The organism is Streptomyces sp. NPDC002032 (genome assembly GCF_042890765.1).
Lineage (GTDB): Bacteria > Actinomycetota > Actinomycetes > Streptomycetales > Streptomycetaceae > Streptomyces.
The window spans coordinates 868,554-979,971 of record NZ_JBIASM010000001.1; the positions used below are offsets into that span (position 1 = coordinate 868,554).

Genomic DNA, 111,418 nt, shown 5'->3' on the forward strand with positions numbered 1-111,418 from the left:
CTGCCTGGACGTCCAGCTCCGCCCCGACGACGCCGTGATGTTCGCCGGCATCGTCCGCGCCCTCGTCGCCACGTCGATCGCCGAGGCCAAGGCGGACATCCCGCCGATCGTCTCCACGCCCGAGCTGGTGCACGCGGCGAACTGGCACGCGGCCCGCCACGGTCTGGGCGGCACGCTGCTGGACCCGGGCGGCCACCCGCACAGCAGCGGGGACGTGCTGTGCGCGCTGCTGCGCCACATCACCCCGGCCCTGGAGGACGCGGGCGACCTGCGCGAGGTGAGCTCGCTCGTCCACCGGCTGCTGCGCGAGGGCACCCCCGCCGACCGCCAGCGGCGGGCCCTGGCCGACGCCGGGATGGCGGGCCTGATCGGTCTGATCACGGGAGCCCATTCCACCGGGTGAATGGCGGAATTCCCCGGGCGCAGGTGTGTGAGCGGAAGAACGCGGGGCACACGTGAGTTCGGAGGTTGATAATCATGGTTCCCCTGCTTCTCGTTCTTCTGCTGGTCCTGCTTCTCTTCGGCGCGGGTTTCGCCCTGAAGATTCTCTGGTGGGTCGCGATCGCCGTCCTGGTGTTGTGGCTGATCGGCTTCGTCGCCCGCCCCAAGACTGGCGGCGGACGCTGGTACCGCTGGTAAGCGCGCGATAGCCGCGCACGACGGACGAAGCCGCGCACGACGGACAAACATGGCGGACGGAATGGGGAGGCGGCAGATATGGCCTGCCGCCTCCCGTTCATCTGTTTATCGGAGGAGTTGTTTTCGCGTGACGGAACAAACGTGGAGTTACAAGCCGACTTCCGGTTATCTGCCGGGTGATGACCTGACCGGTTTCACGGTCGAGGCCGTCGACGGGAGCGTCGGAAAGGTCGACAAACACTCCGACGAGGTCGGTGACGCCTACCTGGTCGTCGACACCGGGGCCTGGATCTTCGGCAAGGAGGTCCTCCTGCCGGCCGGCACGGTGATCCGGGTCGAGACCGCGGACAAGAAGGTCTTCGTCGGCCGGACCCGCGACCAGATCAAGAACGCTCCCGAGTTCCGCCGCGACGAGCACCTCGCCGACGCGGGTTACCGCGAGGAACTCGCCGTCCACTACGGCCCGGACATCCCCTTCGGCGGCCGTCCCGTCTGACGCCCGGCCGCGCGCCCGCGCACGACGTGAGAACACGACGTGGAGAAGGGGGCCCGAACCGAACCGGTTCTGGCCCCCTTTTGCCACGTGCCGTACCGGACGCGGTCAGGCCCGGACGGCCTCATCGAGCGTGGTGTGCAGGTCCAGGACCGTGTCCGCGCCGGTCAGGGCGAGGAGCCGGACGAGCTGCTGGCGGGGCGCCGCGATGCGCAGCCGGGTGATCCGGTGGACGCGCAGCAGCATGTTCAGGCACGTCGAGTCGGCGAAGGTGACGGCGGAGGCGTCGAGGACCACGGTGGGATGGAGGTTCCCCGCTTCGACGAGCGTCTCGTTGAGCGGACCGATCGTCTCGCTGTCGAGTTCGCCGCGTGCGGCGACGACCCAGATCCCGTCGATGGCGTAGCTGTCGCCGACCGGGCCCTGCGGTCGGCCCCGCATCTCGTCCGACATGTCGTGTCCCCTCGCGCGTTCGGTCGGATGAAGTATGCACGGCCCTGCGGACGGACCGTGCGGCCGGGGACGGCCCGGCCGTGGGCGGTCAGCCGCCGAGTTCGAGGTGCGCGTGCACGGCCTTGCCGTACGGGAGCGCCTCCACCTCGACCTTCGCGGCCAGTTCGTGGATCAACGGCCAGCCGAAGCCGCCTGGCTGCCAGGCCGGGGAGGCCCTGTCCACCGGGGACCGCGGGCTCGCGTCCTCGACGGTGACCCGTACGCCCGTGCCCGTACGGGCCAGCCGGAAGGCGCGGACGCCACCGGCATGGCGCTGGGCGTTGGTGACCAGCTCCGTCACGATCAGGAGCGCGGCGTCCATCTGCTGCCCCTCGCCCAGACCCTGCTCCGTCAGGAATGCGCGCGTGCGCGAGCGTGCCTCGGCGCCGGTGAGGTCGGGACCGGGTGGGACCGCCGCCTCCGGCACCGTTGGCTCGGGCTCGCTGCCCGCCGAGTGGTGCTCACCAGACCCGCCCCGCATACTCTCCCCCTGCTGTCGGCGTCGTTCGGCAGCTCACCGTACTACTCGCCGATACCTCCGTCGCGTACGGCGATTCCGCGGGGGAGGGTAGCCTTCAGATATTTGTCGGCTATTTGTCGGCGGCGAGGGCCGCCGCGCACGGATTCAGGGGGCACGATGTCACAGCCGGCTGCGGAAGGTACGGGTCTCATGGGCGCGCCGGAGGGCCAGGCGGTGCCCGGCGCGGTGGGGGAGCCGGAGCTGCGCCAGTTGCTGGCGGGTCTGACCGCCGTGCGCGACGGGGACTTCGGAACCCGGCTGCCCGACCGTGCCGACGGACTGCTCGGCGAGATCGCCACGGTCTTCAACGGCATGGTCGACCAGTTGTCCCTGTTCACCTCCGAGGTCACGCGCGTGGCACGCGAGGTGGGCACGGAGGGGACGCTGGGCGGCCAGGCCGAGGTGCCGGGAGTATCGGGCACCTGGGCGGATCTCACCGACTCGGTGAACGCCATGGCCGGCAACCTCACCTCCCAGGTCCGTGACATCGCCCAGGTGGCGACGGCCGTCGCCCGCGGCGATCTCTCGCAGAAGATCGACGTGGACGCGCGCGGGGAGATCCTGGAGCTGAAGAACACCGTCAACACGATGGTGGACCAGCTCTCGGCCTTCGCGGACGAGGTCACCCGCGTCGCCCGCGAGGTCGGCAGCGAGGGAAGGCTGGGCGGCCAGGCCCAGGTGCCCGGGGTCGCGGGCGTGTGGCGGGACCTGACGGACTCCGTTAACTTCATGGCCGGCAACCTCACCGACCAGGTCCGGAACATCGCCCAGGTGACCACGGCGGTGGCCAAGGGGGACCTGTCGCAGAAGATCGCGGTGGACGCGCGCGGGGAGATCCTGGAGCTGAAGAACACCATCAACACGATGGTCGACCAGCTCTCGGCCTTCGCGGACGAGGTCACCCGCATGGCCCGCGAGGTCGGCACCGAGGGCATCCTCGGCGGCCAGGCCGACGTCAAGGGGGTCTCCGGCACCTGGCGGGACCTGACGGACTCGGTCAACTTCATGGCCGGCAACCTCACCGCGCAGGTCCGCTCCATCGCCCAGGTCGCCACGGCGGTGGCCAAGGGGGACCTGTCGCAGAAGATCGCGGTGGACGCGCGCGGGGAGATCCTGGAGCTCAAGAGCACCATCAACACGATGGTCGACCAGCTCTCGGCCTTCGCGGGCGAGGTCACCCGCGTCGCGAGGGAAGTGGGCACGGACGGCAGGCTCGGCGGCCAGGCCGACGTCAAGGGGGTCTCGGGCACCTGGCGGGACCTGACGGACTCCGTGAACTTCATGGCCGACAACCTGACCGCGCAGGTCCGCTCCATCGCGGAGGTCACCACGGCCGTCGCGCAGGGGGACCTGTCACAGAAGATCCGGGTGGACGCCCGGGGCGAGATCCTGGAGCTGAAGGAGACCATCAACACGATGGTCGACCAGCTCTCCGCGTTCGCTGACGAGGTCACCCGCGTCGCCCGCGAGGTCGGCACCGAGGGCAACCTCGGCGGCCAGGCGACGGTCCGGGGGGTCTCCGGCACCTGGAAGGACCTCACCGACAACGTCAACGTCATGGCCTCCAACCTGACGGGCCAGGTCCGCTCCATCGCCCAGGTGGCCACGGCCGTCGCCCGTGGCGACCTCTCGCAGAAGATCACCGTGGAGGCCAAGGGCGAGGTCGCGGCCCTGGCGGGCGTCATCAACACCATGGTCGACACGCTCTCCGCGTTCGCCGACGAAGTGACCCGCGTGGCCCGCGAGGTCGGCACCGAGGGCCGGCTCGGCGGACAGGCCCACGTACCGCACGTCGCCGGTACCTGGAAGGACCTCACCGACAACGTCAACTCCATGGCGAACAACCTCACCGGCCAGGTCCGCAACATCGCCCTGGTCACCACCGCCGTGGCCAACGGCGACCTCTCCAAGAAGATCGACGTCGACGCCCGAGGCGAGATCCTCGAACTGAAGACGACCATCAACACGATGGTCGACCAGCTCTCCGCCTTCGCCGCCGAGGTCACCCGCGTCGCCCGGGAGGTCGGCAGCGAGGGCCGGCTCGGCGGCCAGGCCGAGGTGGAAGGGGTCTCCGGCACCTGGAAGCGCCTCACGGAGAACGTCAACGAGCTGGCCGGGAACCTCACCCGGCAGGTCCGCGCGATCGCCGAGGTCGCCAGCGCCGTCGCCGAGGGCGACCTGACGCGCTCCATCACCGTGGACGCCTCCGGTGAGGTCGCGGAACTCAAGGACAACATCAACTCCATGGTGGGATCGCTGCGCGAGACCACCCGGGCCAACCAGGAACAGGACTGGCTCAAGTCCAACCTGGCCCGCATCTCCTCCCTGATGCAGGGGCACCGCGACCTCGCCGTCGTCGCCGAACTCGTCATGGACGAGCTCTCGCCCCTGGTGTCGGCCAGCTACGGAGCCTTCTACCTGGCCGAGGAGACCGACTCGGAGACCTGGCTGACCCTCCTCGGCTCGTACGGCCGGCCGGCGGACAGCCCCGCCACCGTACGGTTCCGGCGCGGCGACACCCTCGTCGGCCAGGCCGCCCGCAGCCGTCGCACCATCGCCATCGACGACCTGCCCGCCGGCTACCTCATCTCCTCCGGTCTGGGCCAGGCCGCGCCCGCCAGCCTCGTCGTCCTGCCCATCGTGGTCGAGGAACAGGTGCTCGGCGTCATCGAGCTCGCCTCCTTCCGCGCCTTCACGGCCGTCCACCGGGACTTCCTCGGCCAGCTGATGGAGGCCATCGGGGCCAACGTCAGCACGATCGTCGCCAACGCGCGCACCGACGAACTGCTCGGCGAGTCCCAGCGCCTCACCGCCGAACTCCAGGCCCGCTCCACCGAACTCCAGGTCCAGCAGGACGAACTCCAGCGCTCCAACGCCGAACTGGAGGAGAAGGCCGCCCTGCTCGCCAGTCAGAACCGGGACATCGAGGCCAAGAACCTGGAGATCGAACAGGCCCGCCAGGAGCTGGAGGACCGCGCCCAGCAGCTCTCGCGGGCCTCCAAGTACAAGTCCGAGTTCCTGGCCAACATGAGCCACGAACTGCGCACCCCGCTCAACAGCCTGCTCATCCTCGCCCAGCTCCTGGCCCAGAACCCCACGCGCAACCTCACCTCGAAGCAGGTCGAGTACGCGGGCATCATCCACTCGGCGGGCTCCGACCTGCTCCAGCTCATCAACGACATCCTCGACCTGTCCAAGGTCGAGGCGGGCAAGATGGACATCAACCCCGAACGGGTGGCCATCAAGCAGCTCCTCGACTACGTCGAAGCCACCTTCCGGCCGCTGACCAGCCAGAAGAGCCTCGGCTTCGAGATCACCACGGCCCCCGGGGTACCGGTGGACCTGCTCACCGACGACGCCCGGCTCCGGCAGATCCTGCGCAACCTGCTGTCCAACGCGGTGAAGTTCACCGAGCACGGCCGGGTCGAGCTGCACATCGAACCCGTCGCCGCCGACGACCTCCCGCCCGGCCTGGCCCCGCAGCAGGCCATGGTGGCCTTCCGCGTCAAGGACACCGGCATCGGGATCGCCGAAGCGCAGCTGGAGACCGTCTTCGCCGCGTTCCAGCAGGCCGACGGCACCACCAGCCGCAAGTACGGCGGCACCGGACTGGGCCTCTCCATCAGCCGAGAGATCGCCCACCTCCTCGGCGGCGCCGTCACGGCCCGCAGCGCGCTCGGCGAGGGCTCCGTCTTCACCCTCTACCTGCCCATCGCCCGGCCCGACTTCGCCGCCCGGGAACTGCCCACGGCCGAGTCCGGCACGGCGGAGGCGACGGACGGACCCGTCTCCGGGACCACCGCGGCCGCCCCGCTGCCCGTACCGCACCAGCGCCGGCTCCTGATCATCGAGGAGCGGCCCAACGGGCTGCTCACCCTCGTCGCCGAAAGCGCCTCCCAGGACCTGGCCCAGGGACGCGGCCCCGCGGGCGACCAGGACACCGTCGAGGTCGTCACCGTCACCAGCTCCCAGGACGCGGCCGCCGCCCTCGCCAGCGCCCCGGTCCACTGCGTCGTGCTCGACCTCGGCCTGTCCCGCGACGGCGCCATCCGCTTCCTCGACGCCCTCGACGGGGACGCCGCCCTGTCGGCCACGCCGGTCCTCGCGCACGGCACCAGCCGTCTCTACGCGGAACAGGAACGCGAACTCCAGCAGCACGTCTCCAGGCGCCCCCTCGAACTCCTCTCCAGCCTGGACGAACTGAGGGAGCGCATCACCCTGCACCTGTCCGCCGAACAGGCCGCCGACGTCCTCCCGCTGGTCCGCCAGCAGACCGGCAGCCACCTCGCCCACGTCATCGAGGGGGAGCTGACGGGGCGCACCGTCCTCGTGGTCGACGACGACTCGCGCAACCTGTACGCGATCACCGGCATCCTCGAACTCCACGGCATCCGCGTCCTGCACGCCGAGAACGGACGCAAGGGCATCGAGACCCTCCTCGCCAACCCCGGGGTCGACCTGATCCTGATGGACGTGATGATGCCGGAGATGGACGGCTACGCCGCGACCGGAGAGATCCGCAGCATCCCCCGCTACGCCGACCTCCCCATCATCTCCGTCACCGCCAAGGCGATGCCGGGCGACCGGGAGAAGAGCTTCGCGGCGGGAGCCAGCGACTACGTGACCAAGCCCGTGGACGCCGACGACCTCATCGGCCGGGTCCGCCGCTGGATCGTCCGCGACCCCGCGTGAGCGGGCCGCAGTCCGCGAGGCCCATCGCCCCCCACCGCCCCAGATGACGAGGAACCCCGTGAACCACGTGCCGGACGTCGGCGACCCGCACGCCCCCACCCGTACGCCCGGCCCCCGGCGCCCCACCGCCGAGGCCGAGCCGGTGCCGCCGGCCGCCGTGGCGCACCAGGACGCCGAGCCGCCGCCGGCCGCCCCGGCGCACCAGCACGCCGAGGCGGGGCGGCTCGCCGCCGCCGTCGAACGCCTGCGCGCCGAAGTCCGGGACGCCCAGAACGCCGCCGACGGGCGGGCCCTCGTCGAGATGGCCAAGGGAGTCCTGATGGGACGCCTCGGCTGCGGTCCGGCCGAGGCCGCGCACCAGCTGGCCACCCTCGCGGAGCGCTCCGGCACCGAACCGCTCGCACTGGCCGTGGAAGTCATCAACGAGGCGGCCGGCGACCGGGTCAGCCAGATCGCCACGGAATTCCTCGCCCGCGCCGCTCAGGACCACGCCGACGAGGGCCGGACCACGGCCCTGCGGCTGCGCAGCGCGGAGAGCCGCGTGCTGGCCTCCCCGGACGCCCGGTCCGTCGCCGTCGCCCTCCTGGAGAACGCCCTCGCGCCGCTCGGCGCGACCGGCGTGGCGATCTGGCTCGCCGACGCCGACTCCTCCCTCAGCCTCGTGGGCCAGGCGGGGTTCACCGACGAGGAAGCCGCGCGCTGGCGCTACGTACCTCCGGAGGTCGCCACCTGCGCCCGCCTGGCCCTCTCCGGCCGGGAACCCGCCTTCATCGCCTCCCTCGCGGACGGGGGCCTGCCCACCATCGGCCGCCGCAGGCACCCCGAGGGCGCCCGCCTCGCGGTGCCCGCCGGCACGGGCGGCCGCATCATCGGGGTGGTGGAGGTCGCCTGGCCCCAGCCCCAGCCCCCCCAGCCGCCCCGGATCGTCCGGCAGATCGAGGCGCTGGCCGAGCTGTGCGCCCGTACCCTCGACGACGCCTGCCCCACCCCGTACGAGGGCCCGGCCCAGGCCCCGCCCGGGACGGGGATGGCGGAGCTCGCCGACCTCAGCGAGAACCTCCACGACCCCGCCCTGATCCTCACCCCCCTTCTCGACTCCCGGGGCCACCTCGCCGACTTCCGGATCCACCACGCCAACGCCCACTTCGTGGACCCGGCCGGCCGGCCCACCGGCGCCGTCGTCGGCTCCCTCTTCCTGGAGGCGTACGCCTTCGCCGAGGCGGACGGCCTGTTCGAGAAGATCGAGCGGGTCCACGCGACGGGAGAACCGCTGCGCACCGAGCGCATGTCGCTGACCGCCGTCGTGGACCAGGTCCCCCTGACCTCCTTCGCCGACATCGGCATCAGCCGCCACGGCGAGGCGCTGCTGCTGCTGTGGCGGGTCGAGGACGAGACGGCGCGGCTGGCGAGCCTGCTCGGGCACGCCCAACGGCTCGGGCGCGTCGGCGGTTTCGAGGAGAGCGTCGTCAGCGGCCGGATCACCTGGAACGGACAGCTCTTCGCCCTCTACGGGCTGCCCCCCACCTCCCGGCCCGTCCCGCTGCGCGACCTCCCCGCCCACGCCCACCCCGACGACTCCATCGCCATCACCCGCTTCCTGCGGACCCTGCTGCACCACCGCCGCGAAGCCTCCGTCGACCTGCGGCTGCGCCGCCCCGACGGCATCACGCGGCACGTCCGCATCGTGGCCGAGCCCGCCCTCGACTCCCAGGGGGTCCTCCACGCCGTCCGGGGCGCCTACCAGGACATTTCCTCCCAGCACTGGACCGAGGTCGCCCTCGCCGCCACCCGCGACCGGCTGGCCCACAGCGAGGCCGAAACCGTCGAACGCACCCGCCTGACCCTCCAGCTCCAGCACGCGATCATGCCGCTCGCGCCCGCCCCGCTGGAGGTCCCCGGCATGCGCGTGGCCGTGCGCTACCGGCCCGCGGAGGAAGAGGCCCTGGTGGGCGGCGACTGGTACGACGCCACCGTCCTGCCCAGCCGGTCCATCCTGCTGTGCGTGGGCGACGTGGCGGGCCACGGCATCGAGGCCGCCACCGGCATGGTCATCCTGCGCAACGCCCTGCGCGGCCTCGCCGTGACCGGGGCCGGCCCCGCGCAGTTGCTCACCTGGCTGAACGCCGTCGCCCACCACCTCACCGACCAGGTGACCGCCACCGCCGTCTGCGGGATCTACGACCCCGTCACCCGCGTCCTGCGCTGGGCCCGCGCGGGCCACCTGCCGCCGGTCCTGGTCCGCCGCGGCGCCGCAGAGGTGTTCCCCCTCACCGGCGGCCTCCTGCTCGGAGCGCTGCCGGAGACCGTCTACACCGAGCAGGAGATCCAGCTCGAACCGGACGACACCCTGCTCATGTACACCGACGGCCTCGTGGAGCGGCGCGACACCTCCGTCGCGGAGACCCTGAGCCACCTCATCGCCGTCGCCGCGCAGGAGGCGCCCAGCCTGGAGGGGCGGCTGGACCACCTGCTCACCTACAGCCGCTCCGACACCGACGACGACACCTGCCTGATCGGCATCCAGGTGAGGTGAGCGGCCCGATGACGCGTGCGCGGGCGGGCAGCGGGTAGGCGCCCCCCGGCTCCGGTGACCGTCAGCGCGCGGCCGAGCAGCGGCCGCGCCGCGGTGCCGCGGCGCACGAGGAGGAAGTCGTCATGCCCCGAGGGTCCAGCCCCAAGCGCGAGCGCCAGTACGAGCACATCAAGGAGAGCGCGCGGGAGCGCGGCGAGAGCCCGGCCCGCGCCGAGGAGATCGCCGCCCGCACGGTCAACAAGGAGCGGGCCCGGGCGGGGGAGTCGAAGACCGCGAGCAAGAGCTCGATCGAGGACATGTCCTCCTCCCGGCGCGGCGGGCTGCACTCCCACAGCGGAGCGAGCGGCCCCACCTACGACCAGCTCTACGCGGAGGCCAAGCGCCGCAATGTGCACGGCCGCTCGACGATGAACAAGGCCGAGCTCAAGCGCGAACTCGGCGACTGAACCCGGCGACCGAATCAGGAGACCGAACCGTACGGGAGGCACCGTGAACCGCGCCGCGCTGTTCGATGTGGACGGCACCCTCGCCGACACCAATCACCTGCACGTCGTCTCCTGGTGGGAGGCATTGCGGCAGGCCGGCCACGACGTCGTCATGCACGACATCCACCGCGCCATCGGCCTGCCCGGCGAAGACCTCCTGGCGCACCTGCTGGGCGAGGGGCGCGACCCGGACGGGGACCCCGCGCTCAGCGCCGCGCACAGCACCCTCTACGCCACCTGGTTCGACCGGCTGGCCGCCTTCGACTCGGCGGCCGCGCTGCTGCGCGAGCTGGACCGGCGCGGCTGGCGGGTGGTGCTCGTGACCTCCGCCCAGGACAGGGAACTCGACGCGCTCAGGCGGGCCCTGGGGGCCGACGACGCCATTGCCGCGACCGCCAGCTCCGACGACGTGGAACGGGGCAAGCCCGCTCCCGATCCGGTGCGGCACGCCCTCGGCCTGGTCGGGGCGTCCGCGCGGGGCTCCGTACTCGTCGGGGACACCGTCTGGGACATGAAGGCGGCCACCCGCGCCGACGTCACCTGCGTGGGGCTGCTCTGCGGCGGCATCCCGCGCGCCGACCTCGAAGGGGCCGGCGCCCGCGCCGTCTACCGGCACCCCGCCGATCTGCTCGCGCACGTCGACGACAGTCCCTTCGGCGGCCCCGCGGACGGGGATTGACCCCTCCGGAGGCCCGGCCCCCGCGTTTGCCCGGGGGCTGGGCGGGCAGGCGCGTCGACACACAGGGGATGGCCGATGGCCCCGGGATGGAGGCCGGACATGTCGACAAGCATGTTGATCATCATCATCGTCGTCGCGGTACTCGTGGTGCTCGCGCTCACCGCGCTCATGGGCATGCTGGCCCGACGACGCCACCTGCGCAACCGGTTCGGTCCCGAATACGAGCGCGCCGTCGACGAGAAGGGGGGCAAGCTCGCCGCCGAGCGGGACCTGCGGGCCCGCGAGGAACGGCACGACGAGCTGGACATCAAGGAACTCTCGCCCCAGCGGCGCGACGAGTACGCGCAGGAGTGGCGCGGCGTCCAGGAGCACTTCGTGGACCGTCCCGACGGGGCGGTGTCCGAGGCCGACGCGCTCGTCTCCCGGCTGATGGGGGAGCGCGGATACCCGACGGACGGCTACCACGGCGCCGTCCGCGACCTGTCGGTCGAGCACGGACGCACGCTGGAGCACTACCGGGCCGCACACGACGTCAAGGTGCGCAGCGGAGACGGACAGGCGACGACGGAGGAGCTGCGGGGTGCCATGGTCCACTACCGCGCCCTGTTCGAGGACCTGCTGACCGACCAGAGGAGCCGATGACATGCAGACCCACGAGGACATGGACGGCCGCGGAAGCGGCCCCGGCCTGACCACCGAGGACCTGGCGCACCCCGGTGCGGGCGGCGCCGGTCAGGCGCCCCTCTACCCGGGCGAGGCCACCGCGGGCCGGACGGGCGACACGTTGCGCGAGGACGACGAGCGGGACGCCGGCGCCGGCCTGCGCGACGCCGATGACATACGCGGTGACGACGTAGGCGGTGCCGACGCAGGCGGTGACGGCAGGCGCGGTGACGGCGTACGCGGTGACGACACGCGCCAGGACCGGGCCGACGGGTCCGGACCGGCCGCCGGTGAGACCGAACCGCTGCTCGACATCGGCGAGGCGGAGCAGTACCGCGTGACGTGGAGCGAGATCCAGGGCCGGTTCGTCGACGACCCCCAGGACGCGGTCCGGTCGGCCGACACCCTGGTGGCCGAGGTCATGCAGACCCTGGCCGGTACGTTCTCCACCCGCAAGCAGGGCCTCCAGGAGCAGTGGGACCGCGGCGAGCAGGTGGCCACGGAGGACCTGCGGCTCGCCCTGCAGCAGTACAGGTCGTTCTTCAACCGGCTGCTCAACACCTGAGCCGCCGCCACGCCTGAGCCCCGTCCGGCCGGACGGGGCTCAGGCGCGTGTGCGCACGGCCCTCACAGCGGCTCGGGGAAGAACGGGTGGTAGTCCGCGTGCGGGCTGGACGGGATCACGGCGTAGCTTGCCTCGGGCAGCTCGTTCCACACCCCGTGCAGGTCCCCCAGCGGCTCGGACACCACCATGCGGGTGTCGTCGGAGATCGCCTGGAGGTAGGCCACCTCCGGGTGGAGGTGGCGTACGTTCTCCGCCCGGCTGCTGTAGAAGAGCGAGCGGGACCTGCCCAGGCTGGAGTAGCGGAACGCCCACACGCACTCGCCGTTGCTCACGGCCACCGTCATCTGGAGCGGATCCGGCACCCCGTGTTCCTTGCCGAGGTGCTCCACCAGGCCCGCCATCCGGGCCACCGCGCCCGGGACGTCCTGGTCGAGGCCGTAGGTCACCGCCAGGTAGAACATCACCTCGGAGTCCGTGGACCCTTCGATGCAGGGGAAGAGCGCCGGGTCGACCGCCATGCACAGGTCGCGCTGCAACCGCGGGAAGTCCGCGATGGCCCCGTTGTGCATCCACAGCCAGCGCCCGTGGCGGAACGGATGGCAGTTGGTCTGCTGGATCGCCGAACCGGTGGAGGCCCGTACGTGCGCGAAGAACAGCGGCGAGCGGACGTGCGCGGCGAGCTCGCGCAGGTTGCGATCGCTCCAGGCGGGACCGATGTCGCGGAACACCGCCGGCGTCCCGTCGCCGTCCGGGCTGTACCAGCCGATGCCGAATCCGTCGCCGTTGGTCGACTCGACCCCCATCCGGGCATGGAGGCTCTGGTTGATCAGCGAGTGCTCCGGGCGGTAGAGCACGGCGTCGAGCAGCATCGGCGTGCCCGAGTAGGCGAGCCAGCGGCACATCCGCACCACCCCTTTCGCGGCCTGCTCCGAGCCTAGCGCCGACGGCGGCCCGCTTCCCGTCGCCGGGCGGTCTGAGAACCGTGTGACCGGGTAGTCGCAGGAGACCAGCGGTACTACCGAAGGAGGTCGAGATGACGGAACACGAGAAGTCCCGGAACCACCCGCGGACCACTCCGTCCCAGGCGGAGGGCGAGAGCGGGGACCGGGAGGCCCGGCAGCAGGCGGACGACGCCGTCGTAGGGGGCTCCGGGGACGGCGACGCCGACGCGGGGGGCCACCGGGCCAAGCGGCAGCGTCCGGGCGTCGGCCGCGAGGAGCAGGCCGAACCGGACGGGCAGCACTGAGGCCCCCACGGCGGCCGCCGCGGCCGGGATCGCCCGTCCGGGTGGCCCGCCCCGGCGGGCCGTCGTGCGCGGGCCGTCCGCCGGTCCGCCGGCCGCCGGTCCACCGGTCGCCGGGGAACCGGACCCCGTAAGTCCGGGGATCCGGGGTAGGGGCCGTTCATGATTGCCACCGAAACCCTCGCCGCAACCCTCGCCGCCGAAGGCTCGGGCGCCCTCTTCCTCATCGTCGCCGGAGTCGTCGTGGCCGCCCTGCTGGTCGCCGCCTTCTGGTTCGGCAGCCGGCGCAGCGCCCGCCGCCGGGCCCCGGCCCGGCCGGCCGAGCAGAACCCCGCGGCGCAGCGGCGCCAGGACTCCTGGCAGACCCCCGAAGGCGGTGAGGACGGGCCGCGGCCGCCCGTGTGAGCCCCGCGCGGACGCCGGGCCCGCCCCGCGTCCGTCCCCGCGGGCCGTCACCCACCCCGCTCGTCCCCCGTCCGTCCGGTCCGGTGGGATTTCCGATCCTGGAGGTACGCATGACCACCACGGCGCCGACCACGGGCCCGCTGCCCACCGGTCTGATGTCCCTGCCCGGGGTCTATCCGCCCCATGACGACACCCGGCTGCTCGCCGAAGCGCTCACCCACGAGAGACTGGGACCCGGGACCGACGTCCTGGAGATCGGCACGGGCACCGGCGCGCTGGCCCTGCTCGCGGCGGGCCGGGGAGCCCGGGTCACGGCCGTCGACGTCTCCTGGCCGGCGGTGCTCACCGCCCGGCTCAACGCACTGCGCGGCCGGCTCCCGCTGCGCGTGCTCCACGGGGACTTCGCGGCCCGCACCGAGGGCCGCCGCTTCGACCTGATCCTCTCCAACCCCCCGTACGTCCCGGCGCCCCGCGTGCGGCTGCCGTCCCGCGGGCGCGAACGCGCCTGGGACGCGGGCCCCGACGGGCGCGCGGTCATCGACCGGATCTGCGCGACCGCCCCGGCCCTGCTGAGCCCCGGCGGTGTCCTGCTCATGGTCCATTCCGGCATGTGCGGCGCCGCCCAGACCGTGGACCGGCTCACCGGTGCGGGGCTGACCGCGGGCGTGACCGCCCGGGCCTCCGTCCCGTGGGGTCCGGTCCTGCGCTCGCGGCGGGCCTGGCTGGAGGAGCGGGGACTGGCGGCCGAGGACGAGGAGCGCGAAGAGCTGGTGATCGTCCGTGCCCAGCACGTCTGACGCCGCCGCCCCCGGACCCGCCCGCCGGGTGCAGGTGGACCCCCAGGGCCCGGTGCTCGTCGAGGGCCCGGTGGAGATCGTCCTGGACGACGGGACCGTCGCCCGGTCCGACCGCTTCATGGTCGCCGTGTGCACCTGCCGCCGCAGCCGCACCTACCCCTGGTGCGACACCAGCCACCGCCGCCGCGAGCGCGCCCGCGCCGACGCGCCGCCGACCGGGGAAGGGACCCCCTCATGACCCCACCGGACACGATGACCGCCCTCGCCGGCCCGCGCCTGGCCGAAGGGCGCGGGCAGCTGTCGGGCGCCGTGGTACGGGCCCTGCGCGAGGGCGGCCCGCCCGCCTGCGACCCGGCGACCGCGGGGGAGGCCGACCCGTGGGGCGAGGACCTCCAGCTCGCCCTCTACCTCCTGTACGAACTCCACTACCGCGGCTTCGAGGGCGTGGACGACCGGCGGGAATGGGACCCCGACCTGCTGCGGCTGCGCCGGGCCCTGGAAGACCGCTTCCTGGACGCCCTGCGCACCGACCTCGCCGATGCCCCCCGCTCGGCCGAAGCGGCCTTCGCGCCCCTGCTCGTCGAGCCCGTGGACCTGTCCGGCAGCCTCAGTCACCACCTCGAAACCGAGGGCGAGCTCTGGCAGTTGCGCGAGTACGCGGCCCTGCGCTCCCTCTACCACCTCAAGGAGGCCGACCCGCACGTCTGGGTGATCCCCCGGCTCACCGGCCGCTCCAAGGCGGCCATGGTCGCCATCGAGTACGACGAGTTCGGCGCCGGCCGCGCCGACCGCGTCCACGCCCGCCTCTTCGCCGCCCTCATGAACGACCTGGACCTGGACCCCGCGTACGGCCGCTACCTGGAGTGCGCCCCCGCGCCGCTGCTCGCGACCGTGAACCTGATGTCCCTGTTCGGACTGCACCGCTCCCTGCGCGGCGCCCTCGTGGGTCACTTCGCCTGCGTCGAGGTCACCTCCTCGCCCGGCTCCCGTCGGCTGGCCAAGGCCATGCGGCGCTGCGGCGCCGGACCGGCGGCCGAACACTTCTACGCCGAGCACGTCGAGGCGGACGCCGTCCACGAACAGGTCGTACGCCACGACGTCATCGGCGGCCTGCTGGAGGACGAGCCCGCGCTGGAGGCGGACGTCGCCTTCGGCTGCGCGGCGACCGTCCTGCTGGAGGACCGCCTCGCGGACCACATCCGCCGGGCCTGGGACCGCGGGGCCAGCGCACTGCGCACCCCCCTCCCGCGGGTCTGACGGCGGAAGGGGGGTGCGTACGGGCCGTACGGGGGCGGCGAACCGTCAGCGGTGGGCGGCGCGGTGGCCGAACCAGTGGCCGCGGCCGCGCGGGGCCTGCGTGACCGGAGCCGCGGGGGCGTCGGAGGCCGGAACACCGGTGTCCGTCCGGGTGTCGTCCCGCTGCTCGACCACGTCGTCACGCTGACGGTCCACCACGACCGCCTCACGACGGGAGACGCCGCGCCGGGCCCGGGCCGAGCGGCGGGCCGAGCGGCGGGCCGAGCGGCGAGCACCGAGCATCATCAGGGTCAGTCCGAGCAGGGCGGCCGCGCCGACGATGATTCCGCACAGGAACAGTCCCCCCGTGGAACCCTGGGCGTGGTAGCCGAAAACGGAGAAATCGCCGCCCGCGCCGAGACCGTGAGCGGCGCCCATGTTGCCGAACACCCCGGTCAGGCCGACGACGGCGGCGACGATCAGGATGATGAGTCCGAGAATGAGGATCATGGAATCGCTCCTTGGCGCCGCGCCCGGGCGAGCCCCCGGACGCGGCTGGCGCCTACCCCCGGAGCCGCGCCCCAAGCAGCACGCGCGACTCTGCCCGCGCGACCGGTTCGCAGACGGTCCGGGTGAGGTGACGACGACCGGGTAGGCGCAGGCCGACCGATCACGGCACCCCCGCGTGCCGTGCCCGTCCGTCCCCCGGGAAGGGCCGTGCCATGGCCGTCCGAAACCAGCTGATCCGCCGTCCCCCGTACGCCGTGTGGGCCGTACTCGCCGACCCGTCCCGCTACGGGGAGTGGGTCGTGGGCCCGAGCGATTCCACGCCCCTGGACACCACCTGGCCCGCGACCGGCTCCCGGCTCCGCTACACCGTACGGCTGGGCCCCTGGTCGGCTGAGGGGGTGACGACCGTGCGCCACCAGGAACCGGGCAGGGAGCTGGAGCTGGAGGCCGCGTTCAAGGCCCTCGGCACGGCCCGGATCCTCCTCCAGCTCCGGCCGTGGGGCGAGGAGACCCTGGTCGTCTGCGATGAACACCCCCTGCGGGGACCGGGCGGCACCCTCCACAACCCCGCCACGGAAGCCCTGCTCCAGCTCCGCCACCGCGGCATGCTGTCCCGCCTGGCCCGGGTCGTCGAGGGCGGCCACGAGGGAGCGGCCCGCACCGGAGCCGGGGCCGCCGGAGCGCGGCGCACCGGAGCCCGGCATGCCTGACGCGGTGGTGATCGGCGCCGGCCCCAACGGACTGGTCGCGGCGAACGTACTGGTGGACGCCGGATGGAGCGTGGAGGTCCTGGAGGCCCAGGACGAGCCCGGAGGCGCCGTCCGCAGTGACCGCGGCGTCCATCCCGACTACGTGTCGGACGTCTTCAGCGCCTTCTACCCGCTGGCCGCCGCCTCCCCGGTCCTCGCCCGCCTCGACCTCGCCGCCGAAGGCCTGCGGTGGAGCCACGCCCCGGCCGTGCTCGCGCACCCGCTGCCGGACGGCCGGTGCGCGGTGCTGGAGCGCCGGGCCGGGCCGACCGCCGCCGGACTGGCCCGGTTCGCGGCGCCCGACGCCCAGGCCTGGCAGGACATGTACGGCGCGTGGTGCCGTCTCGGCCCGGACCTGGTGCGGACGCTGTTCACCCCGTTCCCGCCCGTCCGCTCCGGGCTCGCGCTGGCCGCGAAGCTGCGCGCCGCGGGCGGACTGCGCCTCGCCCGGAACCTGGCCCTGCCCGTGCGCCGGCTCGGCGAGGAGACGTTCGCGGGCGAGGGCGGCCGGCTCTTGCTCGCCGGGAACGCCCTGCACGCGGACCTCGCCCCCGAAGCGGCGGGCAGCGGCGGATTCGGCTGGCTGATGTCCATGCTCGGCCAGAGCCACGGCTTCCCCGTCCCGGTCGGCGGCTCCGGCGCCCTGACCGGCGCCCTCGTACGCCGCCTCCGGGCCCGCGGGGGAGTCCTGCGCTGCGGGGAGCGGGTCGTCTCCGTCGTCGTCCGCGGCGGCAGGGCGGTCGGGGTGCGGACGGCCTCCGGAGAGGAGGTCGGCGCCCGGCGGGCCGTGCTCGCGGACACCTCCGCGCCCGCCCTGTACCGCGAACTCGTCGGCGAGGAACACCTGCCCGCCCGGCTGCTGCGCGACCTGGAACGCTTCCAGTGGGACTTCGCCACCTTCAAGGTCGACTGGGCGCTGACCGGCCCCGTCCCGTGGACCGCGCCGCAGGCCGCCGGGGCGGGCACCGTCCACCTGGCCGACGGCGTCGACGGCCTGACCCGGTTCGCCGCGCAGATCGCCATGGGACAGGTTCCCGACGAGCCGTTCGCCCTGTTCGGCCAGATGACCACGGCCGACCCCAGCCGCTCGCCCGCGGGCACCGAATCGGCGTGGGCCTATACGCACCTCCCGCAGCGCATCACCTCCGACGCCGGCCCCGACGGCATCACCGGCCGCTGGGACGCACGGGAGCAGCAGGCCATGGCCGACCGGCTGGAAGCGCAGGTGGAACGGTTCGCACCCGGATTCCGGGCGCTGATCGGGGCCCGCCGGATCCTGGCCCCGACCACCCTCCAGGCCATGGACGAGAACCTGCACAACGGCGCCATCAACAACGGCACCACCGCCCTGCACCAGCAGGCCGTCTTCCGGCCCACCCCCGGCACCGGCCGGCCCGAGACCCCCGTCAGGGGCCTCTACCTCGCCTCCGCGGCCGCCCACCCCGGCGGCGGCGTCCACGGCGCGCCCGGCGCGAACGCCGCCCGGGCCGCCCTGCGCGCCCACGGCCTGCGCGGCCTGCTGCACCGCGCCCAGCGCGTGTAGGGAACTCGGTGGGCGCGGGTCACGTCCAGGGTCACGTCCGCCGGGGCCACGTCCGCCAGGGTCATGACCGCCCGGCCGGTTCCTCCCAGGGCGGCAGCCCGGCCGGATCGGTCCAGGCCGCCAGGGCGTCCCCGTCGAGGCAGAGGATGCCGCACGCGGCGGCGTACTCCAGGGCGGGCGCCGTGAAGGAGCTGGTGGTCACGACGACCGCCACGTCGGCGTCGTGGACGGCGAAGCAGGTGCCGCCGAAACGCTGGAGGTCCTGCGAGCCGACCCGGTGGTCCTCGGCGTAGTGCTTGCACTGCACGACGACGCGGCGCCCGTCCGGGGTCACGGCGATGACGTCGGCCCCCAAGTCGCCCGCGCCGCCCACCACTTCCACGGTGGTGCAGCCGTCCCGCGCACAGAGCGCGGCGACGCTGTGCTCGAAGCCGTCGGCGTCCACCCCGGCGTGGTCGAGCGCGTCGGGCCCCACATCGGGCACGTCCGGCACCTCCGGCACGTACAGGTCCGCCGGCAGGTCCGCCGGCAGGTCCTCGTACACGTCCGGCCCGCCCGCGGCCTGGCGCCGCCGCACGGGCGACACGCTCCAGCGGGCCAGCATGACCCCCACCAGCAGGACCACGACCGCGACGACGGGGACGAACGGCACCCGTGCCCCGGCCCCTTCCGCGGCCTTGACGAAGGCGGCCAGCCCGCCCACGCCGATCCCGGCCAGCCCCAGGGCGAGCACCACGTCGCGCCCGATCGGCGCCCCCCGGCGCCGGACCCCGCCGGTGCCGCCCACCCTCGGTATCGCCATGCGCAACCCCTCCCACTCGTGCTTGATGATCACCGCCTTCCCCGTTCGCGCCGGACCATGAGCCGCGGCCGCGCCACACGGACGCAGCGCGCCGCGGGCCGCCCGGCGGGGAGGGCTCGTAGCCTGACCCGATGCGTCAACACGACCTCGTCGTCATCGGTGCGGGATCCGGCAACTCCGTCATCGACGACTCCTTCGCCGGACTGGACGTGGCCGTCGTCGAGGAGAGGTGGTTCGGCGGCACCTGCCTGAACGCGGGCTGCATCCCGAGCAAGATGTACGCCTACGCCGCCCAGGTCGCCCGGACCGTGGAGGAGGCGGACCGGTACGACGTGGACGCGCGGCTGCGCGGCCTGCGCTGGCGGGCGGCGCGGGACCGGATCTTCGGACGGCTCGACGCCGAACGCGAAGAAGGACGCCGGGGCCGCCTGGAAGCGGACCACATCACCGTGTACGAGGGGACGGCCCGCTTCACGGGCCCCCGGCAGCTGCGGATCGACCTCCCCGACGGCCCCGTCGCCATCACGGGCCGGCAGATCGTCATCGCGGCGGGCAGCCGGCCGCTGGTGCCCGGACCCGTCACCGCCTCCGGGCTGCCGTACGAGACGTCCGACACGGTCATGCGGATCGCCACACCGCCCCACCGCCTCGCCGTGCTCGGCGGCGGGTACGTCGCGGCCGAGCTGGCGGAGGTGTTCGCCGAGGCGGGCAGCTCCGTCGTCATCATCGAGAAGGAGGACCACCTCCTGGGCCCCCAGGACGAGGAAGTGGCCGCGCGGTTCACCGAACTGGCCCGCGCCCGCCACGACCTCAGGCTCGGCCGGGAGGTCACCGCCGTCGGCGGCCGGCCGGGAGAGCTGCGGCTGACCCTGGACGACGGCTCCACGGTCCGCGCGGACCTGCTGCTGGTCGCCGCGGGCCGACTGCCGGGCGGCGACCGGCTGGACCTGGACGCGGCGGGCGTGGCCACCCACGACGACGGCCGCATCGTCGTCGACGCCTGCCAACGCACCACCGCCGAGGGCGTCTTCGCCCTCGGTGACGTCTGCACCCCGGTACCGCTCAAGCACGTCGCCAACCGCGAGGCACGGGTCGTCGCCCACAACCTCCGCCACCCGGACGCCCCGGTCACCACCGGCGACGCCCCGGTGCCCGCCGCCGTGTTCACCAGCCCCCAGATCGCCTCGGTCGGCGCCACCGAGCGCGCGTGCCGGGACCGGGGACTGGACCCGCTGGTGGGCCGGGCCCGGTACGCGGACATCGCGTACGGCTGGGCCGCGGAGGACACCACCGGCTTCTGCAAGGTGCTCGCCGAACTCGCCGAACGCGGCACCGGCCGCCTGCTCGGGGCTCACCTCATGGGTCCGCAGGCCGCCACCCTCATCCAGCCGCTCGTCCTGGCCATGACGCTGGGCATCGACGCGGCCACCCTCGCCAGGTCCCCGTACTGGATCCACCCGGCGCCCACCGAACTCATCGAGAAGGCCCTGCTCGACCTCGGGGACACCGGGGCCGCGCGACCCGGCGAATGAACGCGGGGGAGCGGGGCAGGCGGGGTCCAGGCAAGGACGGGGACGCCGGGATGTTCCCCCGGCCGTCCCCCGCACACCTGCAACACCAGAGGAGCTGTTTCCGCGTGACTGAGCATGTGTGGAGTTACAAGTCGGCCTCTGGCCCCCTGGCCGGCACCGATCTGACCGGCTTCGAGGTCGAGGCCACCGACGGAAGCGTCGGCAAGGTCGACAAGCACTCCGACGAGGCCGGTGACTCCTACCTGGTCGTCGACACCGGGATCTGGATCTTCGGCAAGGAGGTGCTGCTGCCGGCGAGCACCGTCGTCAGCATCGACCCGGAGGAGCGGAAGGTCTTCGTCGACCGGACCAGGGGCCAGATCAAGGACGCCCCCGAGTTCCACCGGGACAAGCACCTCCAGGACGCCGCGTACCGCTACGAACTGGGCAACTACTACGGCGTGGTCGGCCCCTTCGGCCTCCCGCCGGTCCCCCCGGTCTGACCGGCCCGTGGCGGTGGGCCCGGACTCGCGGAGTCCGGGCCCACCGCCACGCCCCGGCCGGGGGAAGACCGCGGTACGCGGGAGCCGCCGCCGCCCGGTGCGGGACGGCGGCGAGCAGGGAATGGGGCGGCGGGCGCCGGGTAGGCGCAGCCGTACAAGGCGTGAGAGGGAGGCGTCATGCCACAGGCCAGCGGGGCCGGACGGGACGAGACCGTCGAAGAACGCGCGGACCGGCAATGGCAGGAGCTGATCCAGGAGATCCGCGTCGCCCAGACCGGAGTGCAGATCCTCTTCGGATTCCTCCTCACGGTCGCCTTCACCCCCGTCTTCCGCACACTCGGACAGACCGACAGGACGATCTACATCGTGACCGTCGTGCTCGGCTCCCTCGCGACGGGCGCGCTCATCGGCCCGGTCGCCTTCCACCGCATCGTCTCGGGCCGGAAGATCAAGCCCGAGGCGGTCGCCTGGGCGGCCCGGCTGACCTTCACCGGCCTGATCCTGCTGCTGGCCACCTGTACCGCGGCGCTCTTCCTCGTCCTGCGCGTCGCGACGCACAACGCCATCGTGCCCTGGCTCGTGGGCGGCGTCCTGGCCTGGTACCTCCTGTGCTGGTTCGCCCTGCCCCTGTGGGCCCGCATCCGCTACACCGAAAACTGACCGCCGAAGGAGGCGACCCCATGCGCATCGCGTTCCTGACCGCGCCCGAGGGCGTGGAGGAGATCGAACTCACCGAACCCTGGAAGGCCGTCGAACAGGCCGGATGGAATCCGCAGCTGGTCTCCACCGAGCCGGGCCGCGTCCAGGCCTTCCAGCACCTCGACAAGGCGGGCACCTACCCCGTCGACCACGTCCTCGCCGGTGACACCGCCGAGGCCTTCGACGCACTCGTCCTGCCCGGCGGAGTCGCCAACCCCGACGCGCTGCGGATGAACGAGCGGGCCGTCGCCTTCACCCGCAGCTTCTTCGAGGCGGGCAAGCCCGTCGCGGCGATCTGCCACGCCCCGTGGACGCTGGTCGAGGCGGACGTCCTGCGCGGCCGCACGCTCACCTCCTGGCCGAGCCTGGCCACCGACATCCGCAACGCCGGAGGCATCTGGGTGGACGAGACCGTCCACGTCTGCCGGACGGGGTCCGCGACCCTGATCACCAGCCGGAAGCCGGACGACCTCGACGCGTTCTGCGCGGCGTTCCTGAAGGAGTTCGCGGACGCCCCGCACGGTGGGGGCGCCGGGGTGTGAGACAGCCGGCGCCGAGCGGGCGCCGCCAGGAGCGCAACGCAGTGAAGGACCGAGCCCAGGAGGTACGTGGCATGGCCGCGGACAAGCAGCAGGACCAGGACGTCGTCGCCCTGATCCTGGAGGACCACCGCACGATGGAAGAACTCTTCCGCCGGATGCGCAGCGTGGAGGCGGACCGGGCGGGCGCGCTCGCCAAGTTCTCCGCCCTCCTCATCGCCCACGGCGAGGCGGAGGAGAGCGAGGTGTACGGCGCCCTGAAGAGGTTCAAGGACGTCGACGACGACGAGGTCGAGCACGGCACCGAGGAGCACGCCGAGGGCAACGAGGCCCTCCTCGCGCTGCTGGAGGTGTCCGAGGTGGGCTCCGACGAGTGGGACGAGCGGCTGGAGGAACTGGTCAAGGCCGTCACCCACCACCTGGACGAGGAGGAGCGGACGATCCTCAACGGGGCCCGGGAGGCCGTGCCCGACGAGCGGCGGGCCGAGCTCGGGGCGGCCTTCCTGCGCGAGCGGGAGAGGCAGCTCGCCGCCGACTGCGGCAGCGTCGAGAACGTACGCGCAGTCGTACGGGGATGACGGCATCGGCGGCGGTTCCGGAATCCGGCGGGGACCCGGCCCGGGGCGCGGACCCCGCACCGCACGGCGGCGGGAACCGCGCACCGCACGGTAGCGGGGGCGGCGGCGGGCAGGACGCCGAGACGCGCAAGACCGTATGGGTCGCCCTCGCCGCCAACCTGGCCATCTGCGGGGCCAAAGCGGTCGGCGGAGTCGTGGCGGGCTCCCCGGCCCTGCTGTCGGAGGCGGCCCACTCGATCGCCGACAGCCTGAACGAGGTCTTCCTGCTGGCCTCCCTCAAACGCAGCCGGCGCCCGGCGGACGCGCGCCACCCCTTCGGCTACGGCATGGAGCGGTACTTCTGGTCCCTCCTCGCCGCCGTCGGCATCTTCGTCACCGGGGGCTGCTTCTCCGTCTTCCAGGGCATCGAGGCCTTCCGCTCCGGCGGTTCGGAGACGCGCCAGGGTTACGTCATCGGTCTGGTCGTCCTCGCCGTCGCCCTGATCGCGGAGGGCGCCTCCCTGGTGCGGGCGGTCCTCCAGGTGCGGGGCGCCGCACGGGCCCGGGGCCGCAGCATGGCCGCCGAGATACGCCACGGCCACGACCCGGCCCTGCGGACCGTGCTGGCCGAGGACAGCACCGCCTGCGCGGGCGTCGTCCTGGCCATCGCGGGCATCGCCCTGCACATGGCGACCGGCGAGATCGCCTACGAGGCGTCCGCTTCCATCCTGATCGGGCTCCTGCTGGTCTACGTCGCCTACACGCTGGGCCGCGCGGCCCGTGGACAGCTGGTCGGAGAGGCGGCCGACCCGGAGGTCCAGCGGGAGCTGCGCGCGTTCCTCGTGGAGCAGCCGGAGATCGACACGGTCACCGCGCTGCTGACCATGCGGCTGGGCCCCGACTCCGTGATGGTCGCCGCGCGGGTCGACCTGACGCCGGGCTACGACAGCGAGACGGTGGAGCTCGCGATGGTGCGGATCCGCCACGGGGTGCGCGACCGCTGGCCCGAGCTGGACCAGGTGTTCCTCGACGTCACGGACGCGGCGGCGACCCGCCGGGGCGCGGCCGCCGACCGGCGGCCCTGACCCGGCGACCGGGCGGCGGGCGCCCCCGGGCACGGGTCAGAGCAGGCTGAAGAGGTCCTCGTGGGCGCCGTCGAGGACGAAGCCGTTGTCGAGGCGGACGCGGAGCGTCACGCGAAGCCGCCGCTGCTGGTGGGCGGTCCAGGCGGCTTCGAGTCCGCCGACCTGGTCCGCCAGCTGCTGCCTGCTGGCCGGGGGCATCTGGTGGCCGAAGTCGTCGAGCAGCGACTTGAGCCGTACGTATTCGAGGACCTCCCGGCCCGGCGGCTCGCCGCGGCCGTCGTCCACCGCTTCGACGGTGCCCCGGGCGCCCGCCGCCAGGGACAGGGAGGCGGCCACGCCCTCCGGCGCGGCCGCCTCCGGGTCCTCGTGGGCCCGCACGACCGACCCGGCCAGCCGCAGTTCGGCCGCCAGCTTCACGCGCCGGCCCTCTTCGAGCGTCATCGGTCCTTCGTCCCTCCGGTCGGTCGGGCCGCCGGTCGCGCGGGGCGCGGGGCGGCCCCGGAGGTGCCATTATCCGGACCCGCCCGCAGCGCCGGGTCAGGGCCCTTCGTCGTAGGTTCCCGTCTCGACTTCGAGGGCGAGTTCCTGGAGGACCTCCAGGGAGGAGACGTCCGTGCGGCCGGCGTCATGTGCCATGGCGAGGCTGGTGAACGCGAGGCTGAACCCGGAGACCATGGTGTGCAGGGCCGGGCCGAGTGCCTCGGCGACCAGACCGGCCACCTCGCGGGGCGTGGCGTCGGCGGGGACGCTGATCGACGGCAGCATCTCGTTGAGGAGCTGAGTGGCGACTCCGGCCGTCGCCTCGTCGCCGATGTCCTCCTCCCCGGCTTCGGCCGTCCGCCGGATCTCCTGTGCCTCGGTGAGGATGCCGATCACTCGTTTGAGAACCTCCGCGCGTTCCATGCGCGGAGGCTAGTCCAGGAGCGGGCCCTTTGGCGGTGCGAACCGGTTACCCGGGTGGGGAACGCGCCGCCGGTCCGGCCGGCGGCGCGCGGTGGGGTGTGCGGTGGGGCGTGCGCGGATCAGAACGCGAAGACGGCGTTGCCGTTCAGGGTCGCGGACATGGCGCAGGAGTTGGAGAAGGTGTGCTTCCAGGCGACGCGGCTGCCCTTCCACACGCCGTCGGCCGTCACGGTGACGGGGGCGTAGAGCATCGGACAGGCGCGGTCCGGGTTCGGGGCGGCCAGCAGCCGGTCGAACGCGCCGCCGGTGGCGTTCAGGGCGGCGCAGGCGGCCTGCGCGTCGGGGTGGGTTCCGGTGGCGGTCGGTGCGCAGCTGAGGGTGGACGCCCGGACGACGGTGGCCGCCGCGTCGTCGCCCTGGGCGACGGTGAAGACCATGGCGGAGGGGGCGTACAGGCTGGTGGGCCGGGCCTCCGCCATGCCGGTCACTCCGGCGAGGCAGAGGAGGGCAGCGGCGGAGACGGTAGCGATGCGACGCACGACAAGACTCGCTTTCGAATCAAAGGTTGGCTGCGTTCCTTCTTCGTGGATTCGCAACCCGGTCAAGCTGAGCCTGCCTGATCCGAAGGGGGGTGTCATATGCATGACCGATTTACGGACACCCCGTCCGCATAGCGGCGACCGAATGGTCGTTCGGGCAGCTCACGCGGGGTGCGGTGGCCGGGCCGGGGTGTGGAGCCGTCCGATGTCGCCGTCGGTGACCTGCTGGTTTCGTTGCGTTGATCCGCCGTCCGTCCGCCCTGATTCACCCAACGGCCACTCAGCTTGTCCGGATCGCGCGCTCGGAACGGGTTTCGGGTGAGGGGGTGCAAGGCCGGCACCGTCGGGGCGGGCGCCACGCTTCGCCGAGCGGAATGTCCGTTTCTCGCCTAGTTTGTCATCCGTTGGATCCTCCCGCTTCGTCAAGGAGTTCACGATGGCTGACAAGGGCAAGATGGACCAGGCAAAGGGCAAGGCCAAGGAAGCCGCAGGCAAGATCACCGGCAACGACCGGATGAAGGCCGAAGGCAAGATGGACCAGGCCAAGGGCCAGGCGAAGGAAGCCAGGTCCGACATGGAGGACCGCGCCCGCGGCGTCGCGGACAGCCTCCGCGACAAGAAGAAGAAGTAACCCGCACGCGACCGGCCGGGCCGCCCCCAGCACACGGGGGCCGGCCCGGCCGGTCGCGCACGTACGGGCGGCCCGCGCCGGCGGCCCGCGACCGGCCCGCCGCCGACCGGACGCCGCCGCACCGCGTGATCCGAGGATTTCGGGGGAGGTGATCCGAGAAGGCGCGGCGCGCTCACGGGGAGGTGCCGCGACGACGAAAGGACACGACTCATGAGCGCATCCGACGCCTACGGCGACGACGTCTACCAGCCCCAGCCGGAGGACGAGCCGTCGGAACTGCAGCCGGACATGGACGACAGCATCGGTGAGCTCGACACCGATGGCCTGCTCGATCAGGGCTACTCGCCGCCCGATCGGCCCTATACCCGGGACGGCGCGGGAAGTCTCGACGACCGCCTCGCCCGGGAACTTCCCGACGACGCGTCCCCGGCGGGCGACGGCATCGGGGATGTGGAGGACGGTGAGGGCGAGCCCCTGGACCCACAGGCGGGCGGTGCCCGCGCCGGACGTCTGACCCCGGTCTCCGCCTTCCCGCACGGCAACAGCGTGCTCGCCCGCGACGTGGGCATCGACGCCGGAGCGGCCTCCGCCGAGGAAGCGGCCATCCACGTCATCGAGGACGAAGACGAAACCGGGTACGCGGACGGCGGCGGTCCGTAACTCCCGGCCCTCCGGCTTCCCCTGCTGCCCGGGCTCCCGTCGCGGCCGCCCCGCCCGGCGGAGCACGGCTTCGTGGAACAGCCGCCCCGCCAGCGCGCCGCCGAACACGACGACACCGACGCCGACCAGCCAGGACTGGATCACGAGGACGGTGCCGAAGGGGCCGTAGGTGACGGCACTGGACGCGATCAGCGGGGAGAACACGAGCCGCGAGAAGACCCGCAGGCCCAGCAGCCCGAGCATCGTGGCCACCGCTCCCGGCAGCAGCGCGGTCCACGGGACCCGGCCGCTGACCAGCAGTCGCTGGGACCACCAGAAGAACAGGATGCCGACCACCAGGGTGACGCCGCCGCGGGCCGGGGACTCGCGCCACGGCGGGGTGATCGTGGACAGGTGGAGCACGCCGACGAGCACGCAGAGCCACAGCGCGTGCCGCCACCTGGTCCACCAGCGCCCCGCGGGAAGGTCCCAGACGCGCTCGTAGCCGCTTTGCAGCATGGTCGCGAAGGACAGCCCGAACACCGCGAGCAGGGCGAGGCCGAAGGCCGTCGTGGTCCGCCACACCTGGCCGGGCAGCGCGAAGAGCCGCCCTATCTCCGCCCGGGCGGGAGCGGAGACGCCGAGCCCGTCCCCGATCCACTGGGCGAAGCCCGCTCCGCCGCTCGCGTTCACCGCCGAGACGACGATGAGCAGCGGCACCAGGGTCAGGAAGCCGAGCGCGGCGAGGCCGAGGGCCCGCTGCCACAGGTCGACGCCCTGGACGAGCCCCCACCGGCTCCCCGCCCGCGCCCGCCGGACGGCACTGAGCAGGCGCCCCAGGGGCGACAGCCGCCGCGTCCCGCCGGTTCCGGTCATCGCAGCGCCTCCTGCCACACACCCCCACCGGCGCCTACCCGCTGTCCCCCGGATAGTCCCGCCGCCCCCGCTCGTCGACCGTGGGCGTGCGCCTTACGCGGGGACCGGGTCTGGCTCGGGGTACGGGCTGAGCATGGTGTCGAAGTAGCCCTCGGGGGCGTCCTCCAGGAAGGTCGACAGGTTGTCCAGGAAGGCGCGCAGCGGGGGTGTCGCGTTGTGCCGGTCCAGGTCTTCCTGGGAGCGCCAGACCTCGTACAGGAAGAAGCGGCCGTCCTCGTGTTCGTGGAGGTGGTACTGGAGGTTGCCGGGCTCTCGTCGGGTGGGTTCCACGAAGGAGGAGAGGATGCGCCGGATCTCGTCCGCGCGCTCCGGCCTGGGGCGCAGGAAACCTCGGGAGGGTGTTCGCGGCGGCCGTCCGCTTGCCCACCGCTCAGCTGGTCGGGACGGCGGAGGAAGCGGATCAGGGCGACCCCGGGGCGTCATCGTCCTCGGACGCGGGGGTGAGGGGGACGACGTGGTCCCGGCGCGGGCGGTCCTCGTTGGCGCGCCGCACCCGTGCCTCGTCGGGGGGAGGCTGGGGCGAGCCGGTGCCGGTCCGTGACGCGGCGCCCGGCAGCCGGCCGTGGTCGTCCGCCGGCCCTCCCTCGTGCTGGAGCAGCGGCCGGTCCGAGGTCGCCGCCGGCCCTGCCGCGCGCAGACAGGCCCGGGTCTCGTGGGCGATCTGCTGGATCTCGCCGGTGGGGACGACGAGGACGGGCACGGCCGCGCCCGGTGCGCTGACCAGGGCCGGTTCGGCCGGGTTGGCGGGCGCGAGGGAGCCCTCGACGCCCAGCACGCCCAGCCCGGCGGCCACCGCTTCCCGTACCTCCGGCTGGTCCTCGCCGATCTCACCGGTGAACACGAGCGCGTCGAGCCGGTCCAGGGAGGCCGCCACCCCCGCGATGCCCCTGCGCACCCCCAGGGTGAACACGTCCAGGGCCAGCGCGGCGGCGGCATCGCCCGCCGCGCGGGCCCGGACGAGGTCCCGGGTGTCGCCCGAGGTTCCGGACAGCCCCAGCAGGCCCGACTCGGCGCCGAGGACCTCCCGCAGCCGCTCCGGCCCCAGCCCCAGGGCGGTCTGGAGCCACAGCAGCATCCCCGGATCGACGCTCCCGCTGCGCGTGCTCATCGGGATCCCCTCCAGCGGGGTGAATCCCATGGTCGTGTCCACGCTCACGCCCTCCCGGACCGCGCAGGCGGAGCAGCCTCCGCCCAGATGCGCGATGACCAGCCGCAGTTCCTCCGCCGGGCGCCCCAGCACCTGCGCGGCGCGCCGCAGCGCGTACGCGTACGACAGGCCGTGGAAGCCGTACCGGTACAGCCCGTGGCGCCGGGTCAGTTCCCGGGGCAGGGCGTACGTGCGGGCGGGTTCGGGCAGTCCGCTGTGGAAGGCGGTGTCCGGGCAGGCGATGTGCGGGAGGTCCGGCAGGGCCCGTCGCGCGGCGTCGAGCACGGCCAGCGCGGGCGGTACGTGCGCGGGGGCGAGCGGGGCGGCCTCGTCCAGCCGGGTCCGTACGGCCTCGTCCACGATGACGGGGGAGCGCAGGTGGGGGCCGCCGTGGACGAGGCGGTGCCCGCAGGCCACGACCGGCGGGGCGGCGTCGACGAACTCGGCCAGGGCCGGGCCCGTCGCGGCGTCCGGCGCGCGGTCGAAGTCCCGGCGGGCCAGGATCCGGTCCGCCGGGTCGACCACGGCGAGGTGCAGGCTGGCGGAGCCCGCGTCGACGACGAGTACCGGGCCGTTCATGCCGGCCACCTCCATCGCGTGATCTCCTCCGGGTCCACCCCGGTGCGGCGCAGCTCCGCCCGCAGCCCGTCGCGGCGGCGCGCGTAGGCGCGGGCGAGGTTCCGGGCGCCGCCGTGACGGCCCTCCAGATGGCTCAGGACCGCGACGGCGAGGTCGTGGCGGGAGGTGCCGTTGAGGGCGAGCAGGTCGTACGGGGTGGTGGTCGTGCCCTCCTCGACGTACCCGTGGACGTGGAACCGGTCGGGCCGGGGCCGTCCGTGGAGCAGCTGGTGCACGGCGGAGGGGTAGCCGTGGAAGTCGAAGACGACGGGGGTGTCGTCGCCGAACAGGGCGCGGAACCGCTCCTCCGGCATCCCGTGGGGGTGGCGCTCCGGCGGGGCGAGGGCGCACAGGTCGACCACGTTCACGAAGCGGATCGCGGCGCCGGGCAGATCGCGCCGCAGCAGATCGGCGGCGGCCAGCGACTCGACGGTGGGGATGCCCCCGGCGCAGGCCAGCACCACCTCCGCGGGCCCGCCCCCGTCGCTGCTCGCCCACTCCCATACGGAGGCGCCGGCCAGGCAGTGCGCGCGGGCCGCGTCGAGGCCGAGCCACTGGGCCGCCTCGTGCTTGCCCGCCACGACGACGTCGACCTTGCCGGTCTCGTCCAGCAGCCGCTCCATGGTGACCAGCAGGGTGTTCGCGTCGGGCGGCAGGTAGACGCCGGTGACGGTGTTCTTGCGGTTCAGGAGGTTGTTGATGAAGCCGGGACCCTGGTGGCTGTACCCGTTGTGCTCCTGACGCCACCCCTCGCTGCTGAGCAGGTAGACGAGGCTGCTCACCGGGGCCCGCCAGGGGACCTCGCGGGACAGCTTCAGCCACTTCGCGTACTGGTTGGCCATGCTGTCCACGACGGACGCGAAGGCCTCGTACGTGGGGAAGAGGCCGTGCCGGCCGGTGAGCAGGTAGCCCTGTAGCCAGCCCTGGCAGTTGTGCTCCGAGAGCATCTCCATCACCCGGCCGTCCGGCGCCAGGTCCTCTGCGTACCCGTCGACGGGCCAGACGTACGCGCGCCCGCTGACCGGCAGGACGGCGTCGAGCTTGTTGGAGGCGAGTTCGTCGGGGGAGACGATGCGGAAGTCGCGCCGGTCGGCACTGCGCGCCATCAGCTCCGCCAGCCAGTCGCCGAGCACCCGGGTGGGGCCGGCGGTGGCCGTGCCCGGACCCTTCGAGACGTCGACGGCGTGGGGCGCCAGTGGCGGGAGGTCCAGGGGGCGGCGCAGCCGGCCGCCGTTCGCGGCGGGCTGGGCGCCGATCCGGGCGGGGCCCTGCGGTACGCAGGCGAGGACCTCGGGAACGGGGCGGCCCGCGGCGTCGAAGAGCTCCTCGGGGCGGTAGGAACGGAGCCACCCTTCGAGGGCGCGCAGTTGCTCCGGGTCCTCGCGGACGTCGGGCAGCGGCACCTGGTGGGCGTGGAAGGTTCCCTCGACCGGCTTGCCCTCGACCTCGGCCGGTGCCCCCTGCCCCTTGAGGCTGCGCAGTACGATCATGGGCCAGACGGGGCGGACGGGACCGTCTCCCGTACGGGCCCGGTGCTGAAGGTCGCGGATCGCGGCGTGCGCGTCGAGGACGGCGGCCGCGAGGGGCTCGCCGGGCGGGTCGGCGGTGACGTCGACGACGCGCGGGTCCCAGCCGTAGCCGCGGAAGAGGGCGGTGAGCTCCTCGTCGGACATCGTGGCGAAGACCGTCGGCGAGGAGATCTTGAAACCGTTGAGGTGCAGGAACGGCAGGACCGCGCCGCAGCTGACCGGGTCCAGGTACTTGGTGGAGTGCCAGGCGCCCGCGGTGGGGCCGGTCTCCGCCTCGCCGTCGCCGACGACGCAGGCGACGATCCGGTCGGGGGCGTCCAGGGCGGCGCCGAACGCGGTCGACAGGGCGTAGCCGAGTTCCCCGCCCTCGTGCAGGGTGCCCGGGACGGCGGGGGACAGGTGACTCGGGAAGCCGTCCGGGGCGCAGTAGCGGCGGGCCAGCTCGCGCAGCCCGGCGCCGGTCCTGGCCAGGGCGGGGTCACCGTCCTCGTGGGTGCCTTCGAGCCACAGGTTGGCGTGCACGGCCGGGGCGCCGTGGCCCGGGCCGGTGACCAGGAGGACGTCGGCGCCGCGTTCCCGCACCAGGGTGTCGAGGGCCGAGTAGACGAGGGTGATGCCGGGGCAGGTGCCCCAGTGGCCCAGCAGCCTCGGCTTGACGTCCTCGGGCCGCAGGGGCCGGGTCAGCAGGACGTTGTCCCGCAGGAAGATCAGGGCCGCCGCCACGTAGTCGGCGGCCCTGCGGTAAGCGTGCTGGTCGGGCTGCCGGGGCTGCCGGCTGGACTCGGTCACGAGATCGCTCCGCGGGGGCCGGGGCCGGGGGACACCTTCACCCCGCGCATGCCCCGGCGGCCCTGCCTGAACCGCGCCACACCCGCCGCCGGCTGCCCCCGCCCCCTGTGGCCCCGGCGCCGGCCGGGTGAGAATGGGGCCCGGGTGAGGGGAACCCGGGCGGGTGAGGGGAAGGGGTGCGCGGTGGGCGGACAGCCGGCGGTACGGATCGAGCGGGACGGACCGGTGTTCACGGTGGTGCTCAGCCGGCCGGAGGTCCGCAACGCCGTGGACGGCCCCACCGCCGCCCGGCTCGCCGAGGCCTTCCGCACCTTCGAGGCCGACGACGGCGCGGCCGTCGCCGTGCTGTGGGGCGAGGGCGGCACCTTCTGCTCCGGCGCCGACCTCAAGGCCGTCGGCACCCCGCGCGGCAACCGGGTCCTCGCCGAGGGCGACGGACCGATGGGCCCCACCCGGATGCGGCTGAGCAAGCCGGTCATCGCGGCCGTCGCCGGACACGCCGTCGCGGGCGGCCTGGAACTGGCCCTCTGGTGCGACCTGCGCGTCGCCGAGGAGGACGCCGTCTTCGGCGTGTTCTGCCGGCGCTGGGGCGTACCGCTCGTGGACGGCGGCACCGTCAGGCTGCCGCGCCTCATCGGGGAGAGCCGGGCCATGGACCTGATCCTCACCGGCCGGGAGGTCCGCGCCGCCGAGGCGTACGGGATGGGGCTCGCCAACCGGCTCGTACCGCCGGGCCGGGCCCGCGCCGAGGCGGAGGAGCTGGCCCGCCTGCTCGCCGGGTTTCCGCAACTGTGCCTGCGCCACGACCGGCTGTCGGTCCTGGAGCAGCACGGGCTGGGCGAGCCGGACGCCCTGGCCGCCGAGTTCCGGCACGGCAGGGTCCCGCTCGAAGCCGGGGAGACCCGCTCGGGGGCCGACCGGTTCGCGGCCGGAGCGGGCCGGCACGGCTCCTTCGAGGACTGAGGGCCACGGCGGCCCGCGGCCCCCGGCCCTCGGCGCCCAGCCCCCGCCCCCGGCGCCCCGCCCCCGGCCCTCGGCGCCCAGCCCCCGCCCCCGGCGCCCCGCCCCCGCCCCCGGCGCTCGTCGTCTCCCGGCGTTCGCCGGTGTTCGATAATGGTCCTACGGGCACCGGCGTCCGCCCCGCTCCCCGGGGCGGCGGCCGGTCCGGACGCCCGTGCACGAACTTCCGGGAGGGCGGTTTCCATGGCGGACGCGGACGGCGAGCGCAGGCCTGCGGGCGAACTGGAGGCCAGCGTGCTCGCGGCCCTGTGGGCGGCCGGCACACCACAGTCGGCCGCGCAGGTCAGAGCGGCGATACCGCAGCCGCTGGCCCGCACCACGGTGGCGACGCTGCTGGCCCGCCTGTACGAGAAGGGGGCGGTCGACCGCAGCCCGGCCGGCCGCGGGTTCGCGTACTTCCCCGTCGCCGACTCGCACGGCCTGACCGCCCGCCGGATGCACCGCGAGCTGGACCAGGACGGCGAGCGCAGCCTCGTTTTGGCCCGCTTCGTCGAAGGACTCGGCCCCGACGACGAGGCCGAGCTGCGCAGGCTCCTGGAGGGCGGTGGCCAGTGATCGTCCTGCTGCTGATCCCCCTCGCGCTGCCCTGGATCCTGCCGCCGCTCGCCCGGCGGACGGCCCGCCGGGTGCGGCCCGAGACCGCGCTCTGGACGATCACCGCCGCCGCCGTCGCCCTGGCCGTCGGCGTCCTCGCCTGCCTCGGCGCCCTGCTACTGCCCCTCGCCCTCGCGATCCCGCCGCTGGCCGCGCTGTCGGAACTGGTCCGGCCGCTCCGGGCCGGCCCGCCGCTCCCCGTGTTCGGCGTGTCCGCGCTGGCCGCCGGGGTGCTCGCCGTCACCGCCGTCACCACCCTGCGCCGCGCGGTCACCGAGGGCAGGCGGCTGCGCCGCGCCCACGTCGACGTCGCCCACCTCCCGCACACCGGCGGGCTCTGCGTCCTGGACGACCCCCGCCCGGACGCCTACGCCCTGCCCGCCCTACGGGGCCCGGGCCGGATCGTGGTCACCTCCGGCATGCTGCGCTCGCTCGACCCGCGCGAGCGCGAGGCCCTGCTGGCCCACGAACGCGCCCATCTCGCCGGCCGCCACCACCTCTTCCTCGCCGCCGCGCAGCTCGCCGGCTGGTGCCACCCGGCCCTGGCCGCCGTCGTCCCCGAGGTCTCGTACGCCGCCGAACGCGCCGCCGACGAGGCCGCCGCCCGCGCCGCCGGCGACCGCGCGCTCACCGCCCGCGCCGTGGGGCGCGCGGCACTCGCCGCCTCCCGGGGCGGACGCGAGCGCTCCCGCGTCTCCCCGCTGGTGGCCGGCGCCGTCACCGGACCGGTCCCGGCCCGGGTGAAGGCCCTGCTCGGCCGGGCCCCCGCCCGGCGCCTGGCTCCGGCGCTGCTGGCCATGGCCCTGCTGTGCACCGCCGCCGGGACGTCCGCCCTGGCCGGGGCGGTCCAGCTGCACCGCGGGGTCGAGATCGCCCAGGGCGAGCGGCCCGCGGGCTGACCGGGACCCCCGGGCCGGTTCACCCGAACGGCCGCGCTCCGGTGTCCGTCCGGCGGGCCTCGCCGGACGCTGGGGATGCGCGCCGGAACCGGCGCACCTTCGGGTGAAGGAGCTTCCCGTGTCCCAACAGACGACCCCCCGGTCCCCGCACCCCGGCGCCGCCCCCAACGCATGGGCGGCGGGCGGCACGATGTTCGCCGGTGTCCTCCTCCTCGTCGACGGCGTCCTCGGAGTGATCAAGGGCATCGCCGGCATCGTGCAGGACGACGTGTACACGCGGCTGGGGTCCTACGTGTTCAAGTTCAACGTCTCGGCGTGGGGCTGGATCCACTTGGCGGTCGGCATCGTACTGATCATCGTCGGAGTCGGCCTCCTCAAGGGCGCGGGCTGGGCCCGCGTGATGGGTGTGGCGCTCGCCGCCATCTACGTGATCCTCGACTTCATGTGGCTCCCCTACACCCCGATCTGGGCGCTCGTCTCCATCGCGATCTCCCTCTTCGTCATCTGGGCCCTGTGCACGGACGGCAGCCGCACCACGTCCCGCCCCGCCTGACGACACCCTCCGCATCCGGCCGACGCGGGACCCCCACGCCGGCCCCTCCGCGGAACCCCGACGCGGGACCCCGTTGCGAGCACCTCGCAGCGGGGTCCCGTCACGTTCGGGCGGAGGCGGGCCGTTCCTCCCGGATTCGCCGAACGGGTGCCCGGCGCACACCGGTTGGACGCCCTGACGGGGGAATGACCACCCGGAAGCATCCGTGACCCCGTCCCACGCACCGGGAGCCGTCATGAACCGATCGGGCCGTCGAGCCTTCCTCACCGCGGCGGGGGCCATCGGCATCCGCGCCGTCACCGGCACCGCCGCCGCGGCCACCCGGACGGCGCTCGACGCCGTCAGCGGAGCCGGGTACGTCGACGTACAACTGCTGAACATCACCGACCTGCACGGGTACCTCGGCGAACCGCCCGCCCGGGACAAGGTCATCACCGGGGCCGGCGGCCGGACGTACACGGTGGGCGGGGTCGCCTACCTGGCCACCCACCTCGAACGGCTGCGCGCCGGCCGGGCCAACACCTTCTTCTTCGCGCCGGGAGACCTCTTCTCCGGCTGGGAGTTCCCCGCCTTCACCCTGGCCGACGAACCCACCGTCGAAGCGCTCAACCTGCTCGGGCTCGACTTCGCCACCGCCGGGAACCACGAGTTCGACCGCACGCCCGGATTCCTCGTCCAGCACATGGAACAGGGCCGCCCCTACGAGGGCGAGGGCAGCACCAACACCTTCCCCGACTCGCGGGGACGCCGCTTCCACGGCGCCGACTTCCGCTACTACAGCGCCAACGCCGTCGCCGCCGGCCCGGCCGGGGAGCCCGTACTGCCCCCGTACCACGTCGAATGGGTACGGGCCCCCGGCGGACGGCAGCTGCCCCTCGGGTTCATCCACCTCACGGCCGTGGGTACCGAAGGGTTCCCCAACTCCTTCCAGCCCGGGCTCGCCACCCTGGACGAACTGACGGCCGCGAACCGCTGCGCCGCCGCGCTCAAGGCCCGCGGGGTCAACGCGATCGTGCTGAGCATGCACGACGGCGCGGTCGCCGGATCCGCCTTCGACTCCGGCACCGACCCCAGCGGACCGGCGTACGACCTCGCGCTGCGCGTGTCCGCCGACATCGACGCCATCGTCACGGGGCACTGGCACTGCGCCTTCACCATGATGCTGCCCGACCCCGCCGGACGCCCCCGGCCCTTCGTGGAGGCGGGCTGCCACGGACAGATCGTCAACGAGATCACCCTGCGCCTCGACCCGGACACCGGCTCCGTCGTCCGCGAGCTGACCACCTCGACCAACCACCCCAACACCCGTGACGTCGCCCCCGATCCGGCGATGAGCCGGCTCGTCGACTACTGGAAGGGCTACGCCGCCCGGCACGCGGCCACCACCATCGGCCGCCAGCGCGCCCCCTTCCGGCGGGCCCTGTCTCCGGCCGGCGAGAGCACCATGGGCAACCTCGTCGCCGACTGGGCGCTGTGGGCGTCCGCGCAGCCGGCCGACTCCTTCGACACCAGCCCCCGCCCCGGCGGCGGCCGCGCCGACCTGGCGCTGATCGCGCTGGCGCCGCGGACCGGCCGGAGCGTCATCAACACCGACCTCCCCCTCGCCTCCGCCACCGGGGACCCCGTCAGCTTCGAACGGGCCTGGCGGGCGGTCGGGTACGGCAGCCCCCTGGTCACCGCGACGGTCAGTGGCGGGCAGCTCCACGACGCGCTGGAGCAGCAGTGGGCGCTGGACGGCCGCGGCACGCTCACGTACGCCCCCCTCGCGGTCTCGGACAACGTCCGCTACGCCTTCGACCCCGCCGGGGCCGCCGGCCACCGGGTGGCCCCCGCCGACGTGCTCATCGACGGCTCCCCGCTGCGCCCCGACGGCACGTACCGGGTGGTGACGACCTCGTACACGCTCACCGGGCAGGACGGCTACCCCGCGCTCGGCGGGTTCCGCGATCCGGCCCGGCACCGCCGCGACACCGACAGCTTCGTCGCCTTCGTCGCCGCCCGCGGCACCCTGGACGCGGTGTCCACGGGCCGGGTGTCCGCCAAACACGGCCGGCTCGCCGCGGGGGCGGCGGGCCGGCTGCTCCCGCTCGACGCGGTGCCCCTGCTGCCGGCCCCGGTCGCGGCCGCCGAGGACGCGGCCCGCGACACCGGCCGGCAGCGCCCGGTCTGCTGAGCACGCCCGCCCGGGCGCGGTCGGTCCGTACGGGCGGAACGGGGCCGTTTCCGCGTCGCCTACGCCCCGCTTGTGACCAGGCGGGCCCGGTGATTCCGGGCGGCGAGGCGACGGGAGCGGGGGAGGCGCGGGCGGGGCGACCGGAGGTCCGGCCGCCCCCGCCCACGGTTCAGCGCGTGGCGCCGAAGTCCTGGGTCCAGTACTGGCCCGGCTGCGCGAGGCCGATGCCGATCTCCTTGTAGGAGCAGTCCAGGATGTTGCGCTTGTGGCCCGGGCTGTTCATCCAGCCCTCCATGACCTGCGCGGCACTGGCGTACCCGTAGGCGACGTTCTCGCCGTACGTCCGCCACTCGTACCCGGCGCGGGTGATGCGTGCGCCCGGGTCGGATCCGTCGGATCCGGTGTGCGACATGTTGTTGTGGGCGGCCATGTCCGCGCTGTGGTCCTGCGCGGCCTTCGTGAGCTTCGCGTTCACGGTGAGCACCGGACAGCCGACGGCGGCGCGCTCCTTGTTGACGAGCGCGAGGACCTCGGCCTGGGGGCCGGAGAGCGTCTCGGAGCCGGCCGGGGCGGAGGGCTGGGCGGACGGCTGCGCCGGCTCGGGGCCGGCCGGCTGCGGCTGAGCCGGCTCGGGCTGCGCGGGCCGCGCGGGCGGCGGGGTCTCGGCGGCCGGCTCCGCGGGGGCCTCGTCGGCGGGCTGCGCGACGGGCTGGGCGACCGGCTGGGCGGGCTGGGCGGGCTCCACCGGAGCGGCCTCGGGGGCGTCGGCCTGGACCGGCGCCTTCACGGGCTGCCGGGATCCCGCACCGCCGAGGGGGGCGTCCTGCCAGGGGCGGCCGTCCTGCCGGGACGCGGCGGGCCGTACGTGGCCGGAGTCCTGGGGGCCCAGGCACGCCATGGCGGCGGTGGGGACTCCCACGACCGCCAGCGCTCCGGCGGCGACGGCTATTTTCCTGTAGTGCGTCTTCTTACGGTGCTTCCTCATGCGTGACCTCACTCGGTGATCGCGAAGCTCCCGGCGCCCGACCGCAGGGCGCCGGAGGAGCCGCCATTCTGAAAAGCCGGACGGGGACCTGGCAAGCCGCCCCCGCCGGGCCGACCGACGGTCCGCGCACCCGGCTTGAATCGGCCGGAAGATCGTGCATGCCCGCCCCGCCGCTACCGGCGCCCGTACCTGACGCGGTGCTAGAACCACCTCTGCGCAGTCACGTTGGGCACCGGTAAATGAGAGTCATCGATTCCGTTTCCGGCGGAGTGCGGCATGTCAACGCCAAATAGGTACAAACGGCGAAATGTCAGGGCGATGTTGATCTCCGCACGGCCCGTCGGACCGGCGGACACCCCGTGACGCATGTCACGGATCGGTACGGAACCGCCCGCCGCCGGGCCGCCGTCGACAGCGGTGGCGGCGCAGACCCCGCCCGGGCCGAGCGGCCCGGCCCCGTCGAGGGCTGTGGGTTGGCTGTGAAGTGACCACGCCGAGGGGGACGGGTGCGGCCGGTGGGGCGACAAGTTCTATATTCGTACGAACCATCCACGCGCGGTCCTGCTGCGGTGACCAGGGGGGAATACGACTGCGATGGCCGACACCGATGCCGTCTCGCACGCCCGGACGGAGTCCAGGAGTGCCCGCAAGGTCCGCCGGAAGGCGCGGAACCGCAAGCGGCTGGGTGTGGGAGCCGCCGTGATGGCCCTGGCCGGGGCCGCCGCCACCGCGTACGCGTTCACCCTCGGCGACTCCTCGGGGGCCACCCGGGGTGACGCGAACTTCGCGGACTCCGCCTCCGCCGGCACCTCCGGGAACGGCGCCGGCAAGGCCGCGCGGGAACCGTGGGACGGCAAGGTCAAGGTGCTGGGCGACGGCTCCACCTCCAACACCGGACCGCAGCCGGGCCAGCTCAAGCCCGAGCGGCTGAAACCGGGCGAGAAGCCGCCGCAGTTCGTGGTGTTCTCCTGGGACGGCGCGCTGGAGGGTGACGACCACCTCTTCTCGCACTTCCGGCAGGTGGCCAAGGACAGCAAGGCCCACATGACCTTCTTCCTCACCGGCATCTACCTGCTGCCGGACGGCAAGAAGATGCTCTACCGGCCGCCGCAGCACCCCCAGGGCGCCTCCGCCATCTCCTATCCGACGGTCCCGCACGTGCGGACCACGCTGGAGCAGCTGCGCGGGGCCTGGGCCGACGGCGACGAGATCGGCTCGCACTTCAACGGGCACTTCTGCGGGCCCAAGGGCGGCGGCGACTGGAGCGTCGACGAGTGGAAGAGCGAGATCGACCAGCAGTACTCCTTCATGAAGAACTGGAAGACCAACACCGGCTTCACCAAGGAGGCCCCGCTGCCCTTCGATCCGGACCGGGAGATGGTCGGCGGCCGGGCCCCGTGCCTGGAGGGCCAGAAGAACCTGCTGACCGCGATCAAGCCGTACGGCTGGCGCTACGACGCGAGCTCCTCCGGGGACTTCCAGATGTGGCCGTCCAAGAAGCAGGACATATGGAACTTTCCGCTGCAACTCGTGCCGTTGCAGGGCAAGGAATCCCAAGTCCTCTCCATGGACTTCAACTTCCTGTTCAACCAGTCCGGCGACAAGACCCAGGGCGACCCGGCGAAGTTCACCGCCTGGGAGACGCAGACCCGGATGTCGTACCTCAACGGCTTCAACCGGGTCTACAACGGCAGCCGGGCCCCCATGTTCGTGGGCAACCACTTCGAGGACTGGAACGGCGGCATCTACATGAAGGCCGTCGAGGACGTGATGCGGGACGTGTGCCCCCGCCAGGAGGTCCGCTGCGTCTCCTTCAAGGAGCTCTCGGACTGGCTCGACGCCCAGGACCCCAAGGTGCTGGCCCAGCTGCGCATGCTCGACCCCGCGCAGGAACCGGACTGGAAGACCCTGATCAAGTAGCGCCCGCCGGGCCGGCCGCCACCGGCCCGCCCGGCTAGTTCACGGCCTTGATGTAGTCGGCCCACAGGCGCACCGCCCGTTCGCTGCCGGGCGTGCCGGGGGCGTCTGCGCCCAGGCCCGTCAGCGGCAGCGGGATCAGGTCGGTCAGCGCCATCCGGTAGACCACCACGGCCGTCGACTCCTTCTCGGTGCTGGCCACGAACCAGCCCGCCGTGTTCGCGGCCGTCGTGCCGGTCTTGCCCGCCGCGCCGGGGTGCGCCGTGGCCGCCGTCTTCGCCGATCCGTCCCTGACGGCGTCCCGCAGGGCCTCCGTCACCGTACGGGCGGTCGTGGCCGACACCGCCCGGGCCGGCTTCGGCGCGGCGACGGGCACCACCGTGCCGTTGCGGGTGACCGACCGGACCGAGTAGGGGTCGGTGTGCATGCCCTGGGCGGCGAAGGTCTCGTACGCGCCGGCCATCCGGATCGCGCTGGGCGTGGAGTTCTCGCCGAGCGCGAAGGCGGGGATCCGCGGCCCGAGGCTCGATTCGAGCAGGCCCGCGCGCTGCGCGAAGGTGTCCACCCGGTCCAGGCCCACGTCGAGCCCGAGCTGGAGCAGCGGGGTGTTGACGGAGTTCGCGACGGCCTGCCGCATGGTGACCTGGCCCCAGTTGCGGCCGCCGTCGTTGCGCCCCTTGACCACCTTGCCGCTGCGGTCCCAGTACGGGCCTTCGGGCGTCTGTACGGTGACCTGGTCGTTGCCGTCGTAGAGGGCGGCGGGGGACAGGGGCGTACGGGCCTTGCCGCGCGTGCGCGTGATGCCCTCCTCCAGGGCGGCGGCGTACACGAGCGGAGTGAACGCGGTGCCGGCCGGGATCGTCGTGGCGTTCGACTCGTTGAAGCCCTGCTTCAGATAGTCCGGGCCGCCGTACACGGCCAGCAGCCGGCCGTCGGGGGCGACGCTCGCCGCGCCGATCTTCGCGTGCTTGTCGGTGTCGGGCCGCTTCTCCGCGTCGAAGGCCTTCTGCGCGTTCTGCACGGCCGCGGTCAGGGCCGTCATCCGGGCCCGGTCGAAGGTCGTGTAGACCTGGTAGCCGCCGAGGTCGAAGTCGGAGTCCTTGATGTGCCCGGCCTTGATGGCGTACTGCTTGGCCAGCTCCACCAGATAGCCGGTCTGCGCGCCGGGGGTGCCGGAGAGCGAGGTCGGCGAGGGTTCGGGGAACTTCGTGTAGGTGGCGCGCTCCGCGGCCGAGAGCCGGCCGGTGTCGACCATGCGGTCCAGGATCCAGCTCCACCGCTCGACGGCCCGCTGGTGGTTCTCCTTGCCGAGGGCCGGGTCGAACAGGCCGGCGCCCTTGAGGAGGGAGGCCAGGAAGGCGCCCTCGCTCGCGTTGAGCTGGGATACGTCCTTGCCGTAGTAGGCCTGGGAGGCGCGCTGGATGCCGTAGGTGCCGCGGCCGAACCAGCTGGTGTTGAGGTAGTCCTGGAGGATCTGCTTCTTGTCCTTCTGGTTGTCCAGCTTGACCGCGAGGAGCAGCTCGGTGAACTTCCGGGAGAGGGTGCGGTCCTGGCTCAGGTAGGCGTTCTTCACGTACTGCTGGGTGATGGTCGACCCGCCCTGGGTCTCGCCGCCCGTCACCGCGGCGCGCACGGCGCGCAGGACGCCGTAGGGGGAGACGCCCGGGTCGGAGTAGAAGCTGGAGTTCTCGGCCGCGAGGACGGCACCCTGGACCTGCGCCGGCACCTTGTCGAGCGGCATCTCCTGCCGGCTGACCCAGCCGGTCCGGGCCATCGTCGAACCGTCGGCGTAGTAGTAGATGTTGTCCTGTTGCTTGGCGAATGAGTTGAGATCGTCGGGTATGTCCGTCACCGCGTACGCGCACGCGACGAAGCCCACCATGCCGATGAAGGCGTACAGGAACGCGCCCAGCCACTGGCGCCAGGAGGGTATCCAGCGGCGCCAGCCGGCCCGGCCCGGCCGCGGATAGGCGGGCCGCAGCCGCCGGAGCAGTGGCCGGACGGCGGTGGCGGCGGAGCCGAGGGCCGGTGCGAGGGCGGTGGCGAGGGGTGCGGTGAGGGCGCGGAGCCGGCTGGGGCCCGCAGGCGTGCGGCGGCGTGAACCGGAGCTCCTGCGGCGGCCCGAGGGGGCCGCGCCGCCGTCCGCCGGGGCAGCCCGCCTGCCGCGCGAACGTCCTCTGCCGGCCTTCTCCTGCCTGCCCACTCCGTATGCCCTTTCCGCCGTACTTTTCCCCACACCCTAGATGCACTGCCTGTGCGGCCGGTGTGGGGCTGCCCGGCTCCCCGGGAAAGGGGTGTCCGCGCGGGCGATCCGGAACCCGGAAGCGCAGTTCGGGCACCCCCGGAGCCCCGGTGCGGGTCTGCCAAGCGGAACGGAGCGAAGGGGTCGTCAAGTTGTGCGAAGATTCCGTGCCTCGGTTCGAGTGGACCGGGTGACAAGGGGAAAAATAGTGATACCAAAGAGGTTCAGGCTCGCCGTGGGTGCGACCCTGACCGTGGGCGTGGCGTCCGCAAGTCTGCTCGCTTCCTCCGCGAGTGCGGAATCCGGCCCCAAAGCAGCCGACCGCAAGACGGTCGACACCTTCGCCCGCCTGGCGGACGACGTGCTTTCCCAGCGCAGCGAAGCCCTGGTCGAGGAACAGGCGGGCCGTCACGACGGCGCCCGCAACTCCACCAAGGCGCGCATGTCCGCCCAGCTGAAGAAGGACGAGGACGCCGCGATATCGTCGCTGCGCTCCCGCAAGACGCGGCTGGCGGCGCTCGGTGAGGCCTATACGGGAGCCGACACCAAGGTCTCGGTGGACAAGGCCACGGTCACCGGTGGCAAGGCCACCGTGGAGGTCACCGAGCAGACCACGCTCACCTACAAGAAGCTGCGCGGGGACGAGCCGGCGACGACCGACTTCCGCACCCGCTACGAGCTCAAGCTCACCAGCAAGAAGGGCGGTGCCTGGGAGCTGGACTCGATCAAGTCCCAGGAGGCCGGTCCCGTCGCGGTGAACGAGCCGGTGGCCGCCAAGGCGAACGTGGTCAAGGACGACGGCAACCAGTACCCGGACGGCACGCCCGCGTCCACCAAGTACCCGGCGCCGGCGAAGCCCAAGGCCAAGACCGGCGGCGCCTACGACTACGCCGCCATGGCGAAGTACGCCGAGAAGTACTGGAGCAACTACAACCCGGCGTACCGCAAGTTCAGCGGGGCCGGCGGAGACTGCACCAACTTCATCAGCCAGGCGCTGAAGGCGGGCGGCTGGAAGGCCGTTCCGGGCTCCACCTCGGACTACCGCAACTGGTGGTACGACGGCGCCCGCCAGTCCGACTCGTGGGTCGGTGCCAACGAGTGGGCCTGGTTCACGCTCTCCAACCAGCGGGCCGCCAACCTCGCCAACGTCTACCAGACGGACGTCGGCGACATCGTGCAGGTGGACTTCAACAAGGACGGGTCCAAGGACCACTCCATGATGGTGACGTACCGCAGTGCCGCGGGCATGCCGTACGTGACCTACCACTCCACCAACACCTACCGGAAGTCGCTCGCGAGCCTGATCGCGTCCTACCCGGACGCCGTCTACTTCGCGTACCGCACCTGACGGTCGCCCTCAGGTCCCGCCCGCCGCGGCGTCCCCGCGGCGGGCGGAACCGCCCGTCAGCGGCCCCAGATGCGGCGGTACGCCTCGCGGTAGCCCGGCGGGTCCCAGGAGCCGGCGCCCGCGCTGTTGGCGGCGGTGGCGATGTGCACCGGGGCGACGTAGCCGCTGGCGGGGCGCCCCGCGAAGGCGCGGTTGAACTCGTCGGCGATCTGCCAGCCCTGCTGGGACAGCGGTTCGGGGACCGTGGCGGCCTGGAACTGGCCGCTGTTGATCCGCTGGAAGGCGGAGGGGTCGCCGTCGCCCGCGCCGATGTTGAAGGGCGGCCCGGAGCCCGGCTTGCCGGCCGCGCGCAGGGCCGGTGCCGCGTCGGCGAAGTACAGGTCGTTGATGGCGACGGAGTCCGTCCAGCGGTCCTGGAAGCGGGACACCAGGGAGGAGACCTCCTGCGGGACGCGGCTGCTGGCATCCGGGATCGGGATGTTCTCGTACGCCAGGATCCGCACACCGGGACAGCCCGCCAGCTCCTTCTTGATGAGCTCGGACTTGTTGCGGGCGAAGGGGATCGAGTCGTCGGTGAAGACGACGACCCCGGCGTCGCCGCGCGAGCGGGCGATGATCCAGTCGGCGCTGATCCGCGCCACGTCCTCCACCGTGGTGGTGACATTCGTGAACAGTCCGGCCGCCTCGTCCGGGCCGGGGGAGCCCACCGCGTGCCAGCCGACGACCGGGATGTGCTCCTGCCGGGCCTGCGCCACCTGTCGCGAGGTCAGCCGGGGGTCGAAGCCGCCGATGACGATGCCGGACGGCCCCAGCGTGATGGCCTCGCCGATGGCCGCCTGGAGCCCGGCGGGGGTGCCGCCGCCGTCGATCACCCGGACCTGCCAGCCGAGGGTCCGCGCCGCCTCCCGCAGCCCCTGCGCGACCCCCGCGACGCCGGGGTTGGTCATGGTCTGCGCGACGTAGACGAGGGTTTTGCCGGGTACGGCCGCCGGGCCCCCGGTGGGCCCCTTCCAGGAGGCCTCGGTGCTCTCGGCCTGCCGGACGGCGGCCCGGGCCCGCCCGAGGGCGCCGGGGCAGCCTGCGGAGGGCGTGGGACCCCCGCCGTCCGACGGGCCGCCCCCGCATCCGGCGAGCAGGGAGGCGGCCGCGGCCAGCAGGGCCGCGGCGGTGCGGGTGGCCTTGTGGTGGTGGTGCACGGTGCTCCTGACGCCGGTGCGCGTACGGGGTGGTGCCGGTCTACGGATGGTCGGCTGCTGTGACGGCGCCGGTGGCCGTGGCGGTGGCCCCGGCGCGCAGCCGGCGGCGGGCGGAGTAGCCGGCCAGGCCGACGGCGATGAGCAGGGTGGCGCCGTTGAACAGGGGCGTGGCCCAGAACCGGGCGCCGAGCTGCCCGATCCCGGCGAGGCCGATCGCCAGGACGGCGACGGCCACGACCGTGCCGAGGGCGTTGGCCCGGCCCGGCCGGATGGTGGTGGAGCCGAGCAGCGCCCCGACGAAGGCGGGCAGCAGGTAGTCCAGTCCGACGCTCGGGTTGCCGGTCTGCTGCTGCGCGGCGAGCAGTACCCCGGCGAAGCCGACGACCAGGCCCGATCCGGCGAAGGCGTACACGCAGTACCGGCGGGTGGGGATGCCGATGAGGTGGGCGGCGCGCGGGTTGGAGCCGATGACGTACAGGTACCGGCCGAGCGGCAGCCGCTCCAGCACCAGCCAGAGCGCGGCGGCGACGGCCAGGACGTAGAAGGCGGGCAGCGGAAGCCCGAGGAACCGGGAGTCGTAGAGGGCGGTGAAGGACGCGGGCAGCCCGGCCGGGCCGGGGACGATCCGGGCGCCGTCGGTGATCCAGCCGGTGACGGCGTACATCATGCTGCCGGTCCCGAGGGTGGCGATGAAGGAGTCGATCTGCCCGAACTCGACGATGACGCCGTTCAGGGCGCCCACCGCGGCCGCCCCGCACACCACCGCGAGGCAGGCGAGGGGCCAGGGCCAGCCCTCGGTGACGATGAGCTCCATCACCATCACGTGCGCCAGGCCGAGGGCGTAGCCGATGGACAGGTCGAACTTGCCGGTGGCGATGGGGATCGTCGCGCCGAGCGCCATGACGGCCGGGATCGACTGGTTGGAGAGGATCGCGAAGACGTTGTCCCGGGTGGGGAAGGTGGCCGGCAGGGCCAGGGAGAAGACGAGGAAGAGCAGGACGGCGAGGGCCGGAAGGCCGTAGGCGCCGATGTGATGGCCGTGCGGGCGCTTGCGTAGCGGCCGGAGGGCAGGGGTCATCGGCCCGTCACGTCCCCGGTGACGGGGGGCATGGCCGAGGCGGTGCGGGTGAGTTCGGCGACGGTGAGCGCGGCGCCGCTCAGCTCGGCGTCCACGGCCCCGCGGACGAACACCAGCGCGCGGTGGCACACGCCCGCGACCTCCTCGAAATCGGTGGAGACGAGCAGCACCGCCAGCCCCTCGGCCAGCGCGTCGTCGAGCAGCCGGTGGACGGTGGCCTTGGCGCCCACGTCCACGCCGGCGGTCGGCTCCTCCAGGACCAGCAGCCGGGGGCCGCCCCGCAGCAGCCACCGGCCGACCATGACCTTCTGCTGGTTGCCGCCGGACAGGGTGGCGATGGGCACCTCGCCGTCCCGGGGGTGCACCGAGAACCGGTCGATCAGGGCGGCGGCCGCGGCGCGCTCGCGCCGGGGGGCGATCCAGCGCGGTGCGGGCACGCCGGTGGCGCGGGGATTGGCGTGGAAGTTCTCCCGCACCGTCAGTTCGGCGGCGCAGCCCTCCTCCTGGCGGTCGCCCGCCACCAGGCCCACGCCCGCTTCGAGGGCGGCGCGGACCGTACGGGGGCGGTACGGGCGGCCCTCCAGCAGGACCCGCCCGCCGAGGATCGGCCGGGCCCCCGCGAGGGCGCGGCCCAGGTCGGCGTGGCCGGCGCCGGTGAGGCCGACCATGCCGAGGACCTCGCCGGCCCGCAGCTCCAGGCTGACGTCCCGGGCCCCCGGGGTGCTCACGCCCTCCAGCCGCAGGAGGGGCGGACCGGTGGCGGGGGCCGGAGCCTTCCGGGCGCCGGGCGCCGGGTGGTGGGCGGCGCCGTCGCCGCCCACGATCGCGCGCACGAGCCGGGCCGGGCCGTGTCCGGCGAGCGGACCCCGGTCGGCCACGCGGCCGTCGCGCAGCACCGCGAAGGCGTCGGCGACCCGGTACACCTCGTCGAGCCGGTGACTCACGTACAGGATGCCGTGCCCCCGGTCGCGCAGGGCGTGCAGGACGTCGAACAGCCGGGCGCAGTCGGCGGCGGGCAGGGTGGCCGTCGGCTCGTCGAGGACGAGGAGTGCGGCCCGGGTCGCCAGGGCCCGGGCGATGGCGACGAGCGCGCGCTCGGCGGGGGCGAGCGCGGCGACCGGGGCGTCGGAGTCGAGGTGCCCGGCGACGAGCGACAGCGCCCCGGCGCAGCGCTCCCGGGTGCGCCGCCAGGAGATCAGGCCGCCGCGCAGCGGGTAGCCGGTGCCCAGGGCGATGTTCTCGGCCACGGTCATCCAGTCCACGAGACCGAGGTCCTGGTGGATGAAGGACATGTTCCGGGCGGCGGCGTGGGAGCCGAGCGGATGTCCCGCGACCGTCACCTCGCCCTCGTCGGCCTGGTGGACCCCGGCGAGCACCTTGATGAGGGTGGACTTGCCCGCGCCGTTGGGGCCGAGCAGCGCGAGGACGCCGCCCCGGTGGACGTCGAGGTCGACGGCGTCCAGGGCGCGGGTGCCGCCGAACCGCTTGCCGAGGCCGCGGATGCGGACGAGGGGTTCCGTATCCGGCCGCGGGGCCGGGCCCGCCCCGGTCTCGGGAGCGTCATGCACAGACTTCTCCGGGGGTCGGCCTCCGAGGTGTTCCCGACTGCATGGGGGATTCTATGCGGATCCGACGCGATATCGCCGCTATTGTCCCCGTCCGACGCCGCCGGGAGCGGGCCGCGCGGGCTGCGCGGATCACGCCGCGTCCAGTGCGCATTCGGCCCAGATGACCTTCCCGGAGGTGGTGTAGCGGGTGCCCCAGGCCTGGGCGAGCTGGGCGACGAGGAAGAGCCCGCGGCCGCCCTCGTCGGTGGAGGCGGCGTGGCGCATGCGGGGGGCGGTGCTGCTCCCGTCGTACACCTCGCAGATCAGGGTGCGGTCGTGGATCAGGCGTACCCGGATGGGCTCGGTGCCGTACCGGACGGCGTTGGTAACCAGCTCGCTGAGCAGCAGCTCCATGGCGAAGGCGGATTCGTCCAGCCCCCACCGGCCCAGCTGCTCCACGGCGGCGGCGCGGACGTCGTGGACCTGGGCCGGGTCGGCGGCCAGGTCCCAGCCGGCGATCCGGTCGGCGGGCAGGGCGTTGGTCCGGGCGACGAGCAGGGCGATGTCGTCGCCGGGGTGTGCGGGGGCCACGGCGTCCAGCACCGCCCGGCAGGTGTCCTCGGGGGAGCGGTCGGGGTGGGCCAGGGCGGTCCGCAGCTGGTCCAGCGCCACGTCGAGGTCGCGGCGCCGGTCCTCGATCAGTCCGTCGGTGTAGAGGACCAGCCGGCTGTGTTCCGGGAGGGTGTACTCGGCGGATTCGAAGGGCAGCCCGCCGAGGCCGAGCGGGGGTCCGGCGGGCAGGTCGAGGAGGGACACGGTGCCGTCGGGCAGGACCAGCGCGGGCGGCGGGTGACCGGCGCGGGCCAGGACGCACTGCCGCGAGGTGGGGTCGTAGACGGCGTACAGGAAGCTGGCGCCGACGATGCCGGCGGCGCCGGGGGCCGGGTGGTCGCCGCCCTCCTCCCGGTCCAGCCGCACCATCAGGTTGTCCAGGTGCGTGAGCAGTTCGTCGGGGGCGAGTTCCAGCTCGGCGAAGTTGCGGGCGGCGGTGCGCAGCCGGCCCATGGTGGCGGCGGCGTGCAGCCCGTGGCCGACGACGTCCCCGACCGCCAGCGCCACGCGGGTGCCGGACAGGGGGATGACGTCGAACCAGTCGCCGCCCACCCCCGATTCGGCGGGCAGGTAGCGGTGGGCGACCTCGACGGCGCCCTGTTCGGGCAGCCCGCGCGGGAGCAGGCTGTGCTGGAGGGCCAGGGCCAGGGTGTGCTCGCGGGTGTAGCGGCGGGCGTTGTCGATGCAGAGCGCGGCGCGGGCGGCGAGTTCCCGGGCCAGGGCGCGGTCGTCGTCCCCGTACGGCGCCGGGTCCTGCGAACGGTAGAAGCAGGCGATGCCCAGCAGCACGCCCCGGGCGAGCAGCGGGACGGTGATCAGCGAATGGATGGCGTGGGCGAGGAGCAGGTCGGTGTGCTCGGGGTCCTGGGCGATCCAGCCGAAGGCGGCCCGCAGATCGGGCTCCAGGACCGGCTCCCCACTGGTCACGCAGCGTGCGTGGGGGGTGCTCGGGCCGAGGGTGACCGTCGCGCCGACCGGGTAGAAGGGGCAGTCCTCGCGGATGCCGTGGACCACCGTGCGGTGCATCTCGGTGATGGGGTGGGGGGCTTCCTCACCGCGCAGCACGGCCTCGGGCAGATCGATGGTGACGAAGTCCGCCAGCCGGGGCACCGCCGTCTCGGCGAGTTCCCAGGCGGTGCGGCCCACGTCCAGGGTGGTGCCGATGCGGTTGCCGGCCTCGGCCAGCAGCTCCAGCCGGCGCCGGGCCGCGACCGCGTACTTGCCCACCTCCGGCTCGCCCACCAGCACCAGCCCGCGGACGGCGCCGTCGGCGCGTGGTGCGCGGGCCCCGGGAGCGGCCGGGGGGGCCGGCTCCGGGCCGGCGGTACGGGGCCCCGCGGGCGCGGCGCCGGATGCGGCCGGGGGGTGACCGGGGGCCGGGGCGTGCCGTTCGTCGTCCCCGGGGATGAGCGCCTCGATCACCACCCCCTCGACCCCCGAGGCGCTGGTCACGGGGCGGCTCACGAGGGTGATCCGGCGGCCGCGGGACAGGGGCACCTCGGTGGCCGCCCGCCGGGCCGAGGACATCAGCTCGGTGGCCCGCTCCTTGAGGAGCGAGCGGTCCGACTGGTCCAGCTCGCTCTGGAGCAGCTCGGCCATGGCGAGCGGGTACCCGTCGTGGACCTCCTGCCCGTCGGGCGTGGTGTGGCCTCCGGCGGCGAGGTAGGCCCGCAGCAGGCCGCGTTCGCGGTCCGAGCTCTGTTCCATCAGGCGCCGTTCCACGGCCTCGGCCGCCCGGCGCACCAGGGGGACGAGTGCCGGATCGGCGTCGGTGTAGGGGTAGCCGAGGCACAGGACGCCCTCGATGCGTCCGCTGAGCTGGTCGCGTACGGGGATCGCGGTACAGGCGCTCGACTGGGACCGTTCGGCGAAGTGCTCGGCGCCGTAGACCTGGACGAGCCGCCGCTCCGCGAGCGTGAGGCCGATGCCGTTCGTCCCCGCCACCCGCTCGGCGAAGACGAAGCCGGGGAGGATCTGGATCGGGGGAAGGTGCCGGGGGAGGGACGGGTCGCCGAAACGGCGCGCCAGCACGGTGCCGTGTCCGTCGGCGAGACAGATGTTCATCCGGCTGCCCGCGAAGATCGACTGCAGCCGGTCGAGCACGGGGACGGCGGCCCGGACGAGCGGACCGTCCGGGTCGTACTCCTCGGTGAAGGGCAGCTCGGACTGGTCCGGCGACAGGCCCAGCAGTCGGCAGCGCTCCCAGGAGCTCAGGATCGGACCGCGCACGCCCTCCCCGGCCGGCCCGGCCTGTTCGCCGTGCAGGAACCGGTCACGGGAACGCACGGGGCCGATGCGGTCTCCCACGGCCCCCATCTGCACCACTTCCCCTCACCGAGAACGCTCTCGATCGCCCGGTTTGAGTATATTCCCCACCTTTTGACGGTGGGGTGGGAGAGGGCGTGCGCGGAGAGGGCGGAGGGGGTGGGGAGCGCTGGGGCGGGGGGTTCACAGCACCGCGACCGGATTGACGGGCGAACCCGTCCCGCCGGGCACGTTCAGCGGCGTCACGACGAGCAGGAACGCGTACCGGCCCGCCTCGCCGCAGGCGGCGGAGAGCGCCTCCAGGTCGAGGTTGTCCAGCAGCGGCACCCCCATCGCGGTGATCGCCAGCGTGTGTACGGGGGAGTGCACCCCCTCGACCGGCGAGGGCCGTACGTCGCTGTCCCCGTCGCAGCCGAGCAGGGCGACCCGCCGCCCGGCCAGCAGCGGCACGGCGTCCACGTGCCAGCCCGCGCTCGCCTCGGCCGGGTCCCAGGGCCCGCACGCGCCGCGCCGCCGGAACCGGCCCGTGCGCAGCAGGACCGCGTCCCCGTCCGACACGGTCACGCCCAGGGCCCGCTCGGCCCCGGTGACGTCCCGCGCGTGCACCGCCCGGCCGGGTTCCAGCCAGTCGGCGCCGAGCACGGCGGGCAGGTCGAGGAGGAGGCCCCTGGTCACGAGGGGGCCGAGCGCCCCGACCGCGCCGAACCGGGCACCGCCGGCGCCGACGGCCTCGCGGGCCGCCCGCCCGCCGTACAGCTGCCCCCGGTAGGCCATGTGGGACAGCGCGTCGAGGTGGGTCACCGCCTTGCCGTGGTAGTCCGCGCCGAGGAAGTCCTTGTACGCCGACGGCTCGGCGGCCTCCACGTCCCCCAGGTCCGACATGTAGTGCAGCGCGGGCCGCGGGTTGTCCGGGCCCGGCCGGGTGTCCCACGGGCGCCCCAGCGGGACGGCCGTGCCCGACCGGACCAGGGCGGCCGCCCGCCGCACGTGCTCCGGCCCGACGCCGTTCCAGGCCCCTCGGTCGGCGGCGCCGGCGGGCCAGCGGCCCCAGTCCCGGACCGACGCGAAGAGCGCGTCGAACTCGGCCCTGGACACGGCGGGGCCGTTGCCGTGACCGGCCGGCGGGGGTGCGGGATCGCTGCTCATGCGTACTCGGCCCTCCACGGTGCCTACGGCCGCCGCCCGGGATGGCCGCACGGCGGGGCCGGCAGCGCGCGGTGCCCGCCCTCGGCCAGCATCCCCGCCCCGGGCGCCACCGGGCCGAGGACGCGCGGACCCGCACCGCCCACTTCGCGGGGCCGGGCCCCTGCGGTGCGCGGCGCGGGCGGGGCCGTCAGGAAGCGGCGCGGCCGCGCGCCAGGGGCCACTCGCGGTGGAGGCTGCCCAGCGGGATGCGGCGCTCGAACGCCGGGGTGCCGAACAGCGACAGTCCGAGCTGGAGCTGTCCGCTCAGGTCGAAGCCGCCGTGCACGGCCCAGGCACCGGCCGCCGCGGCCTTGCCGTCGCCGGAGGCCGTCGCCGTGGCGTCGGCCTCGCCCCGCAGATAGGGCGCGAAGTCGGCGGTGACGCCGACGGCCCCGTACAGGCCGACGGAGGCCTCGGCGCCGACCGCGGCCTTGACCTTTCCGGCCGCGCTGACCTCGGCCTTCACCGGGGTGCTCCGCACGGCCGAGGCGCTGACCGGGGTCCAGCCCCGGCCCGCCGCGTAACCGCCGCCGACGCGGAAGTCGCCCTTGACGTCCTGCCGGACGTCGAGCGTGACGCGGCCGTCCGCCTCCACCTGGACGTAGCAGGTCAGGTCGAGGTTGACGACGACCGGCACCGGGCCCACCTGGATCACGGGGTCGCTGTGCAGCTTGGCGAACGGGATGCGCCGGGGAGCCCCGGTGCTCGCCGCCGCGCGGCCCTTGAGTTCCCACTGCGAGGACCAGTCGCCGCTCATGCCGAGGAACGCCCCGCCGGGGGCGGCGCCGGGGCCTCCGTCGTAGGAGAACTCCACCTGGGGGGCGAGCTGGACGAAGCCGGACACCGACGCCCCGGCCGAGGCGGGGGCGCCTTCGGCGGTGTCGACGGCGGCGTTCACGTCGAGCCGCAGGTTGCCCAGGGGCAGTTGCGCGCCGTGCGGTCCGGTGCGCACGCCGCCGGTCTTCGCCCAGGAGACGGTGACGCCCTTCATCAGGGGCTCGACGCGGACCGTGGCCGGGTCGACGGGGACCTTGCCGTCGGCCGTGTCGTCCTTGAGGACGGAGGCGAGCGTCGTGGAGGCGGTCTTGACCTCGGTGCCGCGGTCGGTCTTCCCGACGACCTCCGTGACCTTCGCGAGCAGCCCGTCCGGGGCGCCGGGCGCCGGGGCGCTGGCGATGACGTCGCCCACCGTCACCGGCGCGTCGGGGGCGGCGGAGCGGCCGGGGGAGGGGGAGGCGGGGGAGGCGGAAGGGGCCTGGGAGGCGGGCGCCGTTTTGGATATGACGGCCCGTCCGCTCGCCTTGTCGTACGAGGCCACCTTGAGCGAGGCCTTCTCGGGCCGGCCGCCCTCGGTACGGGTGCGGGCGAGGGCGGTCGGCGCGGCCGTCCCCTGCGGCGCGGCGTCCACCTCCAGCCGCTGGGCGCCGTCGCCGGCCTGCGCGGCGGCGGTGGGGGCGGCGGCGGTCCCGGCCGCGCCCGTGTGGGCGGTCGTGGAGCAGGCGGTGGCGGCGAGCGTGAGGGTGGTCAGACCGGGGAGCAGGAGCCGGCGGGTGAGCGTGCGCACGTGAGTGTGTGACCTTCTTGGGGCGAGGGGTCGTTACTGATGAGTAACGCGAAGGTCGATCATGTCACGCGGATCCGGTCGCGGTCATTCCGGGTCCGGCCAACTCGCCGCCGCTGAAAGGCTGTTGAAGCTTCATCCAGATAGGGCCGTGGCTGCTACAGGCCGATGTCGCGCCGCACCGTCCCGGACCGCGACCAGCCGGGGCGCGTACCGGACCCCGTACAGGGCGGGCCGGGGGTTGTCGCTCATACCGCCGTCGACGGCGACGAACGTGCGCCCCGAGGTCTCCTTGACGGTCAGCACCCGGTACACGGCCACCCCGGCCGGGCCGACGAGCGCGCGGCCCGGTTCCACCGTCAGCCGAGCAGCCCGGGCAGCTTCGCGTGGGCGCAGCCGTCCTCCAGTTCGGCCCGGACCCGGACGGCCGGCACCGCGGGGTCGAGGGCGGGCTCACCCGGGCGGTACGCGATGCCGTGCCCGCCCCCGATGTTCAGCTGGGGGAGTTTCCAGCCCGTGGTGGTCGCGCACCTGGGTCATCAGGCCGACCACCCGGCGCACGGCGGCGACGTACGGTTCGACCGAGGTGATCTGGGAGCCGATGTGGCAGTGCAGTCCCACGAGTTCCAGGCGGGGCCGGGCCGGCACCCGGGCGATCTCCGGCGCGCTGTCGAGGACGATCCGCCCGACGTCGAGCCGGACGGCGGCGGACAGGTCCTCGGGGCTCTTGGCGTTGCCGTGCAGGACGATCCGTGCGGCCGGGAACCCGGCGGTGGTGGCGAGGCCCGGTTCCCCGGCGGAGCAGACGTCGAGGCCCAGGCCCTCGTCCTCGATCCAGCGGGCCATCGCCCGGCAGAGGAAGGCCTTGGCGGCGTGGACGACGTCCGCGCCGGGCAAGGCGGCGCGGAGCCGCTCGGCGGTGGTGAAAGCGGCAGCGGTCCCTTCTCCGGGGGCGGTATGGAAGAACCGGGCTGTACAGCCCGCGGGTCCCGGCCGGGACCCGTTCGCAGGGTTCGGGGTCTTAGGCGCGGTCGGTGGTCGGCATGGCGTTCCTCCTGCGGGAAGCGTGCGGTGGCCGGTCGGCGGGAGGGCCGGCCGGCGCTTCGGCGAAGGGATCCCGCGGGCCGTGCCCGGCCCCGCCGCTGACGCGCGCTTGACGCCCTTACCCCCACCGCTGACGCGAAGTCGACGCCGGCCGGCGGTCAGGGTTCGAAGCGGTAGCCCATGCCCGGCTCGGTGATCAGGTACCGGGGGTGGGAGGGGTCGGCTTCCCGACCGAGTGGCACCTGCACCTGCTGGAGATCCTCCTCACTCACCCGGGCCGGCTGATCACGCAGACCCGGCGCCACCAGCGCGAACACCGCGACCGTGGTGACGACGAAGGCCAGCTGGGCCATCGCGAGCTCCTGAGGTGAAGTGGGAAGAAACGAACCGGCCAGGTGGCCGATGTCGAGCCAACCGCGTCTTCACCCCGCAGCCGAGCCACCTGGACGGCCTCCATACGGGCCCCGGTGACTCTGGACGCGTCCCTGACGCGGGTGCCTGCGGCGGCGGGACCTGCGGCGGGTCAGCCCCGGCGGGGTTCGCGGGGGTCAGCTGGGGTGGGAGAGGCCGGCTGTGTCCAGGGCGGCGCCTGCCTGCGCGGCAAGCGCCACCGCCACCAGGCGGGCCTGCTCCGGCGGCAGGGGGCGGTCCGGGGCCGGGGCGAGGAGGAAGCGGCCGTAGTAGTGCCCGCCGCCGGTGATCCGCAGCTCGGTCTCGCCCTCGGGCCACTCGGCGTACTGCGTGATCCGCGTCCCGCGGCGCAGCCAGACGCCGCCGTCGTGCTCCAGCCGGGGCAGGTGCCCCAGCAGGGCGCCGTACTCGAAGCGGCAGCCGCGCAGCTCCAGCAGGTCGACCAGCTCGCGGCGGACGCGCTCGACGACCTCCTGGGCGGAGCCGCCGCCCTCGGCGAGGCGGGCGGTCGCCTGGAGGCCGGACAGGTAGGCGGTGTCGCTGACGACGACGGTGCGCAGCCGGCGCGCGTGCACGGCCAGCTGGGAGACGATCAGCCCGACGACGAGCAGGAGCACCGCGGTCTGGACCTCGTCGCCGTCGGCGATGGCGAACCGCTGGTAGGGCCGGGTCAGGAAGAAGTCGTACCAGGCGGCCGCCGAGAGGGCGGCCAGCGCTCCGGCCGCCCGCGTACCGGAGGCGGCGACGGCGACCACCGCGACGACCACGATCAGTGCCTCGTTCGTGGCCGAGAGGGCCGTACGGAAGGGCACGAGGGCGAGCGCCACGAGGAAGGGGGCCACGAGGGCCGCCAGCAGCGCGGCGCCGTCGTGGAGCCGGTAACCGGACATCTGGGTGCCTCCTGTCCGGTCGGAGCGGTCGGTGGGTCGGCCTGGGGGCGGCCGGGGTGCGAAGGACCGTCCACCACCAGCGTCGCCCCGCCCGGGGGAACCCGCGCGGTCACCGGTGCCTCTTTGACGCGGTCCGTACGCCCGGCCCGCCCCGGCGTCAGGGGCGCGTGAAGAGTTGCCCCGGAGGCGTATGGATCACGCCAAGGCCGCTGGTCCTCCGGCCCGACCGGCCCGACGCTGTCCTGACCTTGCCCACCCGGAGGAACGGCGCCATGGCCCCACGCGCAGCAGAACCCACCACGACGGCCCGGAGCGGCCCGGCCCGGCCGGAGCCCCCCCCGGTACCCGCCCGGCGGCCCGGCACCGGCACCGGCCCCGGGAGCGGGTTCGAGTCCGGGGAGCGGCACAGGCTCACCGCGTTGCAGGGGCCGGCGGCGCTGTCCCTGGACGCGATGGCCTCGGTGGCGTACGGGCCGGAAGCGGTCGTCCTGGCGGCGGCCGGCGCCCGGGGCCTGGGCTTCACCCTGCCCGTCACCCTGGCCATCGCCGCGCTGCCCGCCGTCCTCGTCGCCTCGTACCGGCAGGTGATCGCCGGAGACCGAGCCGGCGCGGCTGTGGCAGCGGCTGCTGCAGAACCAGCGCGGCTCGGTCGTCGCGCACGCGGTCCGCCGCGACACCGACGCGGTGATCTGCCGGCTGCGGCTGCGCATCACGGCCGGGCGGGAGTGAGCGGGCCGCCGCCCGCGTCCCGCTCCTTGCCGGCCTGGGCGGCCCGGGCGCAGCGGGCGGCGAGGGACTCCGTACCGGCCGGGGTCGGTGAGCCGTGGAGCCTGAGCCGGGCCAGGCCGCCGTCGGGGTAGACGTCGAGGCGGGCGTGGGTCGCGGTGACTGGCACCCGCAGGGGGAACCGGTGCGGGGTGTCGGGCTGGAGGGGGACCCGGGGCAGGGCCGGGGTCCACGCCCCCGACGCGCCGTCCTTGACGGAGAGCGAGATCCAGCCGGCCGCGTTGCCCTTGAGGTGGGCGGTGTCGACCTCCACGGCGCGGATCTCGCTCTGCGCGGCGAGCCGGTAGACGATCCAGTCGTGGCCCGCGTCGCGGCGGCGCCGGGTCTCCCAGCCGTCGTCCTGCTTCTGCGACAGGCCCGGGAGGATGGTGTTGCCGGGGGAGGAGTAGAACCCGTCCGAGGCGTCCTCCACGCTGCCGCCGTTGCTCACGCAGGCCACGTCGACGGTCCCGAGCAGGGCGAGCCAGGCCGGGTCGGGCAACACCTCGCCGTGGACGCGCAGCCGGGCGATGCCGCCGTCGGGGTGCTGGTTGAGGCGCAGGTGGGTCCAGCGGCGCTCGGAGGCGATGGCGAAACCGTTGGCGGCGTGGCCCCGGACCGGGGTCCCGGGGAGGATCTCGTGCCAGCGGGCGTCGTCCCGGAGCAGTTCGGCGACGGAGGGTGCGCCCTCGAACGCGGCGGCCAGAATGCTGACCCGCTGGGGGAAGTTGCCCCGGAAGTGGGCCGTGTCGACGACGACGCCGCGGATGATCCCGGGGGCGCCGAGACGGATCAGGGCCCAGTCGTGGTCGCTGCCGGCGGGGAAGGGGGCGGCGGCGGTACCCCGGCGGCGCCGGGTCTCCCAGCCGTCCATGACCTTGCCCTTGTTCCCATAGGCGTGGACGTCGAAGACGGCGGGGGCGGGGGAGAGGAGGTTCTCGCGCTCGCCGAAGAACTCGTCGTTGGCGCCGACGACCCCGCCGCCGAGACGGCGGTCGGCGAGATCGGTCAGCCGCGTGAAGGCGAAGGTCTCGTCGCGGTAGTCGGCGTAGGGGTCGCCGGAGACGTACGGGGCTGCGCAGGCGGAATCGGAAGGGGTCAAGGGGAGGGCCTCTCTGCCGTGTTGGAGCGGCTCGTCGGAGCCGCCCTGAGAAGATCGCAGGCCACGGTCGATCAGGTCCATCGATCATTTTCGATGAAACCGTTCGTGCCGTCTTAACGATCCTGGCGATCCAGAACCGCTGGACCTCCGGCAGAAAGACGCCGTATGCACCGTTTTCACGGCGAAGACCGGGGTAGGGGAGCCTTTGTCCGCGTGCGAAACCCGAACGCGGCGGCTCGTAGAACGGAGTGTTTCCCTGTGTCCACCGTCAGGAACGCCCTTCCGGAAGAAGACCTGAAGATCGTCGGCGCCGCGCTGCAGGGCGCGCTGGTCGACCTGATCGACCTGGCGCTGGTCGCCAAGCAGGTTCACTGGAACGTCGTCGGCCCCCGCTTCCGCTCCGTCCACCTCCAGCTCGACGAGGTTGTCACCACGGCCCGCACCCACTCCGACGTGGTCGCCGAGCGCGCCTCCGCCCTCGGCGTGTCCCCGGACGGCCGGGCCGCGACGGTGGCGGGCACGAGCGCGATCAAGGCCGTCCCGGAGGGGTGGATCAAGGACGTCGACGCCGTGAGCATCCTCGTGGACGCGCTGGCCGAGGTGATCGCGGGCATGCGCGAGCGCATCCGCGCGACGGACGGCCCGGACCCGGTGACCCAGGACATCCTGATCGGGCTGACGGGCGACCTCGAAAAGCACCAGTGGATGTTCCGCGCCGAAACCGCCTGAGCGGTCATTGCGCCTGCGACATCAGCTCACGAAGCAGCAGTCCGCAGCGGGAACAAACAGCACCCCAGCACCCCAGCACCCCGGCCGCCTTGGGCGCCGGGGTGCTGCCGCGCGAGCTGCGACCGTACAGGTACGGACTCGGCTCGCCGAATCTGACGAACGAGTCCGAGCCGGGAACTTCTCTGCATCAGAGCAAACGCAGCTGACTAAGCACCGGCCCGGGCGTCAGGGCCTCAGCAGCCCGCCCACCCACCAGTCGTGCGGCTTGCCATCGTTGGCGATGCCGCGATTGCGCAGTGTCCCTTCGAGGGCGAAGCCGAGTCTCTCGGCGACGGCACGCGAGCCGGTGTTCCCGGCCATGGCCCACCACTCGATGCGGTGGACGTCGAGGGTGGCCCAGCCCCAGTCGCACAGGGCCCGAGCGGCCTCCACCGAGTACCCGCGTCCGCGCTGCTCCTTGACCGCCCAGTAACCGAGCTCCCAGACGCCGCGGCTGATGAGGGTCAAGCAGTACGAGCCGACCAGGGCGCCGGTGTCCTGGCGGAACGCGCCGAGGGTGTAGTCCTTGTCCTCGGCCCACTGGGCGGGCAGCGTCTCGCCGACGAGCTTCTCCGCGTCCGCGCGCCGGTAGGGCACCGGCACCGGAGTGTAGAGCTGGATGTCCTGGTCCTGGCAGGCCTCGTGCACCGCATCCACGTCGGCAGGCGCGAAGGCCCGCAGCAGCAGACGGTCGGTCTTGAGCGTCACTGGATCCATCGCGGCAGTATGACCACCATCAACAAGCGGCGACAGCGAATATCCCGACCGGGCACCGCCCCTCACGACACCCCGCGCATCATGCTTCGAGGTCGTGGGGCCGGAGATCGTAGAGGTAGGAGCGGTCGTTCTTGAAGCTGCGCCAGACGGTGGCAGGGGGTTCGGGTTCGTCGGCGTGGCTGTTGAGGGGATGGGCGGTGACGAGGCCGTCAGCGATCTCGCAGTGCCAGCCGTCGGCCGGTGACCAGACACACCGCACGTTCCCGTCCGTTCGGCGGTAGGCGGGGCGGCCGTTGTTGCGTCTCGCGCAGCACGGCCATCACCTCGCCGCTCCGGCCGCGGGTCGCGGGTCGCGGGCCCGCCGGTGCGGGAGCGGGTGGTCCTCGTGCTCATCGACCGGTGCGAGGCCGGTCTCCCGGGCGTCCATGCGGTGCTCCCTACCGTCGTCAGCGGGTGGTAAGGCAACGGTAGGGCGGCCTCGTGGGCCTGTGCGAGCGTCGCCAGCGCGACGTCCGGCTGGCCGTCCAGGTGATAGGCCCGTGCCTGTTCAATCCGGTGCCGGGCTCGACGCGGCCGGGACGGAATCGAGGACGCCTCGGCGCGAGCCGCCTGCCGTGCGGACTCTCCGCCGGCGTGCAGCTCCACGGCCACGGTCACCGCGTGCGCGCCCATGACCGCCTGCGAGAAGCTGGTGATCGGGTGGTAGTAGGAAGAGGGCAGCGTGTCGGCCATCGCGCGCGCCCGGTCCCAGTACCGCCAGGCCGTGCCCGTCTCGCTTCGGCGGGCCGCCGTGTAGCCGGTTTCGAAGGTGAGGGCGCCGGTGATCGCCCGCACGTCGTCCTCGGCGTCGGGCAGCAGCGGTTCCAGATAGGCCAGCACCTCGCGGGTCACCGCATCGGCTGCGTCGAAGTGGTCCGGGCCGCTGTCGCGGTGGGCCTGGGTGAGGAGCCATGCGGCCACGCCGATGGCGTGCGGATCCTCGGCCTCCTGGGCGGCGGTCATTCCCCGGTCGGCCAGCCGCCACAGCAGTGCCGGGTCCGGCTGATACGCGGCGAAGAACTGGGCGAGGGCGTACACCTCGGCGAGGGCGGCCTGTGCGGCCTTGCGGTCGGCCAGCGTCGCCGCTTGCCGGACAGCGGCCTGCGCGTCCTGGATCAGGTCGGGCAGCAGTGCCCCGACGACCTCGCGGTGATTCGGTGATTCGGTGATTCGGTGATTCGGTGCCGAATGCCGGGCCTGCCACGCGCGCGCGAGCCGGGCCTGAAGGTGAGCAGCGGGCGGCGCCTCCCGCGGGCCGAGCGGCAACGTGTTGACGGCGGCCTGGATGGCGGCGAGCCGGGGGTGCCCGGGGCCGGTGAAGAGGCTGGTGCGCACGGTCTGGTCCCCGGTGAGATCGGACAGGTTCTGGACCCGGAGCACCTCGGCGATCCGCAGGATCAGCGGCAGGGCAGGTGTCTTGAGGCGGCCCGTCTCCACTGCCTTGACCCATGAACCGGACCGGCCGATGAGGCCGCCGAGCTGGTCGCGGGTGAGTCCGCGTCGTTGGCGCAGGACCTGCAATCTCTGGCCGAAGACCAGCGGATCGGCGTACGGGTCCGGGGTGTCGGGTGTGGTTGGCGGGCGGGGTGGCGGGGGTGGGGCTTGAGGGGGGCTCCGGTGGGGTGCGAGGGAATCGTGAGCGAGGCAGGAGGCGGCTCCGCAACAGTGCCTCGGGAAGCCCATTTGCCGCAGGAACGTCAATTGGCCCAAAAGGATCCCAGGCCTCCTGCGCTCGTACGTCTCAGGAAGGTCAGGTCATCCCATGACCCTTGCCGCCCCGGCAGGAACGGCGGACTGGGTGCGCCACGTCCTCGCCACGCACTGGGGCGACGCGTGGGGAGGAGCCGGGCTCAGCCCGCTGACCGTGGGGGGCGCCGCACCGCTCACCCATACGGCGGGGCTCTGGCGGGTCGCGGCGGCCGGTGGCGACCACGTGTTCAAGGTGCAGCTGAACGCCGAAGGCGCCCGGCCCGAGCCCTTCCACCCGCTCAAGCAGCGGATCCTCGCGCACTGCGCGGACCGGGGGGTGCCCGTCCTCCCCGTCGTGCCGGCCGCCGACGGCCGGCCCGCCGTCCGCCACGACGGGGTGCTCTGCGAGATGTCGCCCCTGAGCCCGGGGGCCCGGGCCGACGGCGGCCGGGAGCAGGCGGCCGCGATCGTCGCCACCGGGCTCGACCTGCGCGCCGCACTGGACGGCCTCGGCGATGAAGTCGCCGATGAGCTGGCCCGCGTACACCTGCCGCTGATGGTGGAGGAGGAGCACTGGCCGGCGGCCCTGGAGGGCGCCGAGCGCCGGCTCCTGCCCCGGGCGGAGCGGGGCGCCGACGACCCCTGGCACCGGGCCGCCGCCCGGGTGCTACGCGAACTGGTCGCCGCCGCACCGCTGTTACGCCGTACGGAGCTCGCGGCCGGAGCCGACCGCCCCGCCGTCGTCCACGGCGACCTGCACGTGCACCACTTCCTGCTCGACCGCCGCGCTGCCCCCCGCGTCCTGGCCGTCCTCGACTTCGACAACCTCCACGTCGCCGACCGGCTCCTCGACCTCGCCTGGACCGCCGACACGGCGCTGCTCGCCTGCGGCGCCGACACCGGCGCGGCCCGCGACGTCCTCGCCGGCCTCCTGGACTCCGGCCGCCGCCGCGGGCTGCTGCGCCCCGGCGACGAAGCACGGCTGATGCCCGTCCTGATGGCGCACTCGCTGCCCGTCATCGTCGACATCGCCAAGGACATCCTCGACCGCGGCGTCCTGACCGCGCAGTGGCTCGCGTACTTCGAGCTGCTCTCCCCGGCGCGAAGACTCGCCGCCCACCGGCTGCTCGCCGGCTCGCCGGCCCGCTGACCACCGAGTCCGAGTCCAGCCCCGCCGGCGTCCCCCCCCCAGACCATCACCCCCCGCGGCACGGGCCGTTCCGGCGTGCCCGTGTCCCGTCCTGTCCCATCCCGTCCAGTCCAGTCCTGACCGTTCCATCCCCTCCTCGTGAAGGAGCCGTACGTGACCACCACCCCGACCGGACCCCTCTCGTCCTGGCCATCGGACCTCTCGGCCTTCTGTTTCGAGGTCCCGCACTCGTCCGAGGCCCTGCTCTTCGAATCCGGCAAGGGCATCCGCCTCTCCGACGCCGCGGGCCGCAGCTACCTCGACGCCCTCTCAGGCGTCTTCGTGACCTGCTTCGGCTACGACTGCGAGCCCATCGTCAGCGCCGTGACCGACCAGTTGCGGAGGCTGCCCTTCAACCCGCCCCTCCACGGCACCAACCGCGCCGCCCTGGAACTCGCCCGGGCCCTCGTCGACCTCGCGCCGCCCGGCATCACGGCGGCCAAGCTGGTCAACGGCGGCTCGGAGGCCATCGAGGCCGCGATGCGCCTCGCCCGCCTCCACCACCACTCCCGGGGCAACCCCGGCAAGGTGAAGATCCTCAGCTACTACCACGGCTACCACGGAGCCACCTTCGGCTCCCTCTCGCTGACCGGGCGGCCCGACGTCACCCGCTTCGGCCCCGGCCTGCCGGGCGTCGTCCACGTCTGGCCGCCGGACTGCCTGGAGGCCTTCTGGGACGTGCCGCCGGAGCAGTCCGGCGCGCTCGCCGCCGCCATGATCGAGCGGACCATCGAGGCCGAGGGGCCGGACTCGGTCGCCGCCATCGTCATGGAACCCGTCATCCATCTGCGCGGCATGGCCATCCCGCCGGCCGACTACCTCGCCCGGATCCGCGAGGTGTGCGACCGGCACGACGTCTTGCTGGTCTTCGACGAGATCGTCACCGGCTTCGGCCGCACCGGGGCCCCCTTCGCCGCCCAGACCTTCGGCGTGACCCCCGACATCCTCTGCGTCGGCAAGGGCATCTCCGGCGGGTACGCGCCGCTCGCCGCCGTACTGATGGGCTCCCACCTCGCCGAACACCTCGGCGAGCACGGCGGACCGGTCTCCTTCGCCCCGTCCCACACCTACGCCGCCAACCCGCTCGCCGCGGCGGCCGGACTCGCCTCCGTCACCCTCTTCCGCGAGGGCGGCTACCAGGAACGGATCCGGGAACTGGCCGCCCACACCGAAGCCCGCCTGCGCGCGGTCTCGGCCGGGCGCGGCACCGTCCGCGCCGTCGGCCTGCTGTACGGGATCAAGCTGAAGAGCGGCGCCGGACACCCGGACGACCGCCTCGGCGAGCGGGTGGCCTCGGCCTGCCTGCGCCGCGGCCTGATCATCCGCGGCCAGGACGACTGGGTGGTGCTCGCGCCCGCGTTCGTCACCACCACCGCGGAGGTGGAGGAGATCACCGGCATCCTCGGCGAGGCCCTCGACGAGGTCTGCGGGGCCGTGCGGTGAACGGCCCGTACGAGCGTTTCGCCGCGCCCGCCCGCGAAGCGCTGCCCCGCCTCACCGCCGCCGAACGGCGCGTGAGCGAACAGGAGCTGGCGGAGCTGGCGCTCCACGGCCACGACGACGGGACCCTCCTGGAGGCCCTGCGCAAGGTCGCCGCCCTGGTCCCCGAACGTCTCTACACGGACAGCGCCGAGGTCCTGCTGCGGATGCACGAGATCGCGGGCTCCGGGAACCTGCAGAGCAACCTCTCCTCCCTCGCCCTGGTCCGTGCCTGCTTCGCGCACGGCCTGGTCGACGGGGAGGGCGCGGGACCGGCCGAACTGGTCGTCGGCCGCGGGCACATCGCCCCGGCCTTCTACGCCGAGCACTACGTGCGCGGCGCGCTCCCCTTCGCCCCGCTCGCCACCCTCCACCAGGGCGGGCTGACCGGCGTCGTCCACCGCGACATGGGCTTCCGCACCACCATGCGCTACAGCCTCGGCGTGGGCGTGGCGCAGGCCGTCAGCCTCGCCTGGGACCTGACGCGACGCGGCGAGGACCGCAAGGTCGTCTGCCTCGCCGGGGACGGCGAACTCCACGAGGGCGCCGCCTTCGAGGCCCTGCGCTTCGCGCACGACGCGGGGCTGACGAACCTGCTGCTGGTCGTCGACGCCAACGGCAAGGGGATCGAGCCGCTGGCCAAACCGCTCAGCACCGCCTACCTGTCCGCCTACCTGGGCACCCTCGTGGAGGCCGACGGACGCGACGACAGGGCCGTCGAGGCAGCGCTTGGCGAACTGCTGGCCCGCCCCGGGCCGGCCGCCCTCGTCTGCCGCACCCACAAGGGCGACCACAGCTTCAAACCGGCGGCCCCGCAGCTCGCCACCGCCCCTCAGCCGGCCACCGCCCCTCAGCGCGCCGCCGCCCCGCCGCCGGCCCCGGTCCGGCGCCCCCCGGCGTCGTTCGCGTCCACCGCCGGGCGGATGCTGGCCGCGCACCGGGAGCGCGCCGAGGGTGAACTGGCCGTGTTCACGCCCGACATGGCCGCCCGGTTCGGACTCGGCGGGCACGTCCCGTACACGAACACGGGACTCGCCGAGACCCTCACCGTCGGGATGACGCTGTCTCTCCCCGACCACGTCACGAAGGTCGTGGCCACCGACGCCATGTACTACATGGACTCGCTGAGCATGCTCACCGAAGCCACCACCAGCGTCCGCAACCTGCTCGTCCTGGCCGGCCGCAGCTGGGGCGCCTGGGGCGGCGCCCACAACGCCACCAACCTGCTCGGCCTGCTCCTGAACACCCGTGTCTACGAGCCCGTCACCACCGCCGAGTTCCACGCCTGCCTGGACCGGCTCGCCCGGGACCCGGCCACCACCCACGTGGTCAGCATGATCGACGCCGCCTTCGAACCGCCGACGGCCCCCGACTGCTCCGCCGACATCGACGGCGGCGTCTGGATCACCCCGCCCGGCGACGCCCCGGGCGCCCTCGACGCCGTCGTGGTCACCTTCGGCTACGCGGGCGTACTCGTCGACACCGCCAACCGCGACACCGGTGTGCCGCACCTGCACTGCGCCGCCCTCGCACCCCGGCTCGACCCCGCCACCCTCGCCGTGCTCGGGCGCGCCCGCCGCGTCCTGAGCGTCGAGTACAACGGCGCCGGCGGCGGCTTCGGGGAACGGCTGCGCGCCGAGCACCTGCTCCCGGTCGAGGTGCACGCCGTACGCCGGGACATTGCGACCCGGGTCCACCGCCACCAGCTGCCGCTGCACGCGATGGGCCCCGACCAGTTGCGCGAGCGCCTCGCCCGGCTGGCGTCCGAGCGGAAGGGGTCCACCGGCCATGCGCCTGCATACGCATGACTACCGCGCCCCGGACACCGAGGGCATCGTCGACGGCGCCGTCCTCATGCACCGCGAGATGTCCCGGCTGCTCGCCCGCCGCGGCTCCGTCGTCCTGCACGACCTGACCTCCGGACCGGACTGCGTCGCCGGACTCGGCGAGGACGACGTGGTGTACGCCGGCTCGGGACCGTACGCCTTCCTCTACCACCACTGGCGCGCACTGCACGGCGGCCGCTTCCGGATCGTCCGCGAGGCGCACACCGCCCTCTGGTCGGGCTACTGGGCCCAGGAGGAGCTGTGCGCCCCGCTGCTCAGGGACGGTGACCTGGCCCTCTTCCCGACCGAGTACACCCGCCGGCTGTTCCTGCGCAACTTCCCGGCCCTGACCCCGGCCGGCTCCGCCGTGGCCTACCCGATGCTCGACCGGCTGCCCCGCAAGGCGCCCCGTCCCCTTCCGCCGCCCGGGGCGCCCCTGCGCATCGGCTACCTGGGAGCGCTCTCGCTCGCCAAGAACTTCGACCAGGTCGTGTCGGCGTTCGCCCGCTGCCACCGGGAGTCGGGCGGCGCGGTCACCCTGGTCTGCGCGGGCAAGCCCAACGATCCCCGCTGGGAGGCCGACGCGGTGCACGCCGCCCTGCGCGGGTCCGGCGTGCCCCCGGAGGCGGTGCGCATGGAGGGGGTCCGCCCCCAGGAGGAACTCGGCGCCTTCTTCGACGCGGTCGACGTGCTGCTCTTCCCGAGCACGGCGTCCCGCGAGACCCTCGGCCGGGTGGTCGTGGAGGCCCTGGCCCACGGGGTCCCCGTGCTGGCCGCGGCCGTCGGCCCGGCCGTCGAACTGCTCCCCGACCGCAACCTCCTGCCCACCGCCCTCGACGCCCGCGGCGGCTTCGACATGGGCCGGGTGGGACCCCTGGGCCGGGTCGACGAGGACGTCCTGGTGGCGAAGCTGCTCGGCCGCGACTTCGCCCCGGCGGTCCTCACGTCCGTGGCGCCCTACACGGACGCGACGTTCCTGCGGGCCCTCGCCGGCCACCCCGTCCCGGACCCGGCCGGCCACGACCCGGTGCTGCCCGCGGCCGTCCGGGTCGCCCCCCGCACCGGCGGCGCCCCGGACGCGGCGGCGGCGACCGCCCTGTTCCGGGACTTCTTCGAACGCCGCGACGGCGCCCTGACCGCCGCCCTGGACGCCCTCGCCGCCCGCACCGGCCACGACGACCCGGCCCTGCGCCGCATCGTCGCCGCGCCGGAACGCAACCTGGCCGACTACCGGGCCTTCCCGAGGCTGCTGGACGCCCTGGTCCTGCCGCCGCTGACCTACACCCTCGCGCCCGCCCCGGCGGGCGCCGCCCCGACGGGAGACACCCCATGACAAAGGACCGCCCCACCGCCCCCCTCACCGGACAGGTGGCGCTCGTCATCGGCGGCGGCCGCGGCATCGGCGCAGCCGTGGCCGAGGCCTTCGCCCGGGAGGGGGCCCACGTGGTCGCCGCCGACACCGACCGGCTGCCCTCCGCCTTCAACCACTACCGCTCCACCGCCGTCACCGGCCACACCGAGGCCCGCGAGCTGGCCGCCCGGCTCACCGCCGAGGGCCTGGACGTCACCGCCGCCGAGGTCGACGCCACCGACGAGGACGCCGTACGCCGCCTCTACGCGGGCATCGCGGACGGCCCCGGCCGCCTCGACACGGTCGTCAACGCCTTCGGGGTCACCCACGTCAGCCCGGTGGAGACCATGGAACTCGCCGAGTTCCGGCACGTGGTGTCCGGCAACCTCGACGGCGTCTTCCTCTCCTCCCGGGCCGCCCTGCCGCTGCTGCGCGCCTCCGGCGGCGGCTCCATCGTCAACTTCTCCTCCGTGTCCGGCCGTTCGGGCTTCTCCAAGGTGGCGCACTACTGCGCGGCCAAGTTCGGCGTCATCGGCTTCACCGCCGCCCTCGCCCAGGAGGTGGCCAAGGAGAACATCCGCGTCAACGCCGTCTGCCCGGGCATCGTCCGGTCCAACATGTGGCGCTACCTCCTGTCGGAGTTCGTCCGGCCGGGGGAGAGCGAGGACGAATGCTGGGAGCGCATGCGGTCGATGGTCCCGCAGCGGGAGTTCCAGACGCCCGAGGACATCGCGGGCCTCGTCCTGTACCTGGCCTCGGCCCCCCGGGTGACCGGCCAGGCGATCAGCGTCGACGGCGGGATGGCGGCCCCGTGACCGCCCCCGTGGCGGCCGTGCCCGCGGGCCGGCCCCTGCCCTTCGACGACCCCCGGTGGTCGTTCTCGGGCCCCGGCACGGCCCCGGTCCGCGAAGCGGCCACGCTGGAGGTCCGCGCCGAGCGCGGCGCCGACCTGTTCGCCATGCCCGGCTTCCACGAGGCGGCGGCCGTCCCCGCGCTGGCCCGCGCGGTCACCGGCGACCACACCGTCCGGACCCGGGTCGCCGTCACCGGCGGGGCCTTCGGCGACGCCGGGGGCATCGTCGTCCACGGCGCCGACGGCTGGTTCAAGGTCTGCGTCGAACGCACCAGGGCGGGCGGCTGGGCCGTCGTCACGGTCGTCTCCCGCCCGGCCTCCGACGAGGCGGTGGGACCGGCCCTGGCCGGCCCGGCGGCCGAGCTCCTGGTGACCCGCGAGGGCGGCCGGCACGCCGTGTTCTGCCGCGAGGACCCGGCCGGGGCGTGGCGGTTCGTCCGTACGCACCTCGGGCCGGCGGAGGGCGGCGTACGGCTCGGGCTGTTCGCGCAGGCGCCGTTCTCCGACGCCTGCACCGCCGTCTTCACCGGGGCCCGGCTGGCCCCCGTCGCCCTGGCGGACCGGCGGTGAGCGCCGCCACCGCCGGGAGCGACCTGGTCATGTTCTGGAACCTGTACGAGGCCGGCATCGAGCGGCTCGCCGGCCGGGACGCACGCTGGCGGGCCCAGTGCGCCCTGGTCGGCGCGCTGCGCCCGCGCGTCCTGCTCACCACGGAGGGCTGGGGCTGGCACCGGGACGGCGGGGCCCTCTTCGAGGACGCCAAGGCCGCCTTCGGCATGGACGGCGAGCTGTTCACCGCCCGGACCGGCTGCCACCAGGCCGTCTTCTGGCAGCGCGACATCGGGCGGGTCGCCGCCGAGCGGCCGCCGGCCGAGCTGACGCACTGGCACGGCCACGGCCTGGTCACCCTGAGCCTGCCGGGGTGGACGACGCCGCTGAGGTTCCTGGTGGCCCACCTCGACCCGTTCAGCCCGACCGGGCGGCGGATCGAGTCGGACCACCTGCGCCGGTACGCCGACCCCGCCCTGGCGCCCCTGGTGGTGGGCATGGACGCCAACAGCCTGCCGCCCGGCGATCCGGAGCCCGACTGGGGCCTGGTGCCCCGCCACCGCAGGGCCGACCACCTCGGCGCCGACGGCCGCTCCGACCGGGAACCGGTGCGCAGGCTGCTCGGCGACCCCGGCGACCCCCTCCTGGTCGACGCGGGTGCCCACCAGGGCGACCGCTCGCCCACCTACGGCACCGTGGGGCCGGGGGAGGCGCAGCGCCGCATCGACCTGCTGCTGCTCTCCCCGTCCCTGCTGCCGGGGCTGGTCGGCTACGCGTCCCCCGACCCGTGGCCCGGCCGGCCCGACGGGGGGCCGCCCGCCTCCGACCACCGGCCCGTCACGGTCCGGCTGCGCCGCCGGTGAGGCCCCGTAGCCGCCCCCGAACCCGTACCCGTACCCGAAAGGCGGTGGACACCCGGTGAGAGCGACGACGCCGCCCGGCGTGGCCGGCCGGCACCAAGCCGTGATCTTCGACCTCGACGGCACCCTGGTGGACTCGGTCCGCCCCGACCACCTCGCCTGCGAGGCCCTGTTCGCGGAGCACGGCCACCGGCTGCCGCACGGACTGTGGGCCCGCGAGGTCTGCGGGCGCCCCGACGGCTACCCGCGGCTCTTCGCCCGTCTGCGCGCTCTGGGCGGCGGCGGACCGCAACCCGACGACACCCTGCTGCGGGCGCGGCTGGAGGCGCTGTGGGAGCGCTACATGACGCCCGAACACGTCAGGCTGCTGCCGGGCGTGCCCGGGACCCTGGAGCGGGCCCGGGCCGCCGGGCTGCGCCTCGCCGTGGCCTCGTCCTCGGACGGCGAGTGGGTGCGCCGGTGGCTGCGGCACTACGGCCTCGGCCGCCGTTTCGACGCCGTCGTCACCGGTGACGACGTCGCCCGCCGCAAACCGGACCCCGAGGCGTACCTCAAGGCGGCCGCGGCCCTGGGGGCCGCTCCCGGCAGCTGCCTGGCCGTCGAGGACTCGCTCACCGGTGTCGAGGCCGCACGGGCCGCCGGCATGACGGTCATCGCGGTGCCCACCGCCCTGACCCGGAGCCTGGACTACGGACGTGCCGACCACGTCGTGCCCGATCTGTCGGCCGTGGAATTCACCGGGCCGGCCCGTGCGCCCGCCTTCCCCCCGGACGCATTCCCGTCCCCATCACCCCGATCCCCATCCCCCCGATCCGTATCCCCCTTATCCGCATCCGCTTTGTCCGCGTGAAGGAATTCGAGGTTCCGTGATGATCGAGAACATTCAGGAAACCGTTTCCATGCTGTCGCGGCGCGAGCGCGAGGTCCTCGTGCACCTGGCCGGCGGCCACACCTACTGCACCATCGCGCGCCGCATGGGCCTGAGCGTCCACACCGTCGACACCTACCTGCGGCGCATCCGCGGGAAGACGGGCGCGACGACCCGCGTCCAGCTGGCTTTCCTTGCCATGTGCGCGGCGCAGCCGGCCGCCCCCGCGGCCCTGCCGGTCCCGGAATCACGTGACTTGGCCGCGTGAGACGACCCCGGCAAAGTAATACCTGTCAGCAGCGAACGGAAAGCGAAAAGCCCCGGAAGCCGCGGACGAGAGAAAAGTTCCATCCCACGACGAAGGAGATTCCCCATGAAGAAGATCGAGCTCGCCGCCAAGACCGTCCAGGCCCGCACCATCAAGATCCACTACCAGCGCTGATCCACCGGTGACCGCGATCGGGGGCCGGGACACCCGGCCCCCGATCGACCGGCGCACACGATTTCCGAGCACGAAGGAGGTTCCGGGCATGACTTCCGCACAACCGGTCGTCGACCTGATGTGGGCGCACTGGAAAACGAAGACCATGCTGAGCGCACTGGAGCTCGGAGTCTTCACCCAACTCGCCGACGGTCCCCTGGCATCCGGGGAACTGGCCGGCCGCGCCGGAGTCGACGCCCGCGTCGCGGACGACTTCTTCGACGCCCTGGTGGCCCTCGGCCTCCTGAAGAAGCAGGCGGGGAGCTACGCGAACTCCCCGGCCTCCATGGAATACCTCGATCCCGCGAAACAAGAGGCCTACCTCGGCGGCAGCTTCCTCGCGCGCAGCCCCGGAATGGCCGACGACCTCACCCGCGTCCTGCGCACGGGCGAAGCCCTCGGCGGAGCCACCACCGGCCGGGACTACTACGCCTCCCTCTACGCCGCCGGTTCGGTCCGCTCCTTCCAGCGCGATATGACGGCCCTGAGCATCGACTCCGCGCGCGCCATAGCGGAGTCCTTCCCGTGGGAGCGGTACCGCTCCCTCGCCGACATCGGCTGCGCGGAAGGCGCCCTGTCCACCCGGGTCCTGCTGCGCCACCCCCACCTCACCGCGACCGGCTTCGACCTGGCGCCCACCCGGGAGGGCTTCCTCGCCTACACCGAGGGCCACGGCCTCAGCGGCCGGCAGACCTTCCGCGAGGGCGACTTCTTCACGGACGACCTGCCCCGCGCGGACGTCATCGTCCTCGGGCACGTCCTGCACAACTGGGGCCTGGAGGAGAAGCGCCTCCTGCTGCGCAAGGCCTACGAAGCCCTGCCCCCGGGCGGCGCGGTCCTGGTCTACGAGACCCTCATCGACGACGAACGGCGTGACAACGCCATCGGTCTGATCCTCAGCCTCATCATGCACATGGAAGTCCCGCAGGGCTTCGACTACACGGGCGCCGACTGCACCGGCTGGATGCGCGACTGCGGTTTCACCGACACCAGGGTCCAGCACCTGGCGGGCCCGGAGTCCATGGTCGTCGGCATCAAGCCGCGATGACCGGGGACCCCGGGGACCCCGGAGACACGATCGGCGCGGTCCGGGCCCGCATGGCCGCGGGAGAGCCCTACCTGGCGGGAGAACCGGCCCTGCGGCCCTACCGCAAGCGGTGCGAGGACTTCCTCGACCGCTTCAACGCCACCGCGCTGTCCGCCCAGCCCGAACGGGACCGGATCCTGCGGGAGCTGCTGGGCGGCGTGGGCAGCGGTGTACGGGTGGTGCCCCGGTTCCTGTGCGAGTTCGGGTTCTTCATCGAGATCGGGGACCGCTCCCGGATCAACTTCGACGCGGTCCTCCTCGACTGCGCGCCGATCACCATCGGCGCCGACGTCCGCATGGGACCCCGCTGCCAGCTGTACACCGCCAACCACCCCGAATCCGCCGAACTGCGCCGCGGCGCGTGGGAGAGCGCGAAACCCATCACGATCGGCGACGGCGCCTGGCTCGGCGGCGGCGTCATCGTCCTGCCCGGCGTCACGATCGGCCCCGACACGGTCGTCGGGGCCGGCAGCGTCGTCACCAAGGACCTCCCGGCCGGCGTCGTCGCCGTGGGCAACCCGGCGCGCGTGGTCCGGTCCGCGGGCTGAGGCCCGTACGGCCCGCCCTGTCAGAGTCGGCCCCGGCGCGTAAAGGACATCGACGGTGCACGCAACGCGATCGCCACGGCAGCCGCGCGGCTGGTGGTGGCACGCCGTGGTCTACCAGGTCTACCCGCGCAGCTTCGCCGACGGCGACGGCGACGGCACGGGGGACCTGGCCGGGCTCCGGGCCCGGCTGCCCCACCTGGCCGCCCTGGGCGTCGACGCGCTGTGGATCACCCCCTGGTACCGCTCGCCCATGGCCGACGGCGGGTACGACGTCGCCGACTACCGGGACATCGACCCCGCGTTCGGCACCCTGGCCGAGGCCGAGCTGTTCATCGCCGAGGCCCGCGCCCTGGACCTCGCCGTGGTCGTCGACATCGTCCCCAACCACCTCTCCGTGCGGCACCCGTGGTTCCGGGCCGCCCTCGCCGCCCCCGCGGGCAGCCCCGAGCGCGACCGGTTCCACTTCCGGCCCGGCCGGGGGGAGTCGGGCGAACTGCCGCCCAACGACTGGCGTTCCGAGTTCGGCGGACCGGCCTGGACCAGGACCACCGACGCCGACGGGAAGCCGGGGGAGTGGTACCTCCACCTCTTCACCCCCGACCAGCCGGACCTCGACTGGAACCACCCCGCCGTGCGTGCCGAGTTCGAGTCGGTGCTGCGCTTCTGGTTCGACCGGGGCGTCGCCGGGATCAGGGTCGACTCCGCCAACCTGCTGGCCAAGGACCCGGCCCTGCCCGACCTCGCCACGGTCGCGAGCGGGGCGCCGCACCCGTACGTCGACCGCGAGGAACTGCACGACATCTACCGCGCGTGGCGCCGGATCGCCGCCTCCTATCCGGACGAGCGCGTCCTCATCGGCGAGATCTGGATCCGGGACGCGGCACGGCTGGCCCGCTACCTGCGCCCCGACGAACTCCACGCCGCCTTCAACTTCGCCTTCCTGGGCAGCCCCTGGGAAGCGGCCCGGATGCGGGAGACCATCGACGCCTCGCTCGCCGCCGGCGGCCTGGCCGCGGCCCCCGCGAGCTGGGTGCTGTGCAACCACGACGTCACCCGTACCGTCACCCGGTACGGCAGGGCGGACACCTCCTTCGACTTCGCCACCGTCGCCGCCGGCATCCCCACGGACCTCGCCCTCGGGACCCGGCGCGCCCGCGCGGCGGCCCTGCTCACCCTGGCCCTGCCCGGCTCCGTCTATCTCTACCAGGGCGAGGAGCTCGGGCTCCCCGAGGTGGAGGACCTTCCTCCGCAGGCCCGCCGCGACCCGGTCCACTTCCGCTCGCACGGCGAGAACCCCGGCCGGGACGGCTGCCGCGTCCCGCTGCCCTGGTCCGGGCAGGCACCGCCCTACGGGTTCGGCCCGCCGGGAACGCCGCCCTGGCTCCCGCAGCCCGGGAACTGGGCCCCGTACACGGTCGAGGCACAGGAAGCGGACCCCGCCTCCCCGCTGTGGCTCTACCGCCGGGCCGTGGGCCTGCGCCGTTCCCTCGCCGCCTTCCGCGACGGGGCCTTCCGCTGGGTCGAGGCCGGCGAGGACGTCCTCGCCTTCCGGCGCGGGGACGCCCTCCTCTGCGTGGTGAACTTCTCCGCCCGTCCGGTGCCCCTGCCCGCCGGGCACACCGTCCTGATCTCCAGCGAACCGTCGGGCGGCGACACCCTCGCGGCGCACGCGGCCGTCTGGCTCGCCCCCTCCCCGCCCGCCGGCCCCGGCCGGCCGCGCGGCAACACCAGCACAGATGGGAACCCATGGTGACAAACGGTTACGTCGTCCTCGTCGACGCGAGTCCCACCTGCCGCTCCGGCGGCCTGGTCGGCGCCTTCGAGGCATGCGGATACGCGTCCGTCCACGTGCAGAGCACGCCCGTACGGCCGGAGTTCTACGCCTCGGTCGTGCCCACCGGCTTCGCGGCCGAAGTGGTCCACCACGGCGACGTGGAGGAGACCCTGCGCGCGCTCGCCCCGTACGCCCCGGTCGCGGTCGTCCCCGACAGCGAGTACGGGGTCGCCTTCGCGGACCTGCTGAGCGAACGGCTGGGGCTGGCGACGAACGGCACCGAAGGCAGCCTCGCCCGCCGCGACAAGTACGTGATGGTCGAGAAGATCAAGGCCGCCGGTCTGCGCGGAGCACGCCAGCTCCTGATCGAGGACTCCGCCCAACTGGAGGCCTGGCACCGCGAACTGGGCGGCAGGGTCGTGGTCAAGCCCCTCAGCAGCGCGGGCAGCGACGGGATCCACTACTGCGACACCCCCGAACAGGCGGTCCGCGCCTACGAGTCCCTGGTCGGCACCGACAACCTCTTCTCGGAACGCAACGACCTGGTCCTGGCCCAGGAGTACCTCGCCGGCCAGGAGTTCGCGGTCAACATGGTCAGCCGGGACGGCAAGCACCACGTGTGCGACATCTGGACCTCGACGCACATCACCGCCAACGGCGTCCTCGACCTCTGTGACGGCATGGTGCTGCTCCCGTACGAGGGTGAACGGACCGACCTGGTCGTCGAGTACTGCGAACAGGTCCTGGACGCCCTGGACATCCGGCACGGGCCCGCCCACGTCCAGATCAAGCTGACCCCGTCCGGCCCGTGCGTGATCGAGGCCGCGGCCCGCATGGGCGGCGGGAGCACCGCGCACTACGCTCGGACGGCGACCGGCGAGTCCCAGCTGAACTGGACGGCCGACGCCTACGTCCGCCCCGACCGGTTCCTGGCCCGCCACCGGGAGCGCTACGAGGTCAAGCAGTTCGTCGCGGGAGCGCCGATGATCTCGCCCGTCGAAGGCACCCTCAGGTCCTACCCGGGTCTGGAGGAACTGAAGAAACTGGAGAGCTTCGTCGGCGTACGGGAATTCGTGCGCAGCGGCGACCGGATCGTGCCCACCGTCAACGACCTCACGTACCCCCTGCTCGTGGAACTGCGCCACGACGTACTGGAAAGCGTGCTGCGCGACCTCGCCACCGTCCGCTATCTCGACGGCCGGGATTTCTACGACGTCGTCTGACCCGGGCCCACCGGGCAACCGGCCAACCGGCCAACCGGCCAACCGGTCCCGGAATCACGTGACTTGGCCGCCCCGCGCAACAGCGGCAGCATGGTCATCAACAGCGGCGGAGGGAAAAGGAAACCCCCGAGCCGAAACCGAAGCGGAATCCGAAAGAGAAGAAGGAGCATTCCATGAAGAAGATCGAGCTCTCCGTCAAGACCGTCCAGGCGCGCACCATCAAGGTCCACTACCAGCGCTGACACGTCGAGAAGACCGGGCGGGGGCCGGTGAACCCGGCCCCCGGTCACCAAGGAGCCCCCATGCTGCTGCGCCGCGCGCACAACCTCCTCTGCTACTGGCGTGACGGCTCGTTCGTCATCCAGAACTACCTCACCGGTACGGAGGTCTCGCTCGCGCCCATGGCGGCCGACATCCTCGCCGCCTTCACCGACTGGACCACCGCGGACGAGGCCCTGAAGGAATTCCCGGACCACGATCCGGATTCCTGCCGCGCCGCCGTGGCCGAACTGCACTCCCTCGGATTCCTGCTCCCCGCCGACGAGAGCGAACGCGACGCGCGGCTGGCCGGGGAATGGGAGACCTGGTCGCCGGAGGCGGGCGCCCTGCACTTCGCCAGCAAGGACGCCGACTACACCGAATCCCCGGAAGTCAACGACGACTTCCGGGCCGGAAAGCGGCCCGCGCTGTTCAAGAACTACCCCGGCGCGGACCGGATCCTGTTGCCCCGCGCGCCCCTGGACGTGGACGCCGGATTCGTCCGGACGCTCTACCAGCGCCGCACCCACCGCAGCTTCCAGCAGGTCGACCTGCCCCTCCCGGTGCTGTCGGGACTGCTCGCGATGGTGTTCGGCCCCAGCGAGTTCCTCGACGGCCAGGACTTCGGCGCCCTCATGAAGCGCACCAGCGCCGCCGGCGGCTCGCGCCAGGAACTGGAGGCGTACATCGGCGTCTTCGCGGTCGAAGGCGTCACCCCGGGCCTTTACCACTACAACGTGCTCGAACACTCGCTGGAGCTGCTGGACCCCGACTTCACGCGGGAACGGGCGGCGCACCTCAGCTTCGGCCAGGAAGCCGTCGCCGAGGCCGCGATCACCGTGTTCGTGACCGCCGTGGTGGAGCGGATGAGCAGCAAGTACCGGGCGCCCCGCGCCTACCGGGTGATGCTGATGAACGCCGGGCACCTCGGGCAGACCTTCGCCCTCACCGCCACCGCGCTGGGCCTGGGCCCCTTCCAGACCCTGGCCTTCCGCGACAGCGAGCTCGAAGGCGCCCTCGGCGTGGACGGAATAGCCGAGACCGCCCTCTACGTCCTGGCCGCCGGAGTCCCCGCCGAGCGGGAGCGGGGAGCGGACACCGCCGGTCTCGATGCCTTCCGGCGAGCGGTGCTCCACCCCTCACAGACGTGAGGGGTGGAGAGACCACGCGTCCGGAACGCGGCTCGGCCCGCCCGCCGGGGACGCCGGGGCACTGGGGCCGGCTCAGCGGTTGGTGTGGCAGACCCGGTTGAAGGAGCGGTTGGCCGCCTGGCTCCAGGCCTGCCAGTAGGCGTCGCTGTGCTGCTGACCGCTCTTGTCCGCCACCGGCTTCGTCGCGCAGCTGTTGGCCGCCGCGGCCGCGCCCGCCTGGGTGCCGGCCGCGCGTCCCTGGGCGATGTCGCGCCGGGAACCGGGCTGGGCCGGGGTGGTGTTCTGCGGGTTCTGCGGGTTCGGAGTCGCCGTCGTCCCCACCCTCTTGCAGTTCACGAAGATGAAGTTCTGGTTCTCGTTGACCGCGAGGACCGTGTAGTCGACGTTCTTCTGGAACCGCTTCACGAGGAAGGTGCCGTCCGGCCCTATCGCCAGGTCCTCGGTGGACTCGCCGTCGTTGAGCTTGCGCGGCGCCGTGAACCCCTCGCCGGAGATGGTGACGTACGTGTCGTTCGGCCCGGGCGTGACCGTGCAGCTGGCGGCCGGGACCGCCGCGCCGGCGGCCGGCGCGAGGACGACGGTGCCACCGCATACCACCGAGGAGACGAGCAGGGACGTGACCACGGCGCGTCGGGTGCGTCGGTACATGAGGGTGCTCCCATCGGATGTCGAGGGGAAGGGAAGAAGCGGGCCGTACGGTGCTGCCCGCCCCTCTCCACTCTCCCCCGGCCGTCACGGCGTGTCGACCGGGAGCCGGGCCGCCCTCACCGGAGCGTCGCCACGGCGTCACCGGGCGCGGGAAGGGCGGGCCGCGCTCCCCGGCACGCCCCCCGCACGCACGTGCGCCGTGGTCCCGCAACCCCGGGGCTGCGGGACCACGGCGCACGCGGGGCCGGAGCACTTCCGCGCTGCCGGTACCGCTGTCGTGCCGTCGTCGCTCGACCACGACTTCAGTGCTTGAAGATGTCCTTCATCTTCTCCTTGGCCTGGCGGGCGTCGCCCTTGGCCTGCTCGGCCCGGCCCTCGGCCGTGAGGCGCTCGTTGCCCACGGCGCGGCCGGCCGTCTCCTTGAGCTTGCCCTTGGCCTGCTCGGCCTTGGCCTTGCCCTTCTCGTTCTTCGCCACGGCTGATCACTCCCTGCGGACGGGGACAACGTATGCCCCTCGTCTGACCCAGATCCGGCCGCGCAAACGTCAGCGCGCCGGCCGGGCCGCCGTCCCGCCCGCCGTCCCGCCCGCGGGGCGGGCCCCGTGCGAAGGCACCGGGCTGTCGGTCAGGGCCGCCGTCAGCGCGGCGTGGTCGGCGAGCGTGAGGTCGGCGTAGCCCATCGCGAAACGGCCCACGGCCCGGTCGAAGGTGTCCCCGGCGCCCAGATAGCCGGCGATCGCGATCCGGTCACCGGTCCGGGCGTGCGCGCGGGCCAGGGTCCGGCCGCACAGCCGCGCGTACTCCTCCAGCAGGCCCGGATCCATGTCGGTGACGTCGGCCGAGCCCTTCATGTCGCGCAGCTGCCGCCAGTAGAACTGCCGGCCCCCCGGGCCGGTTGCCCAGCCGAGGAAGATGTCGGCCGCCGCCTGGAGCAGCCGCTGCCCGGCCACCACCCGGTGTCCGGCGTGCCGGTGCCGGGAGGCTCCCGCGTACGGCTCCAGCACCGCCGGTCCCGCCTCCTTGATCTGGAGGAACAGCGGGTCGCCCGCGTCCCGCCCGGTCAGCAGCACCACGAAGCAACGCGTCCCCACACTGCCGACGCCCACCACCTTGCGGGCCACGTCCACCACCTGGAACCGGTCCATCAGCTCGCGCCGCTCCTCCGGCAGCGAATCCCGGTAGTCGGCGAACACCTGCCGCACCGTGGCGTCGTCCAGCTCGCCGACCGGCTCCAGCAACGGCGGATCGCGGCGGATCCGCAGCCGGCCGTCCACCACCTCCGTCAGCTTCCCCAGCGCTTGCAGGCTGGTGCGCCGCCGGGCCCGCTCCAGGGCGGCCGCGACCCGCTCGCGATGGCGGTGGCGCACCAGCGGCAGCACCTCCGCGCTGTCCACCCGCTCGTACCAGACGGCGAGTTCGCCGAGTCCGGCCAGCCGGCGCAGCGTCCGCCGGTAGGTGGCCGCGGCCGCCTCCGCGGCCCGCAGGGCGGCCGCGTCGCCGTGGCCGTTGGCCCGGGCGGCGACGGCCACGCTCGCCGCCAGCCGTTTGACGTCCCACTCGAAGGGGCCGGGCAGGGTCTCGTCGAAGTCGTTCAGATCGAACAGCAGGGAGCGTTCCGGCGAGGCGTACAGCCCGAAGTTCAGCAGGTGGGCGTCCCCGCACAGCTGCACCAGCAGCCCGGTGTGCTCGTCCGCCCCCAGGTCGGCGGCCATCACCGCCGCCGCTCCGCGCAGGAACGGGAAGGGTCCCGCGGCCATCCGGGCGTACCGCAGGGGCAGCAGCTCCGCCACCCTGCCCTCGCCCTGCGCCGCCAGCACCGCCAGCGGGTCGGCCCGCGCGTCCGGCGCCGGCGTGCGGGCGTGGGCCGAGCGCGGCAGCCGCTTGCGCTGTGCGCGGCCGTACCGGGACCGCTCTTCGGGGGAGGCGGGTGCGTCCATCCTCCACTCATAACACCGGCTCCGGACGTCCGCCGATCGGGGCACCGCGCGGTGTGCCGGACGGCCGAACGGGCGCGGGCGGCGCAGGGTCGTTGTCGGCGCCGTGCCCGGCGCCCGGAACACGCGCCGCGGTGGCCGCGGAGATGGGAGAGGCAGATGCGCATGCTCAGGAGGATCGCGTGGTCGGGACCGGCGGCCGTCGCCGCGGTCGCGCTCTTCACCGGGACCGCGCTGGCGACGTCCTCGCCCGCCGACGGCCTGGTCGTGAGCCACACGGGGCTGAAGGTCCGCGCGCACGCGAACACCGGCGCCAAGGTGGTCGGGACGCTCGACCCGTGGCAGAAGGTCAAGCTGGCGTGCCAGACCGAGTCCGTGTGGGTGGAGGGCAACGACATCTGGTACCGGCTGCACGGCCGTCCCGGCTGGGTGTCGGCGCGCTACGTGCACAACTACACCATCGTCCCCTGGTGCTGATCCCCGGCTGACCGGGCGGCCCGCAGCCGCGCGGGGGACGCCTCCTCGGGCTCCTCAGGCTCCTCGGGCTCCTCAGGCGCGGTCCCTGGCCTGCTCCCGCTCCCGCTCGCGCTCCGCGTCCCCGGCTGACCGGCCCCGGCGGACGCGGCGCGGGAGCCGGGCCGGGCGGCGCAGCCACGGGTGGCGTTCGCGCCGGGCGCGCGCGTGCCGGTCCAGCTCCTCCAGCAGCCGCTCCGAGCGCTTGTCGACGCTGAGCTCGTCCAGCACCCGGTCGGCCTCCGCCAGCAGCGCCCCGTACAGCTGCCACTTCCCGGGATGGCGGGTGATCTCCCCGGGCAGCAGCGCCGCCAGCCGGTCCCGGCTCTGCCGGGCGGTGTCGAGCTCCTGGATGAGCAGCGTCTCGGCTTCCTCCGCGTTCGAGCTGACCTGTGCCGTGATCAGGCGGGCGAAGGCCTCCACGGCCGCGGCGGTGTGCCCGTACAGCTCGCGCAGGGCTTCGGCGACCGGGGGCGGAAAGGGCTGCTCGTCGCCGCGCCGGGTCTTGGCCAGGTCGGTGAGCGTGCGGCAGGAGACGCGCAGCACCACCGCACAGATCTCCAGGGTGTCCAGACCGGTGCGCAGCACGAGCCGGAAGAGGAGGCCCTCGCGGACCCTGGGGTTCAGCCGCAGGCTGTCCTCGGCCTGCCGGAGCGCGGCGTCGACGTCGGCGATGTCGTTGTCGAGCCGCCGGGCCTCGTGCAGCCGGGCCGCGGCCTGCTCGACGGTGGTCGGACCGCCCGTCTCGCCGCCGATGTGCAGCAGCAGGGTGCTCATGCGGGAGGCGAGGTCGGTGAGGGAGTCGCCGGCGGGCCCGATCCAGACCGGCGGGGCCAGCAGCAGGTTGAAGGCGAGGCCGACGGCCGCTCCGATCAGCGTCTCCAGGACCCGGTCCCAGGCCGTGTCCGCCACCTGGGTCACGCCGAGGACGAGCATGGCGCTGATCGCCACCTCGGGGACGAACTCGCCCGCCCGCACCAGCCGCCCCACCACGAGCGAGGCCAGGATGATCAGGCCGAGGCTCCACCAGGTCAGCCCGACCAGGGCGCTGAATCCGATCGCGATCAGCACCCCGGCGACGACGGCGTTCACGCGCCGGACCCCGGTGGTGAGCGTGGAGTACAGCGTCACCTGGACGACGAGCAGCGCGGTCAGCGGCGCGGTGAGCGGGGCCGGCTCACTGCTGAGGTGCAGCGCCACCACGTAGGAGACGACGGCCGCGGCGGTCGAGCGCAGCGCCTGGACGACGGCCGGTTCCCGGTGGCGGCGTACGAGTTTCAGTGCGGCGGCATGTGCTGGTGTCATGCCCGGCACCTGCCCCGGTCTGCGCGGATTCACCCCCGGGGCCGGGAGGCGCGTCGCGGCCCCCGGCACGGCGCCGGTGGCCTGCGGAAGCGGCCCGTGGGACCGCTTCCGGCCGGATCCGTGGCCGGTCCGCGCGCGGCGGGCCCCGGGGGGTGGCCGGGGCCTGGCCGGGAGGCCGATACTGCGCCGGGCACAGCGCCCGATCACGGAGGGGGACCGACACCGATGGAAGCGATGCACCGGACCCGGACGTTCCGCAGCGCCCCGCGCGGCCCGCGCCGCCGGGCCGTGGTGGTGGCGGCCGTACTGGCGGCGGTGGCGGGGGCGGTGTGCGCGCCGGGCGCCGCGCAGGCGGCCCCGGCGTGTGCGGCCACCGCCGCGGGCGCGCCCGCGGAGGTGGCCCGGATCCCGGACTGGGCCGAGTCGATCGCCGTCGACCGGCGGGGCCGGATGTTCGTGACGGCGTACTACACCGGCCGGGTCTACCGGATCGACGCCCCCGGCGCCGACCCCGTCGCCCTCACCGGCGGCATCGGCGCCAACGGCGGGATCGCCGTGCGCGAGGACGGCACGCTCCTGGTCGGCACGGGCAACGACCTCGCGCACTCCCTGACCGGCGGCCTGTTCCCGGTGTCGGAGCTGCTGCTGGTCGACCCCGACTCCGGCCGGGTCCGTACGTACGCCTCCGGGCTCGGCGGCATCGACGGCGTGGCCCTCGCCCCCGACGGCACGGTGTACACGACCACCCTGGGCGGCCGGACCATCGGCCGCGTCACCCCGGACGGGCGCGTCGACCCCGCCTGGGCCCGGGTGGGGGAGCCCAACGGGATCGCCGTGTCCCCGGACGGCTCCGAGGTCTACGTCGTGCAGACCACGGTGGCCCCCGGCCTGTACCGGATCCCCGTCGCGGATCCGGGCCGCCCGGTGCGCTGGATCTCCGCCGCGCCGTGGGACGCCCTGGCCCTGCCCGACGGGCTCACGCTCGACGGGCGCGGGCGCCCGCTGATCGCCACCCACGCCTCGGGGCAGGTCTGGCGGGCCGAGTCGGGGAGCCTGTGCGCCGTGGAGACGGGGCTGCCCCTGTCCACCCAGGTCACCTACGGACACGGTGACCGGGGCTTCTCGGCGGGCCGGCTCTACCGGGCGGGCGTCGACGGCAGGATCTACGAGGTCCCCGCGGGCTTCGACCCCACGGGGAGGTAGCGGGACGGCGGGCGGCGGACCGGGTCCGCCGCCCGGCGCCGGGATCACGAGGCGCGGCCGTAACGGACGTTGCCGCTCCAGATCCGTTCGAGCCGTACGCGGGTGCCGGGTCTGGGGGCGTGCCAGATCTTGTCGTCGCCGGCGTAGATGCCGACGTGCCCCATGGTCGAACCGTCGGGGAAGAAGACCAGGTCTCCCGGGGCCCGTTTGTCCCGGGGGATGTGGTCGGTGTCCTCGTACTGCTCCTCCGCGGTGCGGGGCAGGGCGCGGCCGGCCTGCCGGAAGGAGTAGAGCGTCAGACCGGAGCAGTCGAAGCGGGCGGGCCCGGTCGCACCGTGTGCGTAGGGGGCGCCTTCTTTGGACGCGGCCACGGCCACGGCCCTGGCGCCGTAGGACGGGGCGGCTTCGGCGGGGGCGGCCGGGCCGGCGACGCTCGCGCCGGTCAGCAGGAGGAGGAGCAGGAGTGCGCGGGGAAGGCGGGAGCCGGGAGGGCGTCGGACGGGCCGGTGCGTCGTGCGAAAACTACGGGAGTCGGTCCTGGATGCGGGCATCGGGGTACCTCCGCGTTCGGGTGCGTGCAGCGGTCGGTCTAGTACCTGGGGAGGTCGTCCTGCTTTCGGTGACGTGGGTTCCTGGGTCTGTCTGCCTGGGTCTGACGGCCGACCAGTTTTCTCTGATGCCCCACGCGTTTCACCCTTGGGGCATGGCCCGCGCCGTATCGGTTCTGCAAAATGTCCGCGAAGAGATGGAAAAATCCCCGCGCATCGGCGTGCACCTCGCGACGCGACCGGGGAGGCGCGATGCGGAAGCATAAATTCCTGATACCGTCCCCGGCTCCCTGCCCCCGGCCCCCTGCCCCCAGCTGCACGGCGGGGCCTCGGCCTCGCGTCCGCCGCCACCGAGCCCTTCCCGCTCTCCGCTCAGGGGTCCGCGGGGGGCTCCGCCCGATGCGGCCCAAGTCCGCCGTGGTCAGGAAGGTCTGACCGTACGTGTGAACCGCGTGGGCGCGGGGCACACGACGACGCAGACGGGCGGACGGCGGCGGCCCGCGCCGCCGCTGCCACCGACCGGAGGAGCTGCGTTCACGTGACCGGACATGTGTGGAGCTACAAATCGCCGGCGGGCCGCAGGGACGGCATCGACCTGACCGGATTCAAGGTGGAGGCCACCGACGGGAGCATCGGCAAGGTCGACGCGCACAACGACGAGGCCGGCGACGCGTACCTCGTCGTGGACACCGGGGTCTGGATCTTCGGCAAGGAGGTCCTCCTCCCCGCGAGCACCGTCGTGAGCGTCGACGCCGAAGCCCGCACGGTCTTCGTCGACCGCACCCGGGCCCAGATCAAGGCGGCCCCCCTCTTCATCCGCGAGAACCACCTCACCGACCCCCGCTACCGCGAACAGCTCGGTGCCTACTACGGCTACGGCGTCCACGGCACGGGCGGCCCCACCGGCGGCCGCGTGATCTGACGCCCGCCCCCCCGCAACCGCGCTGCGGCCGGGTCAGTCGAGGGCCGGGTGGAGCTCCGGGTGGGCGTTCCACCAGGCCTCGTGGAAGGGGTGGTTGCCCACGTTGGCCACGTACGCGCGGGCCGCCGCGCGGTAGAGGAGTTCCGCCTGGCGGGCCGAGAGCGCCGCCCGGTTCCAGGCGAGACGGATCCGGCCGGTGACCGGTGACCCGGCCAGCGGACGCATCACCGTACCCGCGACGGCGGGCGCGGTCGGCTGGCTCAGGGAGACGGCCCGGCCCGCCGCGATGAGGTCGTAGTGCAGCTTCCGGTCGGTGATCCGGTAGCGCAGCAGCGGGCTGAACCCGGCCTTCGCGCAGGCGGCCACCAAAGCCTCCGGCCCCCCGTCGTCGTCCTCCACCAGCGTCATCCACGGCTCCCCGGCGAGATCGGTGAGGTCGATCCGGTCCAGCGGGGCCAGTGGGTGCCGCGCCGAGAGCCGGATGCAGAACGGCTCCTTCGGGATCAGGGTCCGCGCGAGGACCCCCTGCGGGAGCGGCACCTCGTGGTCGTTGACCTCCCCGAAGACGATCGCGTCGTAGCGCCCGGCTCCCAGCATCCGGGACAGCGCGGTCACCGAGTCCTCCAGGTCGACCGTGATCTCCCGCCCCGACATGGCCAGGTCGGTCTCGGCGAGGAGTCCGTCGAGCAGCACGAGCAGGATGCAGCCGAGCCGCAGCGGGGCGCCCGGGGCGAGGGCGCGGGCCTCGGCGCCGAGCGCGTCCATCTCGCTGAGCACCCGGCGCGCCTTGGCCAGCACGAACTGCCCGAGCGCCGTGGGCTGTACACCGGCCCGGCCGCGTACGAAGAGCGCGCCGCCGGTGACCGCCTCGATGCGGCGCAGCTGGGCCGACAGTGCGGGCTGGGACACCCCGAGCCGCCGCGCCGCGCCGCCCAGGCTGCCCGCCTCCGCGATCCGGCAGAGGGCTTGCAGGTGCCTCAACTCCAGCTGCATCCGGGCAGCGTACGCAGCCTCCCGCCACGGCACCATAACCCGGACCTTATGCCTGCCGGGATGTCCCTATCCCGTCATGTCCACGCCCATACTCGGCGGCGAACGAGCCCACACCCCCCCACGAACGGAGTGGACGTTGCCCCCCACCAGATGGACGGCGAGCGTGGCGGCCATGGCGCTGACCGCGAGCCTCGCCGGAGCCCTGACCGGGACGGCCTCGGCCGCCCAGCAGGAACGCCCGCCCGGAGCGGCCGCGCAGGACACCCCCGCCGCGCGCGCCGTCGCCGCGGCCGACCGGGCCGTCGCCAGCGGCCTCGACTCCCTGGTCAACTCCTCACAGGAGCGGTACGAACGCCGCCTCGTCACCCCGTGGCTGAAGGACCTCTACTCGGTCGCCTACGAGCGCAGCTACCGCGGGATCCCCGTCGTCGGCGCGGACGCCGTCGTCCTCGCCGACGGCGCGGGGAAGATCCGCGCCGTGCAGTCCGCCTCCTCCGTCCGCATCGACATCGCGACCCGCCCCACGGTCAGCGCCAAGGACGCCGAGTCCACCGCCCGGACCCGGCTCGCCAAGGTCGACAAGGCGGAGAGCAGCCGCCTGGTGGTCCGCCTCAAGGACGACAAGCCGGTCCTGGCCTGGGAGACCGTCCTGGCCGGGCGGACCGAGAAGGCGCCCAGCAGGCTCCACGTCTTCGTGGACGCCCGCACCGGAGCCGTCGTGGACACCTACGACGAGGTCGTCGCCGGCACCGGCAACAGCAAGTGGAACGGCCCCGGCCCGGTCGCCATCGACACCACCGCCTCCGGTTCCACGTACACCCTGCGCGACCCGAACCGCACCGGCCTGAGCTGCGCCGACTACAGCTCGGGCAGCGTCTTCTCGAAGTCCTCCGACGCCTGGGGCACCGGCAACCCCACCAGCAAGGAGACCGGCTGCGTCGACCTGATGTTCGCCGCCCAGAAGCAGTGGGACATGCTGGGCCAGTGGCTGGGCCGCAACGGCGTCAGCGGCAACGGGCGCAGCTTCCCCGGCAAGGTCGGCCTCGGCGACCTCAACGCCTACTGGGACGGCAGCTCGGTCACCATCGGGCACAACAGCGCCAACGAGTGGATCGCCGGCATCGACGTCGTGGCCCACGAGTACGGGCACGCCATCGACTCCAACACCCCCGGCGGCACCAGCGGCCAGGAAGCCGGCCTCGGCGAGGGCACCGGCGACATCTTCGGCGCGCTGACCGAGGCGTACGTCAACGAGCCGTCCCCGTACGACACCCCCGACTACACCGTCGGCGAGGTCATCAACCTCCAGGGCCGGGGCCCGATCCGCAACATGTACAACCCGCCGGCCGTCAACAACGACCCGGCCTGCTACAGCTCCGCCATACCCGGCACCGAGGTGCACGCCGCCGCGGGCCCGCTCAACCACTGGTTCTACCTGCTCGCCGAGGGCACCAGCCCCGGCGGCGGCAAGCCCTCCAGCAGCACCTGCAACCAGAGCACCCTGACCGGCGTCGGCATCCAGAACGCCGGAAAGATCTTCTACGGCGGCATGCTGCTCAAGACCAGCAGCATGTCCTACAAGAAGTACCGCACCGCCACCCTCAGCGCCGCCAAGTCCCTCGACGCCACCTGCGACCTGTTCACCAAGACCAAGGCCGCCTGGGACGCCATCAGCGTCCCCGCCCAGACCGGTGACCCCACCTGCACGCCCAGCGGCCAGAACGGCGACTTCACCCTCGCCCTGAACCCGGCCTCCGGCACCGTCCAGCAGGGCGCCTCCGTCACCACCACGGTGGCCACCGCCACCTCCACCGGCAGCGCCCAGCAGGTCACCCTCACCGCGAGCGGCCTGCCGGCCGGGGTGAGCGCCTCCTTCGCCCCGGCGACCGTGCAGTCCGGCCAGTCCTCCGTGCTGACCCTGACCGCCACCGCCAACGCGGCGCCCGGCGCCTCCACCGTCGTCGTCAAGGGACAGGGCGCCACCCTCTCCCACACCGTCGACTACGCGCTCAACGTCGGCGGGACAACGCCCGGCACCGACCCGCCGGACATCGACGTGGCCGCCGTCCAGGCGCACCTGTCCCAGCTGGGCACCATCGCCTCCCAGAACGGCGGCAACCGGCGCGCCGGGAGCGGCGGCCACACCCAGTCGCTGGCCTACATCAAGGGCAAGCTGACGGCCGCGGGCTACACCGTCACCGAGCAGAACTGCTCCTCCTGCACCTACCCGTCCAACAACCTCATCGCGGACTGGCCCGGCGGACCCGCGGACCAGACCGTCATGTTCGGCGCCCACCTCGACAGCGTCTCGGCCGGCCCCGGCATCAACGACAACGGCTCCGGCTCCGCGACCCTGCTGGAGAACGCCCTCGTCCTCGCCCAGAAGAACCCGGCGATGACCAAGCACGTCCGCTTCGCCTGGTGGACGGACGAGGAACAGGGCCTCAACGGCTCCAAGTTCTACGTCAACCAGCTCAGCAGCGCCCAGCGCACCGCCATCAAGGCCTACTACAACTTCGACATGGTCGGCTCGACCAACGGCGGCTACTTCATCAACAACGTCAACTCCACCGCCGCCGCCCCCCTGAAGGCCTACTGGACCTCCCTGAACCTCGCCCCCGAGGAGAACACCGAGGGCCAGGGCCGCAGCGACGACTACTCCTTCCAGCAGGCCGGCATCGCCACCTCCGGATACGCGGCCGGCGCCAGCGCCCGCAAGACCGCACAGCAGGCCACCAAGTGGGGCGGCACCGCGAACGCCGCCTACGACGCCTGCTACCACAGCGCCTGCGACACCACGAACAACATCAGCGCCACCGTCCTCGACCGCAGCGCCGACGGCGTCGCGTACACGGTGTGGAAGCAGGCCGTCGGCGGGCAGGCCCCCGCCCAGGACTTCTCCCTCGCCACCAGCCCCGCCGCGGGCAGCGCGGCCCCCGGCGGCACCACCACCGCCACCGTCAACACCGCCACCGTCAGCGGCGCCGCCCAGACCGTCGCCCTGTCCGTCTCCGGCGCCCCGGCCGGGGTGAGCGCCTCGCTCAGCCCGTCCTCCGTGCAGTCCGGCGCCTCCGCCACCCTGTCCGTCCAGGTCGGCGCGAGCACCACGCCCGGCACCTACACCCTGACGGTCACCGGCTCCGGCACCGTCAGCCATACCACCACCTACACCCTGACCGTCACCGGCGGGGGCGGCACCTGCACCCCGGCCCAGGTCGTCGCCAACGGCGGCTTCGAGGACGGCACCAGCCCGTGGAACGCGACCACGGGCGTCATCACCAACCAGGCCGGTGAGGTCGCGCACTCCGGCTCCTACATGGCCTGGCTCAACGGCTGGGGATCCGCCCACACCGACAGCGCCGCGCAGTCCCTGGCGGTTCCGGCCGGCTGCTCCTCGTACCGGCTCTCGTTCTTCCTGCACATCGACACCGACGAGACGGAGAACGTGGTCTACGACCGCTTCACCGTGTCGGTCGGCGGCCAGACCCTGGAGACCCTCTCCAACGTCGACGCCACGGCCGGATACGTGCAGAAGTCCTACGACCTCTCCCGGTTCGCCGGGCAGACCGTCACCCTGCAGTTCCTCGGTACGGAGGACCAGTCGCTGCAGACCTCCTACGTCGTGGACGACGTGACCCTCCAGGTGAGCTGAACCCCGCCCGGCCGCCGGCCCGCCCGGCCCCCCCCGCACGGGGGGCCGGGCGGGCCCGCGCCCGGGGCTGCCGTCCGCGCCGCGCGGTGGGACCCTGAAACCGGGACCGCGAGAGCCAGGAGCGCGTCGGGCGGAGTCGCGATGGGAACACGGACGCACGACGGCCGGGACGCCGGGCACGGCGACGGCCACGGCCGTGACGACGGCCACGGCGCGGTTCCGGCCGCCGGGCCCGGCCAAGGCACGCGGCGGCCGGCGCCGGAGGGCACCGCCCCGGCGCGGGCCCTGGACCGGCTGCGGCACGGCACCGACCCGCCGGCCCGCGCGGCCCGCCGGGCCGTCCGCGTCACCCTGGCCGCCTGCATCGGCTTCTACGTGTTCCGCTACGCCCTGGACCGCCCGGTCAGCGCCACCTACGCCCTGTTCTCCGCGGTATCGGTGGCCGCCCTGGCCCGGATCCCCGGCACCGGCAGACAGCGGGCCGCCGTGATGGTCCGGCTGGTGCCCGTGGGCTGCGTCCTGGTCACCATCGGCACCTTCCTCGCCGTCCGCACCTGGAGCGCCGTCGCCGGAACCCTGGTCATCGGCTTCTGCCTGGCCTTCATCGCCGCCGCCGGCCCCCGCCCGGCGGGCGCGTCCCCCGGACTCCAACTGCTCTACATCCTGCCCTGCTTCCCCCCGTACGCCCCCGACACCCTCGGCGAACGGCTGACCGGCACCGTCGTGGGCATGGTGCTGGCCGTGCTGGCCGAGGCGTACGTCCTGCCCGACCCGGCCGTGCCCGGCTACCGGGAGCGGGCCGCGGCCGCCGTCCGCACCGCCGCCCGCTGCGCCGCCGCCCTGCGCACGGCGCCCCACGCCCTGTCGGCGGACGACGTCCGGCAGGCGCTGGCCGCGGGGGAGGCCGTACGCCCCTCCCGTGTCCCCGAGGCCGAGCGCCCGGCCGGTCCCCAGGTGCGCGAACGCGCGCTGGCGCACACCGGCCTGGCAGTCCGCACCCTGCTGGCCCGGCTGCGGGCCCTGCCCGTCCCGCGCCCCGCCGCCCCGCCCGGTCCCGGCGGACTGGCGCTGCTCGGCGCCGTGGAGGACTCCGCCCGGGAGACCGCCGCCCTCCTCGTCCCGCCCGGCGGCCCGGCCCCGGCCCCGGCCCCCGCCTCCGAGGACGCGGCCGCCTCCGAGGACGCGGCCGCCCGGGCGCTGGGCGCGGCCCGGGCACGGACCGCCGCCCTCCAGCCCGCGGCCCCCGCCGACCGCATGCGCCACGCCGCCCTGCTGGAGATCGCCGACGCCGCCCTGGTCCTGGGCCGGGCGGCCCGCATCGCCGTACGGGGGCGGGGGGCCGTGCCCGACACCGACGAGGGCCGCTTCTGGTACGCCTCCACGAGCTCACCGCGGCTCTGGTGGATCCGCCTCGCCGGACACGCGGGCCCGAGGTCCGTCCACTTCCAGAACGCGGTACGGATCAGCCTGGCGCTGGCCGTGGCCCGGACCGTGGCCGGACTGGACACCCTGCCCCACGGCTTCTGGGCGATGCTCGCCGTCCTGTCGCTGACCCGCACCACCGCCGTCCAGACCCGGGCCACCGTGCGCAGCGCCCTCATCGGGACCCTGCTGGGCGCCCTGGCCGCCGGGGCCGTCCTCGCCCTCGCGGCCGGGGAGACGCTCCCGTGCGCGATCCTGCTGCCGCCGCTGATGCTGGCCGCGTTCTGCATCGGCCCGGTACGGGGCGTGGGCTGGACCCAGGCGCTGTTCACGCTGGTCGTCGCCACGGCCTTCGCCCAGCTGGCCCCCGCGACCTGGCAGCTCGCCGAGGTCCGCTTCCTCGACGTGCTCATCGGCAGCGTCATCGGCATCACCTGCGGGCTGCTGGCCTGGCCGAAGGGCGCCCACGACGAACTCGGCCGCTCGGTGGCCCGGATGCTGCGCTCCGCCGCCGAGGAGGTCGCCGCCGTCACGCGCGCCGTGACGGGCACGGGGACGCCACCGCCCCCCGCCGAAGCGGGCAAGGACGTCCAGCACGCGCTGCTGCTGGCCGAGACGGCGTACGCCCAGTTCCAGGGCGAGGCCCAGCGCCCGCCCGGCCCCAGCCCCGACTGGCAGAGCGCCCTCATGGCCGGCCACCACGTGCTCTGGGGCGCCCACCGGGTCCTGGACGCCGCCGCGGGCCCGCAGCCCGACGAGGCCGCGGGCCACCGCGTCCGGGCGTACGGTGCCTGGGTGGCCGAGGGCTTCGCGCGGGCGGCCGCCCGCTTCGACGTACCGAGGGGCGGACGCGGTCCCGCCCCCGCGGCCGAGGGCGCCGGCGGGTGGTCGGACGACGGGCCGCAGCCCTCGGACGCCACCCGGGACGCGCCCCCGCTGTTCTTCACCGCCACGGCCTGGCTCGACTCGCTCACCACCGACCTCGGCCGGATGGCCGCCGCCCACGCCGTCGAGGACCGGCCTATGCCTCCGGGAGGACGCTCAGGGTGACGCCGAGGCGGGCGGGCCGTCCGGGGGCGCTCTCCAGCGCGGTGTTGACGCGGCCGGTCTCCACGCACACGAAGCGCAGGTGGTCCTCGTCCGTCAGATCGGCCATGCCCGCGGCCAGTTCGGCGCCGGGGTTCCACACCACGACGTCGCTCGCCTCCCGGTGCGCGAGCCGGACCACGCGGCCGAGGTCCTCGTCGCGGACCACGCTGACCGCCTCCGGCGCGGTGTACACGCGCTCGATGTGGCCCGTCGGCGTCACCTCGCCCCCGGCGTCGTGGACGTCCACCGCCAGGAGGTTGTCGCGGTAGTGCCCGCCGAGCCCGGAAACCGTCGCCCCGCCCAGGGAGCCGACCGCCAGGTAGGTGTGCAGGGCGGCCGTGCTCTGGTGCTCGCCCGTCGCCTCGATGTCGATCGCGCAGGTCGCGCCGAGTGAGATCCGGGTGGTCAGGGTGAACTCGTGCGGCCACAGCGCGCGCGTGACGTCGGAGGCCTCCAGCCGCAGGACCAGGACGACGCCGGCCTCGGTCGTCTCGTGCGAGACGAGGTCCCAGTCGAGGACGCGGGCGAAACCGTGCGAGGGCTTGGCGACCGTGCCGAACCACGGCCAGCACAGGGGCACGCCGCCGCGGATGGCCGTACCGGCCGTCCAGGCGTTCCGCTCGCCCAGCCACAGCCCGGGCGCGCCGCCCGTGGGCTGCCAGGTGAGCAGCTGTCCGCCCTGGAGGCTGACCGCGCCGCGCACCCGCGGGTGGTCGACGACCAGGACCGGGACCTCGCCGATCAGACGCCGGGTGAGGGACGGCGACAGCCGGTCGATGACGGGCAGGGCGAAGAGGGTGTCGTTCATGTGGCCGACTCTTCAGAATCCGTACAAGAGAGTCAAGCCGGGCCCCTTGCGGGAGCCCGGCCGGTTGCCGCGCGCCGGGGCCTGCACCCGGTGGATGAGGCTCAGAGGATGTACACGCGCTCCAGGTTGCCCTCGGTGTCACGGATCATCAGGTCGTGGCCCTTGGCGCGCTCGCTCTCCACGAGCCCGAGCAGGAGGATCGCCCGGTTGATGACGTCGGACTTGCTGACACCGGAAGCCGCCGTCAGTTCGGCGACGGTGGTGACGCACGGCGGCGCCAGGGTGACCGACATGCGGGTGCTGTCCGGGTGCGGGGGAAGGGCGTCCGTGTCCATGGTGGTGCCTCTCGGCTCGGGAATCGGGTGCACCGGAAGTACACCGGAACCGCACCGCCTCCGCCATCGGTTTTTCCGTGCCCACCGCCCCCTCAGTGAGCCCGACGGCCGCCCAGGGCCATGCGGTTCCAGGTGTGGCGCCGTCCCCGGACCGCCACCGAGTACGCGTACAGCAGCTCGGGATCACACATGCCCGGGATGTAGGAGTCCCCGAAGTGGTGGGCGTCGAAGCCGGCTTCCTTGGCGTTCAGCGCCAACTGCGGCACCACGTCGATGTGTGAGCCCTCCTGGCTGGTGCCGATCGCGCCCATCACCACCGCGCCGGCGTCCTGTACGGCGGCCACCGCCTCGGCGGCGAGCTCGCGGGTCACCCCGGGCAGCGTGCCCGGCAGCGGCATGACCACGCCGTCGGCGCCCGCTTCGACCAGCGCCGTCAGCCGGCCGGTCGTGACGCGTTCGGGGTGTCCGGCGTGGTGCATCTTGCCCGACCAGATCGCGGCGTCGTCCCCGAGCCCGGCGCGCAGCTCCCCGGTGACCCGCGCCATGGCGGCGTACGACCCGCCGGTGCCGGGGTTGGCCGTCACGCACAGCAGGGCCGCGCCCAGGTCCACGAGCCGCTTGGCGGTGTCCGGGCGGGCCCGCCGGATCTCCGGTACGTCACCGGGTTCGAGGTTGACCCCGACCGGACGGCCGATGGCCCGGGCCAGTTCGGTGAAGGAGGCGAACTCGCCCAGCTCCGGAAGCCGGAGGCGCTCGCCGTCCCAGGCCCGTTCGATCAGGTTGAGGATGACGATGTCCGCGCCGAAGGCGGCCACCAGCTCGGCGTTGTGCACCCCGGAGCCGGGCGCGGGGGAGAGCGCGGCGCGTTCCGCGAACACTTCGGCGACCATGGTCCGGCCCTCGGCGGCCGCCACGGCCCGGGTGAGGGAGCGGCCGCGGAGTCCGGCGAGCCGGTCGCGGTCGAGATCGAGGATGCGCTGCTGTGTCATGCGCCCCAGGCTAGGCACGGCCCCCGCGCCGCGGCCCGTGCCGTTGGCCGTCGGGCGGCGGGCCCAAAGTCCCCCGGATACGGGACTTCCCGACCGATGAGCGCGCGGCCGTCGGGCGGGACGCGTGCCGGCACGGCGGGTCCTGAAGTCCGCCGTGCCGGGTGCCGTGCGCCAGGGGCCGGCGCCGGCCCCTTGGAAGGACCCCCGTCGGGTCCGGGCCGGTTCGAGCCACGATCCCCGCTGGCTCACGACCGCCTTGACGTGAAGAACCTAGCGAGATCCACTGAATACCCGGTACCCACCCTTTCTGGGGGGTGTGTTCACTGCGGAGGCTGTGGGTGAGTGGGGGCTCGGGACTTCAGCGCGCCCAGCGGTTCATGGTCCTGGCCACCGGCCTCTACCGGGCCAGCCATCTGAGCGCCGGGACCGTCGCCGTGGCCCGGCACTCGGCCGGCACCCCCGCCGCCTGGGGGATCCTCGCCACGGCCCTCGCGGTCAGCCTCGCCCTCTACGGCACGGCCCGCAGGCGGGGCTGGTTCGGCCGCGGATGGGTGTGGTGCGACGTCCTGGTGACGGGCTGCCTCCTGCCCTGGTCCGCCCTGTGGGCCCTCGGCGGCCCGGCGGTCTCCCAGAGCGGCTGGCTCATGCTGCTCGGCGGCTCGGCCAGTGCCGCCGCCGCCGCGGGACTGGGCGTGCGGGGCGCCGCCGCGTCGGTGGCCCTGCTGCTCGTCACCTCCGTCGCGCTGTACCTGCTGGTGGCCGGTTCCGGTTCCGGTTCCGGCTCCGGCTCGGCCGAACTGGTCGGACACCTCAACGCGGTGTTCTCCTCGGCGGCGATGGCGTGGACGTTCTGGTGGTACCTGCGCCGTCAGGGCGCCCTGCTGGACGCCGCCCAGCGCCGGGCGGTCACCGCCGAGGCCGAACGGGCCCGCCAGGCCGAGCGGGCGGCCCACCACGCGGCCCTGCACGACACCGTCCTGGCGACCCTGACCGCCATCGCCGCCGGACGGGTCGACGCCAACGCGGCGCCGGTGCGCGAGCGGTGCGCCCGCGAGGCGGCCTACCTGCGCCGGCTCGTCCGGCAGGAGGCGGACGACGCGGCGCACCGGCCCGGCGGACCCGCGCCCGGGGCGACGGCCATGGGGGCCGCCCTGGAGGAGGCCGTACGCTCCGCCGAGAGCCTGGGCTTGAAGGTCAGCGCCCAGTACCACGCGCTGCCCGCGGTGCCCCGGGAGGTGGCCGACGCCCTGGCCGCCGCCGTCGGTGAGGCGCTGAACAACGTACGCGCCCACGCCGGGACGGGAGCCGCCTTCCTCACCGCCGTCGGAACCGGCGGCGGGGGCCTGGTGGTCACGGTGGTGGACCGGGGCGCCGGATTCGACCCCGGCCGGGCCGCGGAGGCCGCCGGGACGGGGCTGCGCCGCTCGGTCCACGCCCGGACGGCCGGGATCGGCGCGGCGGCCGAGGTGGAGAGCGTCCCCGGCGAGGGCACGCGCGTCGCACTGCGCTGGCCGGCGTGATCACCGTGGCGGCGGTCGACGACGACCGGATGCTGCTGGACGGGATGCGCTCCTGGCTGGCCGGGGTCGAGCGGCTGCGGCTGGTCGCGGCGGTGGCCACGGTGGACGCGCTCCTCGCCGCCCCAGGGCCTCCGCCCGACGTGGTGCTCCTCGATCTGCTGCTGCGCGACGCCCGCGCACCGGAGGAGAACGTGCGCCGGCTGCGGGCGGCGGGCAGCCGGGTCCTGGTGATCAGTACGGTGGCCGACCGCGAGCGGATCCTGGCGGCCGTGGCGGCGGGCGCGGACGGCTACCTGACCAAGGACCACGACCTGGACACCCTGGTCGCCGCCATCGCGACGGTGGCCGGTGGCGGCACGGCGCACTCGCCGGAACTGGCCTTCGCCTGGGCGTGCGACACCGCCCGGGACCGGCCGCGGCTCGCGCCCCGGGAGCGGCAGGTGCTGCTCGACTACGCCTCCGGGCTGACGCTCAAGGCGGCCGCGCGGCGGGCCCGCATCAGCCCCCACACGGCGAAGTACTACCTGGACCAGGTGAAGGAGAAGTACCGCCTGGCGGGCCGGCCCTCCTACACGAAGAGCGACCTGGCCCGGCGGGTGCGCGAGGACGGCCTGGACCGCTGAGGGGGACCGCACGCGGGTCCGGGACCGCCCCCGGGACCGCCCCCGGGGACCGCCCCGGGGTCCGCGCGCCTCAGCCGGGCGCGTTCCCGCCCTTGCCCTTGAGCTTGGCCCAGACCCTCTCCAGCGCCCGGACGTCCTCGTCGTCGAGCCGTTCGTCGAAGACCTCCCGCAGGGCCTCCCGGCGGGTGGCGTCGGCCTCGGCGAAGGCCGTGCGGCCCGCCGGGGTGAGGGCCACGCACACGGACCGGGCGTCCGTGGGGGAGGGGAGGCGTTCCACCAGTCCCCTGGCCTGGAGCTGGTCGATCACGCGGGAGACCTGGCTGCGGCTGAGGAGCGTCTTGGCGCCCAGGTCGGAGGCGGCGACCGGTTCTCGCTGGACGCTGAGCCACAGCATCACCTCGAACCAGGACAGCGGCAGCCCGTGCGCCCGGGTCAGGGCCTGGTCGATACGGGCGGAGAGCGTGGTGCCCGCCCAGATCAGGCCGTAGAAGGCATGATCGCGAGGGGTCAGTTCACCCAGGGTGAGGTCGGTACGAGCCATGGGGCGAGCCTACCCGTTTGCGTGTACGCGCACATATCTCTATGGTGTGTGTGCACGCACATAAATTCGGCGTACGCAGCACCCCACCCCTGGAGAGCCTCATGAGCACCACGCACACCCCCCGGACGGTCCTCGTCACCGGCACCTCCTCCGGCATCGGCCTCGCCGCCGCCGTCGCCGCCGCGAGCGCCGGCTGGCAGGTGGTCGCCACCATGCGCGACACCGGCAAGGCCGGCCCGCTGCGCGCGGCCGCCGCCGAGGCGGGGGTCGGGGAGCTGATCGCCGTCGAGCGTCTGGACGTCACCGACGCCGCCTCCGTCGACACCTGCCTGACGGAGCTGCTCGCCCGGTACGGCCGCCTCGACGCGGTCGTCAACAACGCGGGCGCGGGCCGGGTCGGCACCATCGAGCAGGGCACCGTCGAGGACGTCCGCGACACCATGGAGGTCAATTTCTTCGGCGTCGTCCAGGTCACCCGCGCCGCCCTGCCGCACCTGCGCGCCTCCCGGGGCCGCGTCATCACGGTCACCAGCGTCGGCGGCATCATCGGCCAGCCCTTCAACGAGGCCTACTGCGCGGCCAAGTTCGCCGTCGAGGGCTTCATGGAGTCCCTCGCCCCGGTCGCCGCGACCGTCGGTGTCGACGTCACCGTCGTCGAACCGGGCGCGGTCGCCAGCGAGTTCGTCAACAGCATCGGCCTGGACCTCCCCGCGATGCTGGAGGCGGCGGGCCCCTACGCCCCGGCGCTGCGGGCCTACGTCGAGCGCACGACGAAGTCGTTCGCGCAGGCGCAGACCGCCGCCGAGGCGGCCCGGCCCATCGTGGACGCGCTGACCGCCGACCGGCCCCCGCTGCGGGTGCAGACCTCAGACTGGGCCCGGGACTTCGTCTCCACGAAGCTCTCCGACCTCGACGGGTCCGCCGTCGGGAACCTCACCGGTGACTGGGTCCGCTGACCCGCCCCTCCGGGCCGCCCCGGCGCGGAGGGCCCGCCTCAGGCGGCGGTCCAGCCACCGTCCATCGGCAGCGAGGCACCGGTGACGTGCGCGGTGTGCGGGCCGCACAGCCACAGCACCACCGCGGCCACCTCCTCCGGCTCGATCAGCCGCTTGATCGCGGACGCGCGCAGCAGCACCTCGGCCACGACCCGCTCCGGCGGGATCCCGTGCGCCCGCGCCTGGTCCGCGATCTGCCGCTCCACCAGCGGGGTGCGCACGTACCCGGGGTTCACGCAGTTGCTGGTCACCCCCCGCTCCGCCGCTTCCAGGGCGGTCACCTTGCTGAGCCCCTCCAGTGCGTGCTTGGCCGCGACGTAACCGGACTTGAAGGGGCTAGCCCGCAGTCCGTGCACGCTGGAGATGTTCACGACCCGGCCCCAGCCGCGCCCGTACATGTGGGGCAGCGTCCGCCGCAGCAGCAGGAACGGGGCGGTGACCATTACCCGCAGCATGGCCTCGAACCGCTCCGGCGGGAACTCCTCGACGGCGGCCACGTGCTGCATCCCCGCGTTGTTGACCAGGACGTCCACGGCGGCGGGCAGCCCCTCTACGGCGTCGGGCCCGGCGAGGTCGACGACGTGCGCCCGCCCGCCGACGAGCTCCGCCACCTCGGCGGCGGCCCGCGCGTCGACGTCCACGACGTGGACGAGGGCCCCCGCGGCGGCCAGCGCCACCGCGCAGGCCCGCCCGATGCCGCCACCGCCCCCGGTCACCAGGGCCACCCGCCCCGAGAGGTCGACTCCCGCGGCCCCGGCCGCCGTTCCACTTGTCATGGCCGTAACGCTAGAGTCCCGCGGCCCCCGTTCCGATGTGGGCCGTCGCCACAGTCCGCGCGGCGGACGTGGCGGCCACCGCCACCGGCCCCTGGGCGCGGTAGCGGCCCGGCGTGGTGCCGAACTCGCGGCTGAAGGCGTGCGAGAGGGCGTACGGGGTGCCGTAACCGACCCGGCGCGCGACGGCGGCCAGCGGATCCCCGGTGTCCCGCAGCAGGGTCGCCGCGAGGTTCAGCCGCCACCAGGTGAGGTAGGCCATCGGCGGCCGGCCCACCAGCGAGGCGAACCGCCGGGCCAGCGTCGGCCGGGACACCCCCGCCTCGGCGGCCAGCCGCTCGATCGTCCACGCCGCGGCCGGGTCCGAGTGCAGCGCCCGCAGCGCGGCGGCCGTCACCGGGTCCCCCAGGACGGCCGGCCAGGTCCCCGGGGTGCCCTCGGCCAGTACCCAGGAGCGGATCATGTAGACGAGCAGCAGGTCGAGCAGGCTGGGCACCGCCACGCAGGCGCCGGGCCGCCGCTCGTCCAGCTCCCGCCCCAGCAGGTCGATGGCGGCCCTCAGCTCGGGGTGGCTGCCGACCCGGTTGGGGAGGTGGACGACCTGCGGCAGCTCGGCCATCAGCGGATGGGAGCGGCTCCGGTCGAGCCGGTACTTGCCGCACAGCATCTCCACCGCGCCGGCCGCTCCCGCGGCCGCCCCGGGGTCCGCCGCGAGCTCGCGGCCCCGCCGGCGCGCGGCGAGTTCCTCGAAGGGCACCGCCCGCGCCAGGGCCTCCGCGCCGACGGGACCGTCCGCGATCACGTGCCCCGCCCCGTGCGGCAGCAGTACGGCGTCACCCGCGCCCAGCAGGGCCGGCTCGCCGCCGTCGGGGAGGAGCCAGCAGTTCCCCTCCAGCACCACGTGGAACCCCGCGCCCTCGTACGGCGCGAACCGCGCGCACCACGCGCCGGACACCCGCACCCGGTCGGAGGAGGGCCGTCCGATGCGTACGGCCGAGATCGCGTCGCTCACCACGTCCATGCGCCCAGGCTATCCGGAGCCGTCAAGGGTGAGTCGCAGGCGTATCACGGTGAGCGGATCACGCATTGAACGGCTCATCGGGACCTGCCTAGAGTCGGATCATGGAGAACGAGAGCACGTCCAGCATGGTGTTCGGAGACGTCGAGGTCATCCGGGTCGTGGAGTGGCAGGGGCCGCTGGCGCCCGCGCGGGACCTCGTCCCCGGAGCGGGAGAGGGGGTGTGGCGGGACAACGAGGACTGGCTGGCCCCGGACCACTGGCAGCCGTCGGACGGCCACGCGGTGATGGCCCTGCAGACCTGGGTGCTGCGCAGCGCGGGCCGGACCGTGCTCGTCGACACGGGGGTGGGCAACGGGCGCGAACGGCCCGGCTCGCAGCGGTTCCACCACTGGCAGGGCGACTTCCTCGGCCCCCTGGCGCGGGCCGGGATCAGCCCCGAGGACGTCGACGTCGTCGTCAACACCCACCTCCACGTCGACCACGTCGGCTGGAACACCCGGGACGAGGCGGGGGAGTGGGTGGCGACCTTCCCCAACGCCGAGTACCTGCTGCCCGCGGCCGACGACTTCCACTACGGTCCCCGGGGCGACTACGGCGACCATGCCCGCCCGGACGACCGGCTGATGTACGAGGACAGCATCGCGCCCGTCCACCGGGCCGGACAGGCCGTCCTGTGGGACGGGACCCACCGCATCGACGAGAACCTCACCCTCGAATCCGCCCCGGGCCACACCCCCGGCTCCTCGGTGCTGCGGCTGTCCTCGGGCGGCGAGCGGGCCGTCTTCGTCGGGGACATCCTGCACAGCCCGGTCCAGATCCTCGACCCGGCCCACAACAGCTGCTTCTGCGCGGACCCGGCCGGCGCGGCTGCCACCCGCCGCCGGATCCTCGCCCGGGCCGCCGGCGAACGCGAGCTCGTCGTGCCCGCCCACTTCGCGGGCTCGGGCGCCGTCGAGGTCCGCGCGGCGGGCGACGGCTTCGCCCTGAGCCGGTGGGCGGCGTACGGACCGGGCCGGTGACGCCTCCCGGGGCCGGTGACCGGGCGCCCCGGCCCGCCCCCTGACGGGCGCCCCGGACGGATTGCGCCGCCGGACGATCCGGCTGTTACCGTCCGGGGCATGCCCGAGCTCATCGCCCCCACTCCCCGTCTGCACGCCTCCTGGCTCCGCGCGCAGGAGGAATGGGGCTCCGAGGCCCACATGGACGGCGCCGGGCCGGGCTACGAGGACGACGTGGACAGCGCCGAGGGATTCGCCGCCTGGACCCGGCGGCTGCACGGCTACGGGGACCGGACGCGGCCCGTGGAGCAGGGCCGCGTCCACGCGAGCCACTGGTGGATCGCCGAAGGAGACACCTACCTCGGCGCCATCGACCTGCGGCACTACCTCAACGGCTTCCTCCTCGACGCCGCCGGCCACATCGGCTACGGCGTCCGCCCCTCCGCCCGCGGCCGGGGCGTGGCCACCTGGGCGCTGGGCGCGGTCCTGCACGAGGCACGGATCCTGGGCATGGACCGGGTCCTGCTGACCTGCGACCCGGACAACGAAGCCTCCGTACGCACCATCGAACGGGCCGGCGGGGTCCTGGAGGACGTCCGCGACACCCTCGTCGGCCCCAAGCGCCGCTACTGGATCACGCTCTGACGGCCGCGGCGCCGAACCACCGCGCCAGCGGAGCGAGCAGCTCCTCCTGGTCGTCGCCGGCCCACGCCACGTGCCCGTCCGGCCGCAGCAGCACCGCCGGGGCGCCCGGGTCCTCGGCCACGTCGACGACGTGGTCGACCCGGTCCTCCCAGCCCGCCACCGAGAGCCGGCCGGTCCCGTCGAGCAGCAGGCCGCGGCCGCCGTGCATCCGCCCGTACAGCCGTCCCCGCTTCAGCTCCAGGTCCCGCATCCGCCCGCCCACCAGCTCGTGGCCCTCGCCGAGGTCGTAGCGGACCGCGACCGCGGTGATCATGCCGGTGACGTACCGGTTGACCTCCTCGAAGTCCATCAGCCGGGAGAACAGCGCCCGCAGCGCGGTCGGGCCCGCCTCGTTCCCCATCAGCGTGATCTGCGCGCGGGTGTTGTCCAGCACGGCGGCGCCCACCGGGTGCCGTTCGGCGTGGTAGGTGTCCAGCAGCCCCTCCGGCGCCCGCCCGGCCACCGCCGAGGCCAGCTTCCAGCCGAGGTTGAAGGCGTCCTGCACGCCCAGGTTGAGGCCCTGTCCGCCGGTCGGCGGATGGATGTGCGCCGCGTCCCCGGCCAGCAGGACCCGGCCCACCCGGTACCGCTCGGCCTGCCGGGTGGCGTCGCCGAACCGGGACAGCCAGCGCGGCGAGTGCGCGCCGAAATCGGTTCCCGCGAAGGCCCGCAGCCGCTCCTTGAACTCGTCGAGCGTGGGCGCCGTCGCACGGTCCTCGGACACGCCGTCGGCCGGCACGATCACGCGGTACGTCCCGTCCCCCAGGGGAGCCGCGCCGAACCGCATCTGCCGCTTCGCCACCTCCGCGGTGACCGCGGCGACCGTCTCCGGATCCTCGGTCAGCTGCATCTGGCCCAGCAGCGTCTCGACCGTCGCGGGTTCGCCGGGGAAACCGACGCCGAGCAGCTTGCGCACCGTACTGCGGCCGCCGTCGCACCCGACGAGGTAGCGGGCGCGCAGCCGGCTGCCGTCCGCGAGGCCGACGTCCACCCCGTCCTCGTCCTGGTCCAGCGCGACGAGCTCGCAGCCGCGCCGGACCTCGGCGGCGAGTTCGAGCGCGCGCTCGCCCAGCAGCCGTTCCGTGACCGGCTGCGGTACGGCGAGCCCGTACGGATGCGCCGTGTCCAGCAGCTCCGGCCAGGGCTTCATGACGCCGCCGAACAGGCCGCCGACCCGGAACTTCTCGCTGACGTCCAGGAACCGGTCCAGCAGACCCCGCTGGTCCATGATCTCGACGCTGCGGGCGTGCAGGCCCTGTCCCCGCGACTCCTCGGTCGGCGTGGCCAGCTTCTCCAGCACGACGACCCGTACGCCGTGCAGCCGCAACTCACTGGCCAGCATCAGGCCGGTCGGTCCACCGCCGGCGATGATCACGTCAATCACGCAAGTCCCATTTCCGCAGATTCCTGGCTGAGGCCGCTGAGTCTGCGGTACATGGGGGGCCTTGCCGCAAGACCCCCCATGCGTTATAAGTTGAGAGTGGCAAGGAGTGCGAAACTCCTTGCCTTTGTCTTTGGGCCTTTCTCTTTGGCCCGCTCCGCTACGCCCCGACGGGGCCCGCGAGGTCCAGGGCGCGGAGCATCGCCGGGAGGTCCCAGCCGCCGCAGGTACAGGCGCCGGCCAGGGCGCGCAGGGTCTGCGGGGAGAGCCCGTGCCCGGACGCGGCGTCCAGGAGGTCCGCCACGGCGGGGCCCGGTTCCGGGACGTCGGCGCACTCGCAGTCCTGGCCTGCTTCGTCGAGCAGTCGCCGCGCGCGCTCGGGCTCCGCGAAACGGCTCAGGCCGCAGTCCAGACCGTCGTCGTCCAGGGTCTGCGGGTAGGGGGCGCGCGCCCAGGCGCCGTTCTCGTACCAGTAGACGCAGCCCAGTTCCCAGCCCTCCAGCAGCCTGTGCAGGGTCTCGTACGGCAGCCAGTCGGGGCCGCCCGCCAGCAGGTCGATGCGGGGTTCGTGCCACTTGACGCCGCTCGACTCGTCCTCGCCGTAGAGCACGTACCGGCCCTCGCCCCGGCGGGCGAGGGTCCACCAGGTGCAGCCGCAGTCGTCGAGGTGGAGCGCGTCCGGGGTGATCCAGTGGCCGGTGCGGTGGACGCCCCGGCCCTCGGCCTCGGTGTCCGCCTCCAGTACGGCGACCAGGGCCCAGCGCGCCCACAGCAGTTCGGCGGGCGGCAGGTCACCGGGCAGGCCCGGGCGGTGGATGGTCATGGTGCGGTCCTCCGGGCGGGTGTGGTGGCGGTCGGGCCGGCCACCGGGATCCGGTTGCTGTGGTCGGGACGTGATGTGAGGGGACATGAGGGGACGGGGCCGGGGCCGCCGCGGGTGCCGCCCGCGGCGGCCCCGGCCGCGCGTCAGCGGGAGTTGCGCTCGGGCAGGTCCACGTCGGCCGGCCGGGTCGCCGAGAAGCCGCGTGCGGTCGGGGCCGCCTTCACCGGCTTCTTCCCGCAGAAGGCCGCTTCGAGGGTGCCGCCGAGGGCGGTGTTCGCCGCACCCTTGTTCGAGGTGTTCGCCATCGCGGCGAGGCTGCGCTTGCCGTCGCGGGTGGAGAACGCGTACGTGTAGAAGCCCTGCACGGTGCCGGTGTGCCCGTACACGGAGGTGCCGCACGACAGGTCGTACCGGCGCAGGCCCAGCCCGTAGAAACGCGTGTTGGTCGCGTCGGTCGGGGTCATGGTGAGCATCTGGTCCAGCATCTTCGGCGGCAGCAGCCTGCCGGTGACCAGCGCCGAGGTGAAGGTGTTGAGGTCGGCCGCGCTGGAGATCATCGCCCCGGCGGACTGGGCCCACGACACCGTCTGCTCGGTGGAGTCGACCAGCGGCTCGCCGGCCAGGTCGGGGTGCAGGTAGCCGTTGGCGTGCAGACCCTTGATCTTCGCGTCGGGGTGCACGTACGAGGTGTTGCGGAGCCCCAGCGGCTTGATGATGCGGCGCTCGTACTCCTTGACGACCGGGTTGCCGGTGGCCTTCTCGATGAGCATGCCGACGACCACGAAGTTGGTGTTCGAGTAGCCGTACGCGGCGCCGGGCTCCGAGGTGCGGGGCTCGTTCAGCGAGAGCTGCACCAGCTCCTGGTAGCTGAACACCTTGTTCCGTACGGCCTCGAAGCCGGGCACCGTGTCGTTGAACATGGCGTTGGTGTAGTCCGACAGGCCGCTGCGGTGCGTCATCAGGTGACGGACCGTGATCCGGTCGTCCGGCAGCAGCCCCGGCAGGTAGTGGTTGACCGGCTGGTCCAGCTCGATCTTCTTCTCGGCCACCAGCTGGAGCAGCACGACCGAGGAGAACGTCTTGGTGACGCTGCCGATCCGGAAGCGCGCGTCGGTGTCCATGGCGGCGCCGGTCACCTTGTCGCGGACGCCCTCCGTCTTCGTCTGGACCCCGCCGGCGCCGCTGATGCGGGCCATCGCGCCGGGCGCACCGGCGGCGAGGGTGTTGCGCAGCGCCGCGTCCAGGGCCTCCATGTCGGGTGCGGGCAGGGCGGTCGCGGCGCCCTGGGTCCCCTCGGCGGTGGTGGCCGGGGCGGCCTGGGCCGCGGTGGCGGGCGCCACGCCGGCCACGACGGCCAGCAGGGCGGCACTGATGGCCAGACGGCGGTTCATGGGCACGAGCACGTTGATCCTCGAGTCATCGGGTACTGGTCGGGGTACCCCGCGGTCGCCGACTGGGCGGTGGAGCGGCACAGTTGACGGCCGGGTTGATCAAGAGCTTACGGAAGCCGGGCGGAAGCTTGGAATCCGGTACCCAAACCGGGCCGCACCCACACGTTTCAGCCACCTTATGGAGGGTCAGCGGGCCATGTGTGCCGCTGGATTGGCCGTCGGGGGACGGGGGAGCAGCGGCCGCACTCGGACCGGCCCGCGGACCCGGCTCCCGCGCGCCCCGGTGGTCCGGCCCCCCGAGGAGTCCGCCGGCGCCGCCGGCCGCGGCCCGGCCCCGTCACGGCCGCGGGCCGGGCATCGGAGCCGGGCCGCGGCCGGCGGCGCCGGGCCGGACCGCCGCAGGCCCTCCTGAGCGGACCCCGGCGAGCCGAAATATGATGGGCACGGTCTTGGCAGCGGCGGAGGCGGCGGACATGGACGTACCCCGGAGCGGGCAGTGACCTGGCGCCGCCCGCACCGGCCCGACAGCGCCGACCTGCTGAGCGTGCTGGGCCAGCTCACCGCCCGGGCACGCGAGGGGGCGGAGCTCCAGCAGGCCCGCGTACAGCTGGCCGAGGCCCTCCAGCGCGAGCTGCTGCCCGCCTCGCTGCCGGCCCTGCCCGGACTGCGCGCCGCGGCCCGGTACGCGCCCGCCCGGCGCGGCCTCGACATCGGGGGCGACTGGTACGACGGCTTCCGGGTGCCCGGGGGAGCCCTCGCGTTCTCCATAGGCGACGTCCAGGGCCACGACGTCGCCGCCACCGCCTTCATGGGGCAGGTACGGGTCTGCCTGCGTGCCGTGGGCGCCGTCGTCACGGACCCCGGGGAGGTGCTGGGCAAGGCCAACGAGGTCCTGCTCGCGATGGACAGCGAGCTCTTCGCCACCTGCACCCTGCTTCGCTTCGACCCCCACACGGGCGAGCTCGCCAGCGCCCGGGCCGGGCACGTGCCCTCCGTCTGGGCCACGGCCGACGGCCGGTACGGCATCGCCGAGTACGACGGCGGGCCGCCCCTGGGCACGGTGCCCGACGTGCGGTACGCCGTCACCCGGCGCAGGCTGGTGGAGGCGGGGTCCATCGTGCTGCTCACGGACGGGGTGGTCGAGGGCCCGTCGTTCCCGATCGACGAAGGGCTGGACCGGGTGCTACACCTCGTCAGGGGGGCGGCCGGCGGGGACCCCGACGAGCTCGCCGCCGAGGTGATGAAGGTGGCCGACTCCACGGGCCACGCCGACGACGCGGCCGTGCTCGTCCTCAGCCATGACGGCCACGACGGCCATGACGGCCCCGACAGCTCCGACGGCCCCGGCAGCGGGGAGCCGGACGCGCGTGTCACGTCCGGCCCGGAAGGCCCGGCTGTTGTCTGATGCTGTGGTGCGCACCGTGGAATGGCGACGTCCGGCCCTGGCGCTGCTGCGGATCCTCGCCGTCGCCGCGGCCTACTACGCGTCCGGCCGGCTCGGTCTGCTGCGGCAGGTGGCCGTCGAGGGCGCGGTCGTCACGCCCCTGTGGCCGCCCACCGGCATCGCCCTCGCCTGTCTGCTCTGGTTCGGCCCCCGGATCTGGCCGGGGATCGGGCTCGGCACGTACCTGGCCATCGAACGCCTCAGCGACTTCGACCTCTCCGACCTCGGGATCGTCGCCGGGAACATCCTCGCCCCGCTGTGCGCCTACGCTCTGCTGCGGCAGGTGGGCTTCCGGCCCGAGCTCGACCGGCTGCGGGACGGGATGGCCCTGGTCTTCCTGGGCGGGCTGATCCCGATGACGATCAGCGCGACCGCCGGGTGCTGGACGCTCGTACTCACCGGCAACCTGCCGGTGGAGAACTTCTGGGCGGTGTGGTCGGCCTGGTGGGCGGGGGACACCATGGGGGTGCTGCTGGTGACCCCCCTGCTGCTGGTTCTGCGCCGGCTCCGGCTGCCCCGGGATCCGTACCGGATGGCCGAGGCGGTGCTCCTGATGGGCACGGCCGCGGGCGTCACGCTCATCGCCACCCACAGCACCCAGTCGCTGCTCTTCCTGGTCTTCCCGCTGCTGATCTGGGCGGCCGTACGCTTCCAGCTGGCCGGCAGCGCCCCGTGCGCGCTGCTCGTCTCGGTGCTGGCCATCTCGGCGGCCACCGACCACGCCGGGCCCTTCGCCCGCCACTCCCTGCTGGAGGTCATGGTGAACCTCCAGGCCCTCAACGGGGCGGCGGCCCTGACCGGGCTGCTCCTGGCGGCCCTCGTCACCGAGCAGAACAACGTCCGGCTCAAGATCGAAGAGGTGTGCGCCGACCTGGCGGAGGTGGTGGCACACCTCGCCCCCGGCAAGGCCCCGGAAGGGCGCGGCCCTACCCTGGGCCCGTGACCAACGTGACCGACGTGAGAGCGAAGGATCCCGGCCGCGCCGGCCGGCTGCTGTACGGGTGCATGGGGCTGGGCGGCAGCTGGGGCCCGGACCCGTACGGACCGGCCGACATCGATGCCGCGGAAGGTGCGGTCCGGGAGGCCCTGGACATCGGGATCACCGTCTTCGACCATGCCGACATCTACCGGCACGGCAAGGCGGAGGCCGTCTTCGGCGAGGTCCTCGCCCGAACGCCCGGCCTGCGCGAGCGCGTCGTCCTGCAGAGCAAGTGCGGCATCCGCCTCGCCGACGGGGACCGCCCGGGGATGTACGACCTGCGCGCGGAGAGCATCACGCGGCGGGTCCAGGAGAGCCTGGCCCGGCTGCGCACCGACTTCCTCGACGTCCTGCTGCTGCACCGCCCCGACCCCCTGGCCGACCCGGACGAGATCGCCTCGGCGCTGACCTCCCTGCACCGCCAGGGCCTCGTCCGCGCCTTCGGGGTATCCAACACGGGCGCCGCGCAGATCGCCCGCCTCCAGGCCCGCCTCGACGTGCCCCTCGTCGCCAACCAGCTGGAGATGAGCCTGCACAGCCGGGCCTGGGTCGAGGCCGGCGTCCTGCTCAACACCGCCGAAGGCGCGGCCCACGGCTTCCCGTACGGAACGCTGGAGCACTGCCAGGACCACGGCATCCGGCTCCAGGCCTGGGGCGCCCTCGCGCAAGGCCGCTACACGGGCCTCCAGCAGACCCCCGCCGAGCAGGCGACGGCGGAGCTCCTGGCCGATCTCGCCCGCCGCAAGGGCACCACTGCGGAATCGGTCCTGCTGTGGTGGCTGACGCGCCACCCGGCGGGCATCGCCCCGGTCGTCGGCACGACCCGGCCGGAGCGCATCCGGGCCTGCCGCGACGCCTCGCTGCACGCCCCCGACCTCACGCACGAGGAGTGGTACGCCCTGTGGGTCACGGCGCGCGGTCTCCCGCTGCCCTGAGGGTCCTGTGGGGGCCGGCGGGTCCCGCGGCTCCCCGGCCCCGCGCGGTCACGGGCGCGGCAGGCCGCTGCCGATCCGCTTCCAGAGGGACCGGGTCGCCCCGAAGCCGCTCTCGTGATCCCAGACGTGGGTGCAGCCCGGGCACTGGAGGTGGAGCAGGCTGCCGGTGTGGGAGAGCATGTAGCGCCAGTGCGCCGAGCAGGTCCGGCGCTCCTCGCAGGGCGCGCAGCCGCGGGCGTCGTCGCAGTTGGGGCAGGCCACCCAGGCGCGCCGCCCGATGTCGGCCTGCGGGTCAAGCGGCAGCACGGCCACCCCCGCGCGCGGGCAGCACACCGGCCGCGACCAGCTCGTCGTACACCCGCTGCTGTTCGGCGTCGAGGCCGGAGTACAGCAGCCCGTACGCCGCCTCCTCGCCGCGCAGCACCTCGACGGGGTCCCAGTCGGGGCCGAGGGCGGCCATCATCTGTGCGCGCCGGAGCACCTCCTGGGAGCCGAGGTCGACGTCGAAGTCCACCAGGCCGGGGCCGGGGGTCGGGGCGGGGGTCGGGTCGTGGGGGGTCATACTATCGAACTTAGGTAACCCTTCCTTTCTTGGTCAAGGGAGCGTGGGCGGAGTCACAGCAGGTCGCGGCCCCGCCGCGGCGCCACATCGGCCCCGCGTGCGGCGGCGCGCTGCCCCCGCATGCGGCGGCGCGCTCGCCCCGCCGAACCATACGGAGGGTCAGATTCCGTACGGGGAAGGGCTGTTCGGCGCCACCGCCGCAGCCGCCGGAGCGGGGGCGCCCCGCGCCCCATGTGACGACGCGACTACTGTGGCGGATACACGCATCGGCGTAGGATTCCGCAAGGCATTCGATTCAGGGGGAATGGAATGGCGACTCAGCCTGCCACGATCGATCTGTTGGAGCTCAGTGCGGACTTCGTCCGCGACCCCTATCCCGTCTACGCGCGGCTGCGCGCCGGCGGGCCCGTCCACCACGTCCGCACACCGGACGGCGAGGAGACGTGGCTGGTCGTCGGCCACGAGGCCTGCCGGACCGCCTTCACCGATCCCCGGCTGAGCCGCGACTGGCGCCACGCCGGCGACATCAGCCAGATCATCAACGCCGACCAGGACCACCCGGCCCTCGCGCACATGCTGATGTCCGATCCGCCGGACCACACCCGGCTGCGCCGTCTGGTGGCGCGCGCGTTCACCCCGCGCCGCATCGAGGCGCTGGCGCCGCGCATCCAGCAGATCACCGACGAGCTGCTGGACGCCATGGAGGCGAACCCGGAGCGCCGGGCCGACCTGGTGGACGCCTTCGCCTTCCCGCTGCCCATGACCGTCATCTGCGAGCTGCTCGGTGTGCCCGAGCTGGACCGCGAGGCGTTCCGCGGCTGGTCCAACGAGATGGTCGCCCGCACGAGCCCCGAAGCGGAGGCCGCCGTGTACGAGGCGATGCCCCGCTACCTGTCGCAGCTCATCGACGCCAAGCGCGCCGCCCCCGGCGACGACCTGCTCAGCGCGATGATCCACGCCGTCGACGACGGCGACCGGCTCTCGCCCGCCGAGCTGATCGGCATGTGCGTCCTGCTGCTCATCGCCGGACACGAGACCACCGTCAACATGATCGGCAACGGGATGCGCGCGCTGTTCGCCCACCCCGAGCAGCTCGCCGACCTGCGCGCCGACCTCGGCCTGCTGGACGGAGCCATCGAGGAGATGCTCCGCTACGACGGACCGGTGGAGACCTGTACCCAGCGACTCGCCCTGGAGGACGTGGAGATGGGCGGCGTGGTGATCCCGGCCCGCTCCACCGTGCTGATCGCCATGGCCGATGCCGACCGCGACCCGGCGCGCTTCGAGGAGCCCGGCCGTTTCGACATCCGCCGGGACGCCCGCGGCCACATCGCCTTCGGGCACGGCCTGCACTACTGCCTGGGCGCGCCGCTCGCCCGGTTGGAGGGCCGCATCGCCCTGCGCTCGCTGCTGGAGCGCTTCCCCGGTCTGCGGAGCGACGCCGACGAGGCGAAGCTGTCGTGGGTGCCGGGCATGCTCATCAGGGGCGTACGGGAGCTGCCCGTCCGGTGGTGACCTGAGCCGGGGGGCCCGCCGAACTCCTCGGCGGGACCCCGGCGTCACACCGGGCGCAGGACTCAGGCCTGCCGGATCGCGGAGATCTCGAATTCCAGCACGACCTTGTCGCCCACCAGGACGCCCCCGCCCTCCAGGGCCGCGTTCCAGGTGATCCCGTACTCCTTGCGGCTGATCGGCACCGAGCCCTCGAAGCCGACGCGCAGGTTCCCGAACGGATCCGTGGCGCTGCCCTGGTACTCGAACTCGATGCTGATCGGCCGGGTGACGTCCTTGATGGTGAGGTCGCCCTTCACGTTGTAGTGCGTGTCGTCGAGCGGCTCGACGCCGGTGGACACGAACGTGATGTCCGGATAGGTCGGGGCGTCGAGGAAGTCGTTGGTGCGCAGGTGGCCGTCGCGCTGTTCGTTGCGGGTGTCGATGCTCGCGGCCTTGATGGTGACGGACGCCGAGGACTTGGCCGGGTCGGCGCCGTCCAGGTGGGCGGTGCCCTCGAACTCGTTGAAGGCGCCCCGGACCTTGGTGACCATCGCGTGCCGGGCCACGAACCCGATCTGCGAGTGGGCGGGGTCGAGGGAGTAGTTCCCTGTGAGCGAGGTGAGGGGGGTGGTGGTCATGGACCTGCTCCGCGGGGCTGGGGGACGGGGACGTGAGGCGCGTCCACGCTAGCCAGCGCCACGGCGGGGGCCGCCCGGCCACGCCCACCGCGTCACCCGATTGCCAGCCGCGGACCCGGGCCCGGCGCCACGTCCTGAGCGCCCTGGATCGCGCGCACCAGTCCGGTCACCAGGTTGGCCCGCTCGGTCATCGACGCGATCACCACGTACTCGTGGTCGGCGTGCGCCCCGCCGCCGACCGCCCCGAGGCCGTCCAGGGTCGGCACCCCCAGCGCGGCGGTGAAGTTGCCGTCGCTGCCGCCGCCGACCGCCTTGCCCTCCAGGCCGGGCAGCAGCCGCCGCGCCACCGCGAAGAGCTCGGCCGACGCCGACTCGGGCATCGGGGGCCGCCCGATGGACCCCTCCACGGTGATCCGCGCCCCGTCGAGGTGCGGGGCCAGGGCCGCGAAGGCGGACTCGATCCGCTCCCGCTCGCCGGCCGATTCCACCCGGACGTCGACGATGACGGTCGCCTCCGCCGGCACGACGTTGTCCAGGGTCCCGGCGGCCGCGACGGTCGGGGTGACCGTCGTACCGGCCTCGGGACGAGCGAGCGCGGCGACGGCCAGCACCTGGTGCGAGGCCTCGATCAGGGCGTTGATCCCGGCCGCGGGCTCCAGGCCGGCGTGCGAGGCCCGGCCCGCGACGGAGATCCGGAAGGTGCCGCAGCCTTTGCGGCCGGTCTTCAGCCCGCCGCCCTCGGCGGCCCCCTCCAGGACGAGCACCGCGCCGCAGGCGAGGGCGCGTTCCTCGATGAGCGCGCGCGAGGAGTGGGAGCCGACCTCCTCGTCGGCGGTCACCAGGATCTCCACGCCGGACAGGTCGTCCAGCGCCGCCAGACCGTGGACGGCCTGCACCAGTCCGCCGAGCATGTCGAAGACCCCGGGGCCGGTGACGTGCCCGTCCGCGACGCGGAACGGACGGCGTTCGAGGGTGCCGAGCGGGAACACCGTGTCGTGGTGACCGAGGATCAGCACCTTGGGGTCGCCGCCGGCCCGCCAGTGGACGTGCGGCCCGGCCTCGCTCTCCAGGATGACGGCCTGTCCGCCGAGCCGGCTCTCGATGACCGAGGCGACCACCTTGGCCGATGCCGCCAACGCGTCGAGGTCGCGCGAGGGGGACTCGGTCTCGACGAGGGTCCTGAGGTCGTCGAGCATCGCGTCCACGCGCACCTCGACGGTCTTGTGCGTCGTCATGAGCCACAGGGTATCCGGCGGCCCGGTGACCCGGACCCGGCCCCCGTCCCGCTGCCCGTCCCGCCCTGCGGCCGCCGCCGCCCGGGGCGGGGCCGACGGCCCGTCACGGCGTCGGCTCCGGGGCCGGCCGGCGCAGCAGGTAGAGGGCCGCGCCGGAGACGAGGGCGGCCATGCAGGCGATGAACACCAGCCCCGCGCCCTCCAGACCGACCGGCCCCGACAGCACCCCCACACCGATCACCGGCAGGGAGATGCCCGTGTACGCGACCACGAACAGCGTCGAGATCACGGCCGCCCGCTCGTGGGCCGGAGAGGCCGCGGCCACCCCCGACAGCGCCCCGCGGAACGCCAGCCCCTGCCCCACCCCGCCCACCAGCGCGCTCAGTACCACCAGCACCAAAAGGTCCCAGTACAGCGCGGCCGCGAGCAGCGCCAGCCCCGCCAGGAGCACCGCGCAGCCCAGCGGCAGCGACCGCCGCACCCCCACCCGGCCCGCCGCCAGCTGCCCGGCGGTCGAGGCGAAGAAGGCCAGCGCGACGACGAGCCCGCTCACGGCCGGGTCGTGCACGCCGAGGGACTGCGCCAGGAACGCCGGGCTGACCGCGGTGAACACCCCGAACAGGGCGAACCCCACGAAAGCGGCGGCCGCCGCCGGCCCGAACACCGACCGCACCTGTGCGGGCAGCCCCGGCCGCTGCGGACGTACGGCGCTCAGCGGCCGCAGTTCCCCCACGGTCTCCGGAAGCCGCAGCAGCACGGCGACGGAGCACGTCACCAGGGCGAGGTGCACGGCGAAGGGCAGGTACAGCGGCCAGGGCGCGAACCGTGCGAGCAGCCCGGCCAGCAGCGGACCGCAGCCGAGGCCGCCCATGTTGGCGGCCGTCGCCACGAACGTGGCCCGCGCCCGCCCGCCCTCCGGGGCCAGCTCCATCACGTACACCGTCGCCGCGCCGGTGAACAGCCCGGCGGACACTCCCGACAGCAGCCGGCCCGCGTACAGCCAGCCGAGCCCGGAGGCGCAGAGGAAGCAGACGGCGCTCGCCGCCGAGCAGGCCAGGCCCGCCCCGAGCACCGGCCGTCTGCCCACCGAGTCCGAGGCGTTGCCCGCCAGGAGCAGGACACCGATGACGGCGAAGGCGTAGACGGCGTACACGACCGTGACCGTCAGCTCGGAGAAGCCGAACTTCTCCTGGTAGAGCCCGTAGAGGGGGGTCGGCAGCGTGGTGCCCGCCATGCACACGGCGAACACCGC

Annotated in this window: 104 protein-coding genes and 3 pseudogenes (2 of these 107 only partly in view); 62 read left to right on the top strand and 45 right to left on the bottom strand. The window is 73.9% G+C overall.

Annotation, left to right across the window (positions count from 1 at the left end; translation table 11 throughout):
- From ACFYYT_RS03470 to ACFYYT_RS03480, 3 genes are all read left to right on the top strand, one after another.
- Positions 1-403, top strand: the end of a protein-coding gene (locus ACFYYT_RS03470; protein WP_351827058.1) for a glutamate--cysteine ligase. Its footprint begins 692 nt before the window's first position; 403 of the gene's 1,095 nt are visible here — the last part of the coding sequence; its start codon lies beyond the left edge, outside the window; the stop codon is at positions 401-403.
- 74 nt (positions 404-477) lie between these two features.
- The gene (locus ACFYYT_RS03475; protein WP_351827055.1) at positions 478-639 is read left to right on the top strand and encodes a hydrophobic protein; all 162 of its coding nucleotides are present in this window, start codon (positions 478-480) and stop codon (positions 637-639) included.
- Positions 640-766: 127 nt separating this feature from the next.
- Positions 767-1,135: a PRC-barrel domain containing protein gene (locus tag ACFYYT_RS03480; RefSeq protein WP_351827052.1), complete on the top strand. Its 369-nt coding sequence runs from the start codon at positions 767-769 to the stop codon at positions 1,133-1,135.
- A 105-nt stretch (positions 1,136-1,240) separates the two neighbouring features.
- Here ACFYYT_RS03480 and ACFYYT_RS03485 read toward each other — a convergent pair whose 3' ends face one another.
- Positions 1,241-1,585 carry an STAS domain-containing protein gene (locus ACFYYT_RS03485; protein ID WP_351827049.1) on the bottom strand — a complete coding sequence of 115 codons (345 nt, stop codon included), beginning with the start codon at positions 1,583-1,585 and terminating at the stop codon, positions 1,241-1,243.
- Between the two features lie 88 nt (positions 1,586-1,673).
- Entirely contained in the window at positions 1,674-2,105 is a 432-nt protein-coding gene (locus ACFYYT_RS03490) for an ATP-binding protein (RefSeq protein ID WP_351827047.1), read from the bottom strand.
- A 189-nt stretch (positions 2,106-2,294) separates the two neighbouring features.
- Between ACFYYT_RS03490 and ACFYYT_RS03495 the strand changes: the two genes are divergently transcribed.
- The 6 genes from ACFYYT_RS03495 (at position 2,295) to ACFYYT_RS03520 (ending at position 11,761) form a co-directional block, all read left to right on the top strand.
- The gene (locus tag ACFYYT_RS03495; protein WP_351827044.1) at positions 2,295-6,836 is read left to right on the top strand and encodes a HAMP domain-containing protein; all 4,542 of its coding nucleotides are present in this window, start codon (positions 2,295-2,297) and stop codon (positions 6,834-6,836) included.
- A gap of 43 nt (positions 6,837-6,879) precedes the next feature.
- Entirely contained in the window at positions 6,880-9,369 is a 2,490-nt protein-coding gene (locus ACFYYT_RS03500) for a SpoIIE family protein phosphatase (protein WP_388606849.1), read from the top strand.
- Between the two features lie 122 nt (positions 9,370-9,491).
- The gene (locus ACFYYT_RS03505; protein WP_351827042.1) at positions 9,492-9,815 is read left to right on the top strand and encodes a plasmid stabilization protein; all 324 of its coding nucleotides are present in this window, start codon (positions 9,492-9,494) and stop codon (positions 9,813-9,815) included.
- Between the two features lie 43 nt (positions 9,816-9,858).
- The gene (locus tag ACFYYT_RS03510; RefSeq protein WP_351827041.1) at positions 9,859-10,533 is read left to right on the top strand and encodes an HAD family hydrolase; all 675 of its coding nucleotides are present in this window, start codon (positions 9,859-9,861) and stop codon (positions 10,531-10,533) included.
- Between the two features lie 99 nt (positions 10,534-10,632).
- Entirely contained in the window at positions 10,633-11,175 is a 543-nt protein-coding gene (locus tag ACFYYT_RS03515) for a hypothetical protein (RefSeq protein WP_351827040.1), read from the top strand.
- Position 11,176: 1 nt separating this feature from the next.
- Positions 11,177-11,761: a hypothetical protein gene (locus tag ACFYYT_RS03520; protein WP_351827039.1), complete on the top strand. Its 585-nt coding sequence runs from the start codon at positions 11,177-11,179 to the stop codon at positions 11,759-11,761.
- A gap of 62 nt (positions 11,762-11,823) precedes the next feature.
- Here ACFYYT_RS03520 and ACFYYT_RS03525 read toward each other — a convergent pair whose 3' ends face one another.
- Positions 11,824-12,663, bottom strand: coding sequence for a class II glutamine amidotransferase (locus ACFYYT_RS03525; protein ID WP_351827037.1), 840 nt, complete (start codon positions 12,661-12,663; stop codon positions 11,824-11,826).
- Between the two features lie 131 nt (positions 12,664-12,794).
- Between ACFYYT_RS03525 and ACFYYT_RS03530 the strand changes: the two genes are divergently transcribed.
- From ACFYYT_RS03530 to ACFYYT_RS03550, 5 genes are all read left to right on the top strand, one after another.
- A complete protein-coding gene (locus ACFYYT_RS03530; protein ID WP_351827035.1) occupies positions 12,795-13,007 on the top strand; it encodes a hypothetical protein in 213 nt (70 codons plus the stop codon).
- Between the two features lie 159 nt (positions 13,008-13,166).
- Positions 13,167-13,409 (top strand): DUF6479 family protein, encoded by a 243-nt coding sequence (locus tag ACFYYT_RS03535; protein WP_351827033.1) that lies wholly within the window; start codon positions 13,167-13,169, stop codon positions 13,407-13,409.
- Between the two features lie 110 nt (positions 13,410-13,519).
- Positions 13,520-14,206 carry a HemK2/MTQ2 family protein methyltransferase gene (locus tag ACFYYT_RS03540; RefSeq protein WP_351827031.1) on the top strand — a complete coding sequence of 229 codons (687 nt, stop codon included), beginning with the start codon at positions 13,520-13,522 and terminating at the stop codon, positions 14,204-14,206.
- The gene (locus ACFYYT_RS03545; protein WP_351827030.1) at positions 14,190-14,444 is read left to right on the top strand and encodes a CDGSH iron-sulfur domain-containing protein; all 255 of its coding nucleotides are present in this window, start codon (positions 14,190-14,192) and stop codon (positions 14,442-14,444) included. The genes ACFYYT_RS03540 and ACFYYT_RS03545 overlap by 17 nt, the downstream gene beginning before the upstream one ends.
- A complete protein-coding gene (locus ACFYYT_RS03550; protein WP_351827028.1) occupies positions 14,441-15,463 on the top strand; it encodes an iron-containing redox enzyme family protein in 1,023 nt (340 codons plus the stop codon). Before ACFYYT_RS03545 ends, ACFYYT_RS03550 begins: the two co-directional genes overlap by 4 nt.
- 45 nt (positions 15,464-15,508) lie before the next feature.
- Here the strand turns inward: ACFYYT_RS03550 and ACFYYT_RS03555 are convergent, their stop codons facing one another.
- Complete coding sequence (locus tag ACFYYT_RS03555; protein WP_351827026.1) at positions 15,509-15,952, bottom strand: hypothetical protein; 444 nt, start codon at positions 15,950-15,952, stop codon at positions 15,509-15,511.
- Between the two features lie 212 nt (positions 15,953-16,164).
- Here ACFYYT_RS03555 and ACFYYT_RS03560 point away from each other — a divergent pair, with 212 nt between their 5' ends.
- Both ACFYYT_RS03560 and ACFYYT_RS03565 read left to right on the top strand, forming a co-directional pair.
- The gene (locus tag ACFYYT_RS03560) at positions 16,165-16,662 is read left to right on the top strand and encodes an SRPBCC family protein (RefSeq protein ID WP_351827024.1); all 498 of its coding nucleotides are present in this window, start codon (positions 16,165-16,167) and stop codon (positions 16,660-16,662) included.
- A complete protein-coding gene (locus ACFYYT_RS03565; protein ID WP_351827022.1) occupies positions 16,655-18,244 on the top strand; it encodes an NAD(P)/FAD-dependent oxidoreductase in 1,590 nt (529 codons plus the stop codon). The genes ACFYYT_RS03560 and ACFYYT_RS03565 overlap by 8 nt, the downstream gene beginning before the upstream one ends.
- Positions 18,245-18,305: 61 nt before the next feature.
- Here ACFYYT_RS03565 and ACFYYT_RS03570 read toward each other — a convergent pair whose 3' ends face one another.
- Positions 18,306-19,046 carry a restriction endonuclease gene (locus ACFYYT_RS03570; protein ID WP_351827020.1) on the bottom strand — a complete coding sequence of 247 codons (741 nt, stop codon included), beginning with the start codon at positions 19,044-19,046 and terminating at the stop codon, positions 18,306-18,308.
- A gap of 131 nt (positions 19,047-19,177) precedes the next feature.
- Here ACFYYT_RS03570 and ACFYYT_RS03575 point away from each other — a divergent pair, with 131 nt between their 5' ends.
- From ACFYYT_RS03575 to ACFYYT_RS03600, 6 genes are all read left to right on the top strand, one after another.
- The gene (locus ACFYYT_RS03575) at positions 19,178-20,578 is read left to right on the top strand and encodes a mycothione reductase (protein ID WP_351827018.1); all 1,401 of its coding nucleotides are present in this window, start codon (positions 19,178-19,180) and stop codon (positions 20,576-20,578) included.
- Positions 20,579-20,682: 104 nt separating this feature from the next.
- Complete coding sequence (locus ACFYYT_RS03580) at positions 20,683-21,060, top strand: PRC-barrel domain-containing protein (protein ID WP_351827016.1); 378 nt, start codon at positions 20,683-20,685, stop codon at positions 21,058-21,060.
- Positions 21,061-21,237: 177 nt separating this feature from the next.
- A complete protein-coding gene (locus tag ACFYYT_RS03585; protein ID WP_351830605.1) occupies positions 21,238-21,720 on the top strand; it encodes a DUF6328 family protein in 483 nt (160 codons plus the stop codon).
- A 20-nt stretch (positions 21,721-21,740) separates the two neighbouring features.
- Positions 21,741-22,301 (top strand): type 1 glutamine amidotransferase domain-containing protein, encoded by a 561-nt coding sequence (locus tag ACFYYT_RS03590; protein WP_351830608.1) that lies wholly within the window; start codon positions 21,741-21,743, stop codon positions 22,299-22,301.
- Between the two features lie 71 nt (positions 22,302-22,372).
- Complete coding sequence (locus ACFYYT_RS03595) at positions 22,373-22,876, top strand: hemerythrin domain-containing protein (RefSeq protein WP_351830610.1); 504 nt, start codon at positions 22,373-22,375, stop codon at positions 22,874-22,876.
- Positions 22,873-23,940 carry a cation diffusion facilitator family transporter gene (locus tag ACFYYT_RS03600; protein WP_351830612.1) on the top strand — a complete coding sequence of 356 codons (1,068 nt, stop codon included), beginning with the start codon at positions 22,873-22,875 and terminating at the stop codon, positions 23,938-23,940. The genes ACFYYT_RS03595 and ACFYYT_RS03600 overlap by 4 nt, the downstream gene beginning before the upstream one ends.
- 36 nt (positions 23,941-23,976) lie before the next feature.
- Here ACFYYT_RS03600 and ACFYYT_RS03605 read toward each other — a convergent pair whose 3' ends face one another.
- From ACFYYT_RS03605 to ACFYYT_RS03615, 3 genes are all read right to left on the bottom strand, one after another.
- A complete protein-coding gene (locus ACFYYT_RS03605; RefSeq protein ID WP_351830615.1) occupies positions 23,977-24,381 on the bottom strand; it encodes a hypothetical protein in 405 nt (134 codons plus the stop codon).
- A 96-nt stretch (positions 24,382-24,477) separates the two neighbouring features.
- Positions 24,478-24,843, bottom strand: a complete 366-nt coding sequence (locus tag ACFYYT_RS03610; RefSeq protein ID WP_351830618.1) for a hypothetical protein — start codon at positions 24,841-24,843, stop codon at positions 24,478-24,480.
- A 119-nt stretch (positions 24,844-24,962) separates the two neighbouring features.
- Positions 24,963-25,322: a subtilase-type protease inhibitor gene (locus ACFYYT_RS03615; protein ID WP_351830637.1), complete on the bottom strand. Its 360-nt coding sequence runs from the start codon at positions 25,320-25,322 to the stop codon at positions 24,963-24,965.
- A gap of 496 nt (positions 25,323-25,818) precedes the next feature.
- Here ACFYYT_RS03615 and ACFYYT_RS03620 point away from each other — a divergent pair, with 496 nt between their 5' ends.
- From ACFYYT_RS03620 to ACFYYT_RS03630, 3 genes are all read left to right on the top strand, one after another.
- Positions 25,819-26,013, top strand: coding sequence for a CsbD family protein (locus ACFYYT_RS03620; protein ID WP_351830620.1), 195 nt, complete (start codon positions 25,819-25,821; stop codon positions 26,011-26,013).
- A gap of 288 nt (positions 26,014-26,301) precedes the next feature.
- The gene (locus ACFYYT_RS03625) at positions 26,302-26,673 is read left to right on the top strand and encodes a DUF5709 domain-containing protein (protein WP_351830639.1); all 372 of its coding nucleotides are present in this window, start codon (positions 26,302-26,304) and stop codon (positions 26,671-26,673) included.
- A gap of 169 nt (positions 26,674-26,842) precedes the next feature.
- Positions 26,843-27,157: a hypothetical protein gene (locus ACFYYT_RS03630; RefSeq protein ID WP_385322310.1), complete on the top strand. Its 315-nt coding sequence runs from the start codon at positions 26,843-26,845 to the stop codon at positions 27,155-27,157.
- Positions 27,158-27,621: 464 nt separating this feature from the next.
- Here ACFYYT_RS03630 and ACFYYT_RS03635 read toward each other — a convergent pair whose 3' ends face one another.
- Genes ACFYYT_RS03635 through ACFYYT_RS03645 form a run of 3 tightly spaced genes read right to left on the bottom strand, consistent with a single transcriptional unit; the run spans position 27,622 to position 31,671 of the window.
- The gene (locus ACFYYT_RS03635; protein ID WP_351830623.1) at positions 27,622-28,011 is read right to left on the bottom strand and encodes a putative quinol monooxygenase; all 390 of its coding nucleotides are present in this window, start codon (positions 28,009-28,011) and stop codon (positions 27,622-27,624) included.
- On the bottom strand, positions 27,989-29,314 hold the full coding sequence (locus ACFYYT_RS03640; protein WP_351830625.1) for an acetate/propionate family kinase: 1,326 nt from the start codon (positions 29,312-29,314) through the stop codon (positions 27,989-27,991). The genes ACFYYT_RS03635 and ACFYYT_RS03640 overlap by 23 nt, the downstream gene beginning before the upstream one ends.
- Positions 29,311-31,671: a phosphoketolase family protein gene (locus ACFYYT_RS03645; protein ID WP_351830627.1), complete on the bottom strand. Its 2,361-nt coding sequence runs from the start codon at positions 31,669-31,671 to the stop codon at positions 29,311-29,313. Before ACFYYT_RS03645 ends, ACFYYT_RS03640 begins: the two co-directional genes overlap by 4 nt.
- Before the next feature lie 183 nt (positions 31,672-31,854).
- Between ACFYYT_RS03645 and ACFYYT_RS03650 the strand changes: the two genes are divergently transcribed.
- From ACFYYT_RS03650 to ACFYYT_RS03670, 5 genes are all read left to right on the top strand, one after another.
- On the top strand, positions 31,855-32,634 hold the full coding sequence (locus tag ACFYYT_RS03650; RefSeq protein ID WP_351830630.1) for a crotonase/enoyl-CoA hydratase family protein: 780 nt from the start codon (positions 31,855-31,857) through the stop codon (positions 32,632-32,634).
- 240 nt (positions 32,635-32,874) lie between these two features.
- Complete coding sequence (locus ACFYYT_RS03655) at positions 32,875-33,246, top strand: BlaI/MecI/CopY family transcriptional regulator (protein ID WP_351830632.1); 372 nt, start codon at positions 32,875-32,877, stop codon at positions 33,244-33,246.
- A complete protein-coding gene (locus tag ACFYYT_RS03660) occupies positions 33,243-34,184 on the top strand; it encodes a M48 family metalloprotease (RefSeq protein ID WP_362866639.1) in 942 nt (313 codons plus the stop codon). Before ACFYYT_RS03655 ends, ACFYYT_RS03660 begins: the two co-directional genes overlap by 4 nt.
- Before the next feature lie 118 nt (positions 34,185-34,302).
- Positions 34,303-34,737 carry a hypothetical protein gene (locus tag ACFYYT_RS03665; protein ID WP_351825602.1) on the top strand — a complete coding sequence of 145 codons (435 nt, stop codon included), beginning with the start codon at positions 34,303-34,305 and terminating at the stop codon, positions 34,735-34,737.
- Between the two features lie 235 nt (positions 34,738-34,972).
- A complete protein-coding gene (locus ACFYYT_RS03670; RefSeq protein WP_351825600.1) occupies positions 34,973-36,910 on the top strand; it encodes a bifunctional metallophosphatase/5'-nucleotidase in 1,938 nt (645 codons plus the stop codon).
- A 169-nt stretch (positions 36,911-37,079) separates the two neighbouring features.
- Here the strand turns inward: ACFYYT_RS03670 and ACFYYT_RS03675 are convergent, their stop codons facing one another.
- On the bottom strand, positions 37,080-37,895 hold the full coding sequence (locus ACFYYT_RS03675) for a CAP domain-containing protein (RefSeq protein ID WP_351825598.1): 816 nt from the start codon (positions 37,893-37,895) through the stop codon (positions 37,080-37,082).
- Positions 37,896-38,489: 594 nt separating this feature from the next.
- Between ACFYYT_RS03675 and ACFYYT_RS03680 the strand changes: the two genes are divergently transcribed.
- Complete coding sequence (locus ACFYYT_RS03680) at positions 38,490-39,815, top strand: hypothetical protein (protein WP_351825596.1); 1,326 nt, start codon at positions 38,490-38,492, stop codon at positions 39,813-39,815.
- Positions 39,816-39,849: 34 nt separating this feature from the next.
- Here ACFYYT_RS03680 and ACFYYT_RS03685 read toward each other — a convergent pair whose 3' ends face one another.
- The gene (locus tag ACFYYT_RS03685) at positions 39,850-42,015 is read right to left on the bottom strand and encodes a transglycosylase domain-containing protein (RefSeq protein ID WP_385322665.1); all 2,166 of its coding nucleotides are present in this window, start codon (positions 42,013-42,015) and stop codon (positions 39,850-39,852) included.
- A gap of 274 nt (positions 42,016-42,289) precedes the next feature.
- On the opposite strand from ACFYYT_RS03685, the gene ACFYYT_RS03690 reads away from it, so the two are divergent.
- On the top strand, positions 42,290-43,402 hold the full coding sequence (locus tag ACFYYT_RS03690; RefSeq protein ID WP_362868747.1) for an amidase domain-containing protein: 1,113 nt from the start codon (positions 42,290-42,292) through the stop codon (positions 43,400-43,402).
- Positions 43,403-43,458: 56 nt separating this feature from the next.
- On the opposite strand, the gene ACFYYT_RS03695 is transcribed toward ACFYYT_RS03690, so the two are convergent.
- The 9 genes and pseudogenes from ACFYYT_RS03695 to ACFYYT_RS03735 all read right to left on the bottom strand — a co-directional run bounded on the left by ACFYYT_RS03695 (position 43,459) and on the right by ACFYYT_RS03735 (position 55,191).
- A complete protein-coding gene (locus ACFYYT_RS03695) occupies positions 43,459-44,598 on the bottom strand; it encodes a substrate-binding domain-containing protein (protein ID WP_351825592.1) in 1,140 nt (379 codons plus the stop codon).
- Positions 44,599-44,638: 40 nt separating this feature from the next.
- Positions 44,639-45,676: an ABC transporter permease gene (locus tag ACFYYT_RS03700; protein ID WP_351825590.1), complete on the bottom strand. Its 1,038-nt coding sequence runs from the start codon at positions 45,674-45,676 to the stop codon at positions 44,639-44,641.
- Entirely contained in the window at positions 45,673-47,244 is a 1,572-nt protein-coding gene (locus ACFYYT_RS03705) for a sugar ABC transporter ATP-binding protein (protein WP_351825588.1), read from the bottom strand. The genes ACFYYT_RS03700 and ACFYYT_RS03705 overlap by 4 nt, the downstream gene beginning before the upstream one ends.
- 129 nt (positions 47,245-47,373) lie before the next feature.
- Entirely contained in the window at positions 47,374-50,151 is a 2,778-nt protein-coding gene (locus tag ACFYYT_RS03710) for a SpoIIE family protein phosphatase (protein ID WP_351825586.1), read from the bottom strand.
- A gap of 132 nt (positions 50,152-50,283) precedes the next feature.
- Positions 50,284-51,246, bottom strand: a complete 963-nt coding sequence (locus tag ACFYYT_RS03715) for a cyclase family protein (RefSeq protein ID WP_351825584.1) — start codon at positions 51,244-51,246, stop codon at positions 50,284-50,286.
- A gap of 187 nt (positions 51,247-51,433) precedes the next feature.
- Complete coding sequence (locus ACFYYT_RS03720; RefSeq protein WP_351825582.1) at positions 51,434-52,849, bottom strand: hypothetical protein; 1,416 nt, start codon at positions 52,847-52,849, stop codon at positions 51,434-51,436.
- A gap of 156 nt (positions 52,850-53,005) precedes the next feature.
- A pseudogene (locus tag ACFYYT_RS03725) lies at positions 53,006-53,962 on the bottom strand (diaminopimelate decarboxylase); the annotation flags it as partial.
- An 86-nt stretch (positions 53,963-54,048) separates the two neighbouring features.
- A complete protein-coding gene (locus tag ACFYYT_RS03730) occupies positions 54,049-54,243 on the bottom strand; it encodes a hypothetical protein (RefSeq protein ID WP_351825609.1) in 195 nt (64 codons plus the stop codon).
- A 195-nt stretch (positions 54,244-54,438) separates the two neighbouring features.
- The gene (locus ACFYYT_RS03735; protein ID WP_351825580.1) at positions 54,439-55,191 is read right to left on the bottom strand and encodes a DUF4118 domain-containing protein; all 753 of its coding nucleotides are present in this window, start codon (positions 55,189-55,191) and stop codon (positions 54,439-54,441) included.
- 272 nt (positions 55,192-55,463) lie between these two features.
- Between ACFYYT_RS03735 and ACFYYT_RS03740 the strand changes: the two are divergent.
- Positions 55,464-55,847: pseudogene (locus ACFYYT_RS03740) on the top strand (amino acid permease); the annotation flags it as partial.
- 53 nt (positions 55,848-55,900) lie between these two features.
- Here ACFYYT_RS03740 and alc read toward each other — a convergent pair.
- Positions 55,901-57,058, bottom strand: a complete 1,158-nt coding sequence (gene alc / locus ACFYYT_RS03745; RefSeq protein ID WP_351825578.1) for an allantoicase — start codon at positions 57,056-57,058, stop codon at positions 55,901-55,903.
- Between the two features lie 258 nt (positions 57,059-57,316).
- Between alc and ACFYYT_RS03750 the strand changes: the two genes are divergently transcribed.
- Complete coding sequence (locus tag ACFYYT_RS03750) at positions 57,317-57,787, top strand: DNA starvation/stationary phase protection protein (protein WP_351825576.1); 471 nt, start codon at positions 57,317-57,319, stop codon at positions 57,785-57,787.
- 225 nt (positions 57,788-58,012) lie between these two features.
- On the opposite strand, the gene ACFYYT_RS03755 is transcribed toward ACFYYT_RS03750, so the two are convergent.
- Both ACFYYT_RS03755 and ACFYYT_RS03760 read right to left on the bottom strand, forming a co-directional pair.
- Positions 58,013-58,936: a GNAT family N-acetyltransferase gene (locus ACFYYT_RS03755; protein WP_388606903.1), complete on the bottom strand. Its 924-nt coding sequence runs from the start codon at positions 58,934-58,936 to the stop codon at positions 58,013-58,015.
- Between the two features lie 78 nt (positions 58,937-59,014).
- Positions 59,015-60,121, bottom strand: a pseudogene (locus ACFYYT_RS03760) (helix-turn-helix domain-containing protein); the annotation flags it as partial.
- 223 nt (positions 60,122-60,344) lie between these two features.
- Between ACFYYT_RS03760 and ACFYYT_RS03765 the strand changes: the two are divergent.
- From ACFYYT_RS03765 to ACFYYT_RS03830, 14 genes are all read left to right on the top strand, one after another.
- A complete protein-coding gene (locus ACFYYT_RS03765; RefSeq protein WP_351825574.1) occupies positions 60,345-61,421 on the top strand; it encodes an aminoglycoside phosphotransferase family protein in 1,077 nt (358 codons plus the stop codon).
- Between the two features lie 153 nt (positions 61,422-61,574).
- A complete protein-coding gene (locus ACFYYT_RS03770) occupies positions 61,575-62,903 on the top strand; it encodes an aminotransferase class III-fold pyridoxal phosphate-dependent enzyme (RefSeq protein WP_351825572.1) in 1,329 nt (442 codons plus the stop codon).
- Entirely contained in the window at positions 62,900-64,747 is a 1,848-nt protein-coding gene (locus ACFYYT_RS03775) for a 1-deoxy-D-xylulose-5-phosphate synthase N-terminal domain-containing protein (RefSeq protein ID WP_351825570.1), read from the top strand. The genes ACFYYT_RS03770 and ACFYYT_RS03775 overlap by 4 nt, the downstream gene beginning before the upstream one ends.
- Complete coding sequence (locus ACFYYT_RS03780; RefSeq protein ID WP_351825568.1) at positions 64,728-66,098, top strand: glycosyltransferase; 1,371 nt, start codon at positions 64,728-64,730, stop codon at positions 66,096-66,098. Before ACFYYT_RS03775 ends, ACFYYT_RS03780 begins: the two co-directional genes overlap by 20 nt.
- Positions 66,095-66,931 carry an SDR family NAD(P)-dependent oxidoreductase gene (locus ACFYYT_RS03785; RefSeq protein ID WP_351825566.1) on the top strand — a complete coding sequence of 279 codons (837 nt, stop codon included), beginning with the start codon at positions 66,095-66,097 and terminating at the stop codon, positions 66,929-66,931. The genes ACFYYT_RS03780 and ACFYYT_RS03785 overlap by 4 nt, the downstream gene beginning before the upstream one ends.
- Positions 66,928-67,539 (top strand): DUF1349 domain-containing protein, encoded by a 612-nt coding sequence (locus ACFYYT_RS03790; RefSeq protein ID WP_351825564.1) that lies wholly within the window; start codon positions 66,928-66,930, stop codon positions 67,537-67,539. Before ACFYYT_RS03785 ends, ACFYYT_RS03790 begins: the two co-directional genes overlap by 4 nt.
- Positions 67,536-68,381, top strand: a complete 846-nt coding sequence (locus ACFYYT_RS03795; RefSeq protein WP_351825562.1) for an endonuclease/exonuclease/phosphatase family protein — start codon at positions 67,536-67,538, stop codon at positions 68,379-68,381. Before ACFYYT_RS03790 ends, ACFYYT_RS03795 begins: the two co-directional genes overlap by 4 nt.
- A 55-nt stretch (positions 68,382-68,436) precedes the next feature.
- Entirely contained in the window at positions 68,437-69,228 is a 792-nt protein-coding gene (locus ACFYYT_RS03800; protein WP_351825560.1) for an HAD family phosphatase, read from the top strand.
- Between the two features lie 19 nt (positions 69,229-69,247).
- Positions 69,248-69,514, top strand: a complete 267-nt coding sequence (locus ACFYYT_RS03805) for a helix-turn-helix transcriptional regulator (protein ID WP_351825606.1) — start codon at positions 69,248-69,250, stop codon at positions 69,512-69,514.
- A 262-nt stretch (positions 69,515-69,776) separates the two neighbouring features.
- Positions 69,777-70,775: a methyltransferase gene (locus tag ACFYYT_RS03810; protein WP_351825558.1), complete on the top strand. Its 999-nt coding sequence runs from the start codon at positions 69,777-69,779 to the stop codon at positions 70,773-70,775.
- Positions 70,772-71,362: a sugar O-acetyltransferase gene (locus ACFYYT_RS03815; RefSeq protein WP_351825556.1), complete on the top strand. Its 591-nt coding sequence runs from the start codon at positions 70,772-70,774 to the stop codon at positions 71,360-71,362. The genes ACFYYT_RS03810 and ACFYYT_RS03815 overlap by 4 nt, the downstream gene beginning before the upstream one ends.
- Before the next feature lie 55 nt (positions 71,363-71,417).
- Positions 71,418-73,115, top strand: coding sequence for a glycoside hydrolase family 13 protein (locus tag ACFYYT_RS03820; protein WP_351825554.1), 1,698 nt, complete (start codon positions 71,418-71,420; stop codon positions 73,113-73,115).
- A complete protein-coding gene (locus ACFYYT_RS03825; RefSeq protein ID WP_351825552.1) occupies positions 73,109-74,359 on the top strand; it encodes an ATP-grasp domain-containing protein in 1,251 nt (416 codons plus the stop codon). The genes ACFYYT_RS03820 and ACFYYT_RS03825 overlap by 7 nt, the downstream gene beginning before the upstream one ends.
- Before the next feature lie 302 nt (positions 74,360-74,661).
- A complete protein-coding gene (locus ACFYYT_RS03830; RefSeq protein ID WP_351825550.1) occupies positions 74,662-75,768 on the top strand; it encodes a SagB/ThcOx family dehydrogenase in 1,107 nt (368 codons plus the stop codon).
- 72 nt (positions 75,769-75,840) lie between these two features.
- Here ACFYYT_RS03830 and ACFYYT_RS03835 read toward each other — a convergent pair whose 3' ends face one another.
- The 3 genes from ACFYYT_RS03835 to ACFYYT_RS03845 form a co-directional block, all read right to left on the bottom strand.
- The gene (locus ACFYYT_RS03835) at positions 75,841-76,416 is read right to left on the bottom strand and encodes a hypothetical protein (RefSeq protein ID WP_351825548.1); all 576 of its coding nucleotides are present in this window, start codon (positions 76,414-76,416) and stop codon (positions 75,841-75,843) included.
- 302 nt (positions 76,417-76,718) lie between these two features.
- Positions 76,719-76,892 carry a CsbD family protein gene (locus tag ACFYYT_RS03840; RefSeq protein ID WP_351825546.1) on the bottom strand — a complete coding sequence of 58 codons (174 nt, stop codon included), beginning with the start codon at positions 76,890-76,892 and terminating at the stop codon, positions 76,719-76,721.
- 69 nt (positions 76,893-76,961) lie between these two features.
- Entirely contained in the window at positions 76,962-78,353 is a 1,392-nt protein-coding gene (locus ACFYYT_RS03845) for a DUF2252 domain-containing protein (RefSeq protein ID WP_351825544.1), read from the bottom strand.
- Between the two features lie 156 nt (positions 78,354-78,509).
- Between ACFYYT_RS03845 and ACFYYT_RS03850 the strand changes: the two genes are divergently transcribed.
- Positions 78,510-78,827, top strand: a complete 318-nt coding sequence (locus tag ACFYYT_RS03850) for an SH3 domain-containing protein (RefSeq protein WP_351825543.1) — start codon at positions 78,510-78,512, stop codon at positions 78,825-78,827.
- A 72-nt stretch (positions 78,828-78,899) separates the two neighbouring features.
- Here the strand turns inward: ACFYYT_RS03850 and ACFYYT_RS03855 are convergent, their stop codons facing one another.
- Positions 78,900-80,168, bottom strand: coding sequence for an FUSC family protein (locus ACFYYT_RS03855; protein WP_351825541.1), 1,269 nt, complete (start codon positions 80,166-80,168; stop codon positions 78,900-78,902).
- Positions 80,169-80,393: 225 nt separating this feature from the next.
- Between ACFYYT_RS03855 and ACFYYT_RS03860 the strand changes: the two genes are divergently transcribed.
- Positions 80,394-81,371 (top strand): SMP-30/gluconolactonase/LRE family protein, encoded by a 978-nt coding sequence (locus ACFYYT_RS03860; RefSeq protein ID WP_351825539.1) that lies wholly within the window; start codon positions 80,394-80,396, stop codon positions 81,369-81,371.
- Positions 81,372-81,415: 44 nt separating this feature from the next.
- Here ACFYYT_RS03860 and ACFYYT_RS03865 read toward each other — a convergent pair whose 3' ends face one another.
- On the bottom strand, positions 81,416-81,922 hold the full coding sequence (locus tag ACFYYT_RS03865) for a C40 family peptidase (protein WP_351825537.1): 507 nt from the start codon (positions 81,920-81,922) through the stop codon (positions 81,416-81,418).
- Positions 81,923-82,457: 535 nt separating this feature from the next.
- Here ACFYYT_RS03865 and ACFYYT_RS03870 point away from each other — a divergent pair.
- Positions 82,458-82,841 (top strand): PRC-barrel domain containing protein, encoded by a 384-nt coding sequence (locus tag ACFYYT_RS03870; protein ID WP_351825535.1) that lies wholly within the window; start codon positions 82,458-82,460, stop codon positions 82,839-82,841.
- A gap of 33 nt (positions 82,842-82,874) precedes the next feature.
- Here ACFYYT_RS03870 and ACFYYT_RS03875 read toward each other — a convergent pair whose 3' ends face one another.
- Positions 82,875-83,834, bottom strand: a complete 960-nt coding sequence (locus ACFYYT_RS03875) for a LysR family transcriptional regulator (protein WP_351825533.1) — start codon at positions 83,832-83,834, stop codon at positions 82,875-82,877.
- A 172-nt stretch (positions 83,835-84,006) separates the two neighbouring features.
- On the opposite strand from ACFYYT_RS03875, the gene ACFYYT_RS03880 reads away from it, so the two are divergent.
- Together ACFYYT_RS03880 and ACFYYT_RS03885 are read left to right on the top strand one after the other, a co-directional pair.
- Positions 84,007-87,486, top strand: coding sequence for a M28 family peptidase (locus ACFYYT_RS03880; protein ID WP_351825604.1), 3,480 nt, complete (start codon positions 84,007-84,009; stop codon positions 87,484-87,486).
- A 141-nt stretch (positions 87,487-87,627) separates the two neighbouring features.
- Entirely contained in the window at positions 87,628-89,958 is a 2,331-nt protein-coding gene (locus tag ACFYYT_RS03885) for an FUSC family protein (protein ID WP_388606867.1), read from the top strand.
- Here ACFYYT_RS03885 and ACFYYT_RS03890 read toward each other — a convergent pair.
- The 3 genes from ACFYYT_RS03890 to ACFYYT_RS03900 form a co-directional block, all read right to left on the bottom strand.
- Positions 89,930-90,805, bottom strand: coding sequence for a D-hexose-6-phosphate mutarotase (locus tag ACFYYT_RS03890; RefSeq protein ID WP_351830456.1), 876 nt, complete (start codon positions 90,803-90,805; stop codon positions 89,930-89,932). The genes ACFYYT_RS03885 and ACFYYT_RS03890 overlap by 29 nt on opposite strands.
- A 101-nt stretch (positions 90,806-90,906) precedes the next feature.
- Complete coding sequence (locus ACFYYT_RS03895; RefSeq protein ID WP_351830457.1) at positions 90,907-91,140, bottom strand: hypothetical protein; 234 nt, start codon at positions 91,138-91,140, stop codon at positions 90,907-90,909.
- A gap of 92 nt (positions 91,141-91,232) precedes the next feature.
- The gene (locus ACFYYT_RS03900; protein WP_351830459.1) at positions 91,233-92,129 is read right to left on the bottom strand and encodes a hypothetical protein; all 897 of its coding nucleotides are present in this window, start codon (positions 92,127-92,129) and stop codon (positions 91,233-91,235) included.
- A 338-nt stretch (positions 92,130-92,467) separates the two neighbouring features.
- Here ACFYYT_RS03900 and ACFYYT_RS03905 point away from each other — a divergent pair, with 338 nt between their 5' ends.
- The gene (locus ACFYYT_RS03905; protein ID WP_351830460.1) at positions 92,468-93,649 is read left to right on the top strand and encodes an ATP-binding protein; all 1,182 of its coding nucleotides are present in this window, start codon (positions 92,468-92,470) and stop codon (positions 93,647-93,649) included.
- Positions 93,646-94,272 (top strand): response regulator, encoded by a 627-nt coding sequence (locus ACFYYT_RS03910; RefSeq protein ID WP_351830462.1) that lies wholly within the window; start codon positions 93,646-93,648, stop codon positions 94,270-94,272. The genes ACFYYT_RS03905 and ACFYYT_RS03910 overlap by 4 nt, the downstream gene beginning before the upstream one ends.
- 70 nt (positions 94,273-94,342) lie before the next feature.
- On the opposite strand, the gene ACFYYT_RS03915 is transcribed toward ACFYYT_RS03910, so the two are convergent.
- Entirely contained in the window at positions 94,343-94,813 is a 471-nt protein-coding gene (locus ACFYYT_RS03915; RefSeq protein WP_351830464.1) for a MarR family transcriptional regulator, read from the bottom strand.
- A 101-nt stretch (positions 94,814-94,914) separates the two neighbouring features.
- On the opposite strand from ACFYYT_RS03915, the gene ACFYYT_RS03920 reads away from it, so the two are divergent.
- The gene (locus tag ACFYYT_RS03920) at positions 94,915-95,769 is read left to right on the top strand and encodes an SDR family NAD(P)-dependent oxidoreductase (protein ID WP_351830466.1); all 855 of its coding nucleotides are present in this window, start codon (positions 94,915-94,917) and stop codon (positions 95,767-95,769) included.
- A gap of 38 nt (positions 95,770-95,807) precedes the next feature.
- Here ACFYYT_RS03920 and ACFYYT_RS03925 read toward each other — a convergent pair whose 3' ends face one another.
- Both ACFYYT_RS03925 and ACFYYT_RS03930 read right to left on the bottom strand, forming a co-directional pair.
- Positions 95,808-96,584: a 3-hydroxybutyrate dehydrogenase gene (locus ACFYYT_RS03925; protein WP_351830468.1), complete on the bottom strand. Its 777-nt coding sequence runs from the start codon at positions 96,582-96,584 to the stop codon at positions 95,808-95,810.
- A 10-nt stretch (positions 96,585-96,594) separates the two neighbouring features.
- Positions 96,595-97,602, bottom strand: a complete 1,008-nt coding sequence (locus ACFYYT_RS03930; protein WP_351830470.1) for an AraC family transcriptional regulator — start codon at positions 97,600-97,602, stop codon at positions 96,595-96,597.
- A gap of 101 nt (positions 97,603-97,703) precedes the next feature.
- On the opposite strand from ACFYYT_RS03930, the gene ACFYYT_RS03935 reads away from it, so the two are divergent.
- Both ACFYYT_RS03935 and ACFYYT_RS03940 read left to right on the top strand, forming a co-directional pair.
- On the top strand, positions 97,704-98,621 hold the full coding sequence (locus ACFYYT_RS03935) for an MBL fold metallo-hydrolase (RefSeq protein WP_351830473.1): 918 nt from the start codon (positions 97,704-97,706) through the stop codon (positions 98,619-98,621).
- Between the two features lie 99 nt (positions 98,622-98,720).
- Entirely contained in the window at positions 98,721-99,245 is a 525-nt protein-coding gene (locus ACFYYT_RS03940) for a GNAT family N-acetyltransferase (RefSeq protein WP_351830476.1), read from the top strand.
- Here ACFYYT_RS03940 and rox read toward each other — a convergent pair.
- From rox to ACFYYT_RS03955, 3 genes are all read right to left on the bottom strand, one after another.
- Positions 99,235-100,668, bottom strand: a complete 1,434-nt coding sequence (gene rox / locus ACFYYT_RS03945; protein WP_351830479.1) for a rifampin monooxygenase — start codon at positions 100,666-100,668, stop codon at positions 99,235-99,237. The two genes, ACFYYT_RS03940 and rox, sit on opposite strands and share 11 nt — an antisense overlap.
- 157 nt (positions 100,669-100,825) lie before the next feature.
- Positions 100,826-101,488, bottom strand: coding sequence for a hypothetical protein (locus ACFYYT_RS03950; protein ID WP_351830481.1), 663 nt, complete (start codon positions 101,486-101,488; stop codon positions 100,826-100,828).
- Between the two features lie 143 nt (positions 101,489-101,631).
- Positions 101,632-102,879, bottom strand: a complete 1,248-nt coding sequence (locus ACFYYT_RS03955) for a serine hydrolase domain-containing protein (protein ID WP_351830483.1) — start codon at positions 102,877-102,879, stop codon at positions 101,632-101,634.
- Between the two features lie 496 nt (positions 102,880-103,375).
- Between ACFYYT_RS03955 and ACFYYT_RS03960 the strand changes: the two genes are divergently transcribed.
- From ACFYYT_RS03960 to ACFYYT_RS03970, 3 genes are read left to right on the top strand one after another with little or no spacing between them, the layout of a single operon-like run.
- Positions 103,376-104,284 carry a PP2C family protein-serine/threonine phosphatase gene (locus ACFYYT_RS03960; protein ID WP_388606872.1) on the top strand — a complete coding sequence of 303 codons (909 nt, stop codon included), beginning with the start codon at positions 103,376-103,378 and terminating at the stop codon, positions 104,282-104,284.
- A gap of 4 nt (positions 104,285-104,288) precedes the next feature.
- Positions 104,289-105,266 (top strand): MASE1 domain-containing protein, encoded by a 978-nt coding sequence (locus tag ACFYYT_RS03965; protein ID WP_351830055.1) that lies wholly within the window; start codon positions 104,289-104,291, stop codon positions 105,264-105,266.
- Positions 105,263-106,237 carry an aldo/keto reductase gene (locus ACFYYT_RS03970; RefSeq protein WP_351830016.1) on the top strand — a complete coding sequence of 325 codons (975 nt, stop codon included), beginning with the start codon at positions 105,263-105,265 and terminating at the stop codon, positions 106,235-106,237. Before ACFYYT_RS03965 ends, ACFYYT_RS03970 begins: the two co-directional genes overlap by 4 nt.
- A 48-nt stretch (positions 106,238-106,285) precedes the next feature.
- On the opposite strand, the gene ACFYYT_RS03975 is transcribed toward ACFYYT_RS03970, so the two are convergent.
- Together ACFYYT_RS03975 and ACFYYT_RS03980 are read right to left on the bottom strand one after the other, a co-directional pair.
- Positions 106,286-106,543, bottom strand: coding sequence for a hypothetical protein (locus ACFYYT_RS03975; RefSeq protein WP_351830018.1), 258 nt, complete (start codon positions 106,541-106,543; stop codon positions 106,286-106,288).
- Positions 106,530-106,799, bottom strand: a complete 270-nt coding sequence (locus ACFYYT_RS03980; protein WP_351830021.1) for a DUF6400 family protein — start codon at positions 106,797-106,799, stop codon at positions 106,530-106,532. The genes ACFYYT_RS03975 and ACFYYT_RS03980 overlap by 14 nt, the downstream gene beginning before the upstream one ends.
- A gap of 309 nt (positions 106,800-107,108) precedes the next feature.
- Between ACFYYT_RS03980 and ACFYYT_RS03985 the strand changes: the two genes are divergently transcribed.
- The gene (locus ACFYYT_RS03985; RefSeq protein ID WP_351830024.1) at positions 107,109-108,314 is read left to right on the top strand and encodes a cytochrome P450; all 1,206 of its coding nucleotides are present in this window, start codon (positions 107,109-107,111) and stop codon (positions 108,312-108,314) included.
- 62 nt (positions 108,315-108,376) lie between these two features.
- Here ACFYYT_RS03985 and ACFYYT_RS03990 read toward each other — a convergent pair whose 3' ends face one another.
- The 3 genes from ACFYYT_RS03990 to ACFYYT_RS04000 all read right to left on the bottom strand — a co-directional run.
- Positions 108,377-108,931 (bottom strand): YceI family protein, encoded by a 555-nt coding sequence (locus tag ACFYYT_RS03990; RefSeq protein ID WP_351830026.1) that lies wholly within the window; start codon positions 108,929-108,931, stop codon positions 108,377-108,379.
- Between the two features lie 92 nt (positions 108,932-109,023).
- A complete protein-coding gene (locus ACFYYT_RS03995) occupies positions 109,024-110,166 on the bottom strand; it encodes a M20 family metallopeptidase (RefSeq protein WP_351830029.1) in 1,143 nt (380 codons plus the stop codon).
- Between the two features lie 103 nt (positions 110,167-110,269).
- Positions 110,270-111,418 carry the 3' portion of an MFS transporter gene (locus tag ACFYYT_RS04000; RefSeq protein ID WP_351830032.1) on the bottom strand. 45 nt of this gene lie beyond the right edge of the window, so 1,149 of the gene's 1,194 nt are visible here — the last part of the coding sequence; the start codon falls outside the window, past its right edge; the stop codon is at positions 110,270-110,272.

Bases quoted from the DNA above. Each gene is read 5' to 3' on its own strand.
- ACFYYT_RS03615 (WP_351830637.1), bottom strand. From the start codon at position 25,322: ATGGCGGAGGCCCGGCCCACCAGCCTGTACGCCCCCTCCGCCATGGTC.
- ACFYYT_RS03765 (WP_351825574.1), top strand. From the start codon at position 60,345: ATGACCCTTGCCGCCCCGGCAGGAACGGCGGACTGGGTGCGCCACGTC.
- ACFYYT_RS03515 (WP_351827040.1), top strand. From the start codon at position 10,633: ATGTCGACAAGCATGTTGATCATCATCATCGTCGTCGCGGTACTCGTG.
- ACFYYT_RS03830 (WP_351825550.1), top strand. From the start codon at position 74,662: ATGCTGCTGCGCCGCGCGCACAACCTCCTCTGCTACTGGCGTGACGGC.
- ACFYYT_RS03895 (WP_351830457.1), bottom strand. From the start codon at position 91,140: ATGGACACGGACGCCCTTCCCCCGCACCCGGACAGCACCCGCATGTCG.
- ACFYYT_RS03570 (WP_351827020.1), bottom strand. From the start codon at position 19,046: ATGGCGATACCGAGGGTGGGCGGCACCGGCGGGGTCCGGCGCCGGGGG.
- ACFYYT_RS03490 (WP_351827047.1), bottom strand. From the start codon at position 2,105: ATGCGGGGCGGGTCTGGTGAGCACCACTCGGCGGGCAGCGAGCCCGAG.
- ACFYYT_RS03550 (WP_351827028.1), top strand. From the start codon at position 14,441: ATGACCCCACCGGACACGATGACCGCCCTCGCCGGCCCGCGCCTGGCC.
- ACFYYT_RS03780 (WP_351825568.1), top strand. From the start codon at position 64,728: ATGCGCCTGCATACGCATGACTACCGCGCCCCGGACACCGAGGGCATC.
- ACFYYT_RS03865 (WP_351825537.1), bottom strand. From the start codon at position 81,922: ATGCCCGCATCCAGGACCGACTCCCGTAGTTTTCGCACGACGCACCGG.
- ACFYYT_RS03950 (WP_351830481.1), bottom strand. From the start codon at position 101,488: ATGACCATCCACCGCCCGGGCCTGCCCGGTGACCTGCCGCCCGCCGAA.
- ACFYYT_RS03875 (WP_351825533.1), bottom strand. From the start codon at position 83,834: ATGCAGCTGGAGTTGAGGCACCTGCAAGCCCTCTGCCGGATCGCGGAG.
- ACFYYT_RS03565 (WP_351827022.1), top strand. From the start codon at position 16,655: ATGCCTGACGCGGTGGTGATCGGCGCCGGCCCCAACGGACTGGTCGCG.
- ACFYYT_RS03680 (WP_351825596.1), top strand. From the start codon at position 38,490: ATGGCCGACACCGATGCCGTCTCGCACGCCCGGACGGAGTCCAGGAGT.
- ACFYYT_RS03920 (WP_351830466.1), top strand. From the start codon at position 94,915: ATGAGCACCACGCACACCCCCCGGACGGTCCTCGTCACCGGCACCTCC.
- ACFYYT_RS03955 (WP_351830483.1), bottom strand. From the start codon at position 102,879: ATGAACCGCCGTCTGGCCATCAGTGCCGCCCTGCTGGCCGTCGTGGCC.
- ACFYYT_RS03915 (WP_351830464.1), bottom strand. From the start codon at position 94,813: ATGGCTCGTACCGACCTCACCCTGGGTGAACTGACCCCTCGCGATCAT.
- ACFYYT_RS03635 (WP_351830623.1), bottom strand. From the start codon at position 28,011: ATGACGCCCCGGGGTCGCCCTGATCCGCTTCCTCCGCCGTCCCGACCA.
- ACFYYT_RS03590 (WP_351830608.1), top strand. From the start codon at position 21,741: ATGCGCATCGCGTTCCTGACCGCGCCCGAGGGCGTGGAGGAGATCGAA.
- ACFYYT_RS03980 (WP_351830021.1), bottom strand. From the start codon at position 106,799: ATGACCCCCCACGACCCGACCCCCGCCCCGACCCCCGGCCCCGGCCTG.
- ACFYYT_RS03625 (WP_351830639.1), top strand. From the start codon at position 26,302: ATGGACGACAGCATCGGTGAGCTCGACACCGATGGCCTGCTCGATCAG.
- ACFYYT_RS03600 (WP_351830612.1), top strand. From the start codon at position 22,873: ATGACGGCATCGGCGGCGGTTCCGGAATCCGGCGGGGACCCGGCCCGG.
- ACFYYT_RS03655 (WP_351830632.1), top strand. From the start codon at position 32,875: ATGGCGGACGCGGACGGCGAGCGCAGGCCTGCGGGCGAACTGGAGGCC.
- ACFYYT_RS03935 (WP_351830473.1), top strand. From the start codon at position 97,704: ATGGAGAACGAGAGCACGTCCAGCATGGTGTTCGGAGACGTCGAGGTC.
- ACFYYT_RS03715 (WP_351825584.1), bottom strand. From the start codon at position 51,246: ATGAGCAGCGATCCCGCACCCCCGCCGGCCGGTCACGGCAACGGCCCC.
- ACFYYT_RS03990 (WP_351830026.1), bottom strand. From the start codon at position 108,931: ATGACCACCACCCCCCTCACCTCGCTCACAGGGAACTACTCCCTCGAC.
- ACFYYT_RS03900 (WP_351830459.1), bottom strand. From the start codon at position 92,129: ATGACACAGCAGCGCATCCTCGATCTCGACCGCGACCGGCTCGCCGGA.
- ACFYYT_RS03785 (WP_351825566.1), top strand. From the start codon at position 66,095: ATGACAAAGGACCGCCCCACCGCCCCCCTCACCGGACAGGTGGCGCTC.
- ACFYYT_RS03500 (WP_388606849.1), top strand. From the start codon at position 6,880: ATGACGAGGAACCCCGTGAACCACGTGCCGGACGTCGGCGACCCGCAC.
- ACFYYT_RS03525 (WP_351827037.1), bottom strand. From the start codon at position 12,663: ATGTGCCGCTGGCTCGCCTACTCGGGCACGCCGATGCTGCTCGACGCC.
- ACFYYT_RS03555 (WP_351827026.1), bottom strand. From the start codon at position 15,952: ATGATCCTCATTCTCGGACTCATCATCCTGATCGTCGCCGCCGTCGTC.
- ACFYYT_RS03640 (WP_351830625.1), bottom strand. From the start codon at position 29,314: ATGAACGGCCCGGTACTCGTCGTCGACGCGGGCTCCGCCAGCCTGCAC.
- ACFYYT_RS03535 (WP_351827033.1), top strand. From the start codon at position 13,167: ATGATTGCCACCGAAACCCTCGCCGCAACCCTCGCCGCCGAAGGCTCG.
- ACFYYT_RS03855 (WP_351825541.1), bottom strand. From the start codon at position 80,168: ATGACACCAGCACATGCCGCCGCACTGAAACTCGTACGCCGCCACCGG.
- ACFYYT_RS03675 (WP_351825598.1), bottom strand. From the start codon at position 37,895: ATGAGGAAGCACCGTAAGAAGACGCACTACAGGAAAATAGCCGTCGCC.
- ACFYYT_RS03755 (WP_388606903.1), bottom strand. From the start codon at position 58,936: ATGAGCACGAGGACCACCCGCTCCCGCACCGGCGGGCCCGCGACCCGC.
- ACFYYT_RS03890 (WP_351830456.1), bottom strand. From the start codon at position 90,805: ATGAACGACACCCTCTTCGCCCTGCCCGTCATCGACCGGCTGTCGCCG.
- ACFYYT_RS03605 (WP_351830615.1), bottom strand. From the start codon at position 24,381: ATGACGCTCGAAGAGGGCCGGCGCGTGAAGCTGGCGGCCGAACTGCGG.
- ACFYYT_RS03835 (WP_351825548.1), bottom strand. From the start codon at position 76,416: ATGTACCGACGCACCCGACGCGCCGTGGTCACGTCCCTGCTCGTCTCC.
- ACFYYT_RS03735 (WP_351825580.1), bottom strand. From the start codon at position 55,191: ATGTCCGGTTACCGGCTCCACGACGGCGCCGCGCTGCTGGCGGCCCTC.
- ACFYYT_RS03540 (WP_351827031.1), top strand. From the start codon at position 13,520: ATGACCACCACGGCGCCGACCACGGGCCCGCTGCCCACCGGTCTGATG.
- ACFYYT_RS03985 (WP_351830024.1), top strand. From the start codon at position 107,109: ATGGCGACTCAGCCTGCCACGATCGATCTGTTGGAGCTCAGTGCGGAC.
- ACFYYT_RS03995 (WP_351830029.1), bottom strand. From the start codon at position 110,166: ATGACGACGCACAAGACCGTCGAGGTGCGCGTGGACGCGATGCTCGAC.
- ACFYYT_RS03610 (WP_351830618.1), bottom strand. From the start codon at position 24,843: ATGGAACGCGCGGAGGTTCTCAAACGAGTGATCGGCATCCTCACCGAG.
- ACFYYT_RS03880 (WP_351825604.1), top strand. From the start codon at position 84,007: ATGGCGCTGACCGCGAGCCTCGCCGGAGCCCTGACCGGGACGGCCTCG.
- ACFYYT_RS03940 (WP_351830476.1), top strand. From the start codon at position 98,721: ATGCCCGAGCTCATCGCCCCCACTCCCCGTCTGCACGCCTCCTGGCTC.
- ACFYYT_RS03700 (WP_351825590.1), bottom strand. From the start codon at position 45,676: ATGACCCCTGCCCTCCGGCCGCTACGCAAGCGCCCGCACGGCCATCAC.
- ACFYYT_RS03860 (WP_351825539.1), top strand. From the start codon at position 80,394: ATGGAAGCGATGCACCGGACCCGGACGTTCCGCAGCGCCCCGCGCGGC.
- ACFYYT_RS03885 (WP_388606867.1), top strand. From the start codon at position 87,628: ATGGGAACACGGACGCACGACGGCCGGGACGCCGGGCACGGCGACGGC.
- ACFYYT_RS03930 (WP_351830470.1), bottom strand. From the start codon at position 97,602: ATGGACGTGGTGAGCGACGCGATCTCGGCCGTACGCATCGGACGGCCC.
- ACFYYT_RS03730 (WP_351825609.1), bottom strand. From the start codon at position 54,243: ATGGCCCAGCTGGCCTTCGTCGTCACCACGGTCGCGGTGTTCGCGCTG.
- ACFYYT_RS03845 (WP_351825544.1), bottom strand. From the start codon at position 78,353: ATGGACGCACCCGCCTCCCCCGAAGAGCGGTCCCGGTACGGCCGCGCA.
- ACFYYT_RS03710 (WP_351825586.1), bottom strand. From the start codon at position 50,151: ATGGGGGCCGTGGGAGACCGCATCGGCCCCGTGCGTTCCCGTGACCGG.
- ACFYYT_RS03560 (WP_351827024.1), top strand. From the start codon at position 16,165: ATGGCCGTCCGAAACCAGCTGATCCGCCGTCCCCCGTACGCCGTGTGG.
- ACFYYT_RS03825 (WP_351825552.1), top strand. From the start codon at position 73,109: ATGGTGACAAACGGTTACGTCGTCCTCGTCGACGCGAGTCCCACCTGC.
- ACFYYT_RS03475 (WP_351827055.1), top strand. From the start codon at position 478: ATGGTTCCCCTGCTTCTCGTTCTTCTGCTGGTCCTGCTTCTCTTCGGC.
- ACFYYT_RS03585 (WP_351830605.1), top strand. From the start codon at position 21,238: ATGCCACAGGCCAGCGGGGCCGGACGGGACGAGACCGTCGAAGAACGC.
- ACFYYT_RS03810 (WP_351825558.1), top strand. From the start codon at position 69,777: ATGACTTCCGCACAACCGGTCGTCGACCTGATGTGGGCGCACTGGAAA.
- ACFYYT_RS03530 (WP_351827035.1), top strand. From the start codon at position 12,795: ATGACGGAACACGAGAAGTCCCGGAACCACCCGCGGACCACTCCGTCC.
- ACFYYT_RS03850 (WP_351825543.1), top strand. From the start codon at position 78,510: ATGCGCATGCTCAGGAGGATCGCGTGGTCGGGACCGGCGGCCGTCGCC.
- ACFYYT_RS03505 (WP_351827042.1), top strand. From the start codon at position 9,492: ATGCCCCGAGGGTCCAGCCCCAAGCGCGAGCGCCAGTACGAGCACATC.
- ACFYYT_RS03620 (WP_351830620.1), top strand. From the start codon at position 25,819: ATGGCTGACAAGGGCAAGATGGACCAGGCAAAGGGCAAGGCCAAGGAA.
- ACFYYT_RS03815 (WP_351825556.1), top strand. From the start codon at position 70,772: ATGACCGGGGACCCCGGGGACCCCGGAGACACGATCGGCGCGGTCCGG.
- ACFYYT_RS03520 (WP_351827039.1), top strand. From the start codon at position 11,177: ATGCAGACCCACGAGGACATGGACGGCCGCGGAAGCGGCCCCGGCCTG.
- ACFYYT_RS03575 (WP_351827018.1), top strand. From the start codon at position 19,178: ATGCGTCAACACGACCTCGTCGTCATCGGTGCGGGATCCGGCAACTCC.
- ACFYYT_RS03595 (WP_351830610.1), top strand. From the start codon at position 22,373: ATGGCCGCGGACAAGCAGCAGGACCAGGACGTCGTCGCCCTGATCCTG.
- ACFYYT_RS03485 (WP_351827049.1), bottom strand. From the start codon at position 1,585: ATGTCGGACGAGATGCGGGGCCGACCGCAGGGCCCGGTCGGCGACAGC.
- ACFYYT_RS03495 (WP_351827044.1), top strand. From the start codon at position 2,295: ATGGGCGCGCCGGAGGGCCAGGCGGTGCCCGGCGCGGTGGGGGAGCCG.
- ACFYYT_RS03670 (WP_351825600.1), top strand. From the start codon at position 34,973: ATGAACCGATCGGGCCGTCGAGCCTTCCTCACCGCGGCGGGGGCCATC.
- ACFYYT_RS03805 (WP_351825606.1), top strand. From the start codon at position 69,248: ATGATCGAGAACATTCAGGAAACCGTTTCCATGCTGTCGCGGCGCGAG.
- ACFYYT_RS03925 (WP_351830468.1), bottom strand. From the start codon at position 96,584: ATGACAAGTGGAACGGCGGCCGGGGCCGCGGGAGTCGACCTCTCGGGG.